The 113984-nt window shown below is 59.8% G+C and carries 109 protein-coding genes and 3 pseudogenes (2 of these 112 running past the window's edge); 46 read left to right on the forward strand and 66 right to left on the reverse strand.

The features are described 5' to 3' along the window. The 17 genes from SB725_RS13155 to SB725_RS13235 form a co-directional block, all read left to right on the forward strand. A protein-coding gene (locus SB725_RS13155; RefSeq protein WP_027921398.1) for an SCO family protein crosses the window boundary here: on the forward strand, positions 1–10 show its final stretch. Its footprint begins 647 nt before the window's first position; 10 of the gene's 657 nt are visible here — the last part of the coding sequence; the start codon falls outside the window, past its left edge; the stop codon is at positions 8–10. Continuing rightward, positions 7–627: an SCO family protein gene (locus tag SB725_RS13160; RefSeq protein ID WP_027921397.1), complete on the forward strand. Its 621-nt coding sequence runs from the start codon at positions 7–9 to the stop codon at positions 625–627. The genes SB725_RS13155 and SB725_RS13160 overlap by 4 nt, the downstream gene beginning before the upstream one ends. Before the next feature lie 7 nt (positions 628–634). After that, positions 635–2185 carry an ABC transporter substrate-binding protein gene (locus tag SB725_RS13165; protein ID WP_027921396.1) on the forward strand — a complete coding sequence of 517 codons (1551 nt, stop codon included), beginning with the start codon at positions 635–637 and terminating at the stop codon, positions 2183–2185. A 13-nt stretch (positions 2186–2198) separates the two neighbouring features. After that, a complete protein-coding gene (locus tag SB725_RS13170; RefSeq protein WP_410921895.1) occupies positions 2199–3155 on the forward strand; it encodes a peptidylprolyl isomerase in 957 nt (318 codons plus the stop codon). A gap of 218 nt (positions 3156–3373) precedes the next feature. After that, positions 3374–3907, forward strand: coding sequence for a response regulator (locus tag SB725_RS13175; RefSeq protein WP_027921394.1), 534 nt, complete (start codon positions 3374–3376; stop codon positions 3905–3907). Between the two features lie 85 nt (positions 3908–3992). Next, positions 3993–5699 carry a GspE/PulE family protein gene (locus tag SB725_RS13180; protein WP_027921393.1) on the forward strand — a complete coding sequence of 569 codons (1707 nt, stop codon included), beginning with the start codon at positions 3993–3995 and terminating at the stop codon, positions 5697–5699. Next, positions 5680–6483: a hypothetical protein gene (locus tag SB725_RS13185; RefSeq protein ID WP_027921392.1), complete on the forward strand. Its 804-nt coding sequence runs from the start codon at positions 5680–5682 to the stop codon at positions 6481–6483. Before SB725_RS13180 ends, SB725_RS13185 begins: the two co-directional genes overlap by 20 nt. A 1-nt stretch (position 6484) precedes the next feature. Further along, the gene (locus SB725_RS13190; RefSeq protein ID WP_027921391.1) at positions 6485–7030 is read left to right on the forward strand and encodes a PilN domain-containing protein; all 546 of its coding nucleotides are present in this window, start codon (positions 6485–6487) and stop codon (positions 7028–7030) included. Continuing rightward, the gene (locus SB725_RS13195) at positions 7017–7565 is read left to right on the forward strand and encodes a GspMb/PilO family protein (RefSeq protein WP_027921390.1); all 549 of its coding nucleotides are present in this window, start codon (positions 7017–7019) and stop codon (positions 7563–7565) included. Before SB725_RS13190 ends, SB725_RS13195 begins: the two co-directional genes overlap by 14 nt. Continuing rightward, positions 7565–8080 carry a hypothetical protein gene (locus tag SB725_RS13200; protein WP_027921389.1) on the forward strand — a complete coding sequence of 172 codons (516 nt, stop codon included), beginning with the start codon at positions 7565–7567 and terminating at the stop codon, positions 8078–8080. Before SB725_RS13195 ends, SB725_RS13200 begins: the two co-directional genes overlap by 1 nt. Continuing rightward, positions 8077–9951 carry a secretin N-terminal domain-containing protein gene (locus SB725_RS13205; protein ID WP_027921388.1) on the forward strand — a complete coding sequence of 625 codons (1875 nt, stop codon included), beginning with the start codon at positions 8077–8079 and terminating at the stop codon, positions 9949–9951. Before SB725_RS13200 ends, SB725_RS13205 begins: the two co-directional genes overlap by 4 nt. A gap of 2 nt (positions 9952–9953) precedes the next feature. Beyond that, positions 9954–10427, forward strand: coding sequence for a type II secretion system protein (locus SB725_RS13210; RefSeq protein WP_027921387.1), 474 nt, complete (start codon positions 9954–9956; stop codon positions 10425–10427). Between the two features lie 4 nt (positions 10428–10431). Next, positions 10432–10806 (forward strand): type II secretion system protein, encoded by a 375-nt coding sequence (locus tag SB725_RS13215; RefSeq protein ID WP_027921386.1) that lies wholly within the window; start codon positions 10432–10434, stop codon positions 10804–10806. After that, positions 10781–11320: a type II secretion system protein gene (locus SB725_RS13220; protein ID WP_027921385.1), complete on the forward strand. Its 540-nt coding sequence runs from the start codon at positions 10781–10783 to the stop codon at positions 11318–11320. The genes SB725_RS13215 and SB725_RS13220 overlap by 26 nt, the downstream gene beginning before the upstream one ends. Further along, entirely contained in the window at positions 11317–11709 is a 393-nt protein-coding gene (gene csgE / locus SB725_RS13225) for a curli production assembly/transport protein CsgE (protein ID WP_027921384.1), read from the forward strand. Before SB725_RS13220 ends, csgE begins: the two co-directional genes overlap by 4 nt. Then, positions 11706–12125, forward strand: a complete 420-nt coding sequence (locus SB725_RS13230; RefSeq protein WP_027921383.1) for a curli assembly protein CsgF — start codon at positions 11706–11708, stop codon at positions 12123–12125. The genes csgE and SB725_RS13230 overlap by 4 nt, the downstream gene beginning before the upstream one ends. 30 nt (positions 12126–12155) lie before the next feature. Beyond that, entirely contained in the window at positions 12156–13013 is an 858-nt protein-coding gene (locus SB725_RS13235; RefSeq protein ID WP_027921382.1) for a CsgG/HfaB family protein, read from the forward strand. A gap of 569 nt (positions 13014–13582) precedes the next feature. Here SB725_RS13235 and SB725_RS13240 read toward each other — a convergent pair. From SB725_RS13240 to SB725_RS13260, 5 genes are all read right to left on the reverse strand, one after another. Then, complete coding sequence (locus tag SB725_RS13240; RefSeq protein ID WP_410921898.1) at positions 13583–13840, reverse strand: hypothetical protein; 258 nt, start codon at positions 13838–13840, stop codon at positions 13583–13585. Between the two features lie 369 nt (positions 13841–14209). Further along, positions 14210–15658 carry a curlin gene (locus tag SB725_RS13245; RefSeq protein ID WP_027921381.1) on the reverse strand — a complete coding sequence of 483 codons (1449 nt, stop codon included), beginning with the start codon at positions 15656–15658 and terminating at the stop codon, positions 14210–14212. 27 nt (positions 15659–15685) lie between these two features. Further along, positions 15686–16147, reverse strand: coding sequence for a curlin (locus tag SB725_RS13250; RefSeq protein ID WP_027921380.1), 462 nt, complete (start codon positions 16145–16147; stop codon positions 15686–15688). A gap of 59 nt (positions 16148–16206) precedes the next feature. Further along, the gene (locus SB725_RS13255) at positions 16207–18447 is read right to left on the reverse strand and encodes an Ig-like domain-containing protein (RefSeq protein WP_410921899.1); all 2241 of its coding nucleotides are present in this window, start codon (positions 18445–18447) and stop codon (positions 16207–16209) included. A 35-nt stretch (positions 18448–18482) separates the two neighbouring features. Then, on the reverse strand, positions 18483–19829 hold the full coding sequence (locus SB725_RS13260; protein ID WP_059181125.1) for a hypothetical protein: 1347 nt from the start codon (positions 19827–19829) through the stop codon (positions 18483–18485). 289 nt (positions 19830–20118) lie between these two features. Between SB725_RS13260 and SB725_RS13265 the strand changes: the two genes are divergently transcribed. From SB725_RS13265 to SB725_RS13285, 5 genes are all read left to right on the forward strand, one after another. Beyond that, on the forward strand, positions 20119–21567 hold the full coding sequence (locus SB725_RS13265; protein ID WP_410921900.1) for a sensor histidine kinase: 1449 nt from the start codon (positions 20119–20121) through the stop codon (positions 21565–21567). Positions 21568–21753: 186 nt separating this feature from the next. Further along, entirely contained in the window at positions 21754–24561 is a 2808-nt protein-coding gene (locus SB725_RS13270; RefSeq protein WP_410921902.1) for a multicopper oxidase domain-containing protein, read from the forward strand. Next, positions 24558–25592: an SCO family protein gene (locus SB725_RS13275; RefSeq protein ID WP_410921903.1), complete on the forward strand. Its 1035-nt coding sequence runs from the start codon at positions 24558–24560 to the stop codon at positions 25590–25592. Before SB725_RS13270 ends, SB725_RS13275 begins: the two co-directional genes overlap by 4 nt. 101 nt (positions 25593–25693) lie before the next feature. Then, on the forward strand, positions 25694–27187 hold the full coding sequence (locus SB725_RS13280) for a sensor histidine kinase (protein WP_410921904.1): 1494 nt from the start codon (positions 25694–25696) through the stop codon (positions 27185–27187). Continuing rightward, positions 27156–28586: a sigma-54-dependent transcriptional regulator gene (locus SB725_RS13285; protein WP_027921373.1), complete on the forward strand. Its 1431-nt coding sequence runs from the start codon at positions 27156–27158 to the stop codon at positions 28584–28586. The genes SB725_RS13280 and SB725_RS13285 overlap by 32 nt, the downstream gene beginning before the upstream one ends. Positions 28587–28589: 3 nt before the next feature. Here the strand turns inward: SB725_RS13285 and SB725_RS13290 are convergent, their stop codons facing one another. Then, positions 28590–28973 (reverse strand): hypothetical protein, encoded by a 384-nt coding sequence (locus tag SB725_RS13290; RefSeq protein ID WP_410921905.1) that lies wholly within the window; start codon positions 28971–28973, stop codon positions 28590–28592. Between the two features lie 167 nt (positions 28974–29140). Between SB725_RS13290 and SB725_RS13295 the strand changes: the two genes are divergently transcribed. Next, entirely contained in the window at positions 29141–29950 is an 810-nt protein-coding gene (locus SB725_RS13295; RefSeq protein WP_059181121.1) for a class I SAM-dependent methyltransferase, read from the forward strand. 13 nt (positions 29951–29963) lie between these two features. Here SB725_RS13295 and SB725_RS13300 read toward each other — a convergent pair. The 19 genes and pseudogenes from SB725_RS13300 to SB725_RS13390 all read right to left on the reverse strand — a co-directional run. Then, positions 29964–30188, reverse strand: a pseudogene (locus tag SB725_RS13300) (addiction module antidote protein); the annotation flags it as partial. Between the two features lie 227 nt (positions 30189–30415). Beyond that, positions 30416–31258 carry a glutathione-dependent disulfide-bond oxidoreductase gene (gene yghU / locus SB725_RS13305; protein WP_059181120.1) on the reverse strand — a complete coding sequence of 281 codons (843 nt, stop codon included), beginning with the start codon at positions 31256–31258 and terminating at the stop codon, positions 30416–30418. Between the two features lie 170 nt (positions 31259–31428). Further along, a complete protein-coding gene (locus SB725_RS13310) occupies positions 31429–32121 on the reverse strand; it encodes a GNAT family N-acetyltransferase (RefSeq protein ID WP_027921369.1) in 693 nt (230 codons plus the stop codon). A 156-nt stretch (positions 32122–32277) separates the two neighbouring features. Continuing rightward, a complete protein-coding gene (locus SB725_RS13315) occupies positions 32278–33072 on the reverse strand; it encodes a ChbG/HpnK family deacetylase (RefSeq protein ID WP_410921908.1) in 795 nt (264 codons plus the stop codon). After that, positions 33044–34258, reverse strand: coding sequence for a GNAT family N-acetyltransferase (locus SB725_RS13320; protein WP_059181119.1), 1215 nt, complete (start codon positions 34256–34258; stop codon positions 33044–33046). Before SB725_RS13320 ends, SB725_RS13315 begins: the two co-directional genes overlap by 29 nt. Positions 34259–34262: 4 nt before the next feature. Further along, positions 34263–34949, reverse strand: a complete 687-nt coding sequence (locus tag SB725_RS13325; protein WP_410921909.1) for an N-acetyltransferase — start codon at positions 34947–34949, stop codon at positions 34263–34265. A gap of 83 nt (positions 34950–35032) precedes the next feature. Further along, entirely contained in the window at positions 35033–36952 is a 1920-nt protein-coding gene (locus tag SB725_RS13330) for a hypothetical protein (protein ID WP_410921911.1), read from the reverse strand. Continuing rightward, the gene (locus tag SB725_RS13335) at positions 36949–38253 is read right to left on the reverse strand and encodes a lipopolysaccharide biosynthesis protein (protein ID WP_194939706.1); all 1305 of its coding nucleotides are present in this window, start codon (positions 38251–38253) and stop codon (positions 36949–36951) included. The genes SB725_RS13330 and SB725_RS13335 overlap by 4 nt, the downstream gene beginning before the upstream one ends. Next, the gene (locus SB725_RS13340) at positions 38250–39251 is read right to left on the reverse strand and encodes a polysaccharide deacetylase family protein (protein ID WP_410921912.1); all 1002 of its coding nucleotides are present in this window, start codon (positions 39249–39251) and stop codon (positions 38250–38252) included. The genes SB725_RS13335 and SB725_RS13340 overlap by 4 nt, the downstream gene beginning before the upstream one ends. Before the next feature lie 12 nt (positions 39252–39263). Then, complete coding sequence (locus SB725_RS13345; RefSeq protein ID WP_027921362.1) at positions 39264–40400, reverse strand: glycosyltransferase; 1137 nt, start codon at positions 40398–40400, stop codon at positions 39264–39266. After that, positions 40393–41361: a glycosyltransferase gene (locus tag SB725_RS13350; RefSeq protein ID WP_059181114.1), complete on the reverse strand. Its 969-nt coding sequence runs from the start codon at positions 41359–41361 to the stop codon at positions 40393–40395. The genes SB725_RS13345 and SB725_RS13350 overlap by 8 nt, the downstream gene beginning before the upstream one ends. Further along, positions 41358–42725 (reverse strand): O-antigen ligase family protein, encoded by a 1368-nt coding sequence (locus SB725_RS13355; protein WP_027921360.1) that lies wholly within the window; start codon positions 42723–42725, stop codon positions 41358–41360. Before SB725_RS13355 ends, SB725_RS13350 begins: the two co-directional genes overlap by 4 nt. Beyond that, entirely contained in the window at positions 42722–43816 is a 1095-nt protein-coding gene (locus SB725_RS13360) for a glycosyltransferase family 4 protein (RefSeq protein ID WP_027921359.1), read from the reverse strand. The genes SB725_RS13355 and SB725_RS13360 overlap by 4 nt, the downstream gene beginning before the upstream one ends. Next, positions 43813–45405, reverse strand: coding sequence for a GumC family protein (locus tag SB725_RS13365; RefSeq protein WP_027921358.1), 1593 nt, complete (start codon positions 45403–45405; stop codon positions 43813–43815). Before SB725_RS13365 ends, SB725_RS13360 begins: the two co-directional genes overlap by 4 nt. Before the next feature lie 17 nt (positions 45406–45422). Continuing rightward, on the reverse strand, positions 45423–46451 hold the full coding sequence (locus SB725_RS13370) for a polysaccharide biosynthesis/export family protein (protein WP_027921357.1): 1029 nt from the start codon (positions 46449–46451) through the stop codon (positions 45423–45425). A gap of 22 nt (positions 46452–46473) precedes the next feature. Beyond that, complete coding sequence (locus SB725_RS13375) at positions 46474–47121, reverse strand: CpsD/CapB family tyrosine-protein kinase (protein ID WP_027921356.1); 648 nt, start codon at positions 47119–47121, stop codon at positions 46474–46476. Beyond that, the gene (locus SB725_RS13380; protein WP_027921355.1) at positions 47122–47868 is read right to left on the reverse strand and encodes a sugar transferase; all 747 of its coding nucleotides are present in this window, start codon (positions 47866–47868) and stop codon (positions 47122–47124) included. Then, a complete protein-coding gene (locus tag SB725_RS13385; RefSeq protein ID WP_410921913.1) occupies positions 47865–48923 on the reverse strand; it encodes an NAD-dependent epimerase in 1059 nt (352 codons plus the stop codon). The genes SB725_RS13380 and SB725_RS13385 overlap by 4 nt, the downstream gene beginning before the upstream one ends. Then, positions 48920–50272 (reverse strand): UDP-glucose dehydrogenase family protein, encoded by a 1353-nt coding sequence (locus tag SB725_RS13390; protein WP_027921353.1) that lies wholly within the window; start codon positions 50270–50272, stop codon positions 48920–48922. The genes SB725_RS13385 and SB725_RS13390 overlap by 4 nt, the downstream gene beginning before the upstream one ends. A gap of 388 nt (positions 50273–50660) precedes the next feature. On the opposite strand from SB725_RS13390, the gene SB725_RS13395 reads away from it, so the two are divergent. The 6 genes from SB725_RS13395 to SB725_RS13420 all read left to right on the forward strand — a co-directional run bounded on the left by SB725_RS13395 (position 50661) and on the right by SB725_RS13420 (position 57847). Then, entirely contained in the window at positions 50661–52358 is a 1698-nt protein-coding gene (locus SB725_RS13395) for a sulfatase-like hydrolase/transferase (RefSeq protein ID WP_027921352.1), read from the forward strand. A 190-nt stretch (positions 52359–52548) separates the two neighbouring features. Next, positions 52549–53217, forward strand: coding sequence for an ABC transporter ATP-binding protein (locus SB725_RS13400; RefSeq protein WP_059181110.1), 669 nt, complete (start codon positions 52549–52551; stop codon positions 53215–53217). Position 53218: 1 nt separating this feature from the next. Next, entirely contained in the window at positions 53219–55690 is a 2472-nt protein-coding gene (locus tag SB725_RS13405; RefSeq protein WP_410921915.1) for an FtsX-like permease family protein, read from the forward strand. Further along, positions 55680–56744, forward strand: coding sequence for a lipocalin-like domain-containing protein (locus SB725_RS13410; RefSeq protein WP_027921349.1), 1065 nt, complete (start codon positions 55680–55682; stop codon positions 56742–56744). The genes SB725_RS13405 and SB725_RS13410 overlap by 11 nt, the downstream gene beginning before the upstream one ends. Positions 56745–56806: 62 nt before the next feature. Next, complete coding sequence (locus SB725_RS13415) at positions 56807–57049, forward strand: hypothetical protein (protein WP_027921348.1); 243 nt, start codon at positions 56807–56809, stop codon at positions 57047–57049. Between the two features lie 210 nt (positions 57050–57259). Then, a complete protein-coding gene (locus SB725_RS13420) occupies positions 57260–57847 on the forward strand; it encodes a hypothetical protein (protein WP_027921347.1) in 588 nt (195 codons plus the stop codon). Positions 57848–58166: 319 nt separating this feature from the next. Here the strand turns inward: SB725_RS13420 and SB725_RS13425 are convergent, their stop codons facing one another. The 13 genes and pseudogenes from SB725_RS13425 to SB725_RS13485 all read right to left on the reverse strand — a co-directional run bounded on the left by SB725_RS13425 (position 58167) and on the right by SB725_RS13485 (position 71689). Then, the gene (locus SB725_RS13425) at positions 58167–58436 is read right to left on the reverse strand and encodes a hypothetical protein (RefSeq protein ID WP_027921346.1); all 270 of its coding nucleotides are present in this window, start codon (positions 58434–58436) and stop codon (positions 58167–58169) included. 16 nt (positions 58437–58452) lie between these two features. Next, positions 58453–58728 carry a DUF6124 family protein gene (locus tag SB725_RS13430; protein ID WP_410921917.1) on the reverse strand — a complete coding sequence of 92 codons (276 nt, stop codon included), beginning with the start codon at positions 58726–58728 and terminating at the stop codon, positions 58453–58455. Between the two features lie 282 nt (positions 58729–59010). Beyond that, on the reverse strand, positions 59011–59421 hold the full coding sequence (locus SB725_RS13435) for an Imm50 family immunity protein (protein WP_410921918.1): 411 nt from the start codon (positions 59419–59421) through the stop codon (positions 59011–59013). 2 nt (positions 59422–59423) lie between these two features. Beyond that, entirely contained in the window at positions 59424–59558 is a 135-nt protein-coding gene (locus tag SB725_RS13440; protein WP_410922093.1) for an HNH/endonuclease VII fold putative polymorphic toxin, read from the reverse strand. A 52-nt stretch (positions 59559–59610) separates the two neighbouring features. Next, complete coding sequence (locus tag SB725_RS13445) at positions 59611–59997, reverse strand: hypothetical protein (protein WP_410921919.1); 387 nt, start codon at positions 59995–59997, stop codon at positions 59611–59613. Between the two features lie 200 nt (positions 59998–60197). After that, positions 60198–60701 carry a DUF2247 family protein gene (locus tag SB725_RS13450; protein ID WP_410921920.1) on the reverse strand — a complete coding sequence of 168 codons (504 nt, stop codon included), beginning with the start codon at positions 60699–60701 and terminating at the stop codon, positions 60198–60200. Between the two features lie 447 nt (positions 60702–61148). Beyond that, positions 61149–62124, reverse strand: a pseudogene (locus SB725_RS13455) (RHS repeat-associated core domain-containing protein); the annotation flags it as partial. Between the two features lie 31 nt (positions 62125–62155). Further along, positions 62156–62764 (reverse strand): hypothetical protein, encoded by a 609-nt coding sequence (locus SB725_RS13460; protein ID WP_082694288.1) that lies wholly within the window; start codon positions 62762–62764, stop codon positions 62156–62158. 62 nt (positions 62765–62826) lie between these two features. After that, positions 62827–63297, reverse strand: a complete 471-nt coding sequence (locus SB725_RS13465) for a hypothetical protein (protein WP_059181106.1) — start codon at positions 63295–63297, stop codon at positions 62827–62829. Beyond that, complete coding sequence (locus SB725_RS13470) at positions 63294–68273, reverse strand: RHS repeat-associated core domain-containing protein (RefSeq protein WP_059181105.1); 4980 nt, start codon at positions 68271–68273, stop codon at positions 63294–63296. Before SB725_RS13470 ends, SB725_RS13465 begins: the two co-directional genes overlap by 4 nt. Further along, entirely contained in the window at positions 68270–69055 is a 786-nt protein-coding gene (locus SB725_RS13475) for a DUF4123 domain-containing protein (protein WP_410921921.1), read from the reverse strand. Before SB725_RS13475 ends, SB725_RS13470 begins: the two co-directional genes overlap by 4 nt. Beyond that, a complete protein-coding gene (gene tssI / locus SB725_RS13480; protein ID WP_059181103.1) occupies positions 69000–71042 on the reverse strand; it encodes a type VI secretion system tip protein TssI/VgrG in 2043 nt (680 codons plus the stop codon). Before tssI ends, SB725_RS13475 begins: the two co-directional genes overlap by 56 nt. A 131-nt stretch (positions 71043–71173) precedes the next feature. Continuing rightward, entirely contained in the window at positions 71174–71689 is a 516-nt protein-coding gene (locus tag SB725_RS13485; protein WP_007948242.1) for an Hcp family type VI secretion system effector, read from the reverse strand. 416 nt (positions 71690–72105) lie between these two features. Between SB725_RS13485 and SB725_RS13490 the strand changes: the two genes are divergently transcribed. Then, the gene (locus SB725_RS13490) at positions 72106–72783 is read left to right on the forward strand and encodes a type 1 glutamine amidotransferase domain-containing protein (RefSeq protein WP_059181102.1); all 678 of its coding nucleotides are present in this window, start codon (positions 72106–72108) and stop codon (positions 72781–72783) included. A gap of 49 nt (positions 72784–72832) precedes the next feature. Here the strand turns inward: SB725_RS13490 and SB725_RS13495 are convergent, their stop codons facing one another. The 3 genes from SB725_RS13495 to SB725_RS13505 form a co-directional block, all read right to left on the reverse strand. Then, the gene (locus tag SB725_RS13495) at positions 72833–74218 is read right to left on the reverse strand and encodes a VOC family protein (protein ID WP_027925203.1); all 1386 of its coding nucleotides are present in this window, start codon (positions 74216–74218) and stop codon (positions 72833–72835) included. A gap of 179 nt (positions 74219–74397) precedes the next feature. Next, positions 74398–75345 carry an alpha/beta fold hydrolase gene (locus SB725_RS13500; RefSeq protein ID WP_027925204.1) on the reverse strand — a complete coding sequence of 316 codons (948 nt, stop codon included), beginning with the start codon at positions 75343–75345 and terminating at the stop codon, positions 74398–74400. Between the two features lie 22 nt (positions 75346–75367). Beyond that, on the reverse strand, positions 75368–76822 hold the full coding sequence (locus SB725_RS13505) for a flavin-containing monooxygenase (RefSeq protein WP_410921922.1): 1455 nt from the start codon (positions 76820–76822) through the stop codon (positions 75368–75370). A 192-nt stretch (positions 76823–77014) separates the two neighbouring features. Here SB725_RS13505 and SB725_RS13510 point away from each other — a divergent pair, with 192 nt between their 5' ends. Then, a complete protein-coding gene (locus SB725_RS13510; protein ID WP_410921923.1) occupies positions 77015–78085 on the forward strand; it encodes a diguanylate cyclase in 1071 nt (356 codons plus the stop codon). Between the two features lie 117 nt (positions 78086–78202). Beyond that, a complete protein-coding gene (locus SB725_RS13515) occupies positions 78203–79438 on the forward strand; it encodes a M20/M25/M40 family metallo-hydrolase (RefSeq protein ID WP_410921924.1) in 1236 nt (411 codons plus the stop codon). A gap of 122 nt (positions 79439–79560) precedes the next feature. Here the strand turns inward: SB725_RS13515 and SB725_RS13520 are convergent, their stop codons facing one another. The 7 genes and pseudogenes from SB725_RS13520 to SB725_RS13550 all read right to left on the reverse strand — a co-directional run. Continuing rightward, complete coding sequence (locus SB725_RS13520; protein WP_027925208.1) at positions 79561–80430, reverse strand: oxaloacetate decarboxylase; 870 nt, start codon at positions 80428–80430, stop codon at positions 79561–79563. A gap of 196 nt (positions 80431–80626) precedes the next feature. Beyond that, on the reverse strand, positions 80627–80803 hold the full coding sequence (locus SB725_RS13525) for a hypothetical protein (RefSeq protein WP_172825910.1): 177 nt from the start codon (positions 80801–80803) through the stop codon (positions 80627–80629). Further along, positions 80800–81480: a transposase gene (locus SB725_RS13530; RefSeq protein WP_194939691.1), complete on the reverse strand. Its 681-nt coding sequence runs from the start codon at positions 81478–81480 to the stop codon at positions 80800–80802. The genes SB725_RS13525 and SB725_RS13530 overlap by 4 nt, the downstream gene beginning before the upstream one ends. Next, entirely contained in the window at positions 81477–82253 is a 777-nt protein-coding gene (locus tag SB725_RS13535; RefSeq protein ID WP_027925210.1) for a hypothetical protein, read from the reverse strand. The genes SB725_RS13530 and SB725_RS13535 overlap by 4 nt, the downstream gene beginning before the upstream one ends. A 273-nt stretch (positions 82254–82526) precedes the next feature. Further along, the gene (gene astA / locus SB725_RS13540; RefSeq protein ID WP_027925211.1) at positions 82527–83561 is read right to left on the reverse strand and encodes an arginine N-succinyltransferase; all 1035 of its coding nucleotides are present in this window, start codon (positions 83559–83561) and stop codon (positions 82527–82529) included. A gap of 61 nt (positions 83562–83622) precedes the next feature. Continuing rightward, positions 83623–84639, reverse strand: a complete 1017-nt coding sequence (locus tag SB725_RS13545; RefSeq protein WP_027925212.1) for an arginine N-succinyltransferase — start codon at positions 84637–84639, stop codon at positions 83623–83625. 251 nt (positions 84640–84890) lie between these two features. Then, positions 84891–85022 (reverse strand): annotated as a pseudogene (locus tag SB725_RS13550) (MurR/RpiR family transcriptional regulator); the annotation flags it as partial. 340 nt (positions 85023–85362) lie between these two features. Between SB725_RS13550 and SB725_RS13555 the strand changes: the two are divergent. Beyond that, positions 85363–85935, forward strand: coding sequence for a histidine phosphatase family protein (locus SB725_RS13555; RefSeq protein ID WP_027925214.1), 573 nt, complete (start codon positions 85363–85365; stop codon positions 85933–85935). Next, on the forward strand, positions 85935–86690 hold the full coding sequence (gene cobF / locus SB725_RS13560; protein WP_059181095.1) for a precorrin-6A synthase (deacetylating): 756 nt from the start codon (positions 85935–85937) through the stop codon (positions 86688–86690). Before SB725_RS13555 ends, cobF begins: the two co-directional genes overlap by 1 nt. 114 nt (positions 86691–86804) lie before the next feature. Here the strand turns inward: cobF and ftrA are convergent, their stop codons facing one another. Then, positions 86805–87779, reverse strand: a complete 975-nt coding sequence (gene ftrA, locus SB725_RS13565; protein WP_410921925.1) for a transcriptional regulator FtrA — start codon at positions 87777–87779, stop codon at positions 86805–86807. 99 nt (positions 87780–87878) lie between these two features. Between ftrA and SB725_RS13570 the strand changes: the two genes are divergently transcribed. Further along, positions 87879–88313 (forward strand): rhodanese-like domain-containing protein, encoded by a 435-nt coding sequence (locus SB725_RS13570; RefSeq protein ID WP_027925217.1) that lies wholly within the window; start codon positions 87879–87881, stop codon positions 88311–88313. On the opposite strand, the gene SB725_RS13575 is transcribed toward SB725_RS13570, so the two are convergent. Beyond that, entirely contained in the window at positions 88314–88964 is a 651-nt protein-coding gene (locus SB725_RS13575) for a type 1 glutamine amidotransferase (protein ID WP_027925218.1), read from the reverse strand. 245 nt (positions 88965–89209) lie between these two features. Between SB725_RS13575 and SB725_RS13580 the strand changes: the two genes are divergently transcribed. From SB725_RS13580 to SB725_RS13590, 3 genes are all read left to right on the forward strand, one after another. Beyond that, positions 89210–89989 carry an ABC transporter substrate-binding protein gene (locus SB725_RS13580; RefSeq protein WP_027925219.1) on the forward strand — a complete coding sequence of 260 codons (780 nt, stop codon included), beginning with the start codon at positions 89210–89212 and terminating at the stop codon, positions 89987–89989. A gap of 203 nt (positions 89990–90192) precedes the next feature. After that, positions 90193–91305 (forward strand): M14 family metallopeptidase, encoded by a 1113-nt coding sequence (locus tag SB725_RS13585; RefSeq protein WP_027925220.1) that lies wholly within the window; start codon positions 90193–90195, stop codon positions 91303–91305. A gap of 206 nt (positions 91306–91511) precedes the next feature. Then, the gene (locus SB725_RS13590) at positions 91512–92228 is read left to right on the forward strand and encodes an alpha/beta hydrolase (protein WP_027925221.1); all 717 of its coding nucleotides are present in this window, start codon (positions 91512–91514) and stop codon (positions 92226–92228) included. A gap of 3 nt (positions 92229–92231) precedes the next feature. Here SB725_RS13590 and SB725_RS13595 read toward each other — a convergent pair whose 3' ends face one another. The 5 genes from SB725_RS13595 to SB725_RS13615 form a co-directional block, all read right to left on the reverse strand. Next, positions 92232–92804: a hypothetical protein gene (locus SB725_RS13595; RefSeq protein ID WP_410921926.1), complete on the reverse strand. Its 573-nt coding sequence runs from the start codon at positions 92802–92804 to the stop codon at positions 92232–92234. Positions 92805–92883: 79 nt separating this feature from the next. After that, positions 92884–93210 carry a putative quinol monooxygenase gene (locus SB725_RS13600; protein ID WP_059181094.1) on the reverse strand — a complete coding sequence of 109 codons (327 nt, stop codon included), beginning with the start codon at positions 93208–93210 and terminating at the stop codon, positions 92884–92886. Between the two features lie 43 nt (positions 93211–93253). Beyond that, positions 93254–93925 (reverse strand): glutathione S-transferase family protein, encoded by a 672-nt coding sequence (locus SB725_RS13605; RefSeq protein WP_410921927.1) that lies wholly within the window; start codon positions 93923–93925, stop codon positions 93254–93256. Between the two features lie 82 nt (positions 93926–94007). After that, positions 94008–94931, reverse strand: coding sequence for a DMT family transporter (locus SB725_RS13610; RefSeq protein ID WP_027925225.1), 924 nt, complete (start codon positions 94929–94931; stop codon positions 94008–94010). Positions 94932–94988: 57 nt separating this feature from the next. Beyond that, a complete protein-coding gene (locus SB725_RS13615; protein WP_059181092.1) occupies positions 94989–95783 on the reverse strand; it encodes a hypothetical protein in 795 nt (264 codons plus the stop codon). Positions 95784–95987: 204 nt separating this feature from the next. On the opposite strand from SB725_RS13615, the gene SB725_RS13620 reads away from it, so the two are divergent. Next, entirely contained in the window at positions 95988–97307 is a 1320-nt protein-coding gene (locus SB725_RS13620; protein WP_027925227.1) for an Nramp family divalent metal transporter, read from the forward strand. A gap of 258 nt (positions 97308–97565) precedes the next feature. Here the strand turns inward: SB725_RS13620 and SB725_RS13625 are convergent, their stop codons facing one another. Genes SB725_RS13625 through SB725_RS13635 form a run of 3 tightly spaced genes read right to left on the reverse strand, consistent with a single transcriptional unit; the run spans position 97566 to position 100159 of the window. After that, positions 97566–98747 (reverse strand): acetyl-CoA C-acetyltransferase, encoded by a 1182-nt coding sequence (locus tag SB725_RS13625; protein WP_059181090.1) that lies wholly within the window; start codon positions 98745–98747, stop codon positions 97566–97568. A gap of 11 nt (positions 98748–98758) precedes the next feature. Next, positions 98759–99424: a CoA transferase subunit B gene (locus SB725_RS13630; protein ID WP_027925229.1), complete on the reverse strand. Its 666-nt coding sequence runs from the start codon at positions 99422–99424 to the stop codon at positions 98759–98761. A 36-nt stretch (positions 99425–99460) separates the two neighbouring features. Then, positions 99461–100159: a CoA transferase subunit A gene (locus SB725_RS13635; RefSeq protein ID WP_027925230.1), complete on the reverse strand. Its 699-nt coding sequence runs from the start codon at positions 100157–100159 to the stop codon at positions 99461–99463. 174 nt (positions 100160–100333) lie between these two features. Between SB725_RS13635 and SB725_RS13640 the strand changes: the two genes are divergently transcribed. Then, entirely contained in the window at positions 100334–101233 is a 900-nt protein-coding gene (locus SB725_RS13640) for a LysR family transcriptional regulator (protein ID WP_027925231.1), read from the forward strand. A 129-nt stretch (positions 101234–101362) separates the two neighbouring features. Here SB725_RS13640 and SB725_RS13645 read toward each other — a convergent pair whose 3' ends face one another. After that, complete coding sequence (locus SB725_RS13645; RefSeq protein ID WP_027925232.1) at positions 101363–102202, reverse strand: NAD-dependent protein deacetylase; 840 nt, start codon at positions 102200–102202, stop codon at positions 101363–101365. A gap of 88 nt (positions 102203–102290) precedes the next feature. After that, positions 102291–103337 carry a class I SAM-dependent methyltransferase gene (locus SB725_RS13650; RefSeq protein ID WP_027925233.1) on the reverse strand — a complete coding sequence of 349 codons (1047 nt, stop codon included), beginning with the start codon at positions 103335–103337 and terminating at the stop codon, positions 102291–102293. A 368-nt stretch (positions 103338–103705) separates the two neighbouring features. Here SB725_RS13650 and SB725_RS13655 point away from each other — a divergent pair, with 368 nt between their 5' ends. The 3 genes from SB725_RS13655 (at position 103706) to SB725_RS13665 (ending at position 106760) form a co-directional block, all read left to right on the forward strand. Continuing rightward, positions 103706–105028, forward strand: coding sequence for an acetamidase/formamidase family protein (locus tag SB725_RS13655; protein WP_410921929.1), 1323 nt, complete (start codon positions 103706–103708; stop codon positions 105026–105028). Between the two features lie 144 nt (positions 105029–105172). After that, positions 105173–106012 (forward strand): DUF692 domain-containing protein, encoded by an 840-nt coding sequence (locus SB725_RS13660; RefSeq protein ID WP_410922094.1) that lies wholly within the window; start codon positions 105173–105175, stop codon positions 106010–106012. After that, complete coding sequence (locus tag SB725_RS13665; RefSeq protein ID WP_410921930.1) at positions 106005–106760, forward strand: DUF2063 domain-containing protein; 756 nt, start codon at positions 106005–106007, stop codon at positions 106758–106760. The genes SB725_RS13660 and SB725_RS13665 overlap by 8 nt, the downstream gene beginning before the upstream one ends. 42 nt (positions 106761–106802) lie before the next feature. On the opposite strand, the gene SB725_RS13670 is transcribed toward SB725_RS13665, so the two are convergent. The 5 genes from SB725_RS13670 to SB725_RS13690 all read right to left on the reverse strand — a co-directional run bounded on the left by SB725_RS13670 (position 106803) and on the right by SB725_RS13690 (position 111104). Then, on the reverse strand, positions 106803–107747 hold the full coding sequence (locus SB725_RS13670) for a phosphatidate cytidylyltransferase (RefSeq protein WP_027925237.1): 945 nt from the start codon (positions 107745–107747) through the stop codon (positions 106803–106805). Then, complete coding sequence (locus tag SB725_RS13675) at positions 107744–108343, reverse strand: lysophospholipid acyltransferase family protein (RefSeq protein WP_027925238.1); 600 nt, start codon at positions 108341–108343, stop codon at positions 107744–107746. The genes SB725_RS13670 and SB725_RS13675 overlap by 4 nt, the downstream gene beginning before the upstream one ends. Beyond that, a complete protein-coding gene (locus SB725_RS13680) occupies positions 108330–108962 on the reverse strand; it encodes a CDP-alcohol phosphatidyltransferase family protein (RefSeq protein ID WP_410921931.1) in 633 nt (210 codons plus the stop codon). The genes SB725_RS13675 and SB725_RS13680 overlap by 14 nt, the downstream gene beginning before the upstream one ends. A 94-nt stretch (positions 108963–109056) precedes the next feature. Beyond that, the gene (locus tag SB725_RS13685; RefSeq protein WP_194939681.1) at positions 109057–110367 is read right to left on the reverse strand and encodes an ATP-binding protein; all 1311 of its coding nucleotides are present in this window, start codon (positions 110365–110367) and stop codon (positions 109057–109059) included. Then, positions 110364–111104: a response regulator gene (locus tag SB725_RS13690; protein WP_027925241.1), complete on the reverse strand. Its 741-nt coding sequence runs from the start codon at positions 111102–111104 to the stop codon at positions 110364–110366. Before SB725_RS13690 ends, SB725_RS13685 begins: the two co-directional genes overlap by 4 nt. 307 nt (positions 111105–111411) lie before the next feature. Between SB725_RS13690 and SB725_RS13695 the strand changes: the two genes are divergently transcribed. The 3 genes from SB725_RS13695 to SB725_RS13705 all read left to right on the forward strand — a co-directional run bounded on the left by SB725_RS13695 (position 111412) and on the right by SB725_RS13705 (position 113341). Further along, complete coding sequence (locus tag SB725_RS13695; RefSeq protein WP_027925242.1) at positions 111412–111675, forward strand: DUF2790 domain-containing protein; 264 nt, start codon at positions 111412–111414, stop codon at positions 111673–111675. A gap of 48 nt (positions 111676–111723) precedes the next feature. Continuing rightward, positions 111724–111978 carry a hypothetical protein gene (locus tag SB725_RS13700; RefSeq protein WP_410921933.1) on the forward strand — a complete coding sequence of 85 codons (255 nt, stop codon included), beginning with the start codon at positions 111724–111726 and terminating at the stop codon, positions 111976–111978. Between the two features lie 151 nt (positions 111979–112129). Then, positions 112130–113341, forward strand: a complete 1212-nt coding sequence (locus tag SB725_RS13705) for a cytochrome c biogenesis protein DipZ (RefSeq protein ID WP_410921934.1) — start codon at positions 112130–112132, stop codon at positions 113339–113341. A 9-nt stretch (positions 113342–113350) separates the two neighbouring features. On the opposite strand, the gene SB725_RS13710 is transcribed toward SB725_RS13705, so the two are convergent. Next, positions 113351–113984: the 3' portion of an AraC family transcriptional regulator gene (locus SB725_RS13710; protein ID WP_027925245.1), read on the reverse strand. Its footprint extends 359 nt past the window's final position; the window shows 634 of its 993 coding nt (coding positions 360–993); its start codon lies beyond the right edge, outside the window; its stop codon occupies positions 113351–113353.

Consider the following 113984-nt stretch of genomic DNA (forward strand, 5'->3'; position numbering starts at 1 on the left):
ACAGCCATGAGAGCGCTCGCCCTGATCCTCTTCACGATGTGCTTTTGCATTGTCAGCTTGATGGCGTTTGCCCACGAAGGGCACCAAGAACCCGCGCCGGCGGTGGCCGGCGCGCAACCGGCGACCGGCACGCACGATGCGAAAACCTGGTTCACCGACACGCCGTTGCAGGATCAGAACGGCGAAACCCTGCGCTTCTACAGTGACGCGCTGCAAAACCGCGTGGTGCTGCTGAACGTGATTTTCACACGCTGCAACGATGCCTGTCCGCTGATCACCCGCAAGCTCAAGGAAGTACGTGAGTTACTGGGCGACAAGGCCGATGGCATCACCTTTATCTCCCTTACCAGTGATCCGCTGCGCGACACGCCGGCGGTACTCAAGGCTTACACCTTGAAACAGGGCGTCGATGGACCCCACTGGTTTTTTCTTACCGGTGACAAGGCACAAATGGACCTTGTCCTGAGTCGTATCGGCCAGATCGTGCCGACCCCCGAACAGCATTCCACGCAGTTGATCGTCGGTGACGTGGCGAACAAGCGCTGGAGCAAAATCCGTCCCGATGCCCCGGCCGCCGCCATTGCTCAGCGCTTGCAGTTGCTGACCATGCCCGTGGCCGGTCGTTGAGCGCGCCATGAAAACGTCCCTGGTCCTCGGCCTGCTACTGCTCGGCGGCATGCATTGCACCGCCCACGCGTCAGCGCTCACCCCCAGCGAAAGTGCGGGCAAACGCCTGTACCGCGAGGGGCTGTCCGAGAGCGGTGAGCCGGTCATGGCCCGGGTTGGCGCGGCCGACATGATCTTGCCGGCCAGCAGCTTGCCGTGCGCCAACTGCCATGGCGCCGACGGTCAGGGGCGCCCGGAAGGCGGGGTGCGCCCGCCGGACATCAGTTGGTCGCGGCTCTCCAGCCGTTATGGCCAGGAGCAAGTCAACGGCCGTGACTATCCGGCCTACACCGAGGGCGCGTTGGCCCGAGCCATTGCCGAAGGTCGCGATTCGGCCAACAACCGACTCGATCCGGCGATGCCGCGGTTCGTGCTGTCGATGAAGGACCAGCGCAACCTCACGGCCTACCTCAAGCGTGTGGCCGATGACCGCGACCCCGGTTTGACCGCCGACAGTCTGCACCTGGGCACCTTGTTGCCCAGTCAGGGGCCGCTGGCCGATGAGGGCGCCACGGTGGCGGCGGTGCTCAAGGGCAGCGTGGAACGCATAAATCAGGCGGGCGGCATTCATGGTCGACAAGTGAATTTGACCATCCTCGACCCTGGCCCGGACCGCGCCAGTGCCGAGCGGGCACTGGAGCAACTGATCGAACAGGAACAAGTGTTCGCCCTGATCTCACCGCTGGCCCCGGCGCTGGATGTGGACCTGGCGGCGCGCCTGGAACAGGCCGGGATTCCGTTGATCGGGCCGCTCTCGTTACAAGGCATGGCGCAGGCCAGTCGGCAAATCTTTGAACCGTTGCCGGGGCTGCGCGAACAGTTGATCGCCCTGGCCGACTACGGTACCGCCAATTTGCGTGTGCTCAAGGGGCCGACGCTGATTACCTTTCCGGACGAACCGAGCCAGCGGCAGGCGGCGCAGGACCTCGGCCAATACTTGCAGGATCACGGCTGGCAAGAAGTGCGGTTGCAAGCCTACGACGAGGCACAAGACGAACTCCCGCTGGGCTCGCGCTCAGTGTTTTACCTGGGCAGTGGCAGAGGCTTCAGTCGTCTGGCCGAGCGTTTGCAAAAAGCGGGGCAGGTGCCTTACCTGTTCGCGGCCTCGAATCAGGTGGCCGGTGACGTGTTGCAAATGCCCAGCGGGTTTTCCCGACGATTGTTTTTGGCCTACCCGTTCGTGCCCAGCGACTGGACGCTGGCCGGGCGCCTGGCGCTGACGCAATTGCGCGAAAATCAGGGATTGGGCGGTCAGCACGCGGTGCTGCAAGTGGGTGCCTACAGCTCAATGCTGCTGCTGAGCGAAGGCATGAAGCAGGCCGGACGCGACGCCAGCCGCGAGAAGCTCATCAGTGCCCTGGAGGGCTTGCATGATTTCGAGACCGGGTTGACCCCGTTGATCAACTTTGGCCCTGGCCGCCGTCTGGGCTTGAGCGGTGCCCACGTCGTTACGGTGGACTTGCCCGACCAGCGCTTCTTTGTGGTTGCACCCTACAAACCCATTGCTGCCATGCCCTGACCGGAGGCCGATCATGAAACTCAACATTGCGCTGATGCTGCTGACACTGTGGGTCCCGGTCGCCTGGTGCAACAACGGCCCGGCCGCCGCGCGGGTCAATGGCGAGGAGATTTCCGAGTTTCGCCTGGAGCGCTATTTCGCCGAATTCCTCGAAGATCAGGGCAGGGCGGTGGGCAACATTCGCAGCCCCAAGGCTTATAAGCAGCTGCGGCAGAAAGCGCTGGACGCCTTGATCGACAAGGAGCTGTTGTGGCAAGAAGCCCTCAAGCGCGGCGTGGTGATCAGCGATGCCGACGTGCAACGCCAGGTTGACCAGACCCGACAAGCCATCGGCGGCCCCGAGGTGTTTGCCCGCCGGCTCCAGGACGCCGGTTTTGATGAAGCCAGTTTCACTGAATACACCCGCCGTGAACTGGCGGCCCAGCAAGTCTTTGCCGAACTCGTCCAGGCAGGGGGATCACCGGATGAAAAACAGGTCCGGGCGTTTTACGAAGAACACCGCGCCGACATGAGCCGGCCCGAAGAAATCCAGGCCCGGCACATCCTGGTCAAAGTGCCGCAAGGCGCCGATGCCGCCACAGTTGAAGCAGCGCGGCTACGCTTAGTAGAGATGCGCACGAAAATCAGCCAGGGCGAGGACTTTGCCAGTGTCGCCAAGGCCGGCTCCGAAGATGCGTCGGCCAGCGAAGGCGGGGACTTGGGCTATTTTCCTCGTGGGCGCATGCTGCCCGAGTTCGAAGTGGCGGCCTTCGCCCTGACGCCGGGGGCCGTCAGCGAACCGGTGCGTACGCCGTTGGGCTGGCATTTGATTTATCTCCAGAACCACTTGGAGGCAACCGATGTCTCAGAAACGCAGGGGCTTGAAATGGTCAGGGCTTACCTTGCCCGACAGCAACAGGCTCAAGCACGCCTGCAAGTCCTGGCGCAGCTTCGATCAAACAATCGAATCGAACGGATTGACGATGATTGAAGCTTCACCCCCAAATGTGGGGAAAGCTTCAGTGCAAATCCGGGCGCTTCCCCGTCTTTGGGGGACGGGGTTTGCGAGCGAAAAGGTTTTGTCATGGAAATCAACGCGATGTGTCGACCAAAAAGCGGCACTCAGTCTGGCATGAAGTGTGCGTTAGCCTAATTAAGGCGCGTACTCCCAGGCACGGATATCGGACCTGCGGTTTCAAGGAGTCCACCTTGTTGAACAAAATACTGGTTGTTGAAGACGAACAGCTGCTTGCACAAAACCTCCGGGATTATCTGGTGGCGCAAGGGCTGGATGTCCTGGTAGCGAACGACGGTGCGAAGGCCATCGGCGAAGCCGAAAAATTTGCACCCGATGTGATGGTGTTCGATTACCGCTTGCCCGATATGGAAGGCTTTGAGGTGCTCGATGCTGTCCGCCAGAACAGGAAGTGCCATTTTGTGCTGATTACCGGGCACCCCACCGCTGAAGTCTGTGAGCGGGCCCTGCAACTGGGAGTCAGCCATATCCTGTTCAAACCGTTTCCATTGGCGGAACTGGCCCGAGCAGTCTGTGACCTTTTAGGGATGGAGCGCGAACCCAAAACGGGCGTGAGCACCTCCGAAGGATTCGTCGAACGACGCCAGAGCAGGACCGAGAGTTTCCCGCTGCAGTTGTACGACGGGAGTTGGGTGCTTGCAGATCGCCGACGAAGTACATCGGCCTCCATGGCGCCAGACGACGAACAACTGCTCACCGGGGAGTAATTGGCGCGACCAGACGTTCCGGCACCCGCCGCGATGACTCGCCGCGCCGACAGGGCTCAAAGCCCCGGGCGTTGGAGAGCATGCCATGGACCGTCTATCCCTTGCCGTCGAACCGGCGTTGCTGGACTGTGTACCGTCTCGTTTTTCCAGTGAGCAACTGGCCCAGGCCCGGGCTCGAGCCACCAGTACCGGCGAACGGGTACTGGAAGCCCTCGGGGTGTTGTGCGAACTGGCTCCGATGCCCTTCATCCAGTGCCTCGGCACCACCCTGCATTATCCGGTGCTCGACACCGACAGCCTGTTCAAGGCCATCCCGGTATTTGACCGGGTCACCCTGGCCCAATGCCTCAAGCGCGAATTCATCCTGCTGCGTCACGAAGACGCGGTCATTGGCGTGTTTGCCGACCCCTTCGATACCTCGCGCCTGGCCTGGATCGACGACTGCCTGCACGGTGCGCCGCTGTACCTGGTGCATGCCGACGACCTGAAAGCCTACCTGGCGCGTCACGAAGAAAGCTTCCACGCGGTGGAATCGCTCAATGCCCAATCCGACACCGGCGTTGAAGTCGACAACCTGCAAAGCCTGTCCCTGACCAGCATCAGCGAAGACGCCAGCGTCGTCGTCAAACTGGTCAACTCGACCCTCTACGATGCCTTGAAAATGCACGCCAGTGACATCCACCTGGGCACCACCGGCAGCGGTCTGGTGATCAAGTACCGGATCGATGGCGTGCTCAACAACATCAGCAAAATCCAGGGCAGCGAGTTCGCCGAGCAGGTCATTTCTCGGGTCAAGGTCATGGCCGAACTGGACATCGGCGAAAAACGCGTGCCCCAGGACGGTCGCTTCAAGATCGGCATCAGCGGCCGGCAGATCGACTTCCGGGTGTCGATCATGCCGAGCATTTTCGGCGAAGACGCGGTGCTGCGGGTCCTCGACAAACAGGACCTGGCCGACAAAGTCAGTGGCGTGCAATTGCAGGCCCTGGGTTTTGAAGAGGAAACCCTGCGCCAACTGCGGCGCCTGGCCGCCGAACCCTACGGCATGGTGCTGGTGACCGGTCCGACCGGCAGCGGCAAAACCACCACGCTGTACGCGATGATCACCGAGATCAACCACGGCGTGGACAAGATCATCACCATCGAAGACCCGGTGGAATATCAACTGCCGGGCGTGCTGCAAATCCCGGTCAATGAAAAGAAAGGCCTGACCTTCGCCCGGGGTTTGCGCTCGATCCTGCGCCATGACCCGGACAAGATCATGGTCGGTGAAATCCGCGACCCGGACACCGCGCAAATCGCCGTGCAATCGGCACTCACCGGTCACCTGGTGTTCACCACCATCCACGCCAACAACGTGTTCGACGTGATCGGCCGTTTCACCCAGATGGAAATCGACCCCTACAGCCTGGTGTCGGCCCTCAACGCGGTGTTGGCGCAGCGGCTGATCCGCCTGGTCTGCGCCAGTTGCAGCGCGCCGGTCACCCCCACCGACGACGAATTGCTTGCCTCGGGCCTCGATCCCAAAGACGTCGGCCACTACCACTTTGTGCATGGCAAGGGCTGCGGCCACTGCCGGGGCACCGGGTATCGCGGGCGCAGTGCGATCGCCGAGCTGCTGCACCTGGACGACGAGCTGCGGCAAATGATTGTCGAGCGCCAACCCATTTCGAAGATCAAGGCCCACGCCTGTAAACGCGGCTTGCGGCTGTTGCGCGAGTCGGCCCTGGAACTGGTGCAACAGGGGCGTACCACGCTCGAGGAGATCAATCGTGTCACTTTTGTCTCGTGATCGGTATATCGCCGTGCTTGGCGCCAGCGGTGTCGGCCTCGGCCAACGCCGCGGCAGCGACACCCTGTGGCTGGGCAGCGTCGGCTTCATCGACGAAGGCTTCCACGCCTGGGCCGTCGCCCTCGAAACCCTCGACCGTTTGCTTGGCGAACACACGCAGGCCGGTGCGGAACTTTGCGTGGTGATCTCCGGGCACTTCAGCCGTTTCTGCCTGGTGCCCTGGAGCGAAGAAATCAGCAGCCCCGACGAACTGCTCGGCTTCGCCCAACTGTGCTTCGAAGACCTTTATGGCGTACCAACGCAGCCCTGGAGCATGGTGCTGTCGGCTGAGCCGGCGGGTTACGACCGGATCGCCACTGCACTGCCGCAAGACTTGCTGACGCGCCTGCGCAGTCTGGTCAGCGGTCGCGGCATGCGCCTGCGTTCGGTGCAGCCGTACCTGATGGCCGCGTTCAACCACTTCGACAAGAGCTTTGAGGGCGGCGACTTTCTGTTCGTCGTCGCCGAGCCGGTGCGCAGCGTGCTGCTGCTGGCACGGGAAGGGAAGTGGGCGGCGGTGCGTTCGGTGGGCAGCAGTGACAGCGATGCCGCACTGACCGCACTGATCGGCCGTGAAAGCCAATTGCAGGCCTCCACCAGCGAACGGCCGCTCAGCGTCTACCTGCACGCACCGGCGCGCATCGACTCGCATCCCGACGTGCCGGGCGTGCAGTTGCGCACCCTTGAAGAAGACCAGACAGCCGTACGCGACAGTTTGTACGTGATGTCTCGGGCGGTGGCCTGACATGCGCCCGCTGATGCTCGACTTCCAGCCGCGTCGCCGTTCCGGCCCATTGGGCTGGAGCTTGCTGGCCGGTGGTGTGGTGTTGGCGCTGGTGTGTTTCTTCGTCCAGCAACACCTCGACGAAGAGGCCTCGCAACAACAAGGCCATCTGCAACATGCCCAGCGTGCACTCACCGGCGACAACGGCAGCAAGGTCTCCCTGACCCCGGCCGAAACCCGTGAGCAGGCTCAGAACCTGGCCGAAATGCGCAAAGTCTCCCAACAATTGCGCCGGCCTTGGGAGCGTCTGTTCGCCATGCTCGAAGCCATGCCACGCGACAACGTTGCCTTGCTGACCCTGACCCCGGATGCGCGCAAAGGTCAGGTACGCATCAGCGCCGAGGCGCGGGATCTGGAAGCCATGCTCGAATTCCACCAACGTCTGGAAGCCAGCGACGAGCTGTCCGACGTGTCGCTGCTCAGCCACGAAATCGTCGCCAACGTGCCGGAACACCCGGTGCAATTCAACCTGTCGGCCAGCTGGGAGATCGGCGATGCGAATCCCTAAATTGATCGTCCACGAATACCTGCAAGGCCTGGGCGTTCCTGGCCTGGTGGGCATGGCGCTGCTGCTGGTCGCTTTGGTGTATGGCCTGGGCGGCTTGATGCCGGACTGGCAAGCGCTGCAACAGCTGAGCCAGCAGACCCGTGAAGCCGGCGAGTACCTGGCCAAGGTTGAAGACGGCAGCGTCGCCGCCCCGGTGGTGCCGCAGCGTCAACTCGACGATTTCCGCAGTAAACTGCCGTCGCAGCCACAGGCCACCGTGGCCATCGACAAGATCTACGCGCTGGCCAGTCAGGAACACATCACCCTGTCGCGCGGTGAATATTCGCTGGGCATCGACCCCAAGACGCACCTGGCCCGTTATCAGATTCTGCTGCCGGTGCGCGGCAGCTATCCGCAATTGCGACGCTTCCTGCACGCCTTGCTCGGCCAGTTGCCGGCGGTGGTGCTGGAAGACGTGGAGTTGCAGCGCAAGAAGATCGCCGACACCGACCTGACCGGGCGGATCCGCATGACCCTTTACCTGTCGAGGTCATGATGAATACCAAGCGCGTACTGGGTTGGATGGCGTTCTTCGGTGTGGCCGCGGGACTGGCCTGGGGACCTCAATATTTCCAGAAAACCGATGAGGGCGACGAGTCTGTCGCCGCCTCAACCACCCCGGTCAAAAGCAAAACCGGCACGCTGCCGGCTGTAACGGCCAACGGCAAACCGGTGGTGATCAAGGACCTCAGCCCGTCCGGCGACCTGTTCACCGCCCGCAGCTGGAAGGTCGCGCCGACCCTCGCCAGCGTCATCGAACAACCCGTCAACCAGACCCCGGTGGTACAAGCCCCCAGCGTACCGCCGATGCCTTTCCAGTTCATTGGCAAGCTCAATGACCGTTCCGACCTGCAAGTGTTTTTGCAGAACGGCGAAAAAATATACGTCGTACGCAAAGGGGATGTGATCGACGAAACCTGGCGGATCGAGCGGATTTCCGATGTGGAACTCAGTTTTGTCTACTTGCCTCTGCATTTATCCCAGACCTTGTCTGTGGGGAGCGCGCAATGAACACATCCCGTTTGCTGTTGAGTGTCTGCATCGCTGCAGCGCTGGCCGCGTGCAGTTCGGCGCAGCTCGCCAACCAGGAGGCGTCCCAACTGATCGAGTCGGGGCAATACGAGGCCGGCCTGGCCCGTATCGAAGAAGGGTTGCGTGAAGACCCTCGCGACACCGAACTGCACCTGGCCCTCAACAGCGGACGAGCGCTGGCGGTCACGAATTTATTGAGCCAGGGCGACATGGCCCGCGCCACGCGTGATTTCCCCTCGGCACGAATGGCCTATGGCCGAGTACTGAACATCGAGCCACACAACCGTCGCGCCCAAGAGGCGCTGAGCCAGCTCGACTACCTGCGCAGCATGGATGAAAAACTCGAACTGGCCCGTGGCGACCTGCGTCGCGGAGACATCTACGGCGCCGAACGCCAGGTCAAACAGATCCTCGAACTCGACCCCAAGAATGAAGGTGCTCTGGAACTGCAAGGCAACATCCGCCTGGTGCAGAGCCGCAACGTGGTCCCGTACCCACAACTGCGCACCCGCCTGGACCGCCCGGTGACCCTGGAATTTCGCGACGCCAACCTGAAAACCATTTTCGAAGTGCTGTCCCAGGTGGCCGGTCTGAATTTCATCTTCGACAAAGACCTGCGCCCGGACATGAAAGCCACGATCTTCGTGCGTGACGTGCGCATCGAGGACGCGGTGGAACTGCTGCTGCAACAGAACCAGTTGCACCAGAAAGTGGTAAACGAAAACACCTTGCTGATCTACCCGGACTCGCCGCAAAAGCTCAAGGACTATCAAGAGTTGGTGATGCGCACCTTTTACCTGACCAGCATTGATTCCAACACCGCGCTGAACATGATCAAGACCATGCTCAAGACCCGTGACGTGTTCGTCGATGAGCGCCTCAACACCCTGACCATGCGCGACACCGAAGACGCTGTGCGCATGGCCGAAAAGCTCCTGCAATCGCAAGACCAGTCCAACCCGGAAGTGGTGCTGGAAGTGGAAGTGATGGAAGTGGCTCGTCAACGGATTCTCGACCTTGGCCTGCAATGGCCGAACACCTTCGGCGTGATCAACACCGACGGTTCGCCGGTGACGATCCTCGATCAACTCAAAGGCATCGACTCCAGCCGGATCTCCATCTCGCCGTCGCCGCAAGCCAAGATCAACGCCCAGGACAACGACATCAACACCCTGGCCAGCCCGGTGATTCGTGTCAGCAACCGTGAGCAGGCGCGCATCCACATTGGTCAGCGCGTGCCGATCATCAGTGCGACCTCGGTGCCGTCGACCCAAGGGCCGGTGATCACCGAAAGCGTCACCTACCTCGACGTCGGTCTGAAGCTGGAAGTGCAGCCGATCGTGCACTTGAACAACGAAGTGGCGATCAAAATCGCTCTGGAAGTCAGTAACGCCACGCCGCTGGAACCGACCCGCCAAGGCACCATTCCGGTTCAGGTTGATACCCGCAACGCTCAGACCACGCTGCGTCTGCATGACGGCGAAACGCAGATCCTCGCCGGCCTGGTGCGTAACGACCACGGCGCCACGGGCAACAAGATCCCCGGTCTTGGCGACATCCCGGGCCTTGGCCGCTTGTTCGGCAGCAACAAGGACACCGTCGGCAAATCCGAGCTGGTGCTGTCGATCACCCCACGGATCGTGCGCAACCTGCCGTACCAGAGCCCGTCGGACATGGAATTCCCTACCGGCACCGAAACCAGCATGCACATCCAGGCGCCGGATCGGCGGATGGAGCCACGGATTCAGAACGAGCACATCGACCGCTCGGTGCCTGGCGTGACCACCGAAGTGACCGTCGGCCGGCCGGTGGCTTCCGCCACTCCTCAAGTCACTGTTGAGAAGCCTTGATCATGAACGCCTCGCAACGCGGTTTTACCTTGATCGAAGTCGTCGTGACGCTGGCCCTGATCGGCCTGCTGGCCGGTATGGCCGCGCCGCTGACCGAGACCGTGGTGCGCCGGGGCAAAGAGCAGGACTTGCGCACCGCGCTGTACCAGATTCGCGACGCCATTGACGCCTACAAGCGCGCCTTTGACGCCGGCTACATCGAGAAGTCGCTGAACAGCAGCGGCTATCCACCCAATCTTCAAGTGCTGGTCGAAGGCGTGCGCGATGTGCGCAGCGCCAAGGGTGCCAAGTTCTACTTCTTGCGCCGCGTGCCCCATGACCCGCTGACAGCGGTCAAGCGTGACGACGAAGGTGGCTGGGGGCTGCGCTCTTACGACAGCACGGCTCAAAACCCGCGGGAGGGTGAAGACGTCTTTGACGTTTACTCCAAGGCCCGGGGCAAGGGGCTCAACGGCATCGCCTACCGGGAGTGGTGAGCATATGCGTCGGCAAAAGGGCTTTACCTTATTGGAGCTGATGGTGGTCATGGCAATCATCGCGACGCTGATGACCATCGCCTTGCCACGCTATTTCAACAGCCTCGAAACGTCGAAGGAAACCACACTGCGCCAGAGCCTGTCGGCCATGCGCGAAGCATTGGATCACTACTACGGCGACACCGGACGCTACCCCGATTCCCTCGATCAACTGATCGAACAGCGTTACCTGCGCAACGCGCCGATGGACCCGATTGCCGAGCGTAAAGACACCTGGGTGCTGGTCGCGCCGCCGGATGGCGTGGCGGGCGGGGTGGCCGATATCAAAAGTGGAGCCACAGGGAGGGCGCGCGATGGCAGCCTTTATTCCGAGTGGTAAGCCGGCTGACGAGGCGGGGTTCACCTACCTGGGCGTGCTGTTTCTGATCATGGTGATGGGCATGGGCCTGGCCAGTGCCGGCGAGTTGTGGGCAACCGCCTCGCGCCGCGATCGGGAGCGTCAGTTGCTGTGGGTCGGCACCCAATATGCCCAGGCCCTGCGCAGCTACTACCGCAGTTCACCAGGCCTGGCGCAGTACCCGAAAGAACTGGCGGACCTGCTGCAGGACGAGCGTTTTCCCTCGCCCAAACATCATCTGCGCCAGCTGTACCCGGACCCGATTGGCGGGGGTGAGTGGACGCTGATGCGCGGTTTCGACGGGCGCATCACCGGCCTCAACAGCCCCTCGACGGATACGCCGCTCAAGCAGAATGATTTCCCCAGCCAATGGTCGGATTTCGCCGGCATGGCCAGCTACAAAGACTGGCAGTTCGTGGCCGAGAAGGCCTTCCTCGACGGTACGTCCGGCCCGCCGAAAAGCCAGTCCGCACGGCCTCAGGGGCTGTCGCCATGAACAGACACTGGCTCGCTGTACTGATCCTCACGTGTGTAGCGTCTTTCGCCAGCGCTGGCGAAGAAGAGGAAATGCTCGGCTTCATTGTCGATGACACGATCTCGCACATCGGCCACGACTTTTACTACTCGTTTAGTGAGCGTCTGCGCGCCACCAGCCCGATGGATTTCAACCTGGTGGTACGTGAACGACCTTCGGCTCGCTGGGGCAGCCTGGTGACCGTGGAATATCGGCAGCGACTGGTTTATCGGCGTTTCTTGCCGCCGAACACCGTGGACCTTCAGGAGGAAGCCTACCAGGCGGCCGACATGGTTCGCGCACAGATAGCCCAGCAGAAGCTGGAGGCCTTGTTGCAAGACACCACGGACCTGGAGAGGGACGAATTATGAAAACGACAACGTTCTTGCAGTGCACCGGTTTTTTACTGTTCGGGCTTGGCAGCGCCAGCCTGGTCCAGGCCACGGAGCTGGTGTACACGCCCATCAACCCTTCGTTCGGCGGCAACCCGTTGAACGGCACCTGGCTACTCAACAACGCCCAGGCGCAGAACGACTATGACGATCCGGACCTGAAAAACCGTACCGCCGTGGCCGGGACCACAGCCCTGGAGCGATTCACCAGTCAGTTGCAATCGCGGTTGCTGGGGCAAGTGCTGGACAACATTTCCTCCGGTAATTCGGGGAGCCTTTCTACTGACGCTTTTATCGTCAACGTTGTCGACGACTCCGGTGCACTGACCATTGAGGTGACGGACCGATCGACCGGTGAAGTGTCGGAAATCCAGGTGAATGGCCTCGCTCCTTAAAGGGCTTTGGGTCGATGGGGAGTTAGGGACATGAAAAAAATAATTGCGCTAGGGCTGATGTTGGCAACCTTACAAGGGTGTGGTTTGCGCGAGCCGATGTCGGCCGAGCAGGACACCAAGACCCCGACCCTGACACCTCGGGCGTCGACCTATTACGACTTGTTGGCCATGCCTCGACCCAAGGGCCGGTTGATGGCGGTGGTGTATGGTTTTCGTGACCAGACCGGGCAATACAAACCGACCCCGGCCAGTTCGTTTTCAACCAGCGTGACCCAGGGCGCGGCGAGCATGTTGATGGATGCGTTGCAGGCCAGCGGCTGGTTTGTGGTGCTGGAGCGAGAAGGGCTGCAGAACTTGTTGACCGAGCGCAAGATCATTCGCGCTTCGCAGAAAAAGCCCAATACGCCGGTGAATATCCAGGGTGAACTGCCTCCGTTGCAAGCGGCGAACATGATGCTCGAAGGCGGGATCATTGCTTATGACACCAACGTTCGCAGTGGGGGGGAAGGGGCGCGTTATCTGGGGATCGATATTTCCCGGGAGTACCGGGTGGACCAGGTCACGGTGAACTTGCGGGCGGTGGATGTTCGCAGTGGGCAGGTGTTGGCTAACGTGATGACCAGTAAGACGATCTACTCGGTGAGCCGTAGTGCCGGGGTGTTCAAGTTTATCGAGTTCAAGAAGTTGCTCGAGGCTGAAGTCGGTTACACCACGAACGAGCCGGCGCAGTTGTGTGTGTTGTCGGCGATCGAGGCGGCGGTCGGGCATTTGCTGGCGCAGGGGATTGAGCGGCATTTGTGGCAGGTAGCAGGTGATAACACGCCGGATGCCGATGCCACGCTTGACCGGTACCTGACTCAGTCGAAGGTTGATCCGGAGAGTGAGTAAACCGAGGCGGCCTTCGGGCCGACCTGGTTTTTGTTGTTGGGTGTACATATCCGTTGCTGCGGTAACGGCCGCTAATGGTTTCGCTCTTACAGCGAGTCCCTTTTGTCAAACGCCACAAAAGGAACCAAAAAGTCTCGCCCCGAGCGTCCGGCCCCTCGCTAAGGCTCGGCGTTCCTTCGTTCCGGTATCCATCCGGGGACACTGCCCTCCGGTCGGCTTCGCTTCGACCTACATGCAGCGTGTTCGACTGCGTCGAACGGCGCTGCGCGCCACTCCCCGGATGCACACCTCCACTCAGCCTCCCGAGGGGGCGGGTGGATCAAGATCAAGAGCTGCAGGCGAGCTAACGCTCGGCCTGATGAGTGGTGAGAAGCCAGGGCTGTACGCCGATTTATTGTAGGAGCGAGCCTGCTCGCGAAGGCGGACTCACATTCAACATTGAAGTCGACTGACACACCGTCATCGCGAGCAGGCTCGCTCCTACAATTGGATTGGTTTCTGCCGGGAATTTAGCGCTGTAGTGCGGGTTTTGGTAGTTCGAGGTTGTCCATCATTCGGTTCGCGGCCAGTTAGGCGGCAAAATCGCCGGCCATCACGCTGGCCTGGGCCAGGGATTCACAGGTGTGGGCCAGGAGGTCTTCGTCTTTGAGGTCCGGTGCGAGGAGGAACATGGTGCTGGGTTTGCGGGTGAGCGGTGATTTCAGGACCGAGGGATTGAGGTAGTGATTCAGTGCGCGTTCGGCGGCGTCGTGGAATTTTTTGGAATCGACGGATTCGTAGGGGGAAACGTCGTCGGTTTCGGGGAGATTTGGTGTTTCTTTGATCATGGTGAAGCTCCATTCGAAATAGGGAGTTCGCCACGACTGCGACCAAGCAGTGGGGTGGCAACCTGTACGCAGGTTGGTCGACCAGGGAATGGAACCCGGCAGGGCCTAAGTCCTCCCACGCACGGCTCGCCATGAAGCAAGCATGAAAAGTGCGCCATTCCAAACCTGGGCGACCAAACCTGGTCGCTGAATTTGCAGCGTCGCGAAGGCTGTTTAACATTCAACATTGAAGTCGACTGACACTCCGTCATCGCGAGCAAGCTCGCTCCCACACTTATTTAATGATCGTTCCCAAGCAGAGCGTGGGAGCAATCACACGCAAAAAAACCGCGACCCTCACCAAAGGCCGCGGTTTTTTTCGCCTTGCGATTATTGCTGCAACACGGTTGCCTGGTTGGCGCTACCAAACTGCTGCACGGTCGCCGTCTGGCTTACGCCGCTTTGATCAACACTGGCAATGTTGCCGGTGCCGCCCTGGGTCACATAGGCGACGTTCATGGTGTCCGCCTGTTTGACGGTGATCATGTTGTCGCTGCCATACAGCTGTGTGGTGTAGGCCTGGTTGCCGCTGCCCGACTGGTCGAACTCGGTGCTGTTGCCAGTACCGTTACTGCTGCCCTGGGCCAGGTTGGTGGTGCCGCGCTGGTCGGCGATGAGGATGTTGTCGCTGCCGTTCTGGTCGAAATACAGCTCGTTGTAGGAGTCGGCCTGGCTGACCTTGGTTGAGTTGCCGGTGCCGGACTGGTTGGTGGTCATGATGTGGCCGGCGCCGTTCTGGGTGAAGTTGGCGACGTTGTTGGTGCCCACCTGATTGACGGTCGCACGCTGGTTGCTGCCGAACTGGCCACCCGTTTGCGGGCCTTTCCAGTTGCTGGCGTAGACCTTGTTGCCAGTCCCCACCGAATTGGCGTTGAGCACATGGCTATTGCCGCTTTGGTAGGTGAAATGCACGTTGCCGGTGCCCGCTTGATACAGCGCGACGGTCGAGCCGAGGGATTCGAACTGGTCGGCATAGATCGCGTTGAGGTCGCCGACTTGCAGCACCGTCGCCACGTTGTTTTGGCCGAAGCTCTGGTCGACCACGGTTTCGTTGGTCTGCCCCATCTGATTGATGGTGGTCTGGCTGGCAGTCTGGCTGTCTTGCCAGACTTCGCTGCCGTTGCCATCGCCGAGCTGGTTGATGCTTATCGTGCCGCCCAGTCCGTTGCGTTGATCGCCATAGGCATAGTTATCGTTGCCCGACTGGTTGATGTTGATTTGGCCACCCACGTGAAACACCTGCTCGGCGGTGCCGTAGTTGGTGTTGCCGAGCTGGATGATGGACGCAGTGTTTTCCACGCCCAACTGCATCTGTTCGATGTTGGCCTCGTTGTTGTCGCCTTGCTGGAAGGTCGTGCCGGTGGAGCCGTCCTGACTGTCCTGATAGATAAACGAGAAGTTGCCGTTGCCCAGTTGTTGTTGCAGTGCCTGGCTGGCGCCCACGCCAATCGACTGACTGGCATGGCTGGTGTTGAACGTGCCGACCTGCTGCTGGGTGATGGTGCTGCCGTTTTCGTACAGTTGCTCACCATAACCGGCGTTGTAGTCACCGACCTGGGTCTGTTCGATGGTACTGCTGGCATTGTCCTGCAACGTCGCCGCATCGTTGCCCGATCCAGCCTGCTGTTGGGTGGACGTGCTGAAACTGGCCGTGGTCTGTTTCACGTTGGCGATGTTGGCATCGCCGTTCTGGTTCTGGATGGACGTGCTGTCGTCGGCCATCGCCTGGGCACTGAGGATGACCAGTATGGCGGCGGTGAGGGGCATTAATTTGAACATGATGGAACCTCCAAGTGGTGCAGTGCTTTAGCGATATTGTTTGACGGAGACGCTCATGCCGTTCCCGGACTGGGTCACGGCGCTGGAGAGCCCCGTGCCGGCCTGGACGATGCTGGCGTCGTTGTTATTGCCGTTCTGGGAAATCTGCGCACGGTTGTGGCTGCCGGTTTGTGTGATCGAGGCATCGTTGCCGGAACCTTGCTGGTTGATCATGGCCATCAGGTCGTTGCCTTGTTGCAGGATGTAAGCCTCCTGATTGCTGCCCGACTGGACGATATTGCCGAGCAACGACTGGCCGTTCTGTTGCACCAGTGCGATGTTGGCCTGGCCGTTCTGGTCGATCAGCGCGTGCTGGCCAACCGGTGGGGGTAACTCGCCCAGGTCGCCACCGGGACCGAGGTCGTTGTTGTCCATCAAGTCATCGGCGCGCACACCCGCGCTGCTGCAAAGCAGAAGCAGGCAGAGCAGGGCGGCGGTCGACGTTTTCATGGCTGAGTCCTTGGTTGAGGGCTTGCCCCACCGGCCATTGCGGTCGGTGGGGCGAGCGTTTACTGCACGGTGACGGAGACGTTGCGCACCGAGCCCGGGGTTGAACGGATGGTGGCCGTCGGGTTGAGCGATGGGGCGACCGTGGTGTTGGTGACCGTCAGGGTCCAGCGTCCGGTAATCGCCACGGTGGCGGTGCCCAGGGTGACCAGCCCGGCCGGTGTGGTGACCTGGACGGTGACCGTGTTGCCGACGATCGTCGACGAGGTACCGGCGAAGTTCCAGGTGAAGCGGTTGCCGGCACGGGCGGTGACCGTGGCAGCCGTCACGTTGAAGACTTCAAGGACCAGCGGTGGCGACACCTGCACGGTGACCGTGGCCGGTGCCGACAGGGCGCCGAAGCTGTCCCGGGCGACGTAGGTGAAGGTCGTGGTGAAAGGCAGCAGCACCGTAGCCGGAGGCGTATAGGTGATCGCCGTGCCGTTGATGGCAACAGTGCCGCGTCCTGCTGCCGGTTGGGTGAGGCTGGCGACGGCCAGCGGCAGGTTGCCTTCAGGGTCAGTGTCGTTGGCCAACACGTTGATCGTGACGGGTGCAGCCTGGGTCGAGACGCTGTCGTTGACAGCCACCGGCGACTGGTTAGGCGCCACAGTGACGGTCACGGTCACCGGATCGGTCGAGGCCAGGCCCTTGGCGTCTTGAACCTTGTAGGTGAAGGTCGTGGTCAACGGTGCATTGACGACGGCGGGCGGGGTATAGACCACATTGTTGACGGCCAATGCCACGGTGCCCTGGCCAGCGGCCGGTTGTGCCAGTGCCGTGACGCTCAGTGGTGTGTTGCCGTCCGGGTCGCTGTCGTTGGCCAGCACGTTGAGGGTGACCGGCACGCCAAAGGTGGTGCTGCCCACATCGGCAACGCCGATCGGCGCCTGGTTCTGACCGGTATCCGGTGCGGTACCGACTACAACGACCGGCTCGGTGTCACTGCCGCCCGCGGCCGACTTGATCGTCACGGTGGCCGGTGGCTGCAGCAGATCCGGAACGGTCAGGCGTTGCAGCGTGCCGTTCTTCGACAGCCGCCCATAACCCTGAGCGACCATGTCCGGTATGCCCACTTCGTCGGTGGAAGTGGCTTCGATCAGCAGGCTGTGATTGCTCCAGTTGTAGCGGGCGGTCTGGATTTTCACCACATCGCTGAGTTTGCTCGACACGGAGGTCGGACGGGTCGAACCGGTCGGGTTGGTGGCGGTGATCACGACGACCGGAGGCACGGCGCCATTGGCCAGGAGGTGCTGGCCGAAGAACTGGCCGTTGTTATCGCCGACCATGGTGGTCTGACAAGGCGAAACAGGCGGGCCGGGGACCAGGGCGATGCTTTCGCGGAAGCACAGGGCCGAGCCGTTGTCGGCTTTGCCAAAGACTTCGACGCGGGTGCTGTTGCCTCCCGTTCCGCCGGTGCGCCGGTACGTGGCGCGGCTGATTTCCACCGGTGTTTGCGCGCGGCTGTCGAGCACTTTGCCGGACAGGGTGAAGAGGCTAGTCTCGATAGTCCCGGCGGGCCCCTGGATGCGCACGAAGTTGGTGTTGTTGGGGCTGCCGGTCACGGCTTCGGTGAGGTTCGGATCGCCGACGAAGGTTTCGACGGCGCCGGTTTCCTGGTTCACTTCCGTGTATGGGCCGTTGACGCTGCGCAGGAATGGCCCGATGGCACCGTTGACCGCACCGCTGAAGACCCCTGGCGCACCGACGCCGACGTCTCTGGTGATGTTGATCGCACGACGGCCGGGGGTGGTGACGTTGACCGTTTCCACGCCGTAAGGGTGGGTGATGGTGTAGGTGCCGGCGACGGGAATGTTGATCCTCATACGGATCCGCGCGAAGCTGATCTGATCACCGTCGAGCGGGTTCCCGCCGGCAAATGCCGCTTCTATCCCGGCGACGTAGGCGTCCATCCCGTAGCCTGCGGCGTTGTTGGGGATGGTGGTCTCGGCGAGGAACCAGAAGGATTCGTCTGGCCAGTTATCCGGGAACACCATCGGCTGGGTGTCGTCGAAAATGCCCGGTGCCGGCAGCAGGGTGCACATGTAGGCTGGCGGTACAGAGGCGCCTACCCGCGAGCTGACGGCTTTGGACTGGCACAGCTCCATCGACAGCAGATTGTTGTCCTGGTACCAGATCGGGAATTTCCCGGTGGCAAAGGTATAGGGGCCGGGGTCGACGGCAGCGAGTTGCGCGAAAGCACTACCGGACAGCGATAGAGTCAGTCCCAGGGCGTTGAGCGCCAGGCGTGGCCAATTGTTCATGATGCCTCCTGATGAGGATCTGGGCATGTGAGCGTTCATTGCACGATGACCACTTCTTCGGTGTCGCTGCCGCCATTGGATGACGTCACCCGAACCTGGGCTGGCGGAATCGGCGAGATGCCGGTGGCCAGGCTTTTCACGGCACCATCACCACTGAGCGCGCCGATGGCGGCCCCGGTACCCGAGGTGGCGGTGAGCACCGGTGGCGAGGTTTCATCACTGGTCGAGGCGACGATGGTGATCTGGCCATTGCTCAGGCTGTACTCGGCACGGGAAATCACCACCAGGTCACTCAGGGGCATGGGCAGGGTCGTCGGCGTGCTGCTGGCGATGGCCAGGTGGTTGTCGGCGGTCACTTGCAGGGTGTTCGGCAACGATGGATTGGTCGACGACTGCGCGTACCAATGGCCGGTACTGTCGGCTTCGGTGAAGTTCAACACCGGGTTGTTGCTGTCCAGGGTCACTGTCGCCGGTGCGGGCGGAGCCATGACGAAGACGTCTTGCTGAGCCACCGGTGCGCTGGTACCGGCATGCCGTGAGTAGGTGCTGCGCTGGGCGATGACCGGGGTTGGCCGGACCACCGTCGACAGCTTCCCGGAGACGGCAAAGAGGTTGGTGCGCAAGTCCAGGCCATTGGGGCCTTCGATGCGCACGAAGTTGGTGTTGAACGGACTGCCGGTGACGGCTTCCGTGAGGTTCGGGTCGCCAACGAATTGTTCGGCGGCACCGGTGACCGGGTTGGTTTCGGTGTAGGGGCCGTTGACGCTGCGCAGGAACGGTCCGACATCGCCCTTGAGCGCGCCGTCGTAGGTTTTCGCTGCGCCGATGCCGATGTCCCGGGTCATGTTGATCGCCCGCCGCCCGGGGGTATCGACGGTGAACACTTCGACGCCATAGGGGTGCGTCACGACGTAGGTCCCGGCCGTGGGCACATCGATACGGATGCGGATGCGCGCAAAGCTGATCTGGTCGCCTTCCACTGGGTCGCCGCCGCTGAAGGCTGCTTCAACCGCAGAGACATACGTCAGGTCGATGCCACGGGTTGCATCGACGATCGTGGTTTCGCCGGTCGCCCAGAACGCTTCGTCGGGAAAGTTGGTCGGGAAGACCATTGGTTGGGTGTCGTCGAAAACACCCGGTGTGGGGATCAACGAGCACATGTAAGTCGGGGCGCCGGGTGCGCTGGCCACCCTGGAACTGACGGCCTTGGACAGGCACAGATCAAGGGTGCGACCGTGCGTGTCTTGATACCAGGCGGCGAAATTGCCGTTGGCGGGCAGGTAAGGTCCGGTGTCGACTGCAAACAGCGCCGCCTGCGCAGCGCCTTGGGCCAGAGCGGACACGATCAGGGCGATCGTGGTTTTGGACAGTAAAGGGTGCATGAGTATTCCCTCTATCAGAAGACCTGCCCCTTGGGGGTGGGTCAGTTGAGAGGGCTTCGGCAACTTCCATACCAATCTTTGAAAACCGCCGCCTCAGGCCCGCAGTGAAAGCCTGTGGCACTGGCGCAGCAAAATCGTGCCGGGCGTTGAAGCGGGCGACTGTCCCCAGTTTTGGGGGGCTATGGGGGCAGTGGGGCAAACGGGGGAAGTGGGGGGGACAAAACCCGAAGCCGGGCAAACATCGGGCAGTGGGCTATAAACCTATAGGGAGCACCCGGAAACCACGTCGATGACTATTCAAGCCACAGCCCTGCTCAAAGAAGAAGGCGACATTCGCCTGAGTTCGCGCAAACAGCCGTTCAACCTGCTGCGCTGGTTTTCGCTGATCAGCATGGCGGTGATCGGCACGGTGGCTGTGGCGTTGGGCGCAGTGTCCACGCGCTTTGTGATTACCGAGAGCGTGCAGCGTGATGCGTTGCTGACCTCACAGTTCATTGAAGCGATTGCCTCGGCCGAGGTGCGCCATGTGTCCATTCCTCACGTGCGGACCATGGGCGAGTTGCTCGACCCGCGCAAAGACAAGGATTTCCCCGATGTCGACCCGCAGGCCCGAGCCAGTGCCCGGGGTGAGTTCCTCGATCACATCCAGCATTTGCCCGATGTGATCCTGGCCAACATCTACGCCCCGGACCGCATGGTGATCTGGTCCACCAACCCTGAATTGATGGGCACCACGATCCATGCCGACGAGGACCTCGATCAGGCATTCGGCTCCAAGACCCCGGTGTCCGCCAGCTATCACAACGTGGACAAGGCGCGCATGGAGCAGAAGTTCGTCACGCCGCCGGACTACATCTTCATCGAGAATTACATCCCGCTGTTCGACGCCGACCGCAACAACGTCACCGCAATGGTCGAGATCTACAAGGAACCCAAGGACCTGATCGAGCGTATGGAGCGCGGCCTGGCCCTGATCTGGCTGGCCACGGCCCTGGGTGGCGGGCTGATCTACCTGGGCTTGTACTGGATCGTGCGACGGGCGGCGATTCTGTTGGCCACGCAACAAAAACAACTGATCACCAACGAAACCTTTGTCGCCCTCGGGGAAATGTCTTCGGCGGTTGCCCATAGTTTGCGCAACCCGTTGGCGACCATTCGTTCCAGCGCCGAGCTGGCCCTTGAGTTCGACAGTGGCCCGGCCCACAAGAACATCAACGACATCATCGGTCAGGTGGACCGCATGTCGAAATGGGTCCGGGAATTACTGCAGTCTTTGCGACCGCTCAATGACGAAGCGGAGCCGGTGAACCTGGTTGCCTGCTTGCATGACAGCCTGCTCGCCTTCGAGCATCAGATCGCCAAGGCCAATGTTCACGTAGTGTTCGAGCCGAAGGAAACACCGATGGTGTTGAGCCAGCAGGTGCAGCTGACGCAGATCCTCAACAGCTTGCTGGCCAATGCGCTGGAAAGCATGGATAAGGGCGGCACGCTGACGATCTTGCTGGAACCGACCGATACCAAAGGTATTTGTGTGAGCGTCAGCGACACCGGCAAAGGGATGAACGAGGAGCAGCGCAGCATGGCGTTCCGGCCGTTTTTTACCACCAAGCAAGGTGGCTTGGGCGTCGGGCTGGTGCTGGTGAAGCGCATCATGGATCGTTTCAGTGGCGCGGTGACCCTGGACAGCCGTGAAGGCGAGGGCACGACCGTCCGTTTGTCGTTTAAACGATTCCCCTGAAACTGGGTGTGAACTTCCCCCGTTAGCGGGTGTCAGGACCCAGTCGTTTTTTCGGCGTATGGCACATTGATGTTGATAAGCCATTGTTTTTTCGGGTGTTAATACTTTCGTATAAATTAGTTACAAATCTGGCGAGCTCCTTGCAAAACCCCCATCACCCCCTTCATGACTTCGAGGCGGCTGGTGATGGACACAAAAGCGCGTTATCCCTTCAAGTGGTTTGGCCTGTTGACGCCTCTGGGCGTCCTTCTGACGATGACGCTGGGCACAGCGAATCTGCGTGCCAGCCCGATTGATGACGAGCGACAGCCAGAACCGTCCGACCCTTCGTCCTACTACGACGAACCGGCTGACGAAGCCACGGCGTTGAATGCCATTTTGACCATGCCGGAGGCCAACGAAGATTCCTTCGACCTGCCCGATGGTGTCAAAGGCACCCGCATGACCACGCGGCAGGAAAATGTCCTGCCGCCGGCGGTGCAGACCAGTTTCAACTACCCCACCAATGGCAAGCCGAGCCCGTTGTTTGGCGCCCAGCCATTCACTCAGCAGTTGGTGCTGTTCGAAGAGTTCGGCCCGGAAAAACTCGACCCCACCACACCGGCGGCGCCGCTGGGTTTTCCGCCGGCAGCGGTAGGCCCGTTGCCACAACAGGACCCGACCAATGCCGCCCGCAGTGCACCACCGAGCGCGGCACTCGATGCCTTCATGCGTCAACCGGGGCTGACACCGTTCCCCAGCCAGTATTCCAACGTGGTGGATCGCAACCCGTGGCAGGCGCAGATTGAAGTGTTCCTCAACCGCCATATCGGCTCGTCGGCTGAAGGTCGTCCACCAGGAAAAGGCTGGTCGCATCAACGCTGGAACGAGTTCTACCCGCAAATGGCCTACAAAACCGTGCAAACCGGGGCGAGGCTCAATAGCGGTTGGCGTGACAGCCTGCAAATGCACCACTACGCCATGGGCGAGTTCGGCCCCGGTGGCCTGTATCACAACGTCGCCGGGGTGCCGGCTACCGATGGCACAGCCAAAGGGGTCGACGCGCGTTTCCACCCGAGCATGCCGGTGCAGAATCACAATTCGGTCTGGACCTTCGACGGCACGCTGCCGCCTAAATTGCTGATGGTGCGTTATGGCCAACCGGTACTGATGCGTCACTACAACGGCTTGCCGATCGACCCCGCCGCCAACATGGGCTTTGGCTTGCACACCATCAGTACCCACGAACACAACGGTCATGCGCCGGCCGAAAGCGACGGTTATGCCAACGCGTTTTTCTTCCCCGGGCAGTATTACGACTATCGCTGGCCGATCCAGTTGGCCGGTTACGACACCATCAACACCGACGCTCATGATCCACGCGCGGCATTCCCTTGCTCGCCAGGTGAGACCCTGTGGACCAACGATATGAGTCCGAGCCGCAAGACGTGCGAGAACGGCACGATCAAGATCCGTGGCGACTGGCGCGAAACCATGAGCTCCCACTGGTTCCACGACCACATGCTCGATTTCACCGCGCAGAACGTCTACAAGGGCAACGCGGCGATGATGAACTACTACAGTGCCCTGGACCGTGGCAACGAATCGGTGAACGATGGCGTCAACCTGCGTTTCCCCAGCGGCAGTGCCTTGCCGTGGGGTAACCGTGACTATGACGTCAACCTGGTGTTCGCCGACAAGGCCTGGGATCAGAACGGTCAGCTGTGGTTCAACCCCTTCAACACCGATGGCTTCCTCGGTGACCAGGTGCTGGTCAACTGGCAGTGGAAACCGAGCCTCGATGTACGCGCCCGCAGCTATCGGTTCCGCATGCTCAACGGCTCGGTATCGCGTTACTACAAGTTTGCGCTGGTGCGGGAAATCAAGGGCACCAGTGGCGAGTTCCAAGGGCCTAAAGGCTCGGGTGTGTCCTATGCCCGCGTGCCGTTCCACATGATTGCCAACGACGGCAACATCATGGAACACAGCGTGCCTTTCGACGGCTCCATGGACCTCGACGCCGACGGCGATAAACAGAACCACAACGCAATCCTGCCCACCCAGGGCATTGCCGAACGCTTCGACATCATCGTCAACTTCGCGAAAAACGGCATCAAGCCGGGGGACAAGATTTTCTTCGTCAACCTGCTGGTCCACGACGACGGCAAAGGCCCGAAAGAACCGGTGTCGCTGGCCGACGTGCTGTCCGAGAAATACCTGGCGGTCATCAAGCAAGGCAGCAAAGGACCGCAGTGGGATAAGGGTGACCCGGCGGTGGGCAAGGTGTTGCAACTCAACGTCAAGGCCTACACCGGTCAAGACCTGGCGATGGACCCTGCAGCCTACGAACCGGCCAAACCGGGCAAAGCTGAAGGCCTGGTGATGATCCCGCTGAAGATCCATCGCGACAACGCTGCCGACAAGGCACTGCTGGCCCAGGCACGCCACCGCACCTTCACCTTTGGTCGTTCCGACGGCACCGATGAAGCACCGTGGACGGTCAAGACCGACGGCGGCTTCGGCTTCCACATGGACCCCCGGCGCTTGAACACGGCGACCCACTTGGCCAACGGTCCGACCGATGCCGGTGCTGCGGGTTTCGGCACCCTGGAGGTCTGGAACATCAAGGCCGGCGGCACGGGCTGGAGTCACCCGGTGCATGTGCACTTCGAGGAAGGGATCATCCTCAGTCGCGGCGGCAAGGCGCCACCGGAATGGGAAAAATGGGCACGTAAGGACGTGTACCGCATCGGCTCGGAAAAAGATGGCCTGGATAACGTCGAGATGGCGATCAACTTCCGCGAATTCGCCGGGACCTACATGGAGCACTGTCACAACACCCAGCATGAAGACAACTCGATGTTGCTGCGTTGGGACATTGAGAAACCCGGGCAATTCCAGTTGATGCCCACACCGCTGCCAAGCTGGGATGGTGTGCGCTACGTCAACTCCGCCGCGCTGCCAACCTTCCGCACTGGCGACGGCTTCGGCCCTAAAGTCGTGGTCAAACCATGAAACGCCGCGAGGGAGCCGACCTGCACGTGCACACGCCGCGCTCCCGCGCCCTGGGCATGCACCTGATTCTGGTACTGGTCACTTGTCTGCTGGCCAGTCAGGTATTGCTGGCCCATGAGGGTGTGCTGTCGCCGACGGAATCGGCGACACCCTGGGGCGGCGACTATTTCCCCAACACTCTGCTGACTGACCAGGACGGTCAGCAGGTGCATTTTTTCGATGACCTGATCAAGGACAAGGTGGTGGTGATCAACTTCATCTTCACCTCGTGCAGCGACTCTTGCCCACTGGAGACCGCGCGCCTGCGCCAGGTGCAAAAGCTGCTCGGCGACCGGGTCGGCAAGGACATCTTTTTCTACTCCATCAGCATTGACCCCTTGAGCGATACACCCGAAGTGCTCAAGGCCTATGCGCAACGGTTCAAGATCGGTCCGGGCTGGAAATTCCTCACCGGGGAATTTGCCGACGTCACTGAGCTGCGCAAGAAACTCGGGCTGTTCATTGAAGGCGTCGACAACGGACGTAGCAAGGACCACAACCTGAGCCTGATCGTCGGCAACCAGAGTACCGGTCGCTGGATGAAAGCCTCACCGTTCGAAAATCCATGGATTCTGGCCGATCAGTTGGCCAACACCTTGCAGAACTGGAAAAAGGCCAGCGCGGAAGAAAGCTACGCCGACGCTCCGCAAATCCGCCCACCAAGCAATGGCGAAGAATTGTTCCGCACCCGCTGCGCGTCCTGCCACAGCCTGGGCCCAATGGACGGGCAGGGCCTCGGCATGCGCAGCATCGGCCCGGATCTGATCGGCGTGACCCGCCAACGCGACCCGGCCTGGCTCAACCGCTGGATTCGCGAGCCGGACAGGATGCTCAAGGAGAAAGACCCGATTGCCGTGGAGCTGTTTGAACGTTTCGACAAAATACCGATGCCCAACCTGCGCCTGGATGAGAAATCCGCGCAGTCGATTGTGGATTTTTTGCAGGAAGAAACCGAGCGCCAGCAGCCTTTGCAAGCGGCACAGGCGCAATAGCGGCGAAATACTATCATTGGGTCATCAGGCACGTTCAATGCGACCTACACTGATCCGTGACATGGCTGAACAGGCTAGATACGAGCATCCAGGACAACCCTATGGCGACAATAGAACAACAAAAAGAACCTGCGCCGGTCACGCCGGCAGCAAAGGGCCAAAACCGGTTGGGACAGTTCAATCTGCTGCGCTGGTTTTCCCTGGGCAGCTTTCTGATCATCGCCGCCGTGGCGCTGGGTTTGGGCTATGTGTCCACGCGTTTTGTCGTCGATGAGAGCATCGAACGTGACTCCATGCTGACCGCGCAATTCATTCAGGCCATCGGTGATGCGGAAATCCGTCACGCGGGCATCCCCCTCACAAGAACCATGGGCGAAATGCTCGATCCGCGCGATGACAACGCCTATTCCGACGTCAATCCAGGCGCCCGTGCTGCGGCCCGCATAGAGTTTCTCGATCATGTCGAACACTTGCCGGACACGCTGCTGGCGGTGGTGTACGCCCTGGATCGCACGGTGGTCTGGTCGACCAATCCACAAATGATCGGCATGCGCGTCGAAGGCGATGAAGAATTGGACGAGTCCTTTGAAATGAAGGAAACCGTCTCTACCAGCTATCACCAGATCGACGAGGAGCGTCCCGAACAGATGCTGTTGCGCGAGCCCAAATATCTGTTCGTCGAGAACTACATCCCGATGTTCAACGCCGACAAAAGCAAAGTGATCGCCATGGTCGAGATCTATAAGGAGCCAGTGGATCTGGTGGAGCGCATCCAGCGTGGTTTCAAGGCAATCTGGATCGCGACAGTACTTGGCGGCCTGGTCATTTACCTTGGGTTGTTCTGGATTGTTCGTCGGGCTGCGACGTTGCTGCAGAGCCAGCAACAGCAACTGATTACCAATGAGACGTTTGTTGCACTGGGGGAAATGTCCTCGGCGGTGGCGCACAGTTTGCGCAATCCGCTGGCGAACATTCGCTCCAGCGCCGAACTGGCCCAGGAAATCGCCAGCCAGAGTGCGCAGAAGAACATCGGCGACATCATCAACCAGGTTGATCGCATGTCACGCTGGGTGCGGGAATTGCTGGTGTCGCTGCGGCCCATGAATGATGACTACGAAACGGTCGACCTGGTGCTGGCCATCGATGACACCCTGAGTGCCTTCGATGCGCTGATCAAACGTTCGAACGTGGAGGTGCACTTCACACCTCAAACCTGCCCACCGGTCGTCAGCCAACAGGTGCTGCTCACGCAAATTCTCAATAGCCTGTTTGCCAACGCCCTCGAAGCCATGCCCAAGGGCGGCCACTTGACCGTCGAGATCGAACAGGCGCAGCCGGGCCATGTGCGCATGACCCTCAGTGACACCGGCAAAGGCATGAGCGCGCAGCAGCAACAGATGGTCTTCAAGCCGTTCTTCACCACCAAACAAGGCGGGCTGGGCGTAGGCCTGGCCCTGGTCAAACGAATAATGGAGCGTTTCGAAGGCTCGGTCGACCTGACCAGCCAGGAGCAGGAGGGAACCCGCGTCTGTCTCAATTTTAAAGTGGCAACGGGAGGGGAATATGGAGCACAGCATATTGCTGGTCGAGGATGACGAAATCCTCGCCGAGAATATTCAGACCTACCTGGAGCGCAAAGACTTCGAGGTGACGGTCTGCCACTCTGCTGAAGATGCACTGGAGCAATTGAGTACGTTCGCCCCGGACGTGGTGCTGACCGACAATTCGTTGCCTGGCATGAGTGGTCACGACCTGATCCAGAAGCTGCGCATCAGCGCGCCGGATCTGAAAGTGATCATGATGACCGGCTACGGCAATGTCGAAGATGCCGTGGTGGCGATGAAGGAGGGCGCTTTTCATTACGTCACCAAACCGGTGGCCCTTCCCGAGCTCAAGCTGCTGCTGGACAAAGCGTTGGCCACGGACCGCATGGAGCGCACGCTGTCGTTCTATCAGGAACGCGAGGCGCAGAAGTCCGGCGTGCAGGCCTTGATCGGCGAATCGGCGCCGATGAACTACCTGAAGAACACCATCGCCCAATTGCTCGACGCCGAGCGCCGCATGGCCAACGCCGACCTGCCGCCGGTGCTGGTGGAAGGCGAGACCGGCACCGGTAAGGAACTGGTGGCGCGGGCACTGCACTTCGACGGCCCGCGCAGCAAAGGCCCGTTCATTGAATTCAACTGTGCATCGATCCCGTCCAACCTTGTGGAGTCGGAACTGTTCGGCCACGAGAAGGGCGCCTTTACCGACGCCAAGGACCGACGGACCGGCCTGGTGGAAGCGGCCGATGGCGGCACGCTGTTTCTCGATGAAGTCGGTGAAATGGACCTGTTGCTGCAAGCCAAACTGCTCAAGCTGCTGGAAGACCGGACCATTCGCCGGGTCGGCGCGGTGAAGGAGCGCAAGGTCGATCTGCGGGTGATCAGCGCCACCAACTGCAACCTCGAACAAATGGTCCAGCAAGGCAAGTTTCGCCGTGACCTGTTCTTCCGCCTGCGGATCATTTCCATCAAGGTGCCGCGCCTGTATGCCCGTGGCGAAGACATCCTGCTGCTGGCCCGGCATTTCCTGTCGATCCACGGCAAACGCTATGGCAAGCCGAACCTGCATTTCAGCGATCAGGCCGAAGAGCTGCTGCTCAGCTACAGCTGGCCGGGCAACGTGCGCGAGCTGCGCAACATGCTCGAGCAAACCGTGCTGCTGGCTCAGAGCGATACCATCGCCGCGCACCAGTTGAACGTCTGCCTGAGCCTGGTGGACGACCCGCCGATGTATCAGCATGAGCCGCAACACCATGAACCGCGTCCGGTCTACAGCGGCACGGAGTCGATGAACCTGCCGGAAGTCGAGCGCGACATGGTGCGCAAGATGCTCGACAAGACCGACTGGAACGTTACCAAGTCCGCTCGGCTATTGGGCCTGAGCCGCGACATGCTGCGTTACCGGATCGAAAAACTCGGCCTGGCACGTCCGGATAAACGCCAGTGGTAGCGCTTATTGCAGCACCGGGCCCTGACGGCTGAGGCATTCGAGCAGGCAGGTCGGGTCGAGGACTTCCTCGTTCACATAGACGCCATGCTCGGCATCGTAGGTGCGAATGAACACCCGGGTGGAGGCATCGGCGATTGTCGGCGAGCGTGAGTCGGAGAACACGTGCTGGCTTGAAACCGGCACGAAAGTCTGGGGCGACGTCGGGATGTACGACCCCGGCGGAATGATGTTCATGGAGGGGGGAACCGGGTGAGCGAAGGGCTGGTCGGCCCCGTAATAGTTGAATTCACTGCTGTAGTCGGTGGTCGGCGTCAGGCTGTCGTCCGCGTGGGCGGCGCTCGCCAGTGTCAGGCAGACAGTGAGCAGCATCAGATCGGATTTTTTCATGGCAACACCTGTGCATTCGGTTTTCGCGCAATTCCCCAAGGTCATTAACTATAGCTGTCGTGCGGGCACGCGTTCGCGATGCCCGGTTTACAAGATTCCAACAGGTTTTTTCAGCACTCCGATCTAGACTTGGGCCGGTCAATCAAGACCCGAATCTGGAGCGTGCAATGGAAATGCCGACACAAGAACAAGCCATCGCCAGCAACCGCGAGGCGTGGAATGACTCCGCCCGACACCACAAAGACACCCGCGAATGGCGCGATTTGGTGAGTGCCGTGGGGCAGCGGGATTTTTCCTGTCTGGATGCGACGTTGACTGGCGTGCTGGAACAGGTGGGCGTCGACGGCCGGGATGTGGTGCAACTGGGCTGCAACAACGGCCGCGAAAGTCTCTCGCTGTATGCGCTGGGTGCCCGCAGCGTGGTGGGCGTCGATCAGTCGGCCGCGTTTCTCGATCAGGCGCGGGAGTTGGCGTCGCGCTCACCCCATCAGCCTGAATTTATCGAAGCCGATATCCATCAGTTACCGACCTCGTTGCATCAGCGTTTCGACGTGGCCCTGATCACCATCGGCGTGTTGAACTGGATGCCGGACATCGGCGAGTTCATGCAGCATGTCGCGCAAACCCTCAAGCCGGGCGGGGCGCTGGTGGTGTACGAAACCCATCCGTTCCTGGAGATGTTCGACCCTGAATCGGCCGATCCGTATCGCCCGCACAGCTCGTATTTTCGCAGCGAACCGTTTGTGCAGAATCAGCCGATTGTGTACGAAGGCAAGGTCGAACAGCCGGCTGCGGCGTCCTACTGGTTTGCTCACACCCTCGGGGACATCTTCACCGGTGCCCTCGATGCAGGGTTGCAGATCAGCCACTTCAAGGAATACCCGCACTCGAATCGGGAGGAAGTGTATGACCGGTATGAGCGGCAGGTGGCGCAGTTGCCGATGTGTTTTTCGTTGGTGGTGAGGCGAGCACTGTAGTCAGAAGCGGCTCTCAGTGAGCCGAGTGATTTACCGAATGACCCGGCTGCGCGCAGCGATCAATTCCAAGGGCATGAATGACTTTCAAGACCGTATCAAAACGAGGTTTTGCACCCGGAGCGAAGGCCTTATACAGGCTTTCGCGCCCCATACCTGAGCCCTTGGCTATTTGTGTCATTCCACGTGCTTTTACCACATAGCCGATAGCACGAAGAAACTCCTCGTTGTCGCCGTCGGATGTCCGCCAAAAATCCCCTGTAGGAGTGAGCCTGCTCGCGATAACAATCGTTCAGTCACATCAGCTTTGAATGCGCCAGCGCCATCGCGAGCAGGCTCACTCCTACAGTTTTGACCTTCATGAGGCACAGCGTTTGTGTCCGGCGTAGATCCCTGTGGGAGCGAGCTTGCTCGCGATGACCGCACCACGGCTTATCTGTCAGCCATCAAACCTGAGAGCCCGGATTTTCAGCGGTTCAAATCATCCGCCTCATGCCGTTCAGGCACCTGGCTTTCCTCATCGCCCCACGTTCGATTGACGCGCTGCCCGCGCAGGACCGCAGGTCGCTTGGCAATTTCCTCCGCCCAGCGTTGCACGTGGGTGTATTCGTGTGCAGACAGAAACTCGGCCGCCGAGTACACCTTGTCCCGCACCAGTTGGCCGTACCAAGGCCAGACTGCAATATCGGCGATGGTGTAGTGATCGCCCGCCAGGTAGGGGCTTTCGGCCAGTCGGCGATCGAGGACATCCAGCTGCCGCTTGGTCTCCATCGTGAAGCGGTTGATCGGGTATTCAAGTTTCTCTGGCGCGTAGGCATAGAAATGCCCGAAGCCGCCGCCCAGGTAGGGCGCTGCGCCCATTTGCCAGAACAGCCAGTTCAAGGTTTCGGTGCGTCCTGCCACATCGGTGGGCAGGAAAGCGCCGAATTTTTCCGCCAGATACAGCAGGATCGAACCGGACTCGAACACGCGGATGGGCGGCTTCGCGCTATGGTCCAGCAACGCCGGGATCTTGGAGTTCGGGTTGATCTCGACAAAGCCGCTGGAGAACTGATCGCCGTCGTTGATGCGGATCAGCCAGGCGTCGTATTCCGCGCCGGTATGCCCAAGCGCCAACAACTCCTCCAGCAGAATGGTCACCTTCACCCCATTGGGCGTGGCCAGTGAGTACAACTGCAACGGGTGCTTGCCGACCGGTAAGGTCTTGTCATGGGTCGGTCCGGCGGTTGGCCGGTTGATGTTGGCGAATTCGCCGCCAGACGGGGCGTTGTTTTTCCAGACCTTGGGAGGAATGTAGGTTGCTTTGCTCATGAGACGGACCCCCATTGTTGGCGTGCTGTGATCACAGACTGCAGATGGACAATGCTGTGAACCATGGCAGAAGGCCGTTCAGATGTCACTGATGTCTGGTGAGGGGCCCCTGTAGGAGCGAGCCTGCTCGCGAAAGCGGTGTCACTGACACCGCAACGCTCAAGCACACATCAAGCCTGCGCCGCACTCGTCACCACTGGCCGGCCCGGTTTGCGCAGTGGGTCCAGGCGTGAGCCGGTATAGGTGGATTGGCGGTAGAAGCGCCAGCGGCCGAACAGACCATAGACGTGAGTCACGCGCCCCTGTTCTTGATACCCCATGCGGATGTGCAGTTTGAGGGCCGGGATGTTGTGGGTTTCGCAGGTGTCCACCACCTTGTCGCAGCCTTGCGCCTGCATCGCTTCCCACAGGGCGACCTGGACATCCACCGACAGGCTGGTGCCGAAGTAGGCTCGGGTCATTTCGCCGCCGAATTCAAAGAACTCACCGGGTTTGACCGGGAACCAGCAGCCGTAATAGTGACGGTCGTGATAGTCACGTGTACTGCCCCAGATGAACGCGCAGGCATGGCCTTCGTCGTCCAGGTACATGTGCCCGGTGTGACCTTCGGCGGCGAGTTCGGCCATGGTGCCGACGCGGTCACCAAAATGCTTGGCGAATGCCGTGGCGTTTTCCGGGGTGATGATCACCTTGCGTAAGCCCGAGTAGGGACGCAGTTTGTGCGGCGGCACCGGGCTGACCAGGTCGCGCTCCATCCACAACAGTTCCCAATGGAAAAACACGTAGCGCTTCCACAGCGTATTGAACGTGCGGCTCAGACCTTTTTGTTTGATGCGTTCGCGAAGCTTGTCGAGTGCGTTCATGAAGCCCTCCTTGACGAAGGAATGGTCTTGCGTGGATGAAAGTAGTGTGGGTATAGCGCACAGTGGCCATTTAATGGCGCTGCCATCTCTGGCCTTTTGTTTCAACGTATGTAACCGTTCGGACACATTTTCAGGCGTTAAAAATCCGTGTGGTGTTTATTCCATTACGGCCTCCGCACGCTCGCTGAACGACTTGCCCACCACGGTGTAGGCGACTCGCTCCACCCCCGGCAAACGATGCTCCAGCAGGGCACTCAACGACTCGCCCTGATCCAGATAAGCATCGCCAAAATCGGCACCGAGCTGATTGGGGTGCGCGACAATTTCCAGCAACCCATCGAGCGGCGGCGCTGCATTGCGCAGATCAACCGGGGTACACACATAGTCAGCGGTGGCGCCGGCCAGATGGGTTAAGCGCCGATTGAGCAGCTCCTTGAACACGCGTTTGGGCAGGCTCAGGTTTTGCCCCAGGTTGCGCGCCAGCCGTACCGGCACCCCTTGACGGGCAGCGAAGCGGGCGACGATTTCACCGATGGGCCAGATGTTGTGTACGTGTTGATGGGAGTCCAGATGGCTGGGGCGCACACCGTTGTCCAGGCAACGCTGCCATTGCGCTTCGAGTTCTTCGAGCACCGCCGCCCGATCCCGGCGACTGAGCCACAGACGGTGGCGGGGCAGGTTGAGGTCGAACACGCCGGCGCTGTCGCAGAACGTCCGGCGACCCAGAATCGACCGGCTCAGGGGCCGCCCGTACGTGAGGTTGAAGTGCAGCCCGATCCGCCCTTCGAGCATCGGGTGCCGTGCCATCACACACGCCGCTTCGAAGGCCGGCATGTTGGCCATGGCCGTGGCGGAACTGATGACCCCGGCCTGAAAGGCCCCGAGGATCACCGCGTTTTCGCAGGCACTGAGGCCGAAATCGTCAGCGTTGACTATGACTTGGCGAGGCATGTTCGCTCTCCATGATGGTTTTTGCCGGCTCGACGGCTTTGGCGACAGGCGCGGCAACCGGTGCGGGTTTGACCGCTGCTGCCGCACGCCGGGCTTTCCACTGTTGCCAGGCCGGTTTGAGTCGCTGCCAGAAGCGCAACGCCAGGCCCAAGGCGAGACCGCTGGGGCGCCAGGAATAGAAACTCCAGCGCCAGTGCTCCAGCTGTCCAGTCATGCGTTCGTGCAGTTGATGGCTGGAGTTTTCCAGGCTGACCCGTGAGGCATCGATCCAGCGCCAGTTCTCGTCCAGCCCCCAGCGAATCCATTCTTCAAGCAGCACCCGGCCGCTGCCCAGGTCGGCGTATTGCGGCAGGAAGGCCAGGTTGTAGTCATACAGCCGACCTTGCTCCAGCAACCCGAGACGGTAGCTGATGCAACGGCCGTCCAGTTCCAGCACCACCACCCGCACCAGCCCCTGTTCGGCGAGGGCGGTGAAGGCGCGGTCCATCCATTGTCGATGACGCTCGTCAGAGAAAATCCCGACGCCTTCGTCACCTTTCCAGCTCACCGCTTCGACTTCGCTGATGGCCTGCAGCAACGGGCCCATGGTCAAGGCGTCCGGGGTGATCCGTCGAACCTGAGCACCACACGCGGCGATGCGTTTACGCGCACGCCGCAGTTTGTAGCGCGGGTCGCCGGACACTTCCTGATGGTCGGCCTCGCTGATCAAGTGCACCGGCACCCTGCAGCTGAGTCGGCGTTCGCCGGTCGAGCTGTGGGTCATCCATTGCGTCAGCACGCTTTCCTCGCCAACTGGTTCCGGGAGTTCATTGAGTTGCAGCAAGGCATGGGGCAGCCGTCGACGAATCTCGACCAAGGCCTTGCGCATATCCTCGGCGTCCAGGTTCGTGAGCAAGGCGAGGCGGTCGGCGAGGGGATAACCCAAATGATGCAGCACCCGAAACGGCAACCCGGCGAACCGCTCGACGGACGCCACCAGCGGCAGGCACAACTGCAACTCATTGCCTTGCCAGCCCAGCAGCACGTGCAGGTGCTGCCCGGCAGTCAAAGCCTGTTCAGACGCGGCCATCCAGGCCAGCGTGTTGAACGGCGTGTGGTCCGTCACCCGCAGACGCAGCGCTTCGTAAGCCGCTGCCGGGAAGTCAGCGGCGCACAGTGACGTGCGCCATTCCAATCGTGCCGCCATAAGGTCAGGTCGCCGAGGCTGGGACAGGTTCACGGGCCGGTTTGCGCAAGGCATCCAGACGCGAGCCTGTGTAACGGGTTTCGCGGAAGAAGCGCCAGCCGAACAGGCTGTACACATTCATGATCCGCCCTTGCTCCTGATACCCCATGCGCATGTGCAGCTTGAGGGCCGGAATGTTGTGGAACTCGCAGACATCCACCACCTTGTTGCAGCCCTGGGCCTGCATGGCTTTCCACAGTTCCAGTTGCAGGTCCACCGAGAGCGTGGTGCCCCAATAGGCGCGGGTCAGTTCGCCACCGAATTCGAAGAACTCGCCTTCCTTCACCGGGAACCAGCAACCGTAGTAGTGCTTGTCGTGATAGTTGCGCGCGGCCCCCCAGATAAACGCCACTGCATCGCCTTTATCGTCCAGGTGCATGTGCCCGGTGTAGCCCTCGCGGGCCAGTTCGGCCATGGTCGCTACGCGGTCACCAAAGTAGCGGGTGAACGCCACGGCATTCTGCGCGGTAATGGTTTCCACCCGCAGTGGCAGGTACGGCCGCAGCTTGTGTGGCGGCACCGGGCTGACCAGGTCGCGTTCCATCCACAACAGTTCTTCGTGGAAAAACACGTAATGCTTCCAGACTTTTTTGAACGTGGCGCTCAGGCCTTTCTGTTTGATCTGTTCACTGAGTTTGTGCAAAACACTCATGTTATGTCTCCTGACGGCGTTGGCCGTGTTGGGAGTGATGCATCGCGCGGCAAGGGCCTGCGCGGAAAACCAATTCAGGGTGTTCATGAGGCGCTCCAGCCCAGAGCGAACAGGGTTTCCCCTGGCAGATCGAAGCGGACGCGCCCGTTCTGGCAGGTGAAAGGCGCGTCGCGGCTGCGGTTGTCCGCGCCGAAGTAACGCAATGAGCCTTTGAGCAGCGGGCAGGTGATGCCGGCCAGGCTCACCTGCTGCAAACGCTTGCCTTTGTTGACCCCCAACAGGCTGCGTTTGACGTCGTCGGCCATCGCCAGTACGTCGACTTCGAAGGCGTTGTTTTCCATTTGCATCACGTTAGCGAGCCAGTGCTGCTGAATGAACTGCTGGGCAAAACCCACCGGTTTCAATTCGAAGTGATCGTCGCCGAGGACTTTCAACATGCCCTTGGGGTAGTTCGGTTCATCGGCGGCCTGGAACCAGTTGAGCATTTCCAGCAAACCGTCCTGGGACGAGTTGATGACCACAGATGCCCACCACAGCGAGGCGAAATGCGTGTCTTGATCGTAGGGGCTCAGGCTGGAACCGCTGGACATGTTGGTCTGGTCCAGCAACAAGGCTTTGCGTGGTCGGCCCTTGCCATCGAGCCCAACCAGATCGGCGGCGCGGCGCACGCTGTCACGGTAGACCCGGGTTGCCAGCAAGTCGCGAATCATCCATTCGTGCCAAGCGAGGGCATCGACGTTATCGCCCGATTCCGCCAGCAAACGCCGGGCCCAATCGATGCCGCGCTTGTCGGCGGCGTTGTCGGCGAACGGACCGTTGACCAGTCGTGAACTGGCCGGCATGGCGATGCGCACACCGGCCTTGGCATTGGCCGGATTGCTGCGCACTTGCCGGGCCATGCTATTGAAAATGCTTTGGTACTGGGCGTAGCTCGAATAGTTGAGATTCGGCTCGTCAGCGAAACCGATGTAGTGCGTGCCCTTGCCACCGAGGGCGCGGGTCGAGGCGAGCCAGGCGTCGAGGCCGGTGTTGCTCATGGTGTCGGCGCGCAAATCGGCCTGGCGCTGGCTGCCGGCCAACAGCGTGATGTCTTGATAAATGCCGAAGCGGTCCTGATACACCTGGCGGAACGCATCTTCGTACTGCGGCTTTTTCGCGGTGACGTCGACAAAGGTGTAGTAGGCGCCGGCTTGCGGCTTGAGCGCATCGAGCACCGCATAACTGGAGGGCGGCGGCATCACGTAGGGCAGGGCGATGCCGAGGTTCGGCGTCGGGCCGAGCACGTCTTTGCCCAGCGTCAGGCGCACATCACCTGCGTCTTCGCGCAACGGTTTGAGCTGCTGCGGGTCCTGGGCGAACAGGTTGGCGGTGCCGTCGAGCCAGAACGCGACTTTGCCGCTGCCTTGCAGGCGCAGGCGCCACACTTGTTCGTTTGAGGTGACCGGTAACTCGACCTGATCGAACTGCCAATAGGCCCGATAAGGTTTCAGCGCCACCGACACCTGTTTGCCGTCGCCCACCCGTTGCGCTTGCAGGACGCTGACGCCGCCGTGGAACTTACCGGCCAGCACCGCGTGTTCACCCGGCGCGACCTTGAAAAACAACTCGTCGCCGTCATGGGTTTCGGCGCTGAAATGCACCTTGGCCGGGGCGAACAGCGCCACGGTGCTGTCGTCGTGTTCAACCTTGTAGCGGCGAAAGCTGTAACCCGGAATCTCCAGTTGATAGCTGGCCGCATTTGGCGCCAACGGCCAGCTCTGGGTGCCGCTCAATTCACTGGCGGCAATCTTGCGTTCAGCCTGAAGCTTGCCTTTGCCGTCGAGCAGGTACAGCTGTTCTTCGTTGGCATCCGCTTGCCACGCCGGAGTCCAGCGCACCGTCAGCGTGTCGGGACGCTCCGGTTGCAGGTACAAGCTGCCGTCGCGAATGTCCGCCCAGCGCATCGGCCCGGCGTAGGCGTCGAGGGAAAGACCCAGGCTCACCAGCAGCGCGAAATACCTCATGCCGATTTCCGTTGCAGCATCAGCAGCATCGGTGCCACGTCGCTGGGCAGGATGATCAGGGTTTGCCACACCGGCACGCCGCTCAAGCGGCAGTACATGACCAGCAGCGCGATGGTCACCGCCAGATAAGCGATGGACGAAGCGGCCGCCGCGCCGACGATGCCGTATGCCGGGATCATGATCAGGTTCAGCGCCAGATTCAGCAGGGCGCCAAGGCCCATCAACAGTGAGATGGTGCCGGGGCGGTTTTTGCCCAGCAAATCGAGGCGCAGGATGCTTGCATAGCACAGGCCGAGCAGGCCCGGCAGCAATGCCAGCAACGCCGGATACGCCGGTTGATACGCTGCGCCGAACAGCGTGACGATCAGCCATTCACCGATCACCGCCATGGTCAGGCAGGCGCCGAGCATCACCGTCGCGGTCAGGCGCAGCGCCAGCGGCGTGACCTTGTCGATGCCTTCTTCCTGTTGCAGCAGGCGTTTCATCAGCGGCGTGGTGACCGCTTCCGGCACGATCAGCAGCAACTCGGCGGCGGCGCTGGCCATGGCGTAATGACCGAGCGCGGTACTGCCGAGCAGGGCGCCGATGAACAGGTAATCGGAACGCAGGATCACTTGCTGGAACAACAGGTCCGGATGGCTGCGAGCGCTGTAACGCAGCAGTTCGTTCTGGCTGGCGCGGTCCCATTGCAACTTCAGCGGTTGATCACGTTTGAGCCAGACCCAGCCCGCCAGCACCACCAGGCTGATCCCCGCCAGCCAACTGATCAGCGCCGCTTCGAGGGCCGACTCTTTCCACATCCAGAACAGCGCGAGGAACAGCAACAGCGGCGCCAGGGATTCCACCAGGCGCAAGGCGTTGAACGCGACCACGCCGCCCGAGGCGTTGTGCAGTGTCAGCAACCCGCTTTTGAGCACGGTTAACGGCACCGCCAGCAACAACAGCCAGGCGAGCAGGCCCAGTTGCGTGGTGATGTCGAGTTCGCTGCCGAATTCGCGCACCAGCGCCACCACCAGCAAGGTCAACATTGCCGCCAGCAGACAGCCGAACACCAACACTTGGCTTAGCAGCAAACCCATCGGCCGCTGCTTGGCCGCTTGATACCCGACCGCCGAGTTCAGCCCGCCGCTGGTGGCGGCGCTGATCAGGTCAGGCAGGGTGCTGAGCAGGGCAAACAAGCCGCGTTCACTGGGGCCGAGAATCCGCGCCAGCAACACGTTGCGCAGCAAGCGCAGCGCAATCATCGCCAGTTTGGTGCCCATGCTCAGGGCGAGGTGCTTGAGGTAATGGCTACGGCTCATGCGCGGGCCCCGCGATACAAACGCCATGACAGCAGTTGTGGGTTGCGCGCCACGCGTTGGCTGACGCCGAAACGCGGCAGGTTCAAAGGGTCTTCGCTGCCGCGATAAATCCCGGTGCCGGTGCCCAATGCAAACGGGAAGTCATGCAAGGCGACCTGATCGCGCACTCGCGCATCGTTGTCGCCGTTGGGGTAGCAATAGACCGGCAACGGCCGGTTGCAACCGTGTTGCAGGGCAACGCGGCTGCGGCTCAGCTCTTCATGCAAGCGTTGATCGTCGAGGCCGGTGAGGATCGCGTGACTGGCGCCGTGCGGGCCGAAACGCACCAACCCGGAAGCTTCCAGCGAACGCACCTGATGCCAGTCCAGCGCCTGGGGCAACGACTCGTCCGGGCAGGCATCGGTCAGTTGGTTCAACGTCATCGGGCTCAGGCTTTTCAGGCTTTGCAGAAAATGCAGCAGCGCCAGGCTGCGGCGTTCCTCATCCAGTTCCGTGAACGGCACCGGCAAGGGGCGGCCAGCCTGTTGCAGTGACTCGATCAAGCGCACTCGGGCGGGTTCACCGTGGCTGCCCCACAAGGTTTCACCGATGCTTTCCCACCAGAACCGCTGACGGCTGCCGATGAAATCGGTGGAGAGGAAAATGCTCGCCGGCACCTGGTATTTTTGCAGCAGCGGGTAGGCATTCACCGCGTTGTCACGCCAGCCGTCATCGAAGGTCAGGGTGATTTTCGGCCGGTCCGAGCGGATTTTTCCCGGGTGCAGAATCTCCATCAGCGGCACGCAATCGAAGTGTTTTTTCAGCCACGCCAGCAAGTGCTCGAACGCCTTGGGCCCGACGCACAATTCATTGCGGTGGGGCAGGGCGGCGGCCTGATCGTCGGCCAGCACCCGGTGCAACATCAGGATTACCCCGGCGCCTTGCAGCTGACTACGCCCGACCGGCGAATTGAGGTAGAGCCAACCACTGGTGCGCTTTAGTAATTGTTTGATCGCCATGGCTCAATCCTTTCAACGATTCTGTTCGGGGTTCCACTGGGCGTACCGTTGGCCGCGCAGGAACTGCCACAGGCCGATGCTCATACCGGCCAGCGTCACCAGCAGGAACGCGGCGAGGCGAAAGGGCTTGGGCAAGCGGTGTTGCGAATCCAGCAGGCCGGCGATGGCAATGGCATAACCAATCAGTTGCGCGATCAGGCTCAGGCGATAAAAACCGTGGTCGTCCCACAGCCAGAAATTGCTCAGCAGCAACGGCAACAACAGGATCGGTGCCAGACGCCGGATCAGCTTGTGGCTGATCAACGCAATCGAATACAGGCCATGCTTGAGCGGATTGAGCAGCTCGCTGCGCTGCGCCAGGCTTTGCAGGCCGCCGACGGTGACACGCTGGCGGCGACGGAATTGCTTGTCGGCCTCATCGACGCCCTGGTCGATCACTTGCGCCTCGGGCACATAGACGATGCGTTTGAAGGCGACCGGCGCGCAGGTACTGATGAAGAAGTCGTCGTTGACCTCCGCCGGCACGTTCTGGAACAGCTCGCGACGCAAGGCCAGCAACGCGCCGTCAGCGGAAACCATGCAACCGGTGCGATTCTCGACCCGGCGCAGCCAGCCTTCGTAATGCCGATACAGGCTGTCGCCGACGCTCAGGCCACCGCCCGTCACGGGGATCACCATGTGCCCGGCACAGGCGCCGACCTGCGGATCGCTCAGCGGCGCGAGCAAATGGCCGAGGGTGTCGCGCGACCATTGGTTGTCGGCGTCGGTGAACACCAGAATGTCGCCGGTGCTCAGCGCCACGCCGGCATTCAGGGTCGCGGCTTTGCCCTGGCGCGGCAGGTCGAGCACGGTAATGCGCGGGTCAATCACATTGCGTGCGCAGGCCACCGTGTCATCGGTCGAGCCGTCGCTGGCCAAAATGATCTGCAGCGAGGCCGGCGTGTAATCCTGGGCGAGCAGGGTGCGCAACTTGTGTTCGATGTGCCGCGCTTCGTTGTGCGCGGCAATCACTACGCTCACGTTCATCGGTTCCGGCGCGCCATGACGGCGCGCCGCGAACAGCGGCGACAACAGCGTCAGCAACAAGGGATAACCGAGGTAGGCGTAAACCGGGAGCAGCAGGCACAACCAGAAAATGAATTCAGCCACGGGCGGGCCTCCTGGCATTCCAATGACACAGGCTGAGAACGAGCGCGGCCCCGGCCAGGTGCAGGCGCACCCAGTGCAGGCCCCAGAGTTGCAGGGTCAGGCCGATGTCGCGGTGTTTGCGGCTCTGGCGCAGGCTCATGATCAGCGCCGGCACGGTGGTGATGGCCAACATGACCGCCGCGTGATGCGGAAAGCCGTCGCACAGGGCAGAGATCGCCAGCAAATCGAGAAACCAGGCGGCCAGCGACAACAGCGGAAAACGCAGCAGCCGCAGGCTCGCGCCATGGGTGCGGAGCAGTTGCACGTGGCTGCTCTGGCGCCACATTTCCTTGCCCATCCACTCGCGCCAGTTCATTTCGTAACCCCAATGCAGGGCCACGCATTCATTGACCGCGAGGATCCGCGCGCCGGCCTGGTGCAGGCGCAGGGTGAAGTCCTTGTCCTCGCCGGTGCGCAGGCTTTCGTTGAAGCCATCGACCTTGTCGAACCAGCTGCGACGCATCAGCAGGTTGGAGCTGGGCAACCAGTCCACCAGACGAGATGCCTGGGACGAAGGGCGCAATGTGCGGCGCTGCCAGGCTGTGGCGTACCACGGGGCTGCGGCCGGGGTGTGCAAATCCAGGCCGAACACATCGGCCTGCCCCTTGCTTTCGAGAGCGACCAGTCGCGTCAGCCAGTCTTCGGGCATCTCGACGTCGGCGTCGATGAACGCGAGCCATTCACCGGTGGCGATGGCGACTCCGCGATTGCGCAGGGCGCCGATCAGGATCCCCGGCTGCTCCAGGACTTGCGCACCGAATTGCCGGGCAATCTGCGGGCCTTCATCGTGCGAGCCGTTGTCGACCACGATCAGCTCGCAATCGAGGCCGGCCGCGTGGGCGGCTTTTTTCGCGGCCAGCAAGGTGCGGGCGATGTGACGCGCTTCGTTGTACATCGGAATCACAATGCTGATTCGGCTCATGCCTTGGCCTCCCGTGGCGGGCTTTCTTCGGCTTTCACACGCAGTACGCTGGTCAGGGCGAGCATGATCCACACGTACTTCTGGTTGGGCGCACTGAGGAACATCAGGAACAGGGTCAACGACAGAAAGCTCATCGCCAGGTGCGTCATCAAGTCCGCTTGCTCGCGGTTGGCTCGCTGCATCCAGATGCGTCGGGCGCGGATCAGGTTGTACAAGCCGAGGGCGAGCATGCCGACGAACAGCAGGCCGGCGGGAATCCCCAGTTCACTGAAGATTTCCAGGTAGGTGTTGTGGGCGCGGCGGTACAGGTCGCCGATTTTGCGGTTGGCCGAAAACGCCTTGGCATAACCGGTGGTGGCGTAGTGCAGCGGGAAGGTGCCGGGGCCGGAGCCGAGCAGCGGGTTCTCGCGGATCATCGCGCTGCCGACCACGATGTATGAGGCACGGCGGCCGAGGGATTCGTCCTGACTCTTGGCCCCTGCGCTCAAGATACTCAGGGACTGGATGCGGGCGATGTAACCGGCGGGCATTGCATAAATGGCCAGGGGAATCACGATCACCACGGCGAGCATGGCAAACCCCAGATGCCGTGGGCGGATACGCGTCAACTCGGTGCGGTAGTGCCAGGCACCGATGATCAGGCTGAGAAACAACACCACCAGCCCGGAGCGCGATTCGGTCTTGGTCATGCCACCGAGCAACAGCAGGCAGCAACCGCCCCAGAACAGACGATGCAGCAGGTTCGGGCTGCGGATCACCAGCCACAGGCCGAGCGGCACGGCGAAGGCGATCAGCATGGCGAAGGCGTTCGGGTCTTCGAGCAACCCGGCGGCGCGCCCCTGATCCTGATATTTGCTGGAGAACATTGCCAGCACGCAGGTCATCGTGACGCTGGCAGTGACCAGTTTGGCGAACAGATCGAGATTCAAGTCCCGCCCGATCATCAGAGTGATCACAAACAGAATCAGGCCAACACTCAACTCCCGCAGATGCCCCAACGACATGCCCATGTCATCGGTGTTGAGCAGGCTGAGCAGGTACAGCACCAGAAACCAGATCAGGTAGCGCCAGGTATTACTGCGCAGGCGCTCGGACGGAATCTGCCGCAGGGCCAGTTGCAGCATCAGGATCACCGCCAGCGACGCGCCGATGAACTTGGTGCCCGACAGCGAACTGTCCTTGAAGAACCCTTCGAACGGCACCAGCGCCGCGATGCCGAGCAGACCCCAGGTGGGTTTGCGGTACAGCAACGCAACACCGACCAGACCCAGCACCGCCCCCGGCGCCAGAAAAGGATAAGGACTGGCCAGCAAACCGAGGCAGACAAGGCCGAGCAGACTGACGATCGAGAGCGGAAAGATCACGCGCGTGCCTCCCGTGCAGTACGGATATAAAGCTGCGACCAGCGTTCGGCCAGGGCCTTGAGGTCGTAACGATCCAGTTGGGTACGTTTTGCGTTGTCGATCAATTGCGCCGCCAGTGCCGGTTCCATCAGCAAGGTGTCGATCTGGCGGGCGAGGGCGGCGCTGTCGGCGGGCGTTGCCAGCAAACCGTTGTGCCGGTCTTGCAGCACATCGGGAATGCCGCCGACGCCGAACGCCACCACCGGCACTCCGGCCTGCATCGCTTCGAGCAGAATCATTGGCGTGCCTTCGGTGCGCGAGCTGATCACCAGCGCATCGAGTTGGCGCCACCACCGCCCCATGTCGGTCTGATAACCCGGCAAGGTGATGCGCGTTTGCAAACCGGCGGCATTGATCCGTCCCAGCAGCGTTTCCCGTTCCGGGCCGTCGCCGAGCATCACGGCGTCCAGTTGCGGGTGTTGCTGACACAACGGGATCAGCGCATCGAGAAACAGGTCCGGGCCTTTTTCACTGCTCAGGCGCCCGACGTATCCGGCCAGCCAACGCTGACGGTCAACGTTGGGTGACCACTGCGTGGCAGCGGCGGGCAAGCCATTGGGAATCACCTGCAACTTATCGGCCCGCACACTGGCCTGACGGCACAGCGTGGCGATGCTTTCGGCGACGCAAACCACACGATCCACCGAGGCGGTGCGGCACAGTTGCAGGCTCAGCCAGGTGTAGAACTTCTGCTTGCGACTGCGCGGAGTGAAACCGTGCTGGGTGATTACCAGCGGCAAGCGCAACAACGTCGCGCCGACCCAGCCAAACAACAGGCCTTTGAAATTGTGCGTATTGATCAGCGGTTTTTCCCCACGGCGCTGACGTAAATGCGCGAGCAACTCCCCCAGCCCGGCGCAACCACGGCAGTCCACCCCGGCCTCGCGAAACCGGGCGATCAATGCGGGCGGCGCATCGAGAAACAGCACTTGGTGCTGCCCCGGCGTCGCCAGGCAGTGGTCGAGCAGCATCCGCTCAGCCCCATAGAACCCACCGCTGCTGAGCAAATGAATGATCGGCAGGGCGGTGGCAGGGTTGAGCGGCGCGTTCAATTGCGCACCCAATGCACGAGGCGTGGCACGGACCAGTTCTTGTGTGGGTTGATCGGCTCCACGCTTTGATCGTTGATCACCAACAGCACCGGTAAGCCCAATTCGTGGGTGATTTGCGCAGGCGCCTTGAAGCGGTGATCGAAGAACTCACGCACGTAGACCAGGGCAATCGCCAGCAGCAGACCGGTGAGCAAGCCGAACGGGATGATCAGGAACGGCTTGGGAAACGCCGCTTCGGTCGGTTCATACGGTGGGCTCAGGACACGGGCGTTGGACAGGTCGGTGTCCAGCGATCGGGCGGTGCTGCTTTCGGCAAAGCGCTGGGCGTAGGTCGAGAACGCTTTGTGCAAGGCATCGATCTCGGTGTCCATCTGCCGCAGTTTGCTCTGGGTTTCCTGCAACTGGTGGATGCGGTTCTTGAACTCGGCAATGCGCGCGGTCTTCTGGTCGATCACCGAGCTGACAATCGCCAGGTCGTTGGTGCGTTCCTGAATCCGGTTGCTCACCACTTTCAAAAACTGCTGACGGGTGCGAGTGATCTGTTCGCGGGTCAGCAACATCGGCTCACTGCTGGGCTGGAAGATGGCCAGGTCGTTCATGTAGCGGCTGACCTGGTTGGTCAGTGCCTCACCCATCTGTTTGATCTCGCGATCTTCAAACGCCACGTTGTCCACGGTGGTGGTGAAGGTGTAGGGGAAGGTGTAGTCGTTGAGCTTGTTATTGCTGGCGGCGGCCAGACTGGTTTTCAGGTAGTCGAGCCAGCGTTGGCTTTGCAGGCGGCGGTCCTGATACAGGTTGAGCGCTTGCTCCTCGGTGTTGATCGCGTTGAGGCGGAAGGTGATTTCTTCCTTCGGATCAGACGAGCCGACACCTTCGAGCAACGCCAGCCGGGTGCCTTCCAGGCCATCAAGGCGCACCTGATATTGGTGCTTCTTGGTTTCGTAGAAGGTTTGTGGCAGGTCGATCGATTGCAGGTCCTGACGGCTGGCCAGGTAGTTTTGCAGCAAGGCCGCGACAAACTGCGTGCCTTGATGCGGATCACCGAAGCTGTAGATGATCGAGATCACGTTGGACCCCGGCAGGGTTTCAATCTTCAGTTTGTCGATGGCTTCCTGGGTCAACGTATCCAGCGTGGTGTCGCGCACCGGATCGGTTTCCATGCCCAACGCGGTTTTCACCGGGTTGATCACGTACTCACGCAGTGGCGAGGTGATGAAGCGTTTGATCGGTTGCAGCACCAGTGTGTTGAACACGCCGGGGGCCGGGGTGTACTCGCCCTTGTCGCGCAACTCGCTGATGGTCTGCCGGATCAGGGCCGGGGAGCGCAGGATATTGCTCTCGGTTTCCATGTCCGCCAGCGAGGGTGGAATGAAGGTGGCGTTGTCCACGGTCAGTGACGTGGTGGCGTCACCCTGGGAAAGTTTTTTCGACTGCACGATGACTTGCGCGGTGATGTCGAAGCTCTGTTTGAGCACCAGCGGCAAGACCAGGGCGATCACTGCAAAGACCAGGAATACCCGCTTCACCAACTGCTTGTTGGCAAAGAAGATCCTGAAGAACTCGTGCAGGTAGTTTTCCTTTGGATTCATGTCAGGTCACCTGAGAGTCAGTTGTTGTTATTGCTGTCTTTGTTGTCGACGCGGTAGCCGAAGCTGAAGCCCACACCCTGGAACAACACGACGTCTGCCAGTTGCCGCGCAAGCTCACCGGCGCTGGCCAGTTTGGTCTTGGGCACGAAGAGCATGTCGTCCGGTTGCAGGTAGGCGATTTGCGAAGCATCGCCGGCCAGGGCTTTTTCCACGTCATAATGCACGGCCTTAACCTGATTGCCGTTGCGGCGCATGATCACCACCGAATCGAGCCGTGCCTTGGCATTGCTGCCGCGTGCCAGCGTCAGCGCTTCAAGCACCGAGACCGGCCGGCGAATCGGGTAGGAGCCCGGTTGGCCGACTTCACCCAGCACATAGATTTCGTTGCCGGCGGTGGACTTGAGCAGTACGTCGACGGTCATCCGTCCTGGCAGATCGGCGTAGCGTTTGTTGAGGAAGGTTTCCAGTTGATTGACGGTCATGCCTTGCAGTGGCACGGCGCCGATTTCCGGGAAGCTGGCATAACCGTCGGTGCCAACAGTGATCTCCCGGCTCATGCCGGTAGCGGGGTGGTTCAGGGCACTTTTGAGGTTGGATTCGTTGCTCAGCGGGCTGATCACTTGCACGGTCAACTGGTTGCGGTTGGGCTGGAACAGCTGTTTGCGCTGATACGCCCGCTGGATTTCCTCACGCGCCTGCTCGCTGGACAGCCCGGCGATCTTCACTGAGGTGTTGGCGCCTGGCAGTTCGATGGTGCCGTCAGGCAACACCAGTTGATTGCCGTTGAGCTGGCTGGCGGCGGTGAAGTTCAGGCCGATCTGATCACCGGACTGGATGCGGTAGGCGTCCGAGCCGCTGGTGCTGATGTGGAAGATCACGTCCAACACGTCCTGTGGCCGCAAGGTCTGTTCGACCTTGGGCATGTCGGTGGCCTGGGCGTTGGCCGGTGAGGCCGTGAGGATCTGCACTGGCATTTGGGTTTCGGTCGAATTGCTGGTGCAACCTGCAAGCGGCAGCAACAGCAGGACAAGCATTCTGGCGTTCATGGCGTCATCCTTTTCTGGTTGCTTACAGGTTTTTGTACAGCCATTTCGGCATGTAGTACTTGCGACGGTTGAACACGCTGCCGACCATTTTTGCGCCGGCCTGGGTCAGGCGCTGGACCGCGGCTTGTGCCACTTCCCAGCGGGTGTCTTCCGCGCGCACGACCATGATCACGCCGTCCACCTGCGTGCTGATGACCAGGGTGTCGGCGGCGGAATACACCGCGTCGGCGTCGATCACCACAAAGCGATACTGGCTGCCGAGCTGATCGAGCAACGGGCTCATGCTTTCGGCAGTCAGGTGTTCATTGCCGCGGGCATAACGGCCGTTGGGCAAAATGTCGAAGGGCAGGCTGGCGACGTTCACCACACAGTCCTGCAGCATCGGCGGGCTCTGGTTGTTGAACATCAAGTCGCGAAAGCCGCGTTCCTTGGTCAACCCCAGTTGCTGCGTGAGGTTGTTCGAGGACTGGCTGGCGTCGACCAGCAGCACCTGGCCGCTGCTCATCTGGGCCAGTTGACTGGCCAGTGCCAGCGCGCTGGTGGTGGTGCCCGCGCCGGGGTTGGCGGCGGTCAGCAGTAGGATCCGCAGATCTTGATCCAGCACGGTCGAAGTCAGGTTGGACTCGCTCGGGTTGGCGATACTCAGGCTTTTGGTTGATGAACCGTCCATTTAACTCGCTCCGTGGCCGCTGAATACTTTGAAGGGGGTTTTCAACAGGATCTTCAGATCAAGCAAGAGGCTCTGCTCGGCGATATAGCTGAGATCCAACTCAACGCGCTGGTCGAAGTCGATATTGCTGCGCCCGGAGATCTGCCACAGGCCGGTCATGCCGGGGTAGATGCTCAGGCGTGCGAGGTGGTTATCCTTGTAGCGGTAGGCGTTGAACGAAGTAGGCCGTGGGCCCACCAGGCGCATGTCGCCGGTCACTACATTGATCAGGTTTGGCAGCTCATCCAAGCTACTGCGCCGCAGGAATCCACCGATGCCGGTGATGCGCGGGTCCTTGTCGATCTTGAAGTCGATGGCGTCGGCGCCATGCTTGTTCAAGTGTCGCAGGGACTCTTTGAGCTCCTCGGCGTTGGCCACCATGGTGCGGAATTTGTACATGCCGAAGGCGCGACCGCGGTAGCCGGTGCGTTTCTGCACGAACATCACCGGCCCCGGGCTGCTGAACTTGATCGCCAGCGCCAGGCCCAGCAGTACCGGCGAAATCAACACCAAGATCATCAACGCACCGAGGCAGGCGACCACCCGGTTGGTGCGTGACAACGTCCAGGGTCGACCGCCGTCACGGCCAGTCATCCAGCCACGCCCCTGCATGTGAATAGCCGCATCCATGCGAATCCGGTGCTCGGGATCGAGGCGTTTGTCCCTGCGCATTTGTTTGAGGGGCACACCTTTTTCATGTCCAGTCATAGAGTCCTCCGCTGAAGTTCAGCCGCAAGCGGCGCGTGGGCGATAGGCAGTTGGTAGTAATCGCGGAACCAGGCGATGAAACGCCCGAGTCCTTCATCCAGCTCGATACAAGGCTGAAATCCGGTAGCCCGCGCCAGGTCACTGGCGTCGGCGCAGGTATTGAGGACGTCGCCCGGCTGCAAGGGCAGCAACTCGACGATGGCCTGTTGACCAAGGTGTTTTTCCAGCAGTGCCAGGTAGTCCTTGAGTTCCACCGGGTGCTGGCCGCCAATGTTGTAAATGCGCCACGGCGCCATGCTGCTGGCCGGGTCCGGTTGCTCGCGGTCCCATTCAGCGTTGGCCTGCGGTGGGCGATCGATCAGACGGGCGATGCTTTCGATGATGTCGTCGATGTAAGTGAAGTCGCGCTGATGCTGGCCGTAGTTGAACAGCTTCAGCGGCTGGCCCTCGGCGATGGCGCGGGCGAACTGGATCGGCGACATGTCGGGCCGGCCCCAGGGACCGTATACCGTGAAAAACCGCAGCCCGGTGCAGGCAATGCCAAACAGGTGGCTGTAGCTGTGGGCCATCAGTTCATTGGCTTTCTTGGTCGCGGCATACAGCGAGAGCGGGTGATTGACGCCGTCCTGCACGGAGTACGGCGTGTGCTGGTTGGCGCCGTACACCGAACTGGACGAGGCGTAGATGAGGTGTTGAACCGGGTGCCGGCGGCAGCTTTCGAGAATGTTGAGGAAACCGCTCAAGTTGCTGTCGAGGTAGGCCCGAGGATTCTCCAGTGAGTAACGCACCCCGGCCTGGGCGGCGAGGTGGATCACCACCTCGGGTTTTTCACGGGCGAACAGGGCTTCGATGGCCGACGTATCGGCCAGGTCCACCGTTGCGAGCTGGAAAGGGCCGACCTGCTCCTGCACCCAATCGACGCGATCGCGCTTGAGTTGCGGGTCGTAGTAATCGTTGAAGTTATCGAGGCCGAACACCTGGTGCCCGTCGCGCAACAACCGCAACATGCAATGGGCACCAATAAAACCGGCCGCTCCGGTGACGAGGATCTTCATGGGCGCGGCGCCTCGGGTGCAATGTGTCGCAAACCGATACCGCTGTAGTGCAAGCCGGCGGCAGCGACGTGCTCCGGGTTGTACAGGTTGCGACCGTCGACGATCACCCGCGAACGCAATTTGCTCGCCAGCAGGTCGAAGTCGACCACGCGGAAGTTCTTCCACTCGGTGCAGATCACCAGCGCATCCGCATCTTCCAGGGTGTCGTCGCGGGTGGCGCATAAATGCAGGTCTTTGCGATAACCGTAGAGACGCCGGCATTCGGACATGGCTTCCGGATCATAGGCCTGTACCGTCGCGCCTTCGGCCCACAGGGCTTCCATCAGGTAACGGCTGGGCGCTTCGCGCATGTCATCGGTGTTGGGTTTGAACGCCAGGCCCCAGATCGCGATGGATTTGCCGGCCAGTCCATTCGGGAATTGTGCCTTGAGCTTGCCGAAGAGAATGTGGCGCTGGGTGTCGTTGACGTCGGTGACACTGCGCAACAGGCGCAGCGGCATGCCATTTTGTTCGGCGGTGTGCAGCAGGGCGCGCAGGTCTTTGGGGAAGCACGAGCCACCGAAGCCGCAGCCTGGGTAGATAAAGTGGTAACCGATGCGCGGGTCGGAACCGATGCCCCGGCGCACCGCTTCGATGTCAGCCCCCAGCAGTTCGGTGAGGTTGGCCAGTTCATTCATGAAACTGATGCGCGTGGCGAGCATGGCGTTGGCGGCGTACTTGGTCAGCTCGGCGCTGCGGTTGTCCATGAACATGAGCTTTTCATGGTTGCGGCAGAACGGCGCGTAGAGTTCGCTCATCTGGCTGCGGGCTTCATCGTCGAGCGTGCCGACGATGATCCGGTCCGGGCGCATGCAATCGGCCAGGGCACTGCCTTCCTTGAGAAACTCCGGGTTGGACACCACCCGCACATTCAGCGCGCTCTTGCCACGGCGCTTGAGTTCTTCGTTGGCGGCGGCAGCCACCTGGTCCGCGGTACCGACCGGTACGGTGGACTTGATGATGAAGGTGCGATCGGCCTCCATATGGTTGGCGATCTGGCGGGCGACACTCAGCACATGGCTGAGGTCAGCGGAACCGTCTTCATCGGCGGGCGTGCCCACGGCGATGAAAATCAGCTCGGCGTGTTCGACCGCATCGCTGGCCTGGGTGGTAAACAGCAGCCGACCGGCCTTGATGTTCTCTTCCAGCGTGCTGGAAAGCCCAGGTTCGCTGATCGGTGGCACTGCTTGTTGCAGTTGTTTTATTTTATTTGGATCAATGTCGACACACAGGACGCGATGTCCGACATCGGCCAGTGCCGCTGCTTGTATCAGGCCAACATAGCCCGTACCAAATACGCTCACGTCCATATTGGCGTGCCTCGTAAGACGGTTGAGATAACGAAAATAAGACTGTCAAAAGGGGTATAGCCCAGCGTTGGGAAAGCGTGTCAGCAAAATGACATTCTCTTGTGGTAGCCAAACCCCCATTTTGGGGGCCAAATGCCATCAAGTGCTTGTCGGTGCTGGATTTGTCGCGGTTTTGAGGGGTTTTTAAGGACCTGAAGAAAACGATGGACGGTCTAGTGCCTTGAAAGTCCGGGGAATTTTCCCCACAAGTGTGTCAGATTTGAGTCAACGTTTTTTTGACGCTTTGTGTAAAAGTCCGACAATTCTTGCGCTTTGATGGCCCGGTGCTAGTGTCAAAAAATGGCCGACAATCTATTGGCCAAAAGCCCTTCATGAGTACCTAAAGAGAATGATTCGATATCTCAAAGAAGTACTGTTAGTTCTCTATTTACTTAAGAACTACGACTATTACCTCGAACGTTTAAGTGCGATGGGCATCGGTTTTCCGGTGCTTCTTTTCGGCGGCATGTTTATCGCGCTGACGGTGGCGCTGTTTATGACGGCGTACATCCGGCAGACGCTGGTCCGCCATCTGTTCGCCCTGGTGATGTTCGTGTCGGCGGTGTTTTTCGATGTCTATACGCGGGTCACGGCTGATTACCTGACCTACAGCAGCTTCGTGTCGCTGGTGTATTCGGGCGGCTTCATCCAGGAAGCGATCTACCAGTACCGTGATGCAATCATCAGTGGCCTGCTCGGCGGCATGCTGCTGTTGTTCGGCATCGGCCTCAAACCGCGTCGGCGCATGCCACTGCCCGGTGCGTTGCTGGTGGCGGCGCCGGTGCTTGGGGTGCTGCTGCTGAGTGCGGTGTTGTTCGTGCGGGCCGGCGAGGGCGCCCGGGGCTTGCCGATCATGTACACGCCGCTGGCCTACCTGAACCTGTTTACCTATGAAGCCCTGCACAACACTGTCGGCCCGCGTGAGCCGGTGAGCCTGGCGCGTAACGACGTACCGGTGGGCCACGACATCGTGTTGATCATCGACGAGAGCATTTCCGGCAACTACCTGGACATCAACGCGCCGTTCGGTGTGCACAGCAACCTCAAGGAACCGCGCCCGGGTGTCGATATTTTCAACTACGGGTATGCCGCCTCGATTGCCAATTGCAGCGCCGACACCAACGTCACGTTGCGCTACGGCGGTACCCGTGCCGACTACATGCGCATCAACACGACGATGCCGTCGATCTGGCAGTACGCCAGGAAGGCCGGTCTGCGCACCGTTTACATCGATGCTCAGCGCACCGGCGGCAACCTGCAGAACCTGATGAACGATGCCGAGAAAAAGGACATCGACGAGTTCGTGCAATTCGACCAGACCAGCGTGCGTGATCGCGACATGGCGGCGGCGGCCAAACTGGTTGACCTGCTCAATGACGGCAAGCCGGAATTGGTGGTGATCAACAAGGTCGGCGCGCATTTTCCGGTTCACGATAAATACCCGGACGGGTTCATGGCGTACCGTCCGACCTTGCCGCGCGGGCAGTTTGTCGAAGTGGCCGATACCGGAAAGCGTGACGGGTTTAACGGTCAGCCGGATGACTGGGTGTTGTACCGCAATGCCTACAAGAACACCTTGCTGTGGAACGTCGGGGAGTTTTTCTCACGGGTGTTCGCCCAGGCTGATTTGAGCAATGCGCTGTTGATCTACACCTCGGACCACGGGCAAGACCTTCATGAACGGGGCAATCCCGGGCTCAATACCCATTGCGGCGGTGACCCGGTGGAAGAAGAGGGATTGGTGCCGCTGGTGGTGATTCAGGGCAGCGGGTTGAAGACTTTGGACTGGTCCGCGCAATTGGCCGCGAACAAAGATCGCTCCAGCCACTACAACATCTTCCCGACGTTGTTGCAGTTGATGGGGTATGACCTGGCGGGGGTTGAGGCGCTTTACGGAAAACCGTTGAGTGTGTCGACGGCTGATGAGTTTACGTTCAATTATCGGTTCAATGCGCGGCTGGGGGCGAAGCCGGAGTGGAAGCATATTGATTTGGAGAGCATTGTGACGCCGTCTCAGACGCCGACGAGTGTGGCGGTGGGGCAGTAAATTTTGTTGTTGTCTGGGCGGGCCTTTTCGCGAGCAGGCTCGCTCCCAGATTGGATTTGCGGTGTACACACCCCCCCCTGTGGGAGTGAGCCTGCTCGCGATGGCGTCGCCCATTCACCCGTGATCTGAAGGCTGAGCCCACCGCGTCCGATACACTATCCTTGCCTCACGCTTCTTCACGGAATTGCCCATGCTTCAGGTCCAAGGCGTCTTCAAAAGCTACGCCACCCCGCAAGGCCTGCTACCGGTGCTGCAAGGCGTCGACCTGATCCTAAAACCCGGCAGTAGCCTGGCGTTGATGGGCGAGTCAGGCAGCGGCAAAAGCACGTTGCTGCACCTGATTGCCGGGCTGGACAAGGTCGACCGGGGCAGCATCCGCAGCGGTGAGCATCGGCTGGAGCAGATGAGCGAAGGGCAACTGGCCCACTGGCGGCGTACCGAAATCGGCCTGGTGTTCCAGCAATTCAACCTGATCGGCAGCCTGCGGGTCGAGGACAACCTGGCGTTTCAGGCGCGGCTGGCAGGGCGGCATGACCCGCGCTGGCAGGCGCATCTGGTGCAACGCCTGGGGCTGAGCGATGTGCTGCGACGCTATCCCGAGCAACTGTCCGGCGGCCAACAGCAGCGCGTCGCACTGGGCCGCGCATTGGCTTCGCAGCCGAAATTGCTGCTGGCCGACGAACCCACCGGCAGCCTCGACGAAGCCACCAGCGACGAAGTGTTGAAGCTGCTCCTGGAATTGCTCGACGACACGTCCACCACGTTATTGATGGTCACGCACAGCCCACGGGTGGCTGCGCGGCTGGCGGAAAAAGTGGTGTTGCACGGTGGCCGCCTGGTTGGCGCGGACGAGCGCTGAGGTGCGGGTTTTTCGCGAGACGTTACGGGCACTGCTGAGCCATTGGCGGCAGCACCCAGTGCAATTTTTCAGCGTGCTGACGGGGTTGTGGCTCGCCACCAGTTTGCTCACGGGCGTGCAGGCGTTGAACAGTCAGGCGCGGGAAAGCTACGCACGGGCCAGTCAATTGATCGGCGGCGAACCACAAGCCTGCCTCAGCGCGCCCGGTGGCGGGACGTTTTCTCAGGCGTTGTTTGTCGACTTGCGCCGTGCCGGGTGGCCGGTGTCGCCGGTGCTGCAAGGACGGGTGACGCTCAAGGGCCATGAAGAGCAGCGCTTGCAGTTGATGGGTATTGAACCGGTGTCGCTGCCGGCCGGCTCATCCGTGGCGGGGCAGGCGTTGCCGATTGAGCAGGTTGTTGAGTTTTTCAGTGCGCCGGGCAGCACCTGGATCTCGCCGCAGACCCTGCAAACCCTGGGCTTGCAGGAAGGTGAGCGTCCGCTGAGTTCGAGCGGTGAGCCTCTGCCACCGCTGCACGCAAAAACCGACATGGCCCCCGGTGTGTTGCTGGTGGACATCGGCTTCGCCCAGCAGATTCTCGGTCTGCCGGATCAACTGTCGCGCTTGCTGTTGCCGAAGGATTTCAGCGCTGCGTTACCCGACGCGTTCAAGGATCAACTCCAGCTCAAGACAAGCGGTGAGGAGAACAATCTCGCGCGCCTGACCGAGAGCTTTCACCTGAACCTCGATGCCTTGGGCTTTCTGTCGTTCGTGGTCGGCCTGTTCATCGTCCATGCAGCCATTGGCCTGGCACTGGAACAACGCCGAGGCCTGCTCAGGACCCTGCGCGCCTGTGGCGTCAGCGCGCGCATGCTCATCACCTGTCTGGCGGTTGAACTTGGCGGTTTGGCGCTGGTGGGTGGCCTCGCCGGTGTGGTCAGCGGCTACCTGTTGGCCAGCGTGCTGTTGCCGGATGTCGCCGCCAGCCTGCGCGGCTTGTATGGCGCTGAAGTGGCGGGGCAGTTGAGCCTCAGCTCGTGGTGGTGGCTCAGCGGTATCGGCCTGAGTCTGCTCGGTGCATTGCTGGCCGGTGCCAACAGCCTGCTGCGGGCGGCGCGTTTGCCGTTGCTGGCATTGGCCGATCCACAAGCCTGGCATCAGGCCCACGCACGCTGGTTGCGGCGCCAGGGTTGGGTGGCGGCGACGGCGGCGGTGATTGCGCTTAGCACTTTGATCTGGGGCGACAGCCTGGCCAGCGGATTTGTGCTGATGGCGGCGCTGTTGCTCGGTGCCGCACTGGCGCTGCCGGTGTTGCTCAATGCCGTGCTCCACCTGGTTTTGCAGCGCAGCCATTCGGTGCTCGGCCAATGGTTTATCGCCGATTGCCGTCAGCAACTGCCGGCCCTGAGCCTGGCCTTGATGGCGTTGCTGTTGGCGTTGGCGGCCAACATCGGCGCCGGCAGCATGACCGCCGGTTTCCGCGAGACATTCAGCAACTGGCTCGAACAACGCCTGACCGCCGAGCTCTACGTCAATCCGCAAACCCCGGCGCAGTCCCGCGAGCTGAACACCTGGCTCAAACAGCAACCGCAACTCTCGGCGGTGCTGCCCAGCTGGCAGGTGTCGATCCAGTTGCAGGGCTGGCCGGCGGATATTTTTGGCGTGATCGATCACCCGACCTATCGCCAGCATTGGCCGCTGCTGGAGTCCTTGGGTGACAACCCGTGGGATCGACTGGCGAAGGACGACGCGCTGATGCTCAGCGAGCAATTGGCCCGACGCCTGAAGGTACGTCTCGGTGATCACCTGACGATTCCCACCCCAGGCGGCCCGTGGTCGCCGCGCATCGTCGGGATCTACGCCGATTACGGCAACCCCAAGGGCCACTTGCTGGTTAACGTCAACCATCTGCTGCACGGCTGGCCACAGCAGGCGCCCAACCGATTTAATCTGCGCATCGAGCCGGCATTGATCCCGGCGTTTGTCAGCGCGTTGCAGGCGCGTTTCGCGCTCGACGACAACCGCATCGTCGATCAGGCGCGGCTCAAGGGCTGGTCGACGCAAGTGTTCGAACGCACTTTCGCCGCCACGGCCGCGCTCAACAGCCTGACCCTGTGTGTGGCGGGCGTGGCGTTGTTCATCAGCCTGCTGACCCAAAGCCAAAGCCGCCTCGGGCAGTTGGCGCCGCTGTGGGCGCTGGGCGTGACGCGTCGGCAATTGATGCTGCTCAACCTCGGGCAAACCTGGCTGCTGGCAGTGTTGACGTTGGTGCTGGCGTTGCCGCTGGGGATCGCGCTGGCGTGGTGCCTGGATGCGGTGATTAACGTCCAGGCGTTCGGCTGGCGCCTGCCATTGCGGGTATTTCCGATGCAACTGTTGCAGTTGATGGGGCTGGCGCTGTTCGCGACGTTACTGGCCTCGGCGTGGCCATTGTATTCGCTGTATCGCACGCAACCGGCGGACCTGCTGAGGACGTTTGCTCATGAGGATTAAGCTCGGCTTGCTGCTGGTCATTCTGTTGAGTGGCTGCGACAACTCCACACCTGTCGAGAAAGGCTTCGCCGGTCTTGGGGGCGAGGCGGCAACGTTTACTCCGGTGGTGCCCGGTCGTGTGTTCAGCTTCCCGGCGGATCACGGGCCCCATGACGGTTATCGCATCGAGTGGTGGTACGTCACCGCCAACCTCAAGGACGCGCAGGGCCGTGAATTCGGCGTGCAATGGACGCTCTTTCGCAGCGCCTTGAAAGCAGCGCCCGAAGTGGCTGGCTGGGCTAACCAGACGATCTGGCTGGGGCACGCGGCCGTGACCTCGGCGACGGTGCATCACGCGGCCGAACGCTACGCCCGTGGCGGCGTCGGTCAGGCGGGCGTGAGCGTGGCGCCGTTCAATGCGTGGATCGATGACTGGCGTTTCAGCAGTCAGGGGTCTGATCCTTTAGCGGATCTTCAACTCAGTGCGCGGGACAAGGCTTTCGGTTACCAGCTTCGGCTGACATCCACGCGGCCGCTGGTGCTGCAGGGCGATAAAGGTTTCAGCCAGAAGTCCGAACAGGGCCAGGCGTCGTATTACTACAGCCAGCCGTTTTTTCAGGCCAGTGGCTCGCTGGACATCGACGGTAAAACCTACCAAGTCAGCGGCCCGGCCTGGCTCGACCGCGAATGGAGCAGCCAGCCACTGACTGCCAACCAGACCGGTTGGGACTGGTTTTCCCTGCACCTCGACAGCGGCGAGCAGGTGATGCTCTACCGCATGCGCAACAAGAACGGCGCGCCTTACCTCACCGGCACCTGGATCGACGCCGAGGGGCAGACTCAGCAACTGCACGCCGACGACATCCGCCTCACACCGCAAGACACCGCCAAAGTTGCTGGCCGTACGATGCCCGTGCGCTGGTCGATCAAAATCCCCGGCAAGCACCTCGATATCACCCTCAACGCCCTCAACCCCAACGCATGGATGGATTTGCGTATTCCTTACTGGGAGGGGCCGGTGCAACTGAGCGGCAGCCATGCCGGGCAGGGCTATCTGGAAATGACCGGTTATTGAGGCGGAACTCTCGGCTGATCGACGTCCTCCTACGTTAACAAGCCCGTTCACTGGAGCCCACCATGAGCGACGACCTCAAACCGCCAGACCTTGCCTCATGGCAGCGCCTGTTCGACGACAAAGCCTACTGGCAACAATCCCCCGACGCCCATTACGCCGAACTGCTGCGGGTGGCCGACGACTTGCTGGGGCAGGGCGCCATCGACCTCCAGCAGTGGCAAGACTTGAAGGCCAGGGCCGAGCAATCGCACAAAGACTCGCCGGCCGTGAACGTCGCCCAGGAAGTCGATGATCCTGAAGCCTGAGGCGGCCCCAACGAACGAGAAAGTGATGCCTTACAAGACACTTGGCTGACTTGGCGCAAGGAAAGTGGAAAAAGCACCGACCACAACGAGCCCACTGGGCAAGAAACTGCAAAAACTCTTTGAAGAGCGTCTATGCTCATTTGCACACATCGCGCTGACGCCTGTGCCAGAGCGGTCTGCTGCCCTTTATTACCAAGGAATGTATCGCCTATGAAACTCCATGCACTGACCAAAGCCATCACCCTCGCTACCTTGCTGTCCGCTGTCAGCCTCGGCGCCATGGCTGCCGATATCCCGCTGGCTGGCGTCGTGTTAGAGGATCAGACCACCGCCACCGTCGTCTCGGTCGACGCCGCAAACCATCAAGTCGTGCTCAAAGGGCCTGAAGGTAAAGAAGTTTCTGTACAACTGACCGACAAGGCGAAAAACCTTGGCAACTTGAAAGCCGGCGATCAAGTCGATATCAAAGTCGTTCACGCCGAAGCGGCCTACCTCGATACCGACGTCTCGAAGGCCCTGCCAGGTTCCGCCGAACGCACGGGCGACGTTCGCGCAGCGCCAGGTTCCGCCAAACCGGCTGGTGAAGCTTACCGCCAGGTTGAAGTTCAGCTGAAAATCACCCACATCGACCTGAAGAAAAACCAGGTGACCTTCGAAGGTCCGAAGGGTAAATCCAAAACGGTTGACATCGTAAGACCGGAAGTTCAAGCCAAACTCAAAGACCTGAAAGTCGGTCAAACCGTTGTCGTCACCTACACAGACATCCTGCAAGTGCATACTCACGCCCCTAAAAGCTGAGTATTGACTCTATAAAATGATTGTTCTTGTATAAGTTTTTTGTACAAGAACAATCAGTTTTAATGTTCTAGGTGGTGAGTTTTGGTGGCGGTTTAAATAGTATTGCAACCGACATTTTGTTAAACATTGTGTTTGAAGATTTCATGTTCGCTAAGCGGACATATTCGAAAACTTCTATTAAAATGCCCCCGTTCGCCCAGTGTCACGGCTCTTTACCAGTGCATGGAATGCCGAGGCCATCGCACTGGGCGGACACCTTCCTTTGAAGTGTTGGCAATGAATATATATAAAACGGGCGATCGTATGATCGCCCGTTTTTTTATGCGGTGTGTTTTTGTAAGCGTCGGCCAATAACGTCCAGCAAATCGCAGCCGTCGCGCAGTGGAATTGCAATTACCCGGGCTAAGTCCTGAAGTAGCGCGTTGTCGGCTTTGAGCGAATCACCCAAGGATAGAGTTTCCACCAGTTGGGTGACACTGCGGATTCGGTAGGCGGCTGTGTCGTGCAACACATCGAGAGGCGCTTCCGTATCAATCAGCAGGGAAGGGATCAGGCAGTCGATGCCGGTGATGGGCATGTATCGAGCCATGGGTGACCTCCTTCTCTCAAGATTGGGTGCTTTGTGGGGCTTCGGAGGCGTCGCCAGGAGGGTCGAGATTGTCCAGCGCACGGTTCACCAACAATTCACCCACTACCGCCAGCTGCTGGATTGATAGCGCGAGGCTGCGGTGTGAGCCTTCGAGTTTGCAGGCCAGGTCGGTGGTGAGGACGTGGCTGATGGGGTCGGGGGTGTTCGGATCTCGGAGGTGGGCGCTGATGGTGCGTTGGGTGGCTTGGCTGAGATCGATTGGGTCGACGGAATCGGGTGGACATTTTTTCATGGTGAAGCTCCTGTAGGGACGGAGCCGCAAAGCGGCATTTGCATGCCTTGATCGTGTTCGGTCTGTCAAAACCGGTCGCTGAGGTTGCAGCGGCTGGGGGAGGTTATCTGGGGGAGTGGGGGAATGAAAAGGGACGGAATGAAAAGCAGTGAAACAGTGAAAAGGGGACGGATTTATTTTCTTGCATGAAAAGCGTAAAAATAAATCTGTCCCCTTTGTTGTCTTTTGAAATCCATTTTATGCTTTTGATTATCATGTGTTGCCACTTGGATGTTGTATTTTTTACTCCTGAATAGCACCGGAGTCTTTATCGTTCAGGTATACCGAGGGGCCGCAAAGTAAAGGGGATTTTGTTGTGAGCTCGATCATTGAGTTTTTGTTTGATGCTTGGATTGTGAATGTGTTTTCTTTTTTTGTAATTGTTATATTTAATTTTTCTGTTGTAGGTATATTTTTGATCAGGGCGTTTTTGATATCGCCACAGTTTAATCCGATTCGACATGTGTTGAAGTGGGTCTTTTTCCATTTTGTAGGAGGTGCGTCAGGGAGTTCTTCTATATCAAATTCCATTATTATCATTGGTCTGCTGTTATCAATATTTAAAGCAAAAAGCTCAATGGTTCCGATCGCTATGGGTGTCGTGAAAATCTGGTTAAAAAAAGTGCTGCCGTCAATATCATTCCAGAATTCCATAATTACTCCTTGAAGTAGAAGTGATCTTTTGCACCTGGGATTTTACCCCTTCTGGTGTTTTCAATCGGTCGTAGATTAAAGTGAGCAACCTGGTCGCCTTTATTCCCAGGCTCAAGGCGAAAAGGGGACGGATTAATTTTCTCTCACGAAACTAAATCCATCATCTTAGTGTTTTTTCTGATTTATTTTTTAAATGTTGGTTGGGTGCAAGGAGCTTGATTGAGCGAGAATGTCTACAAATACAGGTAGAGACTGATTTGTTTTATTCAATGAGATTAGTATGATGGCGTCGCCTAGCTTCAGTGCGCCACAACCATCTTCTTCATTAGATATTAATTCGGCCGTTATGTGTAGACCTCCGGAGTTGAAGTGAATTGATGGCGCACAATCACTTGATAGGGGGATGTTTTCACTCCAAATGAAATCATCATCGATGTCAATTTCTACATCATATGTTTGGTTTTCTTGTATTTCTACACTAGAAAAGAGCGATCTGCCAACTCCGTAAGTTGTGGAAAACTCTACGACTGTTCCGAATGTCGTGGGCTCAATGATGTGGAGTATCGTCACCTTCATCTATTTAGTCCCCAGTGGAACGCGAACAGCAGTGTTGTCGAAATTCATAATATTATCTAGTAAGTCGAGTGTCCATATTTCTTTATGGTAGTAATGCGAAAAGGGGACGGATTTATTTTCTTTCGTGAAAATAAATCCGTCCCCTTTTTTTTATTTTTACACGTTTTTTACAACTCCAGAAAACAGAGTGGAGTCACTTTCTACAAAGGCTTTCTATTTTGATTGCTAAAAAAACTATTGTAATCTGATAAAACTTTTTCCCAGTTTTTGAATAGCTGATCCTCAGATCCTTCGATGCCTTCTGATGCCGGCATGTATCTAATTAGAGGTGAAAGTTCCTCTGGGTAATCGAAGTCTGAATATATCTGCTCCACTATATTTAATGGGTCGCTGTAGCTATCTTTATTATCAAACAAAAATGAAAGCAGTAAAAAAATCCATGGTTTTGCTTTGTCTGTTTCAATAGCTGGTTCGTTGGTAGCAAGTCCGCGGAGTAAATCGAGTGTCAAGTAGCTTTCTTGCGGTAATAAAGACGCAAGGCTAATGGCCTCTTGTGAAGATTTTTCAGTTAAACCCTCGCAAGCGAATTCAGATACACCCTTTTCGTTTATGAAGCTGTGTTCCAGTCCATAAAGAAGCTCACTCCAGTTTAGCCAGGGTGCGTGTGCATATACGTAGGAGCCGTCAAGTAATAAGTCTTTCATACGTTGCCTACTTTGGCATTCTCGATGGTATTTGGTTTGGTGTGCCAGTAATTCTGCCCTCTGGTATGAATCTCTGGTGTGTTAATTGCAATTTCGAGTTCACAATCCATTCGAAGACTCCGCGTTTATCGCTCATTGTCCCTTCGAGTTGAGTAAGCGTATTGCTTGTGCCATCCCCTCCCTTGAGCGGGAATACTCTTCCTCTGTCAGGAATCTGATCAACGACATAGCTAGGAGCTCTATGCATTGGATCTTCTTTTAAAGCGCTGCCTATCGGTTCCGCGGCTTTTATTTCTTGTGCAGCATACCCAGCACGCTGTCTCTCAAAAAGTGCCACGTTGTGGGCCGAGTTTTCCCGTGCCTCAGGGGAGTTAGGAGCACCTTCATTTACTGTCGCTCTGGTCGCTGGGCTTTTCACCTCGCTTGATGAGTTGGAGGCAGCATCTGGGCATCCACTCAACCCCAACGGATCCACCCACCCCGTAGGGTTAGGCACATACTGGTAGTTGTTCAACCCACCCGCAAGCTTGATCGGATCCGACGTCAGATACCGCCCGGTCCCCGGATTGTAGTAGCGATGCCGGTTGTAGTGTAAGCCTGTCTCCGCGTCGAAGTACTGCCCCTGAAACCGCAGCGGGTTGTCGATTTCGGCAACATCGATTGCGACGAGGTTGCCATAAGCGCGGTACTTGGCCGACCACATGATCTCGCCACTGTAGTCCGTGAGTTCTTGCGGCGTACCCAGATGATCGAGCTGATAGTAAAACGGCGTCGCCTTCAGTGGACCTTCGCCATCCAGCATTGCTAGCGGACGGAAGCTGCCCGGTTCATAGATGTAAGTGCGATAGCGGTTGTCTGCGCTTTCGGCGATCAGGCGTTCGCCTTGCCACAGGAATTCAGTGGTGCTGCCGTCGACGGTTTTCTCAATACGCCGGCCGAAGGCGTCGTACTTATAGGAAGCAACGCTGCCCCCCGGCAGACTGGCACCAATCAAACGGTGCTGGCAGTCATAACGGTATTCGGTGACGAGTTTCTGCCCGATGCCGCGACGTTCGCGGGTCAGGTTGCCGTAGGCGTCGTAGTCGTAGTGGCGGTCGCCCTGTATCAGCAGGCGGTTGCCTTTGACGTTGGCCAGGTTTGCGCTGGGTTGGTCGCCTTGGCCCAGCAAGTTGCCCGCAGGGTCGTGGGCGAAGCTTTCCGGGGTGCTGCCACGGACGTTGATCAGGCGGTCGAGCGGGTCGTAGTGGTAGCTGCGATTGCCTTTGCGGCTGTCGTCGATGCCGGCGAGGTTGCCGTTGGCGTCATAGGCGTAGCGGCGGTGGAGCAGGTTTCTATCTTTTTGGCTGACGCTGTGTGCTTGCAGACGACCTTGTTCGTCGTACTGGTACTCACTGAGTAGCAGGCCCTGTTGGCGTTTTTGTTCGGGCGAAAAGGGGACGGATTTATTTTCTTTCCTAAAAATAAATCCGTCCCCTTTTTTTTAAGCCAATTTTGGCGGTCAGTGCCAGGGTAAATGCTTCTTCCGACGCGAACCGGGAAGTTTCCAGTAACTCTAAGAACCACTCTGCATTTAACGCAGAGAAAAGTTTCAACCATTCAGCATTATTGGCCTTGTGAGCTGGGACAGCAGATCCACCCAGTCCATGTCCCTTGCCTTCAAAAAAAAGAAAATAGTCATCGGCGTAACAATACCCGATCAACTTTGGCCACTCAGAACTATGGGGGAGCTCCGGTACAAGATCCTTTTCGGCAATTACGTAATAATTTCGGACCTTGGACTCCTGAGGTAGGCGGGAGCCGGAAAGCCAGATAAGGCATTGGGTCGCCCTGTCAATGTCGTCCATCAAGGCAGATTCTTTTTTATCCAGCTCAATAAATGCCCCACCTGATTCCTTAAGATAGAACATCATCCAACCCTCACGTCCTTCGTTGACGATCAAGTAGCTTTGTCCATAACCTTCGACAGTGAGTGACCAGCAGCCGAAAAATACTCGCTGGTCCGAGAATTCGCTAATGGTGAAGCCGGCACGCTGAATTGCATTTTTCAGTTCGGAATAAGGCATCGGTAGGCTCCCGTCATGAAATAAATCCGTCTATTTAACCGCTTTTTCGGAGATCTTTATTGTTAAAGATTCTCTAAATCAGTTGGTCCGCCATCATTAATCAGCTTTGATAGTCGCCTGTTGTAAAGCTCGATGTCCTGTGCGTTCGTCGTTTTGTTTATTTCTTGGCGCAGGAATTCCATACATTTAGATATTGTCAGTTTTTCCTTGCTAGACATATCCCTGATTAGGTCAAATCCATCTTCCGATAAAACTGGGGCTTTTTTTCGCATGTAGTAATAGCACCCTATATTTTCGAGAAGATCGTTCGCGTCTTCTACGGTGCTTTTTACAGTCGTTACGTATTTTTCAAATGCATTTTTTAGAACTGACGCTGGATTTTTTTGTGTCTTGAGAAAGCCGCAAAGTCCTTGCCAGTTAATGATGTGTAACTGAGTTCCCCAGTCAGGATCTTTTGTGAAATAAATGCCGATACCTCTGAAGTATTCTGGGAATTCATCTCTGTTTAACGCTTTTTCAAAATTGCTGATCATTGAAGTTGTTCCCAGTCATCAAATTGGCTCAAAAGTTTATTCATGTCCGCTCCGTGATTGATTTTTTCAGATCCAATCAGAGCTGCTTCCTTTGTTCCACTTTTTGTCTCGCCTCCAGGCACCCATTCTTTTGGATAAGCACCTGCTTCATTGCCATTTGGAATTTCATATTTAAATCTAGGATCATCAGGCTTGATTTTGACGAGATAGATTTTGGCAGATGAAAGGTCTGCAGAGCCAAGATTGAGCTCCCTGTTGAGCACTTCCCAATTACCACCACTAGCTTTGTACTTAGCAACCACATTGTCCATTTCGGACGGCAATCCTACAAATTTCCTAGGAGGGAATGTTGGATAGCTGGAGCGTTCAATCCATTCGTCAATAACGACAAAGGAGCCTCCCTGATTCTTGAAGGCTTCTTCGTGCATGTTTACGTATTGCTCCGGCAAATATTCACGAGTATCGGCAGGCCGATTTCCCTTTTCAAGGTTAATCACTTCATCGTACTTAGCCTGAGACATCGGAATGCTATCGGGTTTCGTTGCATTTGCCGAATTATTGGGCAGCTTGCAATCAGGCCCCGGACACCCCGAACTCAACCCCAACGGATCCACCCACCCCGTAGGGTTAGGCACGTACTGGTAGTTATTCAACCCCCCCGCAAGCTTGATCGGATCGGGCGTCAGATAACGCCCAGTGCCCGGATTGTAGTAGCGATGCCGGTTGTAATGTAAGCCCGTTTCCCCATCGAAGTACTGACCCTGGAACCGCAACGGGTTGTCGATTTCGGCGACGTCGAGGGTGGCGAGGTTGCCGTAGGCGCGGTATTTCGCCGACCACATGATCTCGCCGCTGTAGTCGGTGAGTTCCTGCGGGGTGCCGAGGTGGTCGAGCTGGTAGTAGAACGGCTCGGCTTTGAGCGGGCCTTCGCCGTCGAGCATTGCCAATGGGCGGAATGACCCCGGTTCGTAGATGTAGCTGCGATAACGGTTGTCGGCGCTTTCGGCGATTAGGCGTTCGCCTTGCCACAGGAACTCCGTCGTGTGGCCATCTACGGTTTTGGCGATGCGGCGGCCAAAGGCGTCGTATTTGTAGGTTGCATTGCTGCCGCCGGGGAGGCTGACGCCGATCAGGCGGTGCTGGCAGTCGTAACGGTACTCGGTGACAAGTTTCTGTCCGGTTCCTCGACGTTCGCGCGCCAGGTTGCCGTAGGCGTCGTAATCGTAGTGGCGGTCGCCCTGCATGAGCAGGCGGTTGCCTTTGACGTTGGCCAGGTTTGCGGTTGGCTGGTCGCCCTGGCCCAGGAGGTTGCCCGCCGGGTCGTGCGCAAAGCTTTCCGGGGTGCTGCCACGGACGTTGATCAGGCGATCAAGCGGATCGTAATGGTAGCTGCGATTACCTTTGCGGCTGTCGTCAATGCCCGCGAGGTTGCCATTGGCATCGTAGGCGTAGCGCCGCTGGAACAGGTTGCGATCTTGCTGACCCACCGTGTGGGCTTGCAGTCGGCCTTGTTCGTCGTACTGGTATTGGCTGAGCAGCAGGCCTTGTTGACGTTGCTGCTCGCGGCCGGCGCTGTACTGGTGAGTGGTCAGGCGCGAGCCGTTGAGGTCGATGCTGCTCAGGCGACCGCCGGATTGGTGGCGGTAGTCGAGTTTGCTGCCGTCGGGGAGGCGGCAGTGGCTCAGTTGGCCGAGTTTGTCGTACTCGTAACGCGTGGTGCCCCAGCCTTGGTGTTCGGTGATCAGTCGGTCTTGCAGATCGTATTCGTAGGCGAGAGGCCAGTGGCCGTCGTCGACGTTAACCAGGCGACCCAATGCATCGTAGCTGTAGTGAATTTTTTCGCCATCGGCCAGGGTTTTTACCAGCAAGCGCCCAGCGGCGTCGCGCTGGTACTCGGTAATCAGTTCGCTACCGTCGTCGCCAAATTCGGTTTTCTTCAGCAGTTGGCCGTTGAGGTCGTACTCGTAAGCGGTGCGGCGACCGTCGAAGCCGGTTTCCTGCTGGATCAGGCCGTTGGGGTAGTAATCGAGCTGGTAGTGCTCGCCACGTTCGTTTTCGATCTCGCTGAGCAACAGGCGCGAGTTGTCGTAGTGGTAACGCAGTTGGCTGCCGTCCGGGTTGATGCGACGGCTGACCAGATGCAGGTTATCCGCATACTCGTAGCGGGTGACGCGGCCCAGTTCATCGCGTTCGGCGGTGACTTTGCCGTAAGCGTTGTAGGTGAACGCACGAGTCGCACCGCCGGGCAGGGTAATTTGCGCGAGGCGGTTCGCGGCGTCCCATTGATAGTGGGTGATCGCGCCGCTTTCATCCTGACGCGTGATCTGTCGGCCCAACGCGTCGTAGCGATACTTGCGCTGGCCGCCGTCGGGCAGCTGTTCTTCGAGCAGTTGGCCAAGGTTGTTCCAGCCCAGTTGGTGGCGACTGCCATCAGGATGACGAATCTCCAGCAGACGGCCCTGGCGGTTGTAGCTGTAGTGGGTGGAGTTGCCGTCCGGGTCGATTTGTTCGGTGATGTCGCCTTGGTCGTTGCGCCAGTATTTCCAGGTCGCCGGACCACGATTCACCACACGAACAAAACCGTTGTAGTACTCGTAAGTGGTCGGTGCGTCCTCCGGTGGAATCACCGCGACCAGTCGGCCGGCTTCGTTGTACTGGTATTCGGTAACTGCTCCGAGTGGATCTTTTTCGGCAATCAACCGGCCCTTGTCATCGTAGGCCTTGAGGTGTTCGGCACCATCCGGGTCAACCTTGGCGACCAGTCGAGCCTGATCGTCGTGGGTGTAGATTTCTTCGCTGCCGTCCGCGTTGGTAACCGTGACGCTGCCCTTGTCATCCCAGGCGTAATGCGCGTCCATCTGCGAGAAGCTTGCCCAGTGATGGATGCAGCGTGCCGACTTGCCTTCCTTTTCCCATTCCCAGTAGAAACTCGCGCCACCGGCCAGTTGGCGCTCAAGAATGACGTTTTGATCGTTGTAGGCGTAGCGTTCTGCTTCGCCCGCTGCGTTTCGGGCTTCGATCAGGCGGTGCTGGGCATCGTAGCCATAGGTGACCAGAGTCTGAACGGTACTCCAGGCATCTTCCAGATTGTCCGCCGGGCTGAACTGCTGATAGTCGATGGCAACGATGTGCCTGCGGTCATAACGCACGAGGAGGGCGCGACCGGCACCGTTATCGACACGCTTGATTCGCCCGTGGATGTCACGGGTGATGTGCAGGCGATTGCCGTAATCGTCGCTGATGGCGATCAGCGTGGCGCCCTTGCTGTTGTAGCGGAAATGGTAGAACTGCTTGCGTTCGCCGGCCTGCGTGAGGACTAGCTCGGAAGTGTCGTCACCGATGAAAATGGCCGCTTCCGAGAGGCTGTTGGTGATCGCCGGACGCTGTACGCTTGGCAGCGGGAGCGTGGTGACGCGGTTTTCATGGTCAGTCCAGAGGACTTCGTCGTCGTGGATGTCGACGCGTTGGGCCAAGGCATGGCTCCAGCCGTAGCCGAGGCCGCAATCGATTTCTGCGGCGCTGGTGCGATAGAGTCGCGTCCAGCTGAAGGGCAGCAAACCGCCGAGTTCGCCATCGGTCAGGGTCAGCAACTCTTCGCCCGTAACCATCGATACGGGGCAACCATTGGTGCAGGTTTTCTTGGCGCAGGTGGCGCTTTTATCGTCGGGCGTCTTCGACTGCGTCGGAACGTCGTCGACCTTTTCCTTGGGTGTGAGGGTGGTCTGTTTTTCTTTCTTGCCACGCGGAAACGAAGAAGCGTCTTTCACTTCCTGCTTCGGCGTATCCGTGGTTTTCGGAACCTGACTTTTGGACCCGTTGGCGGCAGCCTCGTCGATTTTAATCGCCGCCGTTTTGGTAGGCTTCATCGGCACATTCTTGGCGCTGGCAATCAACGGTTTCGACACTTCAGCGTGTGCCGGCAGGCTGTGTTTGCCGCTCAACGTCATCAGTTTCGCGGCCAGTTCTTCAAGGTACTTGATGGCTGTACCGGACTTGACGGTAGACATTGCCTTGGTGCCAACCCGCACAGCGATCCCCGCACCACCGGTGAGGCAAATGCCCAGCACCACGTTGATCAGGAACTCCGCTGCAATCGCCGTCACTACGTCAACAATGACCTGCGGCGGCAGCATGCCGACCCAGGCAACAATTGCCGAAACGTAGATGAACATCAGGGGTTCATCACTGAGGATCAACAGGCCTGAAGCAATGGACTCCTTGGAGGCGGCATAGAGCTTGTCGATCTCGACATCCGACAGGTATTTACGCAGCTTTTCGAGATTTTCCTTCGGATGTGCGAGCAGTTCGAACAGGCTTTTGATGTCGTCCCACAGCCTGAGCAATGCTTTCTCCAGGCCATCCATCGCTTGTTTCAACAGAATGACCGAACGGCCCATGCGGTCGGCCTCCGAGTAGCTGGCCCACTGTGGCTGGAACTTGCCCGACCATTCACTTTGCAGCCAGCCTTCGAGATTGCCGATTACGCCCTGATAGGAATCGTAGAGCGCTTTGACGTCGCTCTGGGAAACGTTGGGGAAAAAGGTGATGCGGTACATCTGGCCTTTCTTGCAGCCGTCGATCACCTTGATGCCGCTGGGGCCTATAGTCGTTTCAATAACAGGGCCGGTGACGTCGTCGTAGAGCGTGCCTTTGGTGACAGGCTCCAATTTCACTGGCGTGTTGCCGATGGGGACGAAACGCGCTGACTCGAACATGTGGATCAGGGTGAAGTCGCCCGCCAGGGGGCAGGTCGCGTAGGTCTCGACTGCGCCGGTTTTGGTCTTGCGTTTGGTGAGGCTGACTTCATTGCCGACTTTGAATGTCTGGTCGACATCCAGTGCCCAACCAGTGAGGAAACCGTCCGCCCACTCCTTGTAATCGCTCAGGCAGTTCTTGAAATCTTTGAGAATCAGATTCACGTCAGGCGTTTTGGCGTCCAGCACGCGCAGGACCAAGGTACCAATCGGGGTATTCATGACGTGACTTCCTTTGTCAGCTGAGCAGCAAGACGCTCTGCCATATCTTCTGTGTTGGGTTGTTGGCGGACGAAACGCTCGACCTTGTGGCGCAAATTACTTTCGGGGAAGGCAAAGAACAGTTCAGGGCAGTCCTCGCCCAGCCACTGCATCAGGTTGTCGACGACGGTGCAGTGGTCTTTTTCCGCCAGCGTATCGAGCAGCTTCTGTGGCACTTCCCACCACGGCCATTCCTTTGCTGGAGGAACGGATCTTGGCCCCACCTCCAGGCTTTGTCCGTTGATAAGGTAACGGTCGAACACTGGTAGGACCTCGCCAGCACCGGCGCCCAGGCCTTCAAGAATCGGGTAAATATGCCGGCCGTCCCAGAACCGGAAAAACACCTCGGTGCCATCGGGCGTAAGCACCTGGGTCAAACTGCGTAGATGTTCGAACACAACGTAGGAGGTACTAGTAGACACCGCCAGCCAACCCCAATCCTCAGCATCGGTTTCGGTAATCCACTGCATAAAACCAGCGTTTGGCTTCAGCTCGGCGAGATAAGGCATGACGGGCTGCCAATCGGCGTAAGGCGTGCCACCCCAGATGGGTATCAGTTCCGGTGCCATCTCTTGTTGGTAAAAGGCCTTGAGCGGTTCGGCATCGCTCGCAGCACTGACAATCAGATAGAGACGCTCATCGGCCTGCAACGGCCGCTCAGCCAACCACGCCTGCGGAGTCAACAGATCAGATCGCACAAGCACCTGCCTTACACTTCTCGCACTCTTCACAAAACGGCGCATTCCGCTTCAACGTATTGATCTGCGCCGGCGTCAACACCGCCCCCGCCTTATCCGCATCCGCCTGCTTCAACACCCCCGGCAACAACGGCGCAGCCCCGGTCCCGCTGCCCGGACTCCCCCCGGAGTTCATATTGATCACCGGCCCGCTCATGGTTACGCCGCCGGCATCGATCTTGATAAAGCTGCCACCGCCGATCAGGGTCAGTTCGCTTCCCGCTTCAAGCACGACTTTCATGCCGCTGCTCAGGTGGATTTCCTGGCCGGCTTCAATGAACTGCCCGGTGCCAATCTTGATGTGCTGATTCACGCCCACGGTCAGGTGGTCGTTGGCGCGGGCTTCGACTTTGCGATCTGCGTAGACGGTGTGGTGTTCTTCGGCCTTGAATTCGCTGTAGCTGTTTTGCTCGACGGTGTCGTGGCGTTCGTTGCCGACGCGGATTTTCTGGTCGTGTTCGACGTTTTCGTCCCAGTCGCGCTGGGCGTGCAGGAAGATTTGTTCCTGGCCCTTTTTGTCTTCGATGCGCAGTTCGTTGAAACCGCCGCCACCGGGGGAACTCAGGGTCTTGAAGGTGCTGCGGGTCTTGTTCGCCGGCAGTGGGTACGGGACGACGTTTTCCTTGTGGTACAGGCAGCCGCTGATCAGCGGTTGGTCGGGGTCGCCTTCGAGGAAGGTGACGAGCACTTCCATGCCGATGCGCGGGATGGCGATGCCGCCGTAGTGGGCGCCGGCCCAGGCGGAGGAGACGCGCAGCCAGCAGCTGGTCTTGTCATCGGCCTGGCCTTCGCGGTCCCAGTGAAATTGCACTTTGACGCGACCGTACTGGTCGCAGTGGATTTCTTCACCTTTGGGGCCGGTGACCACGGCGCTCTGGCTGCCGAGGATCCGTGGCTTGGGATGATGCAGCGGCGGGCGGTTCGGCACGTCCCACGGGGTGGCTTGAAAGCGGTTGCGGTAGCCCTGGTGGAAATCGTCTTTGAGGTTGGTTGTGCTGCTGGTGACCGACTCTTCCAGCACTTGCGGCTGTTTGCCTTCGTGGAGGATTTCGGTGAGTAGCCACAGGTCGTTCCATTTGGCTTTCGGGTGTTGGGTCAGGGCCAGGAAGTGGCCGCTGACCAGTATCGGCTGATCGCTTTTGCCTTCGGCGAGCTGGAAGTCGCTGCGGTGACGTTCGAGGGCGCGTTTGGCCAGGTGCTTGCCGCGTTCGCGGTCGAGGAAGCGGCCGGGGTAGTCGTAGTCTTCGAGGTCGGGCAGGGCGTCGCCACGGTTTTCGCTTTCGAGGGTCAAGCGTGGTTTTTCGAAGTCGTAGTCGCGGCGGGTGGTGCGGCTGGTGCGGGTTTCCAGGCGCAGGTCGAAGCGCTTGATCACCGGGTCGTTGGCGACCATGCCGGAGTCTTGCTGATAGGCCACAGGCGCGAGTTTCGGGAACACCGTCTGGTCATCGCCGAACACCAGCTTGTGGGCCGTGGCGCTGTGCTGGAAGTGGTAGTGGATACCTTCTTCTTCGCACAGGCGCTGGATGAATTGCAGGTCCGATTCGTCGTACTGAACGCAGTAGAGGCGTTCGGGATAAATCGCCCCGACTTTGAATTCGTAGGCGTTGCTCTGGATGCCATGCTCTTCGAGGACTTTGCCGATGATTTTCGGCACGCTGAGGTTCTGGAAGATGCGCTGGTTGATGCGGTGCGCCAGGTAGGACAGTTGCGGGCGCAGGGTCACCGCGTAGCGGGTCAGGCGTTTGCCGGAATCACCCTGGGCGGCACGGTAGATCTGGCCGTGAATGCCGCTGCCGTCCGGCGAGAGCTGCAAGAAGGCCGGTTTGTGCAGCAGGGTTTCGAGGTCCAGGGACGGCTGTTCACTGACCAGCTCCACCTCAAACACGAACGGTTGGCTGATCGCCTCCCGGCCTTGCAAGGACAGCACCTGCAAATCGCTGGAGAGACCTTCGATGGTCAGGGCAAAGTGAGTCTGATTGGCCGGCGCGAACATCCCTTGTTCCTCGTGCAGTGCTGCGGCGTGCGCCAATGGCCGAAAAGGCCTCGGCAGACGCAAAAATTCTGGAAGGGCGAAAACAACATCGACCAGCAGAGCTGGCCGATGCTTGAGACGGTCGGCCTGATTTAGGCGACCGGCAGACGCCAGTCATCGGAACCCGAAGTACCGGAAACTTCGTGGGTCCAGGTGATTTTGCGGTAGGTGAACTGCACTTCTTCCAGGTGCGTGAAGTGCGAGTTCGACGGGTCCTGGCAGTTGTGCATTTTGTTGTTGATGGCGACGATGATGGCGTCTTCCAGTTTGGTGGTGTAGTAGTGCTCTTGGGTACCTTGAGCCGAAGTGCGGTACCACTGGATAACGATTTCGCTCATGCGCTCGCCGGAAGTCAGAGCGGCTTGCAGCAGTGGCGAGGACTTGTCGTAGACCTTGGTGATGACCACAGGCTTGTGAACGCGCTGACCGGTTGGCTGGCCGGATTGCGGGTCACGCGGGATGATCACGTCGTGGCTGAAAGCCTGAACCATGACCTGGTCTTCGTGGCCTTCCTGGTAGGTGTTGCCAACCGAATCGGCGGTGAACGCGCCGGCGGTGATCAGACCTTGTTTTTCGCCAGTGACGGACATGTACGCTGGTGTAGCCATGGGTGTGCTCCTTGCTAAAAATTTTGGGGTGCCCGGGAGGCGTGTATCGCCCGGTGGGTGCCTGACTGTTATCAAGGTCCGTGCCAGAAGCGGTTAACGTTATATAAATCAGTGGGTTGAGTCGGTTTTATAACGATGGAAAAGATTTTCACCTTGGAACCCAAAGGAATGTGCGCAAGAACTTGCACACCACTGCGCAACTTCTTGCGCACTCGGCTGGAGGGCCTGACAGGCCGGGCGATCAGCCGCAAGGCAGGACATTTTTGGAGGATGAGTGCGCAACTTCTTGCGCATAACGGCCTTGCGCCACCCGTCAACGGCGCCTGACATCCGGTGCAACGAATGGGCCGGCCGCAGGGTCCATAAAAACAGCGCCGTCGAGCGTCCGAACAACCCTGAAACGGAGTGAGAACGACATGAAAATCCTGATGGTTTTAACGTCCCACGATCAATTGGGTGATACCGGCAAGAAAACCGGCTTCTGGCTGGAAGAATTCGCCGCTCCGTATTTCACCTTCAAGGACGCCGGTGCTCAGCTGACCCTGGCCTCGCCCAAGGGTGGCCAACCGCCGCTGGACCCGAAAAGCGACGAGCCCGACTTTCAAACAGAAGCCACCCATCGTTTTCGCAAAGATTCCGCCGCCCAAGCGGCGCTGGCGTCTACGGCGGTGCTGAGCACCGTGAGGCCGGAGGATTACGACGCCGTGTTTTATCCCGGCGGTCATGGTCCGCTGTGGGATTTGGCCGAAGACCGCTATTCGATTGCGCTGATCGAAGCGTTTATCAAGGCCGGCAAACCGGTCGCGGCGGTCTGTCATGCGCCGGGTGTGTTGCGTCACGTCAAAGGCACGGACGGCCAGCCGTTGGTCAAAGGCAAGCGCGTGACGGGCTTTACCAACTCGGAGGAAGAAGCGGTGCAACTGACAAAGGTCGTGCCGTTTCTGGTGGAAGACATGCTGAAGGAGAAGGGCGGGATTTATTCCAAGGGTGATGACTGGGCGAGCTATGTGGTTGAGGACGGGTTGCTGATCACCGGTCAGAACCCGGCGTCTTCGCAGGCGGGTGCTGAAGCGTTGTTGGCGAAGCTCCGCTAAACCCGCAGCCGCTGGCGCACGTTGCGCCAGCGGCTACATGGGGTGTGTCTCAGATGGCATGCCCCAATGTGGCATAGCATTCTTCTACCGAGCGCCGCTGCGTCTCGGCATACAACCCCAGCTCATCAATCGTTAATCGTCCCAGCGCCTGTTCAAACGCCTGTTGATTCGAATGCTCGCCATAGTGGGTTTGCGCCGCGTCTCCCAGGTTCGACTGGAAAATCCCCGCCGCACTCACCGGCAGAAAGTCCTCATACACCAGCGGTTCGACCCGCAGATACCCGCCGTCCAGCAAATCCTCCAGCGACAACGATTCCAGCTTGTCCGCCTGCAGGCCTTTTTCCGTCACGAAGTAGCGAAAGTACGCCAGTTCCTGTCGGCGCATGCCTTCGTACGTGTCAGGGAATTCGCCAAAGTGCTGGGTCATCAGCGCGTTGTAGCGTGCGGCATTGGCTTCATTGGGGAAGTCTTTCAACTCGTCCCGAGCGGCGTTGAGCAAACGGTCGTACAACGCCCGTCCCTTGGGTGTCAGCGCGGCGCCACGCTGCTCGATTTCACCGAAACGCGCGCTGTGGCTGCCACGGGTTTCAGCTTGATCGGTGAATGCAACCGGCTCGTCCAGCGCTTTGAAACTGGTCTGGCGCAGCAGGATCGGGCACTGCCGGCGGGGCGGGCCTTCGACCACCGCTTTAGGGGTGATGCCGTGGGCAGGCATCTGCGCCTGGACGATGTCGATGTCCAGCGTGCGCGGGGTCAGGTGGTTGATGTGCGGGCCTTTGAAGGCCACGACGTCGGCGATCAGGCGATGCTGGTGGCTGAGTTTCTGGTATTGCTCGGCGGTAACCGTGGCGCTGTGGTGCCAGCGGAAGGTTTCCAGCGCCTGTTCGACGAACTGCTGCGCTTCTTGTTCGGTAAGGCCGCCCTCGGTTTCCGCACGTTCGATCAGGGTCAGCGCTGCCGGGGTGAAGATCTGGCGTTTGTCCAGCACCGACTGGGCGAAGGCCCGCAGGTCCAGGTCTTCGATCAGTTCCAGGCGCAGCAGCGAGGTGAATACGCGGAAGGGGCTGACCTGCAACGCGTCTTCATGCACCGCGCGAAACGCCGTGGAATGCACCGGCACGCCGGCCGGGGTCAGGTCGTAATAACCCACCGGTTGCATGCCCATCACGGCGAACAAACGGGCGAGCGTGGCCAGTTCTGCGGCGGTGCCGACGCGGATTGCACCGTGACGTTCCAGATCCAGGCGTTCGATTTCGCCGGTGCTGTTCAGCTGACGGGCGATCTGCGGGTCGTTGTCCAGCACGTATTGGTTAGTCTGCTCCACTAACTCCATGAGTGCGCCGTACAGGGGCACTTCTTCGCGGTACATGTCGGACATCGCTTTGGAGAAGCGTTGACGGATCAGGTCAGGGCTGACGAAGGGTGACTGGCTCATGAAAGAAATTCCCGGCGCGGTGACGTAAAGGATGTGCGAAAAGATCGCAGCCTTCAGCGGCGCCGACAAACGAAGAATCTTACGGACTTCATTCTCCCCAGGACTGCTGCACTACCGCTCGTGTAGCCGCAGCCTCGCGTTGCTCGTCAGCGGCTACAGGGTCGCGTTAGAGGGGCGCGTTACAGGTGCGAGCGGCTTTCGGTGCGCAGCGATCCCAGGAACTCGCGATACAGACGTGCGGTATTGGCCGGCTGTTCGACCATCGGCATGTGCCCGACGTGGTCCCAGATATGCACCCGCAGATCGACGATGCCTTTGCTCCAGACGGCCACGCTGCTGACGTCGATCAAACGGTCCTTGTGCCCCCACAGCAGCAGCGCCGGGCATTTGATGTCGGCCAGTTTGGGTTCCATCGGCGGGCTGGCGCGGAAGTCGTTGAAGATTTCTTCCAGCTCATCGCGACTTTGCTCATAGCGCTGGGCAACGGCGTCCAGCACCACGCCAGGCACCCACGGCGGTTCGGCCATGGTCATGGCGTAGAAACGCCGAAACTCTTCCCGCGAATGAATCAGAAAAGGGTTGTGCCCCTTGGCCAGGTGTCGCTCCAGATCACTGGCCTCGGGCGCAGTGACGCCGGCCGGGTCGATCAGCGCCACAGAAGCGATGCGGTCCGGGTAGGTGGCCGCCAGCCACGCCGCGATGTAGCCGCCCATGGAGTTGCCGATCACATGCACTTTCTCGACCCCGCAGACGTCGAGCAGCTGGATCATCCGCTTGGCCTGCAACGGGATGTCATAGCCGCCACCGGCCTTGAAGCCGGTTTCGCCATGGCCGGCAATGTCTGGAATGATCACCCGATGCGTACCGACAAAATGCCGGGCGAAGCGCAACCACAGGTTTTTATCGGCGCTGTAGCCGTGCAGCATCAGCACACTGCTGGACGCCTCATACGGCCCGCCTTGCCAGGTCGAGACGGTCATTTCGTTGATCGGCACGACGATCTTGTGCAGCCGATACAGCTTGGCTTCAATCGCCATGTTCCAGTCGTACAGCCAATAACCGATGGTCGGGTAGCTCAACCAGCTCCAGGCCACGATAACCGCGATAATGACGACCAATAGAAGCATCGGATGACTTCCTTAAACGTGATCAGGACAGAATGTGGTCGGCCGGTTTCAAGGCCCGGGTCAATCGGTGATAGCTGAAACTAAACCCCGGAAACATGGCGATCACATGACCGCTCTTGCTTTGATACCAGCTGTGACAGCCTCCAGACTTCCAAACGGTGCGCTCCATTTCCCTGTGGATCATTTCAGTGTAGGTACGTTCCGCTTCGGGGCGTACTTCAATGCTGCGTAAACCCTGTGCTTTTAACGTACGGATGCAGTCGAGGATGTAATTCATCTGCGATTCGATGATAAACAGCGCCGAGGTGTGGCCAATGCCGGTGTTGGGGCCGGTGACGATAAACAGGTTCGGGAAGTCCGGCAGGCTGGTGCCCAGATAGGCCCGCGGGTACTGCGCCCAGACGTCCTTGAGTCGTGTGCCGTGTTTGCCGGTGACGGGGTAGGAAATCACCCCGTCAGTGGCGTCGTAACCGGTGGACCAGACGATCAGGTCGAGGTCGATGTGCTGGCCGTCCTGAGTGACGATGCCGGTTTCATCGATGGACGCGATGCCCTGTTCGCGACTGTGCAACGTTACGTTGGGGCGGCTCAGCGCCGGGTAGTAGGTGCTGGAGACCAGCACGCGTTTGCAGCCGATGGTGAAGTCCGGAGTCAGTTTTTTGCGTAGTTCGGGGTCCGGCACCTGGCGCTTGAGAAAGCGCAAGGCCTGATGCTGAACCATGCGGATCGCCGGTTTCGAGTATTTGAAGGCAATCACGCGGGTTTCGAACTGCCAGTAGATCATCCAGCGCAGCAGTTTGTAGGCCGGTTTCAGGCCCAGCAGCCAACGCTGGAAAGGACCAAACGCGCGGTCAGCCCTCGGCAATACCCAGTGCGGCGTGCGCTGGAACACATGCAGGTGCGCGACGTCCGGGGCAATCGCCGGAATGACCTGCGCGGCGCTGGCACCGCTGCCGACGATGGCCACGCGTTTTTTCCGGTAATCGTAGGAATGGTCCCAGTTGTTGGTGTGAAAGGTCTTGCCCTGAAAGCGTTCCACGCCTTCGAAGTGCGGGACGACCGGTTGGCTCAACGGCCCCGTCGCGTTAATCAGAAACTGCGCGTAAAACGTGCCTTTGCTGCCGGTGTGCACGGCCCAGCGTTTGTTGGCGTCATCCCATTCGATGCGTTCGACATTGGCCTCCAGCTCGACCCTGTCGCGCAGGCCGAAGTGTTCCACCACGTACTGGGTGTAGTGGTGCAGTTCCGCCTGTTGGGCGAACATTTGCGTCCAGCGATAGGGCGTAAAGGACAGCGAATAAAGGGGCGAGGGCACATCCACCGCTGCGCCGGGGTAGGTGTTCTGGCACCAGGTGCCGCCAAAAAAGTCCCGCCGCTCCAGCAAGCGAAAATCGTCGATGCCGGCCTTGAGCAAATTGATCGCCGCGCACTGACCGCCAAAACCGCTGCCGATGATCAACACTTGAAAAGTCTGCATGGGCCTCCCTTTTTAGAGTTATTGATTGAACCCTCCCTTCATGTATAGCCAAACATTGGGGACTCGCCTCGTGGCAATACCCCGGTATTCAAGCCGCTCACCGGTGATGGCTATTTAACGTCGCCCTGATAGACTTCAAACGCACCTGCAAGCCCGGTGTAATCCGGTTCCGATGAGTGGCGCAGAGGCCCTATGGCAAAAGCGGGGAAAGGACTTTCATTAGCCAGGAGGCTTTATACATCGCGAACCCTGGGCCTGGCCTTGGGATTGTTGTGCGTGGGCGCGGCGATGTACCCGCTCGACCCGGCACCGTGGGTGTGGGGGCTGATGCTGTTCAACGGCGTGTTGTGGCCGCACGTTGCTTATCAGTGGGCACGTCGGGCCAAGGTGCCGTTTCACGCCGAGCACCGCAACATCCTGGTCGACGCCTTTCTCGGCGGTTTCTGGGTCGCGGCCATGCAGTTTAATCCACTGCCCAGCGTTGCAACGCTGTCGATGATGGCGATGAACAACGTCGCCATCGGCGGCATGCGATTCCTGTTGGTGGGCACCGTCGCGCAAATACTCGGGATGGGGGTGGGGTGGCTGGCGTTTACCCCCGCGTTCATTCCGTCGACAACACCGTTGCAGATGTTCGCCTGCATGCCGCTGCTGATCCTGTATCCCTTGGCGCTTGGCTGGATCTGCTTCCGTCAGGCCACCACCCTGGGTCAGCAAAAGCGCGAGTTGCTGGCCCTGAGCCGTACCGACAGCCTGACCGGCCTGCTGAACCATGGCGCCTGGAAGGATCAACTTGAAGTCGAATTCCAGCGCTGCCAACGCCTGCAGCAGGGCGGGGCGATTGCGCTGATCGACATCGACCATTTCAAAGCGATCAATGACACCTACGGCCACGTCGCCGGGGACATCGTGTTGCGCCAGTTGAGCAAAATGCTCAAGCAAAACCTGCGCGTCGCTGATGTGGCCGGGCGCTATGGCGGCGACGAGTTCTGCGTGATCCTGCCCGATATGCCGTTGAACAGCGCCGCTGCGACGATGGAGGCACTGCGCGACCGCTTTGCCACGTTGGGTTACGAGCAGAGTCCGGCGTTGAAAGTCAGTTTGAGTATTGGCCTGGCGTCTTTCAGTACGGCGCACACCGATGCGACGTTATGGCTCAACGATGCGGATCAGGCGTTGTATGAAGCCAAGACCACGGGCCGCAATCGCGTGATCTGCCGCACCAATGGCAAGCCCTTTCGTGAACTGCTCGACCCGGTCTGACCCTTTACTGCAGGTTAATCTTCGGCCATGGATTATTGTGTGTCGCATTCGGTCTAGAGCCTTGCGTCGTAGTCAGGTAGGGTGTTTTTGACCCCGACACGAAACAAGGACCGATTCATGACGCTCAATCTCCCTCGCTCCCTTCTGGTCACCAGTCTGACCCTCGCCCTCGGCGCCTTCGCTCCTGCAGCCTTCGCCGAACCGCACAAACAAGTCCTCGCCGATTCCGAGCAATACAAGGGTGAAGCCCTGAAACTGCTGGAGCGGCTGGTCAACATCGACTCCGGATCCGGCTATGAGCCCGGCCTGACGCAAGTGCGCGACATCGCCATCGACGAGCTGAAAAAGCTCGGTGCGACCATTGAGCTGGTGCCCAACACACCCGACACAAGCAGCCACGTGATTGCGACGCTGAAAGGCACCGGCAAGGCGAAAATCCTGCTGATGGCGCACATGGACACCGTCTTCAAGGAAGGCTCCGCCGCCGAGCGCCCGTTCCATATCAAGGACGGCCGCGCCTATGGGCCCGGCGTGATGGATGACAAGGGCGGCATCGTCGCCGGGATCTATGCGCTGAAAGTCCTGAAAAGCCTCGACTTCAAGGACTACGCGCAGATCACGTTCCTGCTCGACGCCAGTGAAGAAACCGGCTCCGACGTCGCCACCGACCTGATCAAGAAAACCGCCAAGGCCCACGACGTGACCCTCAACCTCGAACCGGGTCGTCCGGCGGATGGTTTGGTGGTGTGGCGCAAAGGCAGTGCGACGGCGGTGGTGGAAGTCAAAGGAAAAGCCGCTCACGCCGGTGTCGCGCCGGAACTGGGGCGCAACGCTGCCATGGAAGCCGCGCATCAGATTCTGCAACTCGGCAAGTTGGGTGATGAAGAGAAGAAAACCACCATCAATTTCACCGTGATCAAGGCCGGCGACCGGACCAACGTGATCCCGGACCAGGCCACGGCCAAGGCTGACGTGCGGGCGGCGGTACCGGAAGAATTCGACCGGATCGAGAAGGATCTGGCGCGGGTTTCCAAGGACAAGCTGATTGCGGATACCGAAGTCACCACCACCCTTCAGCGCGGATTACCGCCGATGCCGCAGACGGCGGAGTCGGATCGGTTGATGGCCATGGCGCAGGGGATTTACGGCGAAATTGGTCGCAAGTTGACCGAAGAAGGCAGCGGCGGGGCGGCGGATGCCAGTCTCTCGGCGGGTGTGGGTACGCCGACACTGGATGGGTTCGGGATTGTGGGCGGCAATATCCATACACCTGAAGAGTACGCGGAGGTAGAAAGCGTGGCGCCGCGGATTTATCTGTTGTCGCGGATGATTATGGAATTGACCAAGCAGTAATCCGCACCACTGATCGTTCCCACGCTCCGCTTCGGAATGCAGCCCTGGACGCTCCGCGTCCCTTCGAAGCCGAACGCGGAGCGTCCGTTGAGGCATTCCCACGCAGAGCATGGGAACGATCATCACTCCTTCACACGCATAAACTCTTCGGCCCAACGAATGTAGTCCTCAGGCTGCGTGTACGTATGCGTCAGCTCCGTCGCGCTCAAGTCGGACGCCTGGGTAAAGATCTGCCGCTGCTCGCGCAAGCTGTCGTACGTCGCCTTGATCGCCGCAAAGTAAGCGCCATGCCCGTCAATGGTCACCCGCACGCCCAGTTCGGCCAGGCGTTTGTCGTCGCGCAGCGCCGGGTTGCCGTAGGTGACCAGCATCAGCGGCACGCTCAGGTGTTCGGCGATTTTTTCCAGCTGATCGAAGTCCTGCACGCCCACCATGCAGATCCCGTCTGCGCCGGCGGCTTGGTACTGCTGGGTGCGGCTGATGATTTCCTGGATCGGCAGAATGCCGGCGTTGGTGCGGGCGATGATGGCCATTTCCGAATCAACCCGGGCTTCCAGCGCGGCGCGGATCTTGCCGACGCCTTCTGCGACCCCGATCAGGTCGGTGGATTTGCGGCCGAATTGCGCCGGCAGCAAGGTGTCTTCAATAGTCAGGGCGGCGATGCCGGCGCGTTCAAGTTCGACGATGGTGCGCATCACGTTGAGCGCGTTGCCGTAGCCATGGTCGGCGTCGGCGATGACCGGTAGTTGCGCGACGCGGCCAATGCGCGTGGCCTGTTCGGCGAACTCGCTGAGGGTGATCAACGCAAAGTCGGGGGCGCCCAGCACCTGCAACGATGCGACGGAGCCGCCCAGAATTCCCACTTCAAAACCCAGGTCAGCGGCAATGCGGGCCGACATCGGGTCGAAGACCGAAGCCGTGTGATAGCAGGTGTTGGAAGCGAACAATTCGCGAAAGTTACGGCGCAAATCTTGATGGGAAAGCCTGGACATACGAGTTCCACCACTGCAATTGGAATGGAAGGGCTTGAGCAAAAGTGTCAACGCCGAAGGAACAAAAGGCTATCACGGGGGCGGGGGGCAAATGATGACGAATTTACAGGGATGCCGGTTTTTTCGTCGGTGCGTTCAGAAAAAGGCTGCAGACCTGATCGGTCTGCAGCTTGCGGCATGTTTAACGGTGGCGCGTTCAGCCGTTAGCCGTCACGTTCCAGATTTGCTTGATTTCATGGATGTTACCCACGTTATAGCGAAGCACGAATTCGCCACACGGGGATTGCTTGGTAGTCTCGACGGGAGTGTTGATCACGTTGGTACCTGCACGCAGCAGCGGGGTTTCATTCCAGTTGTTCGTTGGCTTGTTCATGTTTTCTTCCTTTGGTTTTTATCGGGTAGCGAATGACTACCACTATTAAGCAGTGCCAGCGTTTTTTCAAAGAACGCTGTTTCCTGCGTAGCAATACCGGGATAAGTCGGTATGTAGTTTTCGTCGAAGCACCACGCTTCTTCGTTTTTAACCGATCGTTGAGGATGGATCAGTAAACTCAACGAAGCGGACATTGTTTTCGGGGGGAGCTGCTTGTGTATTTCCTGTAGTGGAAGCATGTGCAGGACCTCGCCGGGTGCGAGTTTAAGTACTCGCTCTTCGCCGAGTATCGGTCTTGCATTCACGCGAATCGGTGTGTCATCAAGTATTTTTCGGGTCACGGTTATATAGCCGTCGCCGCTGTAACCCATGGCATAGATTTCAAAGTCGTGGGTGTGGTTCAAATCGTAGATGAACGTTTCACTTTCGTCTTGAGAAGAGACCGGTGACCAAAAACCCAAACGAACAGTAAACAGGTCGTTGTAATGCAGAACAAAAGCGTAAGCGCTATAGATACTGTTGCGTGTGCTGAAACCTTCTTGCTGAATAATGTTGTAAAGGTGCTCGCTCAGCAAGGTACGGTTGGTACTCAGTTGACGTAAGTCTTCTATTATTTGTGGCTTGTCTCGCTCTAGATCGTAAGCCGCCATTCGCTCAACAAATGTATTCAGCTTCATGCCGCTTCACTCTGTTGTTCGAGTAAAACATTCAGGCGACTGTTTTGCAGGTTTCTCAACAGTGGTACGAAATGCAGTGCGGCTTGCGGATCGATTTTATGAATGACCTGAAATGCTTTCCACGCGACGGCGGGGTGGTAGTGATAAATCAATTCTTCGGCCACTTTGCCAGCCCCTGGATCCTGCGCCGCTTCAAGTAGTTCAAGGCTCACCAGGTAGCGTGCGGCGCTATCGTCATGGGGAAACCAGGCGATTTTGTGTCGAGAGGCACGATCAAATACCCCGATATCTGCGCTTTTATCTGGCAGGTTGATACTGCCAATGAATGTCGCGTGCCCGTCGCCTGTGGGGTTGCTGTCGAACAGGACCTTCGTACCGTCGATGAATAACGGGTTGTTGGCGTCGACAATGACCTGCTTTCCAAGTATCAGATTGTTGGCTTCTACTCCATAGAGCTGGACAGGAAATGACTGGTCGTTGATGGCAAACAAAACACTGTTGCCTGGAACGGTGTACAGCTGCGGTGACGGCGGTGCGCGATCAGGTACTTTGAGACTGATGTTTCCACTGTCGTTGCAGTACAGTGTCAATGTTCCGGTGAGGGTGTTTGTTGACTTCATGATCGTCGCGCTTTTAGATGTTTCATGAGGGTGTTCAGGCGTGTTATGCAGCACGCTGACTAACTTATGAATTTCAGCGGATGTGTCCAGTGTTTTTAAAGTGGTTATCAGTTCGTTGGATGATAAGGTTGCGTTTAAAAGTGTCTTGATCATGAAGTGTTCTGCTTCGGTTCTTTGGGGTGGGGCGATCAGCTGGTTTGAGGTTGTGCGAAATACCGGGGCGTAAGATCAATTGTCTATAGGACGTTGCGTGGTGGGCTCGTTTAATGTGGCCGGTTTGTGTTTTTAGTATGGGGAGGACGACCACTAAAGGCAATTTAGTAGTTGTTAGTTGATGTTGTCAGTTGTTAATGGATGTTTGTGGTGGGCTGATCCGCTATGGCGGAACTTTGGTTTACATGGATTATTAACACCATGGCGACACTGTTACGCCGCCACAGCCTGCTGCTGTTGCTTCAACAAAGGCACCGCACGCACCGAATTGCCAGGTTGCAGTTGCAGGCGTTTGGCGGTGAGGCGGTCGACCACCAAACTGTTGCCGACCAAGCGTGCCTTGGCCACGGTAATGCGGCAGTTTTCCAGGCGTCGGTTGTGGATCAGCCACACCGGGGCCTGTTCGTCGGGTGTGCCAATGGCCAGTACCAGCGCCTGGCTGTCGCGCACGCTACGGATTTTCGCCACCGGCGCTTCGATCACCGGCCCGGCGTCGAAGATGTCGATGTAACCCTGATGGGCAAAGCCCTCGGCATTCAGGAGTTTCATCGCCGGCACGGTGTTCGGGTGCGCTTTGCCGATCACCGCCTGGGCCTGCTCAGTCAGCAGGCAGGTGTAAAGCGGTTGGCGCGGCATCAGTTCGGCGATGAAGGATTTATTGCCCAGCCCCGACAGGTGGTCGGCGTAGCTGAATTCCTTTTTGAAGAAGTGCCGGCCCAGGCTGTCCCAGAACGGTGAACAGCCGTGCTCGTCGGCGCTGCCACGCAGTTCGGCGATGAGTTTGTCGCCGAACAATTGTGGGAACTCGGCGACGAACAGCAGCCGTCCCAGCGACAGCAGCCGGCCGTTCGTACCCTGGCGTTGATCGTGACGCAGGAACAGCGAGCACAGCTCCGATTGGCCGGTCATTTCGTTGTTCAGGAACAAGGTCGGAATCTGTCGCGCAATCCCAAGATCCGGCGAAGCGCTGACAGTCAGCCCCACCCGGTAGTTGTACCAGGGTTCACGCAGGCCTACGGCGCCAGACATTGCACTGACGCCGACCACTTGCTGATCGTCATCCTCCAGCACAAACAGGTAATCGGCATCCGCACGCTCCACCTGTTCGGCAAATGTCCGCTGGGCCCAGCGCACCCGGTGCACCAGGCGATCCTCGTTGGCCGGCAGGGTGGTGAACCCCGGGCCGGCCTGTTGCACCAGATCCATCAAGGCGGGCAGGTCGGTGACGCGAACCGGGCGGACAATCATGATGCAGCTCCTTCTTTGCGCCAGTTCGGGCGCTGTCGTTGGGCACAGGGCCGGGTGATGCTCACAAGGCGATCAGCCGGATCGGGCTGCCATCGGTCACGTTCAAGGCCTGACACATCTCGGCGCTCAACCCCACCGGTTGCCCGGTTACAACATCCAGTTCGACGACGATCGCGCGATAGCCTTCGAGCGCATCGTTGCTCACCAGGTAACGACCGCGTGCATCGATGGATGAGCGCCGTTGCACCGTGCCTGTCTGGCTTTGGGCGATGGAGAGCACGTTCGAAGTGCGCGCATACAGGGTAGGGCCACCGTCGAACAGGTCGATGTAGCTGTTGGTTTCAAAGCCTTCGCGCTCAAGAATATCGAAGGCCTCCTGGCCGTCCGGGTGAATCCGGCCAATGCAGTCCTGGGCCGCCTGGGGCAGCATCGGCACGTAGATCGGGTACTGCGGCATCAGTTCGGCGAGGAAGGTCCGGGTTTCCAGTCCGCACAGCCGTTCGGCCTCAGTGTAAGGCAGGTCGAAAAAGTGTTTGCCCACCGCATCCCAGAACGGCGATTGCCCCTCATCGCTGCTGTAGCCGACGATTTCGGTGATGACCGCGTCGGCAAAGCGCTGCGGATGGGCGGCGATGAACAGCAGCCGTGCCCGTGACAGCAGCTCCGAAAATGCAGTGCGCACCAGCGTGGTATCGATGTGAAAGCCGCGCAGCAAGGTGTGACCGTTGAGGTCCTGGCACAGCGACAGCGCCGGCACGCCATGTTCGATGTTCAGTTCCCGGGAGGCGCTGGTGAAGTGGCGGTTACGCAAGCTGTAGAACGGCTCGTTGAAGCCGGCGGTGGCCAGGAGCTCTGAACAACCTGCCAGGCGTTGGGTCGTCAGGTCCTCCAGCACGAAGAAGTAATTCTCCGGGCCCTGTGCCTCAACGTCTTTTTCGAATGAGGCGCAGGAATCGATAATCCTCTGGCGCAGGCGTTCGGTGTCGTCCGGCAACGACGTGACACCCACCAGGCTGTCGCGCGCCAGTTGTTGTAACTGGGGCAGGTCGGTTAACTCGACTGGGCGTAAGACCAGCATGGATGTACTCCTGTATCAAAGGGTTCGGCGATGTGTTCCGAACCTGACTATCACTGTCGGTTTCCACGCGTTGAAGCAGCGATCGGCTGATTTGTTGTCAGACGCCGCACTTTTTATCTTAAGCCGTTGCTCGGCTCGGACAGCACCCTGGGGGAGCCGGTTTTGTTGAGCAAAAAATAGGTCAGTCCCAAGGCTATGGCGCGGGGAGGGCGCGTAAACAGGCGGGGCCAGTGCAGATGGACTTGTTGCAGGTGGGGACGTGGTTGCAAGAGAGGGCCGAGCCCGTTACGCCGGTACGGGGCCAGCAAGGCGCGTGTGACCTTGCGTTCCGACGACGTCAGCTCCAGGCCGGCGTCGGTGATCAGGTCTCTGAAGGTGGGCATCCGGGCTCCTGCTGGATGGCGATGTCGGTTTCATTTCACAAATTGCGAAAGCAGTATTTATGTAGCCGAGCCTACAAGTCTAGTGAATTTTTCCACGCCTTTTTTGAGCCCTAAAACAGGGCGTAAACCGCGCGCTAAAGGGGCTACATGGTAGTCGATAGAGCTTGTAGGCTATCGCCCATAAACGTGTCGGAGATTGCCGAGTTTCACCGGCCCGCTGCAGGGGCAAGCCAGGCGTGCCGGTTGAAACGAAACGCCCTGAGTCGGGCTTCTTGCGGCACAATCAGGCGAATATCGTCGGCGCGTTGCCGTTTCCGTTTCATCGCCAGGGTGTTTATCCGTGCAAACAACCCGTTTGACCTTGATCTGTCACGCTCGAACCGTCGCACAGAAATTGGCGCGTTTTCCTACGAACGAACCGCTGGAAATGGATTGGCAATCGGCGAAGGGGTCGCGTCGTCATGCGTTCAAAGGGACGCCGCGTTTGCTCTGCGGTCCGGAATTGCGCACCCGGCAAACGGCCGCACTGTTTGGCGATGAAGTTGAAGTGGTCGATGCATTGAGCGATTGCGACTTCGGGCAGTGGCAGGGCGTGCGCATTGATGACCTGCAAACGTCGCAGCCCGAGGCGCTCCAGGCCTGGCTCGATGACCCAACCTCGGCGCCCCATGGCGGTGAGTCGGTGGCGCAACTGGGTCAGCGTGTGGCGCAGTGGCTGCACACCCTTGAGGCAACGCCGGGGCATGTTATTGCGGTCACCCATCCGTTTGTCATTCGCGCTGCGCTCACCCTGGTATTGCAGGGTGCGGCGTTCAACCAGATTGACGTTGAACCGTTGTCAGCCATTGAGTTGCGGTTCACCGGCCGCTGGCGCCTGCGCTTGCTCGGCACTGATGCCCAAGGAGTGCTGTGATGAGAAAACTGTTGGTCATCGGCATCGGCGCCGGCAATCCCGACTACATCACGATGCAGGCTGTGAAGGCGTTGAATCTCGTCGATGTGTTTTTCCTGATGGACAAGGGCCAGGACAAAGATTCACTGATCCACCTGCGTCGCGACATCTGCGAACGCTACATCACCGATCACGACTATCGCTTCGTCGAAGCCCACAGCCCCGAGCGTGAGCGCGGTGAGGTGGACTACACGAGCAGTGTCGAAGACCTCAACCTTGCCAGGCAATTGACCTTCGAACGCCTGATCAACGAGGAAATGACTGACGAGCAATGCGCCGGTTTCCTGGTGTGGGGCGATCCGGCGTTGTACGACAGCACGATCCGGATTTTGCAGGCGATCCTGGCGACGGGGCGCTGTGTGTTCGAGTTCGAGGTGATCCCCGGCATCACCAGCGTCCAGGCATTGGCAGCGCGCCATAAAGTGCCGCTCAATCGCATCGGTCGCTCGATTGAAATCACCACCGGGCGCCGTTTGGCCGCGGGGCAGGTGAGTGACGCGGACAGTGTGGTGGTGATGCTGGATGCGCAAGATGCCTACCGTCAGGTGGCTGATCCGCAGACCGTGATTTACTGGGGGGCTTATTTGGGGACGCCGGATGAGATGCTGATCAGCGGCAAGCTTGAAGAGGTAGCGGATGAGATTGAGCGGGTGCGCAAGGCGGCTCGATTGGCGAATGGGTGGATTATGGATACCTATCTGCTGCGCAAGCCTTGAATCCAGTGGTGTCTAGGCTGGCCTCATCGCGAGCGAGCTCCCACAGGAATTTCAGGCGTTATATCGATCCAATGTGGGAGCGAGCTTGCTCGCGATGGGGCCCTGAAGGTCAGCTCAAATACCAGCCATGTCCCCACGCCCAAACCGCTCCCGGTACACCGACGGCGGCACCCCCACCACCCCCCGAAACGCCACCCGAAAACTCTCCACCGACCGATACCCGCACTGCTCGGCAATCTGATCGGTATTGTGCCCGGTGCCCTCCAGCAACTCCCGGGCCCGCGCCAGTCGCTCATGCTGCAACCAGGCTTTTGGCGACATCCCGGTGGCTTCGGTAAAGCGGCGCAGAAACGTTCGCTCACTCATCGCCGCCTCGCTCGCCAGATCACGAACCTCCAGCGGCTGGTGCAAGCGCTCCCGCGCCCATTGCATGACGCGTGACACGTCACTGCGCGGCGTCGGGCTGACCGGTGTCGGAATAAACTGCGCCTGGCCGCCAGTGCGTTGCGGCGACATCACCAGCCGCCGAGCCACCGTGTTCGCCACTTGCGTACCGAAATCCCGCGCCACCAGGTGCAGGCAGGCATCGATGCCCGCTGCGCTGCCGGCCGAGGTAATCAATTGACCGGCATCGACATACAACACCTGCGGGTCCACCAGAATGTGCGGAAAACGTTCAGCCAGTTCAGTGGTGTAGCGCCAATGGGTGGTAGCGCAGTGACCGTCGAGCAAACCGGTCGCCGCCAGCACAAACACCCCGGAACAGATCGACAGCAATCGCGCTCCGCGTGCATGGGCCTTGCGCAAGGCGTCGAGCAAGTGTTCGGGCACCGGCGCATGACGGTCGCGCCAGCCGGGAATGATGATGGTCCGGGCATCTTCGAGCAGCTCCATGCCACCATCGGCCAGCACTTGAATGCCGCCCATGGCGCGCATCGGGCCTTGGTCCACGGCGACAATCCGGTGTTCGTACCACGGGAAGTCGAACTCTGGCCGTGCCAGGCCGAAGATCTCCACGGCAATGCCGAATTCGAAAGTACAAAGGCCGTCGTAGGCCAGAATCGCGACCAATCCAGGGTTAGGCTGCATTTGGCGGAAAGTTCCCGGTGAGTGTCTTGTGCGCCACTGTAGCGGCAAGTGGCGGGCGGATAAAGTCTTCTCACGCCCACACACTATGGAGTACAGAACATGACCAGCCTGGTTCGCGAAATCCCCGCCGCCCCTTCGGCCATTGCCTTGATGCATTTCAGCAACCGCCTGACTTTCGAAACCGACTGTTCCGACGTCCACACCAGCCAACAGGCCGGCGAAGTGGATTTTGTGCTGGTGGACGTACGCGGTCCGCTGGCGTTCGAGCGCGGCCATGTGCCGGGCGCGATCAATATTGCGGGGCGATTGCTGACCGCTGAAGGTCTCGCGGCTTACCCGAAAAGCAGTTTGTTCGTGGTGTATTGCGCGGGCCCGCATTGCAACGGCGCCAACAAGGCCGCTGTGAAACTTGCGGCGCTGGGTTACCCGGTCAAGGAAATGATCGGCGGGGTGACGGGGTGGCTGGATGAAGGGTTTGAGTTGAGTGTGGCGGTGCAGCGGCCAGCCTCGACCGCCATAGGGTGTGAATGTTGATCAACCATTGCGCATAGCGGACGAAACGGTCCACCACCCATCCAGCGTCGCCTGCAACCAGTCATATACGGCGGTGTAGGCGGCGCTGTCCTGTTCACCCCGAGGCAACGGTGATTCCTCACCAAAGTGTTCATTGAGCATCGCCACCGACCCGGCATTCCACTCCGGATGGAACTGCAACCCCACACGCATCGGCCCCACCCGATACATCTGCTGTTCGCATTGAGCGCTGCTGGCGAGCAATTGCGCGCCGGGCGGCAGATCAATCGCGTCTTCGTGCCACTCCAGCACCTTCAGCCGCTGGCCATCGGCGAACGTCACCTCAGTCCAGCCGGTTTCGGTTCGATCCATCCGCCGCACCTGTCCGCCCAGACTCAGCGCCAACAACTGCGCCCCCAGGCAAATCGCAAACACCGGAGCGCCCTGATTCAGGCTGCCCGCCAACCACTGCCGCTCGGCTTCCAGCCAGGCCGGGCCAGCACTGGATTCGTAAGGCCCACCCAACACCATCACCGGTGTCGCGCTCACCGGCGGCAATTGGCCGAGGTCTGCGCGAAAGACGTTCAGCGTCAAGCCTCGGGACGTGGCCCATTCAGCAATCGCCCCGGGACCTTCGGCGGGGTGGTGCTGGATCAGGTTCAATGTTGGCATCAGGATTCCCTGTCGTTTTTGTGTGTAGGTTTTGTCTGATTAAAGGACTTGTCCTACAGTCTGTGCACTGCGGTGGCGCACACTTCAAGGGACTCCGTTACGCGAGCCACTTTTCTGTAAGTATTTGTCGCTTAAACACAATTTGCCCATTTGAAGCCACTCTAGACTGCCGACCACTTCGGTTTTCACCGGCCGAAAGCCAATCGTAAGCTGCCAATAAAAGCCTCCGCACACGGGAGTTATAAATGAAAAAGCTAGTGATGTTCGGTGCCCTGGCACTGTCGATGTTGTCCCTGACCGCTGTGGCCGATGACGCCAAGCCGATCCGCATCGGTATTGAAGCCGGCTACCCGCCATTCTCGATGAAAACCCCTGACGGCAAACTGACCGGTTTCGACGTGGACATCGGCGATGCGCTGTGTGAGCAGATGAAAGTCAAATGTACGTGGGTCGAGCAGGAATTCGACGGCCTGATCCCGGCGCTGAAAGTGAAGAAAATCGACGCGATCCTGTCGTCCATGACCATCACTGACGACCGCAAGAAGAACGTCGATTTCACCATCAAGTACTACCACACGCCGGCGCGCTTCGTGATGAAGGAAGGCACCGACGTCAAGGACCCGCTGACCGATCTCAAAGGCAAGAAAGTCGGTGTGCTGCGCGCCAGTACCCACGACCGCTTCGCCACCGAAGTGCTGGTGCCGGGCGGGATTCAGCTGGTTCGCTACGGTTCCCAGCAGGAAGCCAACCTGGACATGGTCTCTGGCCGCGTTGACGCGCTGCTGGCCGACTCGGTCAACCTGGACGACGGTTTCCTGAAAACCGACGCCGGTAAAGGTTTCGCCTTCGTAGGCCCGGAATACAACGATCCGAAGTACTTCGGTGGCGGCGCCGGCATTGCCGTGCGCAAGGGCGATACCGCCCTGGCCGAGCAGTTCAATGCCGCTATCACCGAAATCCGCGCCAACGGCAAGTACAAGCAAGTGCAGGACAAGTACTTCAAGTTTGACGTTTACGGCGAGTAATCACGCTGTTCAAAAAAGTGGCAACCGTTGACGCGGTTGCCATTTTTTTTGTGCATTCTTTCTAGCAACAGAGAACGCTGTAGGAGTGAGCCTGCTCGCGATAGCAGTGGGTCAGTCGAAATTTAATGACATGACCCACCGCTATCGCGAGCAGGCTCACTCCTACAGGGGGATCTCACTGTTCAGATTTCAGGAGTTTATCCATGCAACGCACCGACCATTCACTGCCCTGGAGCCACCTGGGCACCGAACGTACCCTCAGCGTGTTTCGCTACGGCGCGGGCACGCGCAAGGTCTACATTCAGGCCAGCCTGCATGCGGACGAACTGCCGGGCATGCGCACGGCGTGGGAGTTGAAGAAACGCCTGGCCGAACTCGACACCCAAGGCCAACTGCAAGGCGTGATTGAACTGGTACCGGTGGCGAACCCGATCGGCCTCGATCAGCACCTGCAAGGCAGCCACATGGGCCGCTTTGAACTGGGCAGCGGCAAGAACTTCAACCGCTCGTTTGTCGAGCTCAGCGCACCGGTGGCCGCGTTGATCGGTGACCGATTGGGCGACGATGCGCAGGCCAACATCGCCCTGATTCGCCAGACCATGGGCCAGGTCCTTGATGGTTTGCCGGCACCGGCCTCGCAACTGGAAGCCATGCACCGCTTGCTGTTGCGCCATGCGTGTGATGCCGACATCACCCTCGATCTGCATTGTGATTTCGACGCGGCGATTCATCTCTATGCCTTGCCGCAGCATTGGCCGCAGTGGCAATCCCTGGCTGCGCGGCTGAAGGCTGGCGTAGCGTTGTTGTGTGAAGATTCCGGCGGCAGCTCGTTCGACGAATCGTGTTCTTCGCCATGGTTGCGTCTGGCGCGGGCGTTTCCTGACGCCGCTATTCCCCCGGCCAACCTGGCGACGACGCTGGAGTTGGGCAGCATGGGCGACACGCGGGTTGATCAGGCTCAGGCTAACTGCGAGGCGATCCTCGGTTTTCTGGCCGAGCAGGGATTCATCAAGGGCGCATGGCCGGCGGCACCGAGCGAATGCTGTGAAGGCATGCCGTTCGAAGGCACCGAGTACCTGTTCGCGCCGCATCACGGGGTGGTGAGCTTCCTGCGCAACGCCGGTGAATGGGTGGAGCGGGGCGATGCACTGTTTGAAGTGGTCGACCCGTTGAATGACCGGGTGACCACCGTGCGCGCCGGGACGAGCGGCGTGTTGTTCGCGATTGATCGCGGGCGGTATACACAGCCGGGGACGTGGCAGGCGAAAGTGGCGGGGCGCGAGCCGATTCGGGTTGGGAAGTTGATTAACGATTAACTTCGGAGTCTCTAGTGCTTCCCCGGGCCTCATCGCGGGCAAGCCCAGCTGCCACAGGGGATCAGTGTTGAACACACATCTGTGATTCAACAAAGCCCCCTGTGGGAGCAGAGCTTGCTCGCGATGGGGTCATCAGCAACACCTGATATATCAGGGCTCACAGTGCTAGGCTCACCCCCGAATCCTGTTTCTGTAAAGGAAGGCCAATGTTGAAATTTCTCGCCATGCTGACACTGCTGGCATCCGCCTCGGTCCACGCTCAAACCCCGCTGCAATCCGATCTGCCCCTCAAGTACCTGGAACAAGCCAACCCCGAGTCGCAACACCAGCCACTGGTGATTTTCCTCCACGGTTACGGCAGCAACGAGCAGGACTTGTTCGGCATCAAGGATGATCTGCCCGCGACTTATACCTACCTGTCGGTGCGGGCGCCGATGACCCTGGAAGAGGGCAGCTACCAGTGGTTTACCAAGAAGGGCGAGGGCGCCTATAACGGCAAAACTGGCGACTTGAAGTCCAGCGGTCAGGTGCTGCTGGATTTCATCGCTCAAGCGGCGAAAAAATATCACACCGAACCCGACAAGGTGTTCCTGGTGGGGTTCAGCCAAGGCGCGATCATGTCCTACGAAGTGGCGTTGCGTCACCCCGAGGCAGTCGGCGGGATTGCAGCGTTGAGCGGACGGGTTCTGCCAGTCCTGAAATCAGCGCTCAAACCGGATGAAAACCTCCAGAAACTGGCGATCTTCATCGGTCATGGCAAAGAGGACAACCGCCTGCCGTACAAGGACGGAACAGACGCCGACACCCTGCTGAAAAGCCTGTCCCTCAAGCCTGAGTTTCATGGCTACGAAGGACTCGGCCATAACATCAGCGAGGCCGAGATTGTGGATTTGAACGCCTGGCTGCAGCGCCTCAACCCTTGAAGCTTACTTGCCGGTGACGATCTGTTTGATCAGCGTTTCATGCGCGGCCATGTCACCCGGACGGGAAATCACCTGAACCACTGCCATGCGGTTACCCGATGCCGCCATCAGCGTGGTGTTGAGGGTCATGCCGCCCCCTTGCGTGGCGGTGCTGTCCACCTGACGCAACCCCAGGCCTGACGCTTTCTGTGTCAGGCTTTTTTCGCTGAGTTTGTTGAAATCCGGCAGGGCCTTGCGTTGTGCGGCTTCGAAATCGGCGGCCGTACCGTCGAGAAACGCGCCGTCGTTGTCTTTGACGGTGACGTCTGCCGGCAGGTTGTTTTCCGCGGCGATCACCACGGTCTTGGTGGTTTCGTTGGTGTACATGGTGCCGCTGGCGCCGGATGGGCTGGCCGGCAGCGTGTTGGCGGTAAAGCCCTTGGGCAGGGAGAAGGTGAACTTGCCGCCCAGCATCGAGACTTTCTGCGTGGACGATGGCGTGGTGGCCGTGGCCTTGGCGGCCTGTGCATTCAACGCGCCCAGACTGGCAACCGCCGTCAGCAACAGGACAACGGCTTTTTTACTCAACAGTGACATGCAAAAAACTCCAGGGATGATCGCGCTTTGAGGGCGATCATCCCATGGACGTTGTGAAGCATTCCAGCGCGGCGGTGGTTTACACCCCGCGTTGCGACGGATAGCTGCTGATCACATCAAGAAACTCGATCCGCCGATCCTCGGCCAGCAACTCCGGCAGCAGCGCTTCGTACACCTGGCGATAGGGTTTGCTCAGGTGACGGGCGATGAAGTCTTCCTTGCTGCAATTCCAGGTTTCGTACAGCACCAGGGTGTTCGGGTCGTCTTGCAATTGGTGGACCCAGGTGTTGACGAAATCCGGCTCGGCAGACATCTGGTGCACCACCTCCAGCAGCCGTTCCCTGGTTTCGGCGAAACGTTCGGGTTTGGCTGGCAGGTAAACGATAAACGCGACTTGATCACTCATTTCATCACCTTCAAATGCTGGAGTCGGGACCGGATCTGGAGACTCAGGCCTGGTTTTGCGGGAACAGGTTGCGACGGGTTTCTTCGTCGAACTCGGCCTTGAGCTCCAATTGCTCCTTCAAGCCGTGGGCACGTTGAGCGGCTGGGCGGGCGCTGATTTCGTCGAACAGGCGCTTGACGTTCGGGTACGCCGCCAGGCCGTTTTCGCCGAGGATGTACGGCGCGTAGTTGGCCCAGCCCCAGAGCGCCATGTCGGCGATGCTGTAGGTGTCGCCGGCGAGGTATTGATGATCGGCCAGGCGCTGGTCGAGTACGCGGTAGTGACGTTCCACTTCTTTCAGGTAACGGTTTTTCGCATAAGCCAGGTCTTCCGGCGCGTGGTGAAGGAAGTGCACGGCTTGACCCGAGAACGGTGACAGGCCGGTGGCGATGAACATCAGCCACGACAGCAGTTCGGCATTGCCGGCAGCGGTGGTCGGCAGGAAACGCTGATGTTTTTGCGCCAGGTGCAACAGGATAGCCTGGGAGTCAAACACTGTGGCGTCACCATCAACGAGTGCTGGAACCTTGGCGTTCGGGTTGATCGCCAAAAAGGCTGGCAGGTGCTGCTCGCCCTTGAAGGTGTCGACGCCGATCAATTCGTAAGGCGTTTGCAGTTCTTCAAGCAGCAGGGCAACTTTCATCGGGTTAGGCGAAGGGTGGAAAAAGAATTTCATGGTGCAGGCCTCAGTCGGGTGGGTTGTGAACTGAGGCTGATGTTGAGGGAAACCCGTTCGATTGACGTACGAGGTTGTTGCTTTACTCGTTCGATGTTATCGAACGTGTTGCGATAGCCGTCTCGGAGGATCGCGTGGTGGCAATCACCGCGCCACCAATGATCAACAGCGCGGGCACGATCAGGATCGGACTGGCCTGGCTATCGCCCACGGTGATCAACAGCAGCGTGGAAATCAGCGGCGCCAGGTAGGAAAGCGCCCCCAATGTCGCCAGACTGCCGTGCTTGGTGGCGTGGTCCCAGGCCAAAAACGCCAGGCCCACCGGTCCCAGGCCCAGGCAGAGGATCGCGGCCCATTGACCGGCATCCGGCCAGACCGTGGTTTCAAACAGCAGATGGCAGATCAGCCCGCCGATGGCCACCAGGCCGCAGACACCGCCGATGGTGTTGCTGGGCACGTCGCTGAAGCGTCGATTGAAGACTGAATAAACGGCCCAGATCAGCGCACACCCAAACGCCGCGAGATAGCCGGCCACCGGCATCGCCGCACCCGCCGCTGGTGCGTGTTGCTGCATGATGAACGCCGTGCCGGCGAGCCCTAGCAGCGCGCCGAGCATCTGTCGCTTGTGCAGCTTTTCCCCGGCCGATAACGCTGACAACAACACCAGCAACAAGGGCCAGAGGTAGTTGATCAGACTGGCCTCGGCGGCTGGGGCGGCTTTGAGCGCGAAAAAATACAGCGCGTGATAGACGAAGATTCCGCTGAACCCGGTCGCCCAGACGGCCCAGGGTTGTCGCCAGCTGCTGAAACCGGCGATGCCACGTCGCCCCAGAATGACCACGCTCGCCGCGAAGGCCACACCGAAACCGAGCGCCATCAGCTGAAACGGGGGAATGCCTTGGGTGAGGGTGGTCAGCAGCGCGAGGCAGGACCAGAGGAATATGGCGACAACGCCCACGGCAGTGGCTGAGCGGGCAGTGCGCACGGGTAACGTGGCGTGATTCATGTCTGGTCCTTCAGCACGGTGAGCGGGCGACATCCTGGCCCGCAGCTGTGAAGGAGCTTAGCGGTTGATCGCGGATCGTCCAGGCGCGGTCGTCGGCTTGACCGGGCGTGCCAGCAATTGCCGGGTGACCCCGAGCATCGCCACTGAAACCGCGACGCCGAGGGCAAACGCGCTCAGCCCCATGTGCGGCAATGCCAACGCCAACACCAGACAAAACGCCGCGAACGAATACATGCCGGTCGCCGTTGCTCGAAGGAGTGCGGCGGTAAACGCCGGGCCCCGGGTTTGCTGGGAAAACACTGCCATCACGCTGCCCAACACCGGGAACACCGCGAGCAAGCCGCTCCAGCGTTCGCCGACGGTGCTCGCCAGCAACGTAACCGCGAGGGTGAGCAGGGCGCCGGCCATCATGCGCAGCAGCAATTTATCGGACTTCGGCGCCGGGCCGGACACCAGCGGCTTTACCTTGGGGAACAGGTAAGGCGCAGCGAGCAGCGCAGTCGCCGCGGCGATGACTGAGAACACCAGGGACGGCGGGATCAGCGACAGGATGACGGCCGCCAAGGCCCAGACGGACAGCGACACCAGCAGCGCCAACGGCCAATTGGCGCGCTGGGCAACCTGGGCATAGGTCACGCAGAAGGCAATCATCGCGAACATCGCCGATAACGCGGCCGTCGCCGATTGGGCGGCAAACACTTCACCTTGCTCGATGGCGAGGAAGAACAGAATCGGCCCGACCACCACCGGCAACCCGGACAACCAACCGGCCACGCTTGGCCCCCAGCGTTTACCGGCCAGGGAGATCAGCAACAGAAATCCTGGAATCACCAGCAGTTTGAGCATCAGCACGCACGTATCTCCTTCCTGAGAGAGACGGCAACGTTAGCATCGCGCGCACTGAATTGCTCCATCGATTGCCTGTTTTTGTATACAAAGTCGCCAGCCCTTGAACGTTCCCACGCTTTGCGTGGGAATGTTCATCAACTGCGGGCCCTTGGGTGTGCCGGGCGAAGCGTCTAAGCTGCACCCTCTCACCTGTTTCTGGATGTGTGTGTGAAATTCAGTCTACCCAAAGTCGCCACCGCGCCGTTCTGCCCGCCGGAAGTGGCCGGCACTGTTCCCGTTGATCCGCGCGCATCGTTCTTCAAGCGGGTGCTGAGCTTTGCCGGGCCGGGTTTGCTGGTGTCCATCGGCTACATGGACCCGGGTAATTGGGCGACCGCCATCGAGGCCGGCTCGCGCTTTGGCTACAGCCTGTTGTTTGTGGTGCTGCTGGCGAGTCTGGCGGGGATGGTGGTGCAGTGTTTGTGTTCGCGCCTGGGCATCGCTACCGGGCGCGATCTGGCGCAATTGTCCCGCGAGCGCTACAGCACGCGCACGGCACGCACGCAGTGGGTGCTGGCGGAAATCTCGATCATCGCCACCGACCTTGCCGAAGTGCTTGGCTGTGCGTTGGCGTTTCATCTATTACTCGGGTGCTCGCTGACGTTTGGCATCGCCCTGACGGCGTTCGACACGCTGCTGGTGCTGGCCCTGCAAAACCGCGGTTTCCGTCGTCTGGAAGCAATCATGCTGGTGCTGGTGAGCACCATCGGCGCGTGTTTCTTCGTCGAATTGCTGCTGATCAAACCTTACTGGCCAGACGTGGCGCGCGGCTTCACGCCGTCACTCTCGGCGATTGGCGATGCCGCGCCGCTGTACCTGGCCATCGGCATTCTCGGGGCCACGGTGATGCCGCATAACCTGTACCTGCACACCTCGATCGTGCAGACCCGACTGATCGGCAAGGACCTGGCCAGCAAGCAGGACGCGGTGAACCTGGCGCGCATCGACACTATCGGTTCGCTGGCGTTGGCACTGCTGGTCAATGCAGCGATCCTGATTCTCGCGGCGGCCGCGTTCCACAAGACCGGGCATACCGATGTGGTGGACATCCAGGACGCCTATCACTTGCTGGATCCGCTGGTGGGCGGGGCGTTGGCCAGCGTGTTGTTCGGCGTAGCGTTGCTGGCGTCGGGGCAGAGTTCGACCTTTACCGGGACCATCGCCGGGCAGGTGATCATGGAGGGTTTCCTGAACCTGCGGATTCCGTGCTGGCAACGGCGCTTGATCACCCGTGGGCTGGCGCTGATTCCGGCGTTCATTGGGGTGTGGCTGATGGGCGACAGTGCGGTTGGCAAGTTGCTGGTGTTGAGTCAGGTGGTATTGAGTTTGCAGTTGCCGTTTGCGTTGTACCCATTGATTCGCATGACCAACGATCGCCAGTTGATGGGGGCGTTCGTCAATCGCTGGCCGACTCGGGGGTTGGCGTGGGGGTTGTTTGTGGTGATCAGTGGGGCGAACAGCTGGTTGATCTTGCAGTTTCTGGGGTGACTGTCCGGGCCTCATCGCGAGCCGGCTCGCTCCCACAGTAGATCTTCGGTGAGCACAAACCCCCTGTGGGAGCGAACCTGCTCGCGAAGAACGATGACGCGGTCCCGGCCTGCTCACACAACCAGTAGCCGCAGGCTTCGCCAGCGGCTACAAGGGATTCGGGTATAGCGCAAGGACCCGGCGCGACGTGAATCGCGCCGGGGGTGTTGCCAGGCTGCAGCGGATCTTCGTGGGTCCCCGCGCAGTCTGAAGAACGCTTTACGCTCGTTCGATCGCCAATGCCACGCCCTGACCACCGCCGATGCACAGGGTGGCGAGGCCTTTCTTGGCGTCGCGCTTGATCATTTCATGCAGCAAGGTCACCAGCACGCGGCAGCCCGATGCGCCGATTGGGTGGCCCAGTGCGATGGCGCCGCCGTTGACGTTGACCTTGTTCAAGTCCCATTCCAGGTCCTTGGCCACCGCCAGCGATTGCGCAGCGAACGCTTCGTTGGCTTCGATCAGGTCGAGTTGATCGATGGACCAACCGGCCTTGCTCAGGCAACGACGGGTGGCCGACACCGGGCCGATGCCCATGATCGCCGGGTCTACGCCGGCGTTGGCGTAAGCAGCGATTGTCGCCAGCACGGGCAGGCCGAGGGCCTTGGCTTTATCGGCGCTCATCAGGATCACGGCAGCGGCGCCGTCGTTCAGCGACGATGCGTTGCCTGCCGTCACCGAACCGTCCTTTTTGAACGCCGGTTTCAGCTTGCCCAGCGCTTCAGCGGTGGTGCCGGCACGCGGTTGTTCATCGGTGGCGAAGGACAGCGGATCGCCCTTGCGCTGAGGAATCAGGATTGGCGTGATCTCATCGACAAAACGCCCGGCTTCGATGGCCGCCGTGGCTTTTTGCTGGGAGCTAGCCGCGAAGGCGTCCTGTTGCTCGCGGGTCAGGCTGTATTTCTCGGCGAGGTTCTCGGCGGTGATACCCATGTGGTAATCGTTGAACGCATCCCACAGACCGTCGCTGATCATGGTGTCGACGATTTGCGCATGACCCATGCGCAGACCGGTGCGAGCACCCGGCATCACGTAGTTGGACAGGCTCATGTTTTCCTGGCCGCCGGCAATGATCACGTCGGCATCGCCGCAGCGAATCGCCTGGGTGGCCAGGTGCAAGGCTTTGAGGCCGGAACCGCAGACCTTGTTCAGGGTCATGGCCGGCACGGTGAACGGCAGGCCGGCCTTGATCGCGGACTGGCGCGCAGGGTTCTGCCCGGCGCCGGCGGTGAGGACCTGACCCATAATCACTTCATCGACTTCAGCCGGGTTCAGGCCGGTTTGCGCCAGCAGCTGACGGATCACCGCCGCGCCCAGATCAACCGCGGAAACGCCGGCCAGAGAGCCCTGGAAACTGCCAATGGCAGTGCGGGTGGCGGCGACAATGACGACGTCTTGCATGGGGGAATTCCTCACTGGTCAGCGAACTGCATTTCTGGAACGTGATCGGGAACAATCAGTTTACCAGCGGTTTTGGCGACGATTTCCTCGACGCTGACGCCCGGTGCACGTTCCTTGAGAATGAACGCGCCGTTTTCGATTTCCAGATAAGCCAGGTCGGTCAATACGCGCTTGATGCAGCCGGCGCCGGTCAGCGGCAGGCTGCAGTGGTCCAGCAGCTTGGATTCACCGTCCTTGGACGCGTGGGTCATGATGACGATGATGTTGTCTGCGCCAGCCACCAGGTCCATGGCGCCGCCCATGCCCTTGACCAGTTTGCCGGGAATCATCCATGAGGCGATGTTGCCTTGCACGTCGACTTCAAAGGCGCCCAGCACGGTCAGGTCGACATGACCACCGCGGATCATCGCGAAGGACTCGGCCGAAGAAAAGATCGACGCGCCGGTACGTGCGGTCACGGTTTGTTTGCCGGCGTTTATCATGTCGGCATCAATGGTTTCTTCAGTAGGGAAAGGACCCATGCCCAGCAGGCCGTTTTCCGACTGCAGCATGACTTCCATGCCTTCAGGGATGTAGTTGGCGACCAGGGTCGGGATGCCGATACCCAGGTTGACGTAAAAGCCGTCCTGCATTTCGCGGGCGACGCGTTGAGCCATTTGTTCGCGGGAAAGTGCCATTGTTGTTATTCCTTCATTCGGTCCGGGGGCAGGGGATCACTTACGGATGGTGCGCTGTTCGATGCGCTTCTCGAACGTGCCGCAGATGATCCGGTCGACGTAGATGCCAGGGGTGTGGATCTGCGCCGGGTCCAGCTCGCCGGGTTCGACGATTTCTTCGACTTCGACCACGGTGATCTTGCCGGCGGTGGCGGCCAGCGGGTTGAAGTTCTGGGCGGTGTGACGGTAGATCACGTTACCGAAATGGTCGGCTTTCCAGCCTTTGACGATGGCGAAGTCACCGGTGATGGACTCTTCCATCAGGTACTTGCGGCCATGGAATTCGCGGACTTCCTTGCCGTCGGCAACCGGGGTGCCAACGCCAGTGGCGGTGAAGAACGCCGGGATGCCGGCGCCGCCTGCGCGCATTTTTTCAGCGAGGGTGCCTTGGGGGGTCAGGACGACTTCGATTTCACCCTTGAGCAGTTGCTCTTCGAACAGCTTGTTTTCGCCGACGTAGGAGGCCACCACTTTGCTGATCTGGCGGTCGGTCAGCAGCACACCGAGGCCGAAACCGTCGACGCCGCAATTGTTGGACACCACGGTGAGGTCGCGGGTGCCTTTGCGTTTGATCTCGTTGATCAGGTTTTCCGGGATCCCGCACAGGCCGAAGCCGCCGGCGATCACGGTCATGCCGTCTTCCAGACCTGCCAGAGCTTCCTCGTAGGAACTCACGCGCTTGTCGAAACCTGCCATATGCACCTCTTTTATTCTTTGTGGGCGGCTGGCTAGCCGAATGAAGGGGAGTGTCTCGCTGTTGTATTCATTTGTTAAGTTGATTTTTAAGGTGGATTGATAGATAAAACTCACCAATCGGCGCTTCAATCTTGCCGCTTGAAGCTTATAACTTACCGCTGGAGCGAAGCGACCATGACAGTCAAGCAGATCCGCGCCTTCCTGGCGGTGGCCCAGAGCCTGAGTTTTGCCGTGGCCTGCGAACGCCTCCATCTGTCGCAATCGGCATTGAGCCTGACGATCAAGGCGCTGGAGGAGGGCCTGGGTGGGCGCTTGTTCACCCGCAACACACGCAACGTGGCGCTGACCGCCGAGGGTGAATCGCTGGTGCCACTGGCTCGCCGGTTGATCGCCGATTGGGACAATGCCGAGGACGAACTGCGCCAGCGCTTTACCCTCCAGCGCGGCCGCGTGACCCTGGCCGCGATGCCGTCGTTTGCCGGCAACCTGCTGCCGCCGATCCTCAAGACCTTCCGTGCGCGTTACCCCAAGGTCAACGTCACGGTGAATGACGTGATCAACGAGCAGGTGCTGGAAATGGTCCGCGACCGCCAGGTTGAGCTGGGCGTGGCGTTTGAGCCGACGCAAAGTTCGTCATTGGCGTTCATGCCGCTGTACATGGACCGCTTTGTGGCCATCGTGCCGAAGGATTCGCCGCTGACCGAGCATGATGATATCGATTGGCAGATGCTGCTCAAGGAGCCGTTCATCACCTTGCAGCGACCGTCGACGGTGCGGGTGATGCTGGAGGAACACCTACAGGCGCGGGGAATGAAGTTGCCGGTGGAATTTGAAAGTCATCAGTTGGCGACGGTCGGCAGAATGGTGGCCAGCGGGTTGGGGGTGAGCGCGGTGCCGGCGCTGTGCGCGGGGCAGATGCAAGAGCTCGGTGCGCGGTGCATCCCCCTGCGCGATCCGGTGGTGGAGCGGGCCATCGGCGTCTTGACCCAGCCTGGCGGTGAACTGTCGGCGGCGGCGCAGGCGCTGTTCGATATCCTCAAGGAAGAACTCGGCCAACCCATCTCCACGCACTGATCATCGGCTTGATAGCCAGCACAAATCTAATGTAGGAGTGAGCCTGCTCGCGATGGCGGTGGATCAGTCGACATCAATGGTGAAGGTACTGGCTTCATCGCGAGCAGGCTCATTCCTACAGGGTCAGTGTTACGTCAGTTTTTGGGCCAGCAGGGGTAAAAGCTGTTCACACGAGCCTTCAATCTTCATATCCAGCAGGTCATCCGCCCGTGTCTTCCCCAGATTCATGGCAATCAACGGCTTCCCTTGATCCGCCACCGCCCGGCACAGCCGAAACGCGGAGTACGCCATCAACGAAGACCCGACCACCAGCAACCCCGCCGCCTTTTCCACCGCGGCCATCGCCTTGGCCGCCGTTGCCTGCGCGACGTTTTCGCCAAAAAACACCACGTCCGGTTTCATCCGCTCGCCTTTGCAATGCGGGCACTGTGGCACTTGAAACCGCGCTTCGAATGCCGCATCCAGCAAGGTGTCGCCATCCGGCGCCTGTACCGCATCGACCCCGGCCAGGTAAGGATTGTGCGCTTCCATCAATCGCTGAATGACGTCCCGCTCGCTGTGTAGTCCGCAATCCAGGCACAGCACCCGGTGCAGGCTGCCGTGCAGTTCGATCACATCGTGACTGCCGGCCTGATCGTGCAGGGTGTCGACGTTCTGGGTGATCAGGCCGCTGATCTGTTGCTTGCTTTGCAAATTGGCCAACGCCTCGTGCGCGACATTCGGCTGCGCCAGACGCACACGCGGCCAGCCGAGCATGGCCCGTGCCCAATAACGTCGACGCGATTGCGGGGCGGAGAGAAATTCCTGATACATCATCGGTTGCCGGCCGCGACGCACGCCCTGGTGATCGCGGTAGTCCGGAATGCCTGACGGGGTACTGATGCCGGCACCGGTCAGCACCACGAACGGCTGTTCAGCCATGAGTTGCCGAAGCCGCTCGAGTTGTTCGCGCAGGAGGCTGTCGAGCATGTTCAACACTCCGCAGAGGGTCTTGAGAGTGTGCAGCGTAGCAGACCGATCACCCGGACAGCGCGGCTGTCCGGGTGAAGATTGAGGTTTATTTACGCGCTTCCAGAATCAGGTTGAACGGTGTTTCGGTGGCGCGCCGGAACGACTTGAATCCCGCCTCGGTGAACACCTTGCGTAACCGCGCTTCGCCAGCCTGGGCGCCGAGCCCGAGACCGACTTCCTGGGACAGCGAGTTCGGCGTGCAAATGAATGTCGAGGCGGCATAGAACAGCCGGCCCACCGGGTTAATGTTGTCGTCGAGCGAATCATTGGCGAACGGCTCAACCAGCAGCACTGTGCCGTCCGGTTTCAGCGACTCATAGGCATGTTTGGCCGCGCCCACCGGGTCGCCCATGTCGTGCAGGCAGTCGAAGTAGCAAATCAGGTCATAGTCGCCGCCAGGATAGCTCTTGGCGGTGCCCTGAAAGAACCGGGCCCGCCCGGCCACGCCGCCTTCTTCGGCACGTTGGGTGGCGACGGTGACGGAAGGGGCGTGGTAGTCGAAACCGACGAACCGCGAGTCCGGGAACGCCTGGGCCATGATCACCGTTGAGGCGCCATGCCCGCAGCCGATGTCCGCGACTTTCGCGCCAGCCTCAAGCTTGGCCACCACGCCCTCAAGGGCCGGCAACCACTCGGTGATCAGGTGCGCTTTGTAACCAGGCCGGAAAAACCGCTCAGTGCCGCTGAACATGCACGGATGGTGATCGCCCCAAGGCAGGGCACCGTCGCCGCGCATGGCTTTGACCAGTTTGTCCTTGTCGTGGAAAAACGACGCCACCACGCCGATACCACCGGCTATGTAAACCGGTGAGTCTTCGATGGCCAGGGCCAGGGCTTGTTCTTCGGGCAGGCGGAACTGGCCTTCACGGTGCTCCATGTAGCCGGAGGCGGCGTGGGCGCTGAGCCATTCGCGCACCAGGCGGGAGTTGCAGCCGGTTTTCTCGGCGAGTGTTTCGGGGCTGATCGGCTGACTGTCGGCCATGGCCCGGTACAGGCCGAGTTCTTCGCCGAGGATGACATTGGCAAGCATCGCCGCGCCGCCCATGTCATTTACCAGTTTGCCCATGAAATCATTGAGTCTGGCCTCGTCCATCACGTGTGCTCCTTTGGCAGGATCACGGTCCAGAGGCCGTATTTATCGAGGCATTCGTCTCTGGGCGGTGGTCGTGGGAATGAACAGGACGCCCATGCACGTCCTGGGTGCATTAAGTTTAGTTCGTGGCCCGCGCGCTGCGGCCAGGAGCGACGAAAGCCCCGCTCCCACAAGGGGATTTGTGTTCCCACAGGGGAATGGCGGTGTGTATCGCACTGTATCTAAACCCGCACCCGATACAGTTTCTGCGACTGCCGGCCATTGCCGAACACAGCCCGGATACAAACCTGCGATGAACTGTACAAGCCATCCAGCGCCCGAACTCCGGTTCTGCCGAGGCATTCTCACTCTGTGAAGGGATCCCCCTGATGACTAAGCTTGTGTCTGAAACCAACCCCGTCAATCGCCTGCGCGTCGACCATTACACCCAAGGCATCATCGGCCCGAGCCAGCCCATGCTCGGGCCGCTGGCCGACGGTGGCACGCTGATCACCGGCACGCCGCCGGGCTGCTGGGGGCCGATGATCACGCCGGCGTTCGAAGGCGGCCACGAAGTCACGCAACCGGTGGCCATCGCCGGCGCCGAAGTCGGCGATGCGGTGGCGATCAAGATCAAAAGCATACGCGTGACCTCGCTGGCGACGTCGTCCGGGGTCATGAGTTTTGTCGAGGGGCGCTACAACGGCGACCCGTTCGTCTCCAAATTCTGCTCCAATTGCGGCACCGACCACCCAGCCAGCCACGTTGAAGGCATCGGCGAAGACTCGATTCGTTGCAACAACTGCGGCGCCGAAGTCAGCGCGTTTCGTTTCAGCCATGGTTACGTGATCGTGTTCGATGGGCAAAACCAGGTCAGCCTCACCGTCAATCAGGACGTCGCCAACCGACTGGCCGGCAATGCCTCGCAGATGTCGGCCCTGCCGGAGTTCGCCGCCCAGCATTCGATCCTGTCGCTGGCCCGCGCTGACATTCCTGGCGTCGCCGCGCACATGCGTCCGTTTCTCGGCAACATTGGCACTACGCCGTCCCGTGACTTGCCCGACTCGCACAACTGCGCCGATTTCGGCCAGTACCTGATCAACGCGCCGCACCGTTTCGGCATGACCCGCGAAGAACTGCACGCGGCGAAAACCGACGGCCACATGGACACCAACTCGATTCGCGAAGGCTGTGTGCTGATCTGTCCGGTGAAAGTACCCGGCGCCGGGGTGTACATGGGCGACATGCATGCCCAGCAGGGCAACGGCGAAATCGCCGGGCACGCCACCGATTGCTCCGGGGAAACCGAAGTGCAGGTGGAAGTGATCAAGCACCTGACGCTGGAAGGCCCGATCCTCCTGCAAAACGTGGATGACCTGCCGCCCATGGCTCGGCCGATGACGGCCGAACAACGGCAGAAAGTCCGCGAACTGGGCGAGCGCTGGGGTCAGCACGAGATCGAGCAGAGCGGCCCAATCACCTTTATCGGCAGCGGTGAAAACCTCAACGTCGCCGTGGAAAACGGCCTGAAACGCGCGGCGTCGGTCACCGGCCTTGCGTATGACGAAGTGCTTAACCGCGCGACCATTACCGGCTCCATTGACATCAGCCGCTTGCCCGGCACCGTCCGCGTGACCTTCCTGTGCCCGATGACCGTGCTGGACCGGATCGGCATCGGTCACCTGGTGCGCGAGAAATACGACCTGGCATAACGCCCACTCACGGGTCTGTACCAAAGTGTGTACAGACCCGCTGCTGATACATCCACCCAGATTTTCTGCCGCAACCGAACACAGCCCCGATACAGCGCTTCGATTAACTGTGATTCCGTTATGGCAATCATTGAGATCGACACCATGCAGACCTCTTCCACACCCACCCAGGCCAGCGTCGGGCTCGGCCTGCGTCGCGGTTTATTGAAAGACCTTTTGGCCGCCCGTACCGGTGATTTCGACTTTCTGGAAGTCGCCCCGGAAAACTGGATCGGCATCGGCGGTGCCCATGGCCATGCACTGCGCACCCTGGCCGAACGATTCCCTTTGTCCTGTCATGGTTTGTCGTTGTCCCTCGGCGGGCCGGCGCCGCTGGATGTCGGTTTTTTGCAGGAAGTCCGGGTGTTCCTCGACCAGCACCAGGTGCCGCTATACAGCGAGCATTTGAGCTATTGCAGCGATGACGGCCATCTCTACGACCTGCTGCCGCTGCCCTTTACCGAAGAAGCGGTGCATCACGTGGCGGCGCGCATCCGTCAGGCCCAGGACATTCTCGGCCGACGCCTGGCGGTGGAAAACGTTTCCTATTACGCCGCGCCGCAGCAGGACATGGATGAGGTGACCTTCACCAACGCGGTGTTGCGCGAGGCCGATTGCGACCTGCTGCTCGACGTCAACAACGTGTATGTCAATTCGATCAACCACGGTTTCGATCCGCTGACCTTTTTGGCCAATGTCAATTCAGGCCGGGTGGTGGGCATGCACGTGGCCGGGCATTTCGACGAATCCGACACCTTGAAAATCGACACCCACGGCGCCTCGGTGAAACCGGTGGTCTGGTCGTTGCTGGCGCAAGCGTATGCCCGGTTCGGCGCGCAACCGACGCTGCTGGAGCGGGATTTCAACTTCCCGGCGTTTTCTGAACTGGTGGCCGAATTGCAGACCATTCGCCACTTGCAAACCGAGGGGGTGAACCGTGGATAAGCCGAGCCTGTTGGAACAGCAAACCACCCTGGGCCGCTACCTGCGCGATCCCGAGCACTGCGCGCCGCCCGGCGAAATGAATGCCGCGCGGGCGCAGGTATATCGCGACTTGATTTTCGCCAACCTGTCGACGTTGCTCAGCGGGACGTTCCCGGTGCTGATCAAGATAATCGGTGATGAGCAGTGGCGCACGCTGGTGCGGATTTTCCTGCGGGACCACCGTGCACAGACGCCGAAGTTCGGCGAGATCGCCCAGGAATTTATCGGCTTTCTCGCGGCTGATCCGCAGGCGCTGAGCGAGGGCACGTGGCCGCCGTTCATGGTGGAACTGGCGCATTACGAATGGGTCGAGATGGCGTTGCAACAATCCGATGCCGAGCCGTTGGCGCCGAGCGATGCGGCGTTGATCCTGCAGCGGCCGTTGCAGGTTTCGCCACTGGCATGGCCGCTGGCGTATGGCTGGCCGGTGCAGTGGGTCGGACCGGATTTTCAACCCCAGGCAGCACCTGCTCAGCCGACGTTGTTACTGGTGCGCCGGGCGAAAGACTGGAGTGTGAAGTTTTCCGAACTGAGCCCGTTGGCGTGGCGGCTGTTGCAGCGGATCGAGGCGTTTCCCGACCTGAATGGACAGGCGCAGCTGGAAGAGCTGGCGGTCGAGGCGGGTGCGCGCGGGTCGGCGGAATTCATGGAAAGTGGCGCGGCGTTGTTGCGCCAGATGCACGGAGAAGGAGTTTTGGGGGTGGCATGATCGTTCCCCGCGGAGCGTGGGAACGATCATTGGCGGTGCGGCTTACACGGAGAAAAAGTACCGCGTCAGGTGAAAGAAGATCGGTGCCGCGAAGCAGATTGAATCCATCCGGTCGAGCATGCCGCCATGTCCTTTGATCATGGTTCCCCAATCCTTGGCGCTCAGGCTGCGTTTGATCGCTGACATGACCAGCCCACCGAGAAACCCCATCACCACAATCACCAGCGACATCAGCAACGACTGCCAGAAATTGAACGGCGTCATCCAGAACATGCACCCGCCGATCAGCGTGGCCGACAAGCCGCCACCCACCAAACCTTCAACGGTTTTCGACGGGCTCACCAACGGCGCGACTTTGTGTTTGCCAAAGAGCTTGCCGAACACGTACTGCAACACGTCACTCAACTGAACGACAAAGACCAGATAGAAGAGCAACAACGCGTTCTGCCCGGTGAACCCTTGCAGGTCCAGCAGCAACAGGGCCGGGGCGTGGCTGATGCAGTAGATGCAAATCATCACCCCCCATTGAATCTTGGCCGCGCGCTCCAGAAAGCTGTCGGTGTCCTGGCTCAGCACCGCAATCGCCGGCAGCAGCAGGAAGGCGTACACCGGAATCAACAGGGTGAACAGCGAATACCAGTGCGTGCCGATCAACACGTACTGCAGCGGGATCAGGATGAAAAACGCCGAGAACAGCGCGTTATGGTCGCCGGGGCGGGTGGGCGTCAGGGTGATGAATTCCCTGAGGGCGAACAGCGAAATGAAGCCGAATAGAATGACCGTCGCATTCCCGCCCAGCAGGTAGGAGACGAAGAAGATGATCACCATCCCCCACCAGGCATTCACGCGCTGATTGAGGTTTTCGATGGTCGAGATCGAGCCCTCGGTTTTCGCCCGTTTAGCCAGCACGCGACCAATAATCGAAGCCACCGCCAGCAGGCAGGCGATGGCGCCAAAGAACCACAGAAACTTTTGTTCGAGCGTCATGCCGACAACCTCACGATGGCGTCACGCGCCCGTTGCAGAAACACCTGCTTTTCCTCATCGACGAACCGTGGCATCGGGTCGCCGATGCGGATAGTGCAGATGATCGGCAGCGGCACGTGTTTGCCCTTGGGCATGGAGCGGTGCAGGTTTTCCAGGTAGATGGGCACCAGATCAACTTCCGGGAACGCCTCGGCCAATCGGTACAGACCGGATTTGAATTCCCCGGGCAAGGCCTGGCTGGAGCGCGTGCCTTCCGGAAAGATGATGATCGAATGGCCGGCGCGCACCACATCGAAAATCGGCTCCAGTACATTGGTCCCCGGTGTCGGGTTGCGGTCGATCAGCACGGCATTCAGGCCTTTCTGCGAGATGTAGCGCAGAAAGCGGTTTTTGCCCCAGTAGTCGGCGGCGGCTACCGGTTTCACATTGACCCGGGCTTCGGGGGGCAGGGCGGCGATAATGGCCAGCGTGTCCATGTGGCTGGTGTGATTGGCAAAATAGATGCGCTGGCGGGTCAGGTCCGGCGGGCTTTCCCAGCGGGCGGTGACACCGATCAGGAAACGCAGCACTGAAATCAGCGCATTACTGATCCACATGGAGATTCCCCTTGAGCTGACGCGAGATGGCCAGGGTTCGCGTGACACAGGTCGCGGCGGATCCGGCGGCGATGATCACCAGCGCGATCAACAGTGCGTAGTGCGTGCCATACATCGTGGCTTCGAACGCATTCAGCAGCAGCCCGGCAGTCATCACGGCCATTCGATGCTGCTTGGCCATGGGGCCGATGAAGGTCTGCTTGAGGCCCAGCGAACCGCCAAACACGCGAACATACGCCGTGAGCGCCGCGGCCAATGCGGCAAACCATCCGAGGTCGCCGTGCCCGATGGCATAGCCGAGCCCGATGATCAGCAGGCTGTCGGCAATGCGGTCGGGGAATTCGTTGTAGAGGCTTCCGATGTCGGACTTCTTGCCGCCCTCGATGGCCACCATGCCGTCGAACAGGTTGCACAGCAGGCGCAACTGAATGCCGATGGCGCAGAGGATCGAGCCGATGAGGCCGTTATCGATATTCAGAGCCGCTGCCCCGGCGAGCGCAAATGCAATGCTGGCGACGGAGATCTGATTGGGGGAAATGTCGCGTTTCACCAACCGGTCGGTGATGCGTTTTGCCCAGCCCGCCGAACGTGTCTTGATGGGCCTTCTGTTGTCATCCATTTACCGATATCCCTATTCATGATGATGCGCCGCAGGGGCAAATCGCCCGGCAGCGCCCCACAATATAGAGGCTTTCCTGTGTCCCTGCGCCTGTTTACTGACTGACAGGTCGAATCGGCAACTTCAGCTCCGCACACAATCCCCCACCCTCACGATTACTCAATACCAGCGATCCACCGATGGCCAACGCCAGTTGCTGGGCAATCGCCAACCCAAGCCCGGTGCCGCCGGTGCTGCGGTTGCGTGAATTTTCCACCCGGTAAAACGGTTCCATCACCTGTGCCAGCTCTTCCTCGGCAATGCCCGGCCCGCGGTCCATGACTTTCACCGACAGGCTGCCGTTTTTGCTTTCTACCTTGAGTTCGGCCGCACCCGCGAACTTCAGGGCATTGTCGGTGAGGTTCACCAACACCCGGCGCAATGCATGGGGGCGAGTGTCGATGACGGCTTCACTTTTGCCGCCCAGTTGCACGTCTTTGCCCATGTCCTGATAGTCGAACACCAGGCTGTCGAGAAATGAGTCCATGTCGGTGCGCCGACTTTCTTCGGTCGAGCCGTGAATGCTGCGCGCGTAGGCCACGCCTTCGCGCACCAGGTGTTCCATCTCGCCGAGGTCGTTCCACAGTTTGTCTTTTTCGACCGAGTCGTCCATGAATTCGGCGCGCAGTTTCATGCGGGTGATCGGGGTTTGCAGGTCGTGGGAAATCGCCGCCAGCAGTTGCATGCGTTCCTTGAGGTACGCGGCGATGCGTGCCTGCATGGCATTGAACGCCTTGGCCGCGTGGGCGACTTCGGTCGGGCCTTGTTCGTCCAGGTGCACGGCGTGGGTATTGGGGTCGAGGGTTTCCACGGCTTGGGCCAGGCGGGTCAGCGGACGGATGGCGATGCGCACGGCCAGCCAGGTGCAGGCGATCAGCAGCGCCAATTGACCGAGCAACACAAACGGCAGCCATGGCGACAGCGGCACCATCGCCGGTCGTACGTCGATGGTCACCGGGCTGCCATCGGCCAGTTTCAGGTGGACCTGGAAATGTTTGATCGGACCGGGGATATCGGTCACGGTCATCGGGTAGTCCTTGCCGATGGCGTCCTTGATCGAGGTCACGGCAATCGGCGTGTCGCGCATGGCCGTGCCCGGCGAACCTTCATCCAGCAAATAGCGGTAGTTGCGCCGTTCCAGTTGCTGCAGCCAGCTCGCCCGCTCGGTGGCCGGCAAACGGTCGAGGATGGCGATGGAGGTCGAGACGTCGGTCTCGAGATTACCGAGCATGGTGTTTTTCGCGGTTTCGTAACGCTCGTAATACTGCGCGCCGAAGGACAGCGCCTGGGCGAGGATCAAGCCGATCAGGAAGATCAGCGACAGCCGCGAGGCGAGGGTACGGGGCCAGCGAATTGCCAGGTTCATGAGGGCGCACCGATGACTTCCACTGCCAGCGAAAACACATAGCCCTCGCTGCGCACGGTTTTGATGTAGGCCGGTTCGCGGGCGTCGTCCAGCAAGCGCTGGCGCAAGCGGCTGACCAGCAAGTCGATGGAACGGTCGAACAGGTCAGCGTCGCGGCCCTGGGTCAGGTTCAACAATTGATCGCGATTGAGCACCCGTTGCGGGTGATCGAGGAAGACCCGCAGCAGTCGGTATTCGGCACCGCTCAGCGCCACCATGGTGCCGTCCTCGTCCAGCAGGTGCCGGGCTGAAGTGTCCAGGCGCCAGCGACCGAAGGCCAGCAGCCGGCCGCTTTCGGTCACCACCAGGTTCGGCGGCAACATGCGTGTGCGGCGCAGCACGGCGTTGATGCGGGCGAGCAGCTCGCGGGCGGCAAACGGTTTGACCAGGTAATCATCGGCGCCCATTTCCAGGCCGATGATGCGGTCGGTTTCGTCGTTGCGCGCGGTGAGCATCAACACGGGCGTGGCCTTGTGTTTACCGGCGCGCAATTCGCGGCAGAGCATCAGGCCGTCGTCGCCGGGCATCATGATGTCGAGCACGATCAGGTCCACCGGCGTGGTTTCAAGGAAGGCACGCATTTGGCGGCCGTCGGCGACGACTGTGGTGCGCAGGCCGTTCTTCTTCAGGTAGTTGCCTACCAGTTCCCGGATCTCGCGGTCATCGTCGACGATGAGAATGTGATCGACGTGTTCCATGGGGGCCTTGCCTCTGTAAATGGGGGATGTCGCGCAGTCTATCGAGCCTTGGCCCGCTTGCCCGCCACCCTTTGTATTGCAGTGTATCTGGCTTGGCGGCGGATACACGCAGACGCAAAAACACGGTTTTTCAGGGGTTTTGTATCGCTGTGTATCAGGGGGCGGCTTTGATACGTACCGATTTATCCGCGTCTGTTCTCGACACAGACCAGATACCTCGCGGGCTTCTAATAGGTTCCAACGAGGCAAACCACACCGCCTCGGCTCAATTGAACGACCTACCCATTGAAGCCTTGAGGAAACCGCCATGAACACCAAAGCCATTTACGCCGCTTGCCTGTTTGCTGCCCTGAACATCTGCACCTTGTCGGCCCGTGCCGAAGCAGACGTTACAGCCAAAACCTACACCTACGGCACCCATCTCGACATCAAGAAGGTCGTGTCGCTGAAACAGGATGCGACCCCAGTCTGCGGCGTGGTGGATGCGCAACTGACTTACCTGGATTCGCAGAACAAAACCCAGGTTCTGGACTACCGCAAAGTGGCTGACAACTGCAACTCGGACAACTGATTGCTGCACTCACCCAGTGCCCATCCCCTTTGAAACAGGAAGAACACCATGAACAACGTAAGCCGCTACCTGACCGCCATTGCCTTCTCCATCGCCGGCGCCGCCGCCCATGCCAATGCCGCTGTTGAACAGAACAGTTGTGGCAGCGCCACCTGCTTCCAGCTGACGCCGGTGGCGCACAGGGATTCCAACGCCTTTCTGGCCGAGGATGGTTTTAGCCGTACGCCGCAGGGGCAGATGGTTGCCGAGAACGGCGGCAGCCGGACTCCGCAGGGTCAGCAACTGGATAACCAGACGGCCTGAAAACCCCACCGCCCCCTTGTGGGAGTGAGCCTGCTCGCGATAGCGGTGTGTCAGACAACAATGATGCCGACTGATACACCGCTATCGCGAACAGGCTCACGCCTGCAGGGATTGTGTGTTGTGTCGCCCTTCATTATTTCAAGGTGATCCCATGTTTCTCATCGCTTTCCTGGGCGGCGTATTGACCGTGCTCAGTCCCTGTATCCTGCCGGTTGTTCCGTTCCTGTTCGCCGGGGTCAAACGTAGCCGTTCCTCCATCCTGCTGACCCTCGGCGGCATGGTCCTGACGTTCGCCCTGATCTCCAGCCTGGCCGTGGTCAGCAGTGAGTGGGTGGTGCAAGCCAACAACACCGGTCGCCATGTCGCCCTGTTCGTGATGGTGCTGTTTGCCCTGTCGCTGATTTCCGCCCGGATCGGTGACTGGATGGCCCGTCCGTTCGTGGCCCTGGGCAATCGCCTTGACCCCGACACCCGCAAAATGTCCGGCCCGTTGAGTTCAGTGATGATCGGTGTGGCCACCGGGCTGCTGTGGGCACCGTGCGCCGGGCCGATCCTCGGTGTGATCCTCACCGGCGCCATGCTGCAAGGTGCCAATGCGCAGACCAGTCTGTTGCTGCTGGCCTACGGCCTGGGCAGCGCGCTGTCCCTGGGGACTTTGATCTTCGCCGGTCGCGGCCTGGTCAATCGCTTGAAAGCGTCAATCCCGGTCACCGGTTGGCTGCGCAAGGGGGCAGGTGTTGCGGTGCTGGCGGCTGCGGCCGTGATTTCCACCGGCACTGACAAAACCCTGCTCGCCGGCACCTCGTCCGAAGGCGTCAGCAGCCTCGAACAAGGCGTGCTGGAAACCGTGCCGAAAGTCGTCGACTACTTCGTCAGCAAGGTCAAAGCGGACTCGTCGATGGACAACGTCCAAGGCGCCATGCCATCGCTGAACGGCGCCGTCGAATGGATCAACTCGCCGGCCCTGACCAACGAATCGCTGAAAGGCAAAGTGGTGCTGGTGGATTTCTGGACCTTTGACTGCATCAACTGCCAGCACACGCTGCCGTATGTGAAGGACTGGGCGAAGAAATACGAGAAGGACGGTCTGGTGGTGATCGGTGTACACACCCCGGAATACGGTTTCGAGCGCATCATCGACAACGTCAAGGATCAGGTGAAAAAGCTCGGCATCACCTACCCGGTGGCCATCGACAACAACTACGCGATCTGGCGTAACTTCGATAACCAGTACTGGCCCGCTCACTACCTGATCGACGCCAAGGGCCAGGTGCGTTACACCCACTTCGGCGAAGGCAGCTACGAGACGCAGGAGAAGATGATCCAGCAACTGCTGGAAGAGGCGAAAGCCCCGGCGGCGTAAGCGATCAAATCAATGGCTCACAGGCTCCGCGCCGTGGGCCATTGGTTTTTGCGCCTGACTGCGCCGCCACGCAGCCGGCGGTGCGCCGAACTCACGACGGAAGGCCCGGCTGAACGCGGTATCGGTCTGGTAACCCACCTCTTCGGCAATGCGCATCAATGAGCTGTTACTGCTGCGCAACAGGTTGGCCGCCAGCAGCATCCGCCATTGGGTCAGGTACTGCATCGGCGAACTCCCCACCAACTGCTGAAAGCGCTCAGCCAACACCGATCGTGAGGCGCCGGCCGTACGCGCCAGCTCATCCAGCGTCCAGGCGTGGCAGGGTTTGTTGTGCAGTGCGTTCAACGCAGCACCGACAATCCGGTCACCGACCCCGGCCAGCCAACCGGTCCGTCCTTCGCCCTGTTCGTTCATGTGCAGGCGCAGCACTTCGATGAACAACACCTCGGCCAGTTTCGCCAGCACGCCTTCGCCTCCGGGCCTCGGCGAGCGGGCTTCCGCCAGGGCATAACGCACGGAAGACTCCAGCCACATGCCGGCATGCGAGCCACGCACGTTGACCCGAACCACCGCCGGCAGCCCGGTCAGCAACATGCCGGCCAGCCGCGTATCGCACGCCAGATAACCGCACACCAACCGCGTG

The sequence above is a fragment of the Pseudomonas sp. SIMBA_041 genome (assembly GCF_046535095.1).
Taxonomy (GTDB): Bacteria; Pseudomonadota; Gammaproteobacteria; order Pseudomonadales; family Pseudomonadaceae; genus Aquipseudomonas; species Aquipseudomonas mucoides.

Coding starts and splice junctions, on each gene's coding strand:
- SB725_RS13535 (WP_027925210.1), bottom strand. CDS start 82,253: ATGATCAAGACACTTTTAAACGCAACCTTATCATCCAACGAACTGATA.
- SB725_RS13260 (WP_059181125.1), bottom strand. CDS start 19,829: ATGCACCCTTTACTGTCCAAAACCACGATCGCCCTGATCGTGTCCGCT.
- SB725_RS13530 (WP_194939691.1), bottom strand. CDS start 81,480: ATGAAGCTGAATACATTTGTTGAGCGAATGGCGGCTTACGATCTAGAG.
- SB725_RS13490 (WP_059181102.1), top strand. CDS start 72,106: ATGAAAATCCTGATGGTTTTAACGTCCCACGATCAATTGGGTGATACC.
- SB725_RS13700 (WP_410921933.1), top strand. CDS start 111,724: ATGAACAACGTAAGCCGCTACCTGACCGCCATTGCCTTCTCCATCGCC.
- SB725_RS13625 (WP_059181090.1), bottom strand. CDS start 98,747: ATGCAAGACGTCGTCATTGTCGCCGCCACCCGCACTGCCATTGGCAGT.
- SB725_RS13435 (WP_410921918.1), bottom strand. CDS start 59,421: ATGGAATTCTGGAATGATATTGACGGCAGCACTTTTTTTAACCAGATT.
- SB725_RS13370 (WP_027921357.1), bottom strand. CDS start 46,451: ATGAACGCCAGAATGCTTGTCCTGCTGTTGCTGCCGCTTGCAGGTTGC.
- SB725_RS13385 (WP_410921913.1), bottom strand. CDS start 48,923: ATGAAGATCCTCGTCACCGGAGCGGCCGGTTTTATTGGTGCCCATTGC.
- SB725_RS13685 (WP_194939681.1), bottom strand. CDS start 110,367: ATGAACCTGGCAATTCGCTGGCCCCGTACCCTCGCCTCGCGGCTGTCG.
- SB725_RS13465 (WP_059181106.1), bottom strand. CDS start 63,297: ATGATCAGCAATTTTGAAAAAGCGTTAAACAGAGATGAATTCCCAGAA.
- SB725_RS13600 (WP_059181094.1), bottom strand. CDS start 93,210: ATGAGTGATCAAGTCGCGTTTATCGTTTACCTGCCAGCCAAACCCGAA.
- SB725_RS13315 (WP_410921908.1), bottom strand. CDS start 33,072: ATGCCTCGCCAAGTCATAGTCAACGCTGACGATTTCGGCCTCAGTGCC.
- SB725_RS13650 (WP_027925233.1), bottom strand. CDS start 103,337: ATGGACGAGGCCAGACTCAATGATTTCATGGGCAAACTGGTAAATGAC.
- SB725_RS13605 (WP_410921927.1), bottom strand. CDS start 93,925: ATGAAATTCTTTTTCCACCCTTCGCCTAACCCGATGAAAGTTGCCCTG.
- SB725_RS13635 (WP_027925230.1), bottom strand. CDS start 100,159: ATGGCAGGTTTCGACAAGCGCGTGAGTTCCTACGAGGAAGCTCTGGCA.
- SB725_RS13220 (WP_027921385.1), top strand. CDS start 10,781: ATGGCAGCCTTTATTCCGAGTGGTAAGCCGGCTGACGAGGCGGGGTTC.
- yghU (WP_059181120.1), bottom strand. CDS start 31,258: ATGAGCAAAGCAACCTACATTCCTCCCAAGGTCTGGAAAAACAACGCC.
- SB725_RS13585 (WP_027925220.1), top strand. CDS start 90,193: ATGCAACGCACCGACCATTCACTGCCCTGGAGCCACCTGGGCACCGAA.
- SB725_RS13310 (WP_027921369.1), bottom strand. CDS start 32,121: ATGAACGCACTCGACAAGCTTCGCGAACGCATCAAACAAAAAGGTCTG.
- astA (WP_027925211.1), bottom strand. CDS start 83,561: ATGATTGTCCGCCCGGTTCGCGTCACCGACCTGCCCGCCTTGATGGAT.
- SB725_RS13240 (WP_410921898.1), bottom strand. CDS start 13,840: ATGATCAAAGAAACACCAAATCTCCCCGAAACCGACGACGTTTCCCCC.
- SB725_RS13445 (WP_410921919.1), bottom strand. CDS start 59,997: ATGAAGGTGACGATACTCCACATCATTGAGCCCACGACATTCGGAACA.
- SB725_RS13235 (WP_027921382.1), top strand. CDS start 12,156: ATGAAAAAAATAATTGCGCTAGGGCTGATGTTGGCAACCTTACAAGGG.
- SB725_RS13420 (WP_027921347.1), top strand. CDS start 57,260: ATGAAACTCCATGCACTGACCAAAGCCATCACCCTCGCTACCTTGCTG.
- SB725_RS13470 (WP_059181105.1), bottom strand. CDS start 68,273: ATGAATACCCCGATTGGTACCTTGGTCCTGCGCGTGCTGGACGCCAAA.
- SB725_RS13525 (WP_172825910.1), bottom strand. CDS start 80,803: ATGAACAAGCCAACGAACAACTGGAATGAAACCCCGCTGCTGCGTGCA.
- SB725_RS13425 (WP_027921346.1), bottom strand. CDS start 58,436: ATGGCTCGATACATGCCCATCACCGGCATCGACTGCCTGATCCCTTCC.
- SB725_RS13670 (WP_027925237.1), bottom strand. CDS start 107,747: ATGACGCTCGAACAAAAGTTTCTGTGGTTCTTTGGCGCCATCGCCTGC.
- SB725_RS13265 (WP_410921900.1), top strand. CDS start 20,119: ATGACTATTCAAGCCACAGCCCTGCTCAAAGAAGAAGGCGACATTCGC.
- SB725_RS13505 (WP_410921922.1), bottom strand. CDS start 76,822: ATGCAGACTTTTCAAGTGTTGATCATCGGCAGCGGTTTTGGCGGTCAG.
- SB725_RS13430 (WP_410921917.1), bottom strand. CDS start 58,728: ATGAAAAAATGTCCACCCGATTCCGTCGACCCAATCGATCTCAGCCAA.
- SB725_RS13590 (WP_027925221.1), top strand. CDS start 91,512: ATGTTGAAATTTCTCGCCATGCTGACACTGCTGGCATCCGCCTCGGTC.
- SB725_RS13320 (WP_059181119.1), bottom strand. CDS start 34,258: ATGGCGGCACGATTGGAATGGCGCACGTCACTGTGCGCCGCTGACTTC.
- SB725_RS13580 (WP_027925219.1), top strand. CDS start 89,210: ATGAAAAAGCTAGTGATGTTCGGTGCCCTGGCACTGTCGATGTTGTCC.
- SB725_RS13365 (WP_027921358.1), bottom strand. CDS start 45,405: ATGAATCCAAAGGAAAACTACCTGCACGAGTTCTTCAGGATCTTCTTT.
- tssI (WP_059181103.1), bottom strand. CDS start 71,042: ATGTTCGCGCCGGCCAATCAGACTCACTTTGCCCTGACCATCGAAGGT.
- SB725_RS13290 (WP_410921905.1), bottom strand. CDS start 28,973: ATGAAAAAATCCGATCTGATGCTGCTCACTGTCTGCCTGACACTGGCG.
- SB725_RS13695 (WP_027925242.1), top strand. CDS start 111,412: ATGAACACCAAAGCCATTTACGCCGCTTGCCTGTTTGCTGCCCTGAAC.
- cobF (WP_059181095.1), top strand. CDS start 85,935: ATGAGAAAACTGTTGGTCATCGGCATCGGCGCCGGCAATCCCGACTAC.
- csgE (WP_027921384.1), top strand. CDS start 11,317: ATGAACAGACACTGGCTCGCTGTACTGATCCTCACGTGTGTAGCGTCT.
- SB725_RS13645 (WP_027925232.1), bottom strand. CDS start 102,202: ATGCTCGACAGCCTCCTGCGCGAACAACTCGAGCGGCTTCGGCAACTC.
- SB725_RS13275 (WP_410921903.1), top strand. CDS start 24,558: ATGAAACGCCGCGAGGGAGCCGACCTGCACGTGCACACGCCGCGCTCC.
- SB725_RS13495 (WP_027925203.1), bottom strand. CDS start 74,218: ATGAGCCAGTCACCCTTCGTCAGCCCTGACCTGATCCGTCAACGCTTC.
- SB725_RS13255 (WP_410921899.1), bottom strand. CDS start 18,447: ATGAACAATTGGCCACGCCTGGCGCTCAACGCCCTGGGACTGACTCTA.
- SB725_RS13165 (WP_027921396.1), top strand. CDS start 635: ATGAAAACGTCCCTGGTCCTCGGCCTGCTACTGCTCGGCGGCATGCAT.
- SB725_RS13640 (WP_027925231.1), top strand. CDS start 100,334: ATGACAGTCAAGCAGATCCGCGCCTTCCTGGCGGTGGCCCAGAGCCTG.
- SB725_RS13280 (WP_410921904.1), top strand. CDS start 25,694: ATGGCGACAATAGAACAACAAAAAGAACCTGCGCCGGTCACGCCGGCA.
- SB725_RS13380 (WP_027921355.1), bottom strand. CDS start 47,868: ATGACTGGACATGAAAAAGGTGTGCCCCTCAAACAAATGCGCAGGGAC.
- SB725_RS13245 (WP_027921381.1), bottom strand. CDS start 15,658: ATGTTCAAATTAATGCCCCTCACCGCCGCCATACTGGTCATCCTCAGT.
- SB725_RS13510 (WP_410921923.1), top strand. CDS start 77,015: ATGGCAAAAGCGGGGAAAGGACTTTCATTAGCCAGGAGGCTTTATACA.
- SB725_RS13270 (WP_410921902.1), top strand. CDS start 21,754: ATGGACACAAAAGCGCGTTATCCCTTCAAGTGGTTTGGCCTGTTGACG.
- SB725_RS13390 (WP_027921353.1), bottom strand. CDS start 50,272: ATGGACGTGAGCGTATTTGGTACGGGCTATGTTGGCCTGATACAAGCA.
- SB725_RS13285 (WP_027921373.1), top strand. CDS start 27,156: ATGGAGCACAGCATATTGCTGGTCGAGGATGACGAAATCCTCGCCGAG.
- SB725_RS13350 (WP_059181114.1), bottom strand. CDS start 41,361: ATGAGCCGAATCAGCATTGTGATTCCGATGTACAACGAAGCGCGTCAC.
- SB725_RS13610 (WP_027925225.1), bottom strand. CDS start 94,931: ATGAATCACGCCACGTTACCCGTGCGCACTGCCCGCTCAGCCACTGCC.
- SB725_RS13160 (WP_027921397.1), top strand. CDS start 7: ATGAGAGCGCTCGCCCTGATCCTCTTCACGATGTGCTTTTGCATTGTC.
- SB725_RS13340 (WP_410921912.1), bottom strand. CDS start 39,251: ATGGCGATCAAACAATTACTAAAGCGCACCAGTGGTTGGCTCTACCTC.
- SB725_RS13325 (WP_410921909.1), bottom strand. CDS start 34,949: ATGAGTGTTTTGCACAAACTCAGTGAACAGATCAAACAGAAAGGCCTG.
- SB725_RS13295 (WP_059181121.1), top strand. CDS start 29,141: ATGGAAATGCCGACACAAGAACAAGCCATCGCCAGCAACCGCGAGGCG.
- SB725_RS13170 (WP_410921895.1), top strand. CDS start 2,199: ATGAAACTCAACATTGCGCTGATGCTGCTGACACTGTGGGTCCCGGTC.
- SB725_RS13515 (WP_410921924.1), top strand. CDS start 78,203: ATGACGCTCAATCTCCCTCGCTCCCTTCTGGTCACCAGTCTGACCCTC.
- ftrA (WP_410921925.1), bottom strand. CDS start 87,779: ATGCAGCCTAACCCTGGATTGGTCGCGATTCTGGCCTACGACGGCCTT.
- SB725_RS13675 (WP_027925238.1), bottom strand. CDS start 108,343: ATGTGGATCAGTAATGCGCTGATTTCAGTGCTGCGTTTCCTGATCGGT.
- SB725_RS13655 (WP_410921929.1), top strand. CDS start 103,706: ATGACTAAGCTTGTGTCTGAAACCAACCCCGTCAATCGCCTGCGCGTC.
- SB725_RS13475 (WP_410921921.1), bottom strand. CDS start 69,055: ATGCGCCGTTTTGTGAAGAGTGCGAGAAGTGTAAGGCAGGTGCTTGTG.
- SB725_RS13415 (WP_027921348.1), top strand. CDS start 56,807: ATGAGCGACGACCTCAAACCGCCAGACCTTGCCTCATGGCAGCGCCTG.
- SB725_RS13400 (WP_059181110.1), top strand. CDS start 52,549: ATGCTTCAGGTCCAAGGCGTCTTCAAAAGCTACGCCACCCCGCAAGGC.
- SB725_RS13410 (WP_027921349.1), top strand. CDS start 55,680: ATGAGGATTAAGCTCGGCTTGCTGCTGGTCATTCTGTTGAGTGGCTGC.
- SB725_RS13570 (WP_027925217.1), top strand. CDS start 87,879: ATGACCAGCCTGGTTCGCGAAATCCCCGCCGCCCCTTCGGCCATTGCC.
- SB725_RS13660 (WP_410922094.1), top strand. CDS start 105,173: ATGCAGACCTCTTCCACACCCACCCAGGCCAGCGTCGGGCTCGGCCTG.
- SB725_RS13630 (WP_027925229.1), bottom strand. CDS start 99,424: ATGGCACTTTCCCGCGAACAAATGGCTCAACGCGTCGCCCGCGAAATG.
- SB725_RS13450 (WP_410921920.1), bottom strand. CDS start 60,701: ATGAAAGACTTATTACTTGACGGCTCCTACGTATATGCACACGCACCC.
- SB725_RS13330 (WP_410921911.1), bottom strand. CDS start 36,952: ATGAGGTATTTCGCGCTGCTGGTGAGCCTGGGTCTTTCCCTCGACGCC.
- SB725_RS13200 (WP_027921389.1), top strand. CDS start 7,565: ATGAATACCAAGCGCGTACTGGGTTGGATGGCGTTCTTCGGTGTGGCC.
- SB725_RS13215 (WP_027921386.1), top strand. CDS start 10,432: ATGCGTCGGCAAAAGGGCTTTACCTTATTGGAGCTGATGGTGGTCATG.
- SB725_RS13575 (WP_027925218.1), bottom strand. CDS start 88,964: ATGCCAACATTGAACCTGATCCAGCACCACCCCGCCGAAGGTCCCGGG.
- SB725_RS13195 (WP_027921390.1), top strand. CDS start 7,017: ATGCGAATCCCTAAATTGATCGTCCACGAATACCTGCAAGGCCTGGGC.
- SB725_RS13230 (WP_027921383.1), top strand. CDS start 11,706: ATGAAAACGACAACGTTCTTGCAGTGCACCGGTTTTTTACTGTTCGGG.
- SB725_RS13375 (WP_027921356.1), bottom strand. CDS start 47,121: ATGGACGGTTCATCAACCAAAAGCCTGAGTATCGCCAACCCGAGCGAG.
- SB725_RS13520 (WP_027925208.1), bottom strand. CDS start 80,430: ATGTCCAGGCTTTCCCATCAAGATTTGCGCCGTAACTTTCGCGAATTG.
- SB725_RS13395 (WP_027921352.1), top strand. CDS start 50,661: ATGATTCGATATCTCAAAGAAGTACTGTTAGTTCTCTATTTACTTAAG.
- SB725_RS13500 (WP_027925204.1), bottom strand. CDS start 75,345: ATGCTTCTATTGGTCGTCATTATCGCGGTTATCGTGGCCTGGAGCTGG.
- SB725_RS13180 (WP_027921393.1), top strand. CDS start 3,993: ATGGACCGTCTATCCCTTGCCGTCGAACCGGCGTTGCTGGACTGTGTA.
- SB725_RS13485 (WP_007948242.1), bottom strand. CDS start 71,689: ATGGCTACACCAGCGTACATGTCCGTCACTGGCGAAAAACAAGGTCTG.
- SB725_RS13250 (WP_027921380.1), bottom strand. CDS start 16,147: ATGAAAACGTCGACCGCCGCCCTGCTCTGCCTGCTTCTGCTTTGCAGC.
- SB725_RS13210 (WP_027921387.1), top strand. CDS start 9,954: ATGAACGCCTCGCAACGCGGTTTTACCTTGATCGAAGTCGTCGTGACG.
- SB725_RS13595 (WP_410921926.1), bottom strand. CDS start 92,804: ATGTCACTGTTGAGTAAAAAAGCCGTTGTCCTGTTGCTGACGGCGGTT.
- SB725_RS13335 (WP_194939706.1), bottom strand. CDS start 38,253: ATGAGCCGTAGCCATTACCTCAAGCACCTCGCCCTGAGCATGGGCACC.
- SB725_RS13705 (WP_410921934.1), top strand. CDS start 112,130: ATGTTTCTCATCGCTTTCCTGGGCGGCGTATTGACCGTGCTCAGTCCC.
- SB725_RS13190 (WP_027921391.1), top strand. CDS start 6,485: ATGCGCCCGCTGATGCTCGACTTCCAGCCGCGTCGCCGTTCCGGCCCA.
- SB725_RS13690 (WP_027925241.1), bottom strand. CDS start 111,104: ATGGAACACGTCGATCACATTCTCATCGTCGACGATGACCGCGAGATC.
- SB725_RS13460 (WP_082694288.1), bottom strand. CDS start 62,764: ATGCCTTATTCCGAACTGAAAAATGCAATTCAGCGTGCCGGCTTCACC.
- SB725_RS13545 (WP_027925212.1), bottom strand. CDS start 84,639: ATGCTGGTCTTACGCCCAGTCGAGTTAACCGACCTGCCCCAGTTACAA.
- SB725_RS13680 (WP_410921931.1), bottom strand. CDS start 108,962: ATGGATGACAACAGAAGGCCCATCAAGACACGTTCGGCGGGCTGGGCA.
- SB725_RS13205 (WP_027921388.1), top strand. CDS start 8,077: ATGAACACATCCCGTTTGCTGTTGAGTGTCTGCATCGCTGCAGCGCTG.